A 112,905-nucleotide genomic window follows, 5' to 3' on the forward strand; every position below is an offset into this window, starting at 1 on the left:
GTCGAAGATCGGGCGATCACCGCTGTACAGCTCCAGTTTCTCGGCCAGCACTGGCATGTACTTGGCCACGAACGCCTGCAACTGGTTGAAGGTCTCCTTGGAATCCACCTTGACCTTGTCCACGTCCTTGCGGATCAGATCGCGCACCGAGCGCAGCGGCAGGCTCAGGTCTTCATAGATCACGCTGAGCGGGGCGGCATCGCGGCCACGGCGCTCCACCACGTTCCAGACCCGCGACAGGTAGGCCACGTCTTCGGCGATCGCCTCGGCCGGCTGGCCTTCGGCATTGGTGCGCACGATGTAGCCGTAGCCGCCGTGCTGGGCCGACAGTTCGGTCACCAGGGTTTTCAGGCGGGCGCGCTCGGCCTCGTCCTCGATCCGGGCCGACACGCCCACCACCTTGGACTGCGGCAGCAGCACCATGTAGCGCGAGGGAATGCTGATCTGGGTGGTCAGCCGCGCGCCCTTGGTCCCGATCGGGTCCTTGACCACCTGCACCACGATGTCCTGGCCGTCGCGCAGCAGCTCGACGATCGGCACCGAGGACGGTGGCGGCAACGTGGTGCCTTCGGTATCCGGACTGGCCACCGGGGCCGGGCGGATCACATCGTTGGCGTGCAGGAACGCCGCGCGCTCCAGCCCGACCTCGACAAAGGCCGCCTGCATGCCCGGCATGACCCGCTGCACCTTGCCCTTGTAGATGTTGCCGACCACGCCACGGCGCCAGCCACGTTCGATATGCAGTTCCTGCAGCATGCCGTTCTCGATGACGGCGACGCGGGTTTCCCGCGGGGTGACATTGACCAGGATTTCTTCAGACATGGGCGACTCCCTTCAGTTCAAACGTCTGCAGCAACTGCTCGGTCTGTTGCAGGGGCAAACCCATCACACCCGAATAGCTTCCCGCCAGATGGCGGATATATCGTTCAGCGCCCCCCTGGATCGCATAGGCACCGGCTTTGTCCATCGGCTCGCGACTGGCCACGTAGGCGGCGATCCGATCCTCATCGATCGCCGCGAACGTCACCTCCGAGACCACCAGCACGCCCTGTTCCCGGCCAGCAGCGACCAGCGCCACGGCGGTCATCACCTGGTGGGTGCGCCCGGCCAACGCACGCAGCATCGCGCAGGCGTCGGCCGCATCGGCCGGTTTACCGAACACGCGCCCGTCGAGCACGACTTCGGTGTCCGAGCCCAGCACCACCGCCTCGGGGTCATGGGCGACAAGCGCCCACCCGGCGCGTGCCTTGTCGGCGGCGACCCGCTGCACGTAATCGGCGGCGGACTCGTCGGGCGCACGGACTTCGGGCACGTCAAGCTCAAGCGCCTGGAACGGTCGTTCCAGGCGCGCAAGCAGTTCGTTTCGTCGGGGGGATCGAGAGGCAAGATAAAGCATCGAGGAAGCATAACCTGAGCCTACTGTCTGAATCGCGAGCAACACGCTTGAATCGTGCTCAACCCCATCAAACCTCACGACGCGTTCATCGCCCCGACACCAACCTCAACGTCTTCACAAGGAGATGTACATGCGCCGCCCGTCCCTGTCCCCGTTGCTGCTCGCCCTGTCCCTTGCCCTGGGAGCTTCGATGACCGCCCACGCCCAGTCCCAGCCCACCATCGCCGTGCCGGCTGACGGCACCCTGCTCAACATCTCGGCCAATGCCGAGGCCAAGCGCGTGCCGGACGTGGCCACGCTCTCGGCCGGTGTGGTGACCCAGGCCGTGGACGGCAACAGCGCCATGCGCCAGAACGCCGAGCAGATGACCAAGGTGCTCGCCGCGATCAAGGCCGCCGGCATCGCCGAGCGGGATGTGCAGACCAGCGGGGTCAACCTGAGCCCGCAGTATCGCTACGCCGACAACGAAGCGCCGAAGATCACCGGCTACCAGGCCAGCAATACGGTCAGCCTGAAGGTGCGCGACATCGCCAAGCTCGGCAAAGTGCTTGATGCACTGGCCGCCCAGGGCGCCAACCAGATCAACGGCCCGCAGTTCGAGATCGACCAGCCCGAGCCGGTTTACGACGAAGCCCGCCTGGCCGCGCTGAAGAAGGCCCAGGCCCGCGCCGAAACGTATGCCAAGTCGCTGGGCCTGCGCGTGCGCCGGATCGTGAGCATCTCCGAAAGCGGTGGCGGCAACTTCCGCCCGGTGATGATGCGTGCGGCGGCCGCGCCGATGGCTGCTGATGTATCCACGCCGGTGTCGCCGGGCGAATCGACCGTGTCGGTCAACCTGGACGTGGTGTTCGATCTGGGCCGCTAACACTTCGCAGCAGAGCGGACCAGCCGTCCGCTCCTGCCAAGACATGACGGCGCCTGCGGGCGCCGTCATGCTGTTCGCCGCCGGATCCTGACTGCCAGCCAACTCCCCACCCTGCCCCTGACTTCCGGCCCGTGCCGGGCTCGGGTATTGCTGTCATTGCGCGGCCCCGCCTGACCCCACGCGCCGCGCAGGCACGTTGATGTTCCCGCACATCTGGCAAGGAGAGTGGAGCATGGTCCGTACCCCGTCCCCGGTTGTCCCGCTGCCTATCGAAGCGTCCCGCGTGCTCGGGTGGAGCACTGCCATCGCGGTCCACGCGCTGGCCCTGATGCTGTTGTTGATCCCGGCTACCCAGCCCCTGATCAAGGCACCGCGCGAACGCATGCAGGTGACCTGGGTACTGCCTCCGCCGCCGCCGGAGATCATCCGTCATCCGCCGGCAGACCCACCGCGGCTCCCCCCGGTGGTGCCCGTGACCACGCAACGCGCGCCGGCACCGCTGCCGAGCCCCACCGCCACCCTCGACGAGGCGCCCGCAGTGGCATCGATGCCCGCCAGCGAGACCGCCGCACCGGCGCTGGAACCGGCCCCGGCCACGCCGTCGCCCGCCGCCGGGGCCCAACTGCAGTACCGCAGCGCGCCGCCGCCACCGTATCCGGTCGCGGCGATCCGCTTGGGCCAGCAGGGGACGGTCCTGCTGCGTATCCGGGTCGACAGCCAGGGCAACCCGGTTGCGGCCAGTATCGAGAAGAGCAGTGGCTCGCGCGTGCTCGACCAGGCCGCACGCCAGCAGGTGCTGCGTCACTGGCGTTTCGTGCCAGCCCTCGTCGATGGGCAGGCCGTCGCCGCCGATGGCCTGGTTCCGGTCGATTTTTCGTTACCGCGCTGAGTGAATGGGAGCCCCGTCAGGGGGCTCCCCATTCACAAACTGAGACGCACAGCATCTTTTCCCAATTAAGCAATTTTTCACTCTTGCGTCACACGACGGAAACCTAGATTGGCGCCGTTGCCACCGTTCTGGTGTCGACTTATTGACATCTAGGTTTTCCCAGTCAGGAGAGAAGCTGTGAAACACCCGACCCAACGCCGCGACGACAGCCGCCGCAATACCCTGGCCCATTCCATTTCCACGATCCTGACCAGCGGCGCGCTGCTGCTGGTAGGGGCCATGGCGTCGTCCTCCGCGTTCGCGCAGGAGCAGGCGACCAACCTTGACCGGATCACCGTCACCGGGTCGAACATCCCCCGCACGAACACCGAAACCCCCTCCCCCGTCCAGGTGGTCACCCGCCAGGAAATCGACCGTACCGGCAAGACCACGGTCGCCGAGTATCTGCAGACCCTGACCGCGGACGGGTCGGGCTCCATTCCCAAGACCTTCGGCAACGGCTTTGCCGGCGGTGGCGCAGGCATCTCGCTGCGCGGCCTGGGCGCCGGCTCCACGCTGGTCCTGTTGAACGGCCGCCGCATGGCGACCTACGGCCTGGCCGATGACGGCCAGAAGGTCTTCACCGATCTGAGCACCATTCCGCTGGATGCGGTCGAGCGCATTGAAGTCCTCAAGGACGGCGCTTCTGCGATCTACGGCTCGGACGCCATCGCCGGCGTGGTCAACATCATCCTGCGCAGCGACTTCAATGGCGCGATCCTGCGCGCCTCCTACGGCCTGTCCGGTGATAGCGATGGCGACGCCAAGAAGGCCACGCTGACCGCCGGTACCGGCGACTTGGCCACCGATGGCTGGAACGCGTTCTTCAGTTTGGACGTGGGCAAGACCGACGCGATCAAGATCAGCGACCGCAAGAACCGCAAGTGGATCGGCACCGGTGATATCCGCCCGTGGGGCTATGGCAACAACGCCCAGTTCCTGGGTGGCGCCGCGCTCTCTGGCGGTACCCGTGGCGGTGTGGGTCCGAACGGTTCGGTGTTCGACGACCGTGCGGTGACGGATGACGATCCGGCCTTCCTCGTCGCGCTGCCAGGCTGCGCCGGCTTGACCACCATCCCCGGCCAGAACGATGTCACTGCCCAGCAGCAGGGCTGCCTGTGGGATCCGGCCCAGCTGTACCGTGACCTGACCCCGGAAGAGAAGTACGTCAACGTGTTTGGTCGCGCCAGCTTCGCCTTCGGCGAGGGCGGTGAGATCTACACCGAAATCGGCTACTCCAAGAAGGAAACCACCTTCAGCAACACGCCCTCCGGCGTATCCGGTGGCTGGGGCTATCCCGGCGGCCCGGTCAACGCCAACAGCGGCGACGGTGCCACGGTGCTCAGCCCGACCCACCCGGACAACCCGATCCCGGGCCAGGCCTCGCGCCTGCGTTACTCGGCCTGGGATGTCGGCCCGCGTGTGACCGAGAACACCAACGAGTTCAACCGCTTCCTGGTGGGCGTCAAGGGCAACTGGGGCGAGTGGAGCTACGACACGGCCTACCTGCATTCGGGCACCGACCTGGTCAACAAGCGTACCGGCTTCCTGAACTACGACGCCGTGCGTTGCGTGCTCGGCAATCCGGCCTGCCCGGCAGGCGTGTGGCGCATCGGCGACAACGCGGGGCTGAACTCACAGGCCCTGTATGACTACATCTCGCCGGACATCAGCGCACGCGCCAAATCCAGCCTGGACATGTTCGACTTCACCGTGTCGCGCAGCCTGATGGACCTGAAGGGTGGCCCGCTCGGCCTGGCGCTGGGTACCGAATGGCGCAAGACCAGCAACAGCCTGACCCCGCAGACGTTCACCGACCAGGGCCAGATCATCGGGCTGGGCTACTCGGCCTACGACGGTACGCAGAACGTCTACGCCGGCTATGTCGAACTGTCCGCCCCGGTGCTGGAGCAGTTGGAACTGTCCGGCGCGGTCCGCTACGACAAGTATGAGAGCGGCGAAGGCAAGGCGACGCCGAAGGTCGGCATCAAGTGGACCCCGGCCGACTGGATCGCAGTCCGCGGCAGCTATGCCGAAGGCTTCCGTGCCCCCAACCCGGCCGAGAACGGCGACGGCGGCCTGGCAGCGTTCTCCAATGCTGCCGATCCCGTGCGCTGCCCCGGCGGCAACCCGGCGCCGGGCGCGAACGATGACGATTGCGGCGCACTGCCGGTCGCCATCATCACCCGTCCCAATGCCGACCTGAAGCCAGAAGAGTCCAAGAGCTACTCGGTGGGTCTGGTGCTGCAGCCGACCTCCAGCACCTCGATGACGGTGGATGCCTGGCAGATCAAGCGCACCAACGAAATCGCCCAGGGCAGTACTGCCGAAGCGATTGCCGCGGGCAACGTGTTGCGTGACAACAACCTGCTCAACGGTGTTCCCGGTACCGGCAGCATCCTGGCGGTCAATACGCAGTACATCAATGCTGCATCGACCCGCGTCCGCGGTATCGATACCGACATCCGCCAGACCTTCGACATCGGTCCGGGCCAGCTGGAGATGGACCTGCAGTGGAGCCATGTGCTCAAGTTCGAGCGCACCGATGCCGATGTGACCGTCGACTATGCCGGCACGCACGGCAACTGCGACGTCACCAACTGCATCGGCACCCCGAAGGACCGCGTCAACTTCGGCACCACCTGGAAGCAGGGTCCGTGGAGCGTCAGCGGCGTGGCCAACTACATCTCCAAGATGGAGAACACCGACTTCCGCGGTCCCGATGGCTCGTATCAGTTCGCCTACGCCGACGGTACCGACGTCGAGAAGATCTCCTCGTTCACCACCTTCGACCTGTCCGGTCGCTGGAACATCACCGAGGCCTTCGAGTTGAACGCATCGGTGCAGAACCTGTTCGACCGCATCGCTCCGCTGGATCCGACCACCTACGGTGGCGTGAACTACAACCCGCTGCACTTCAGTGGCGCGATCGGCCGTTACTTCACCGTCGGTGCCAAGTACACCTTCGAATGAGGTAGCCGCACTTGGGGAACAAGGAGCCCGGGCAGTGCCCGGGCTTTTTGTTGATCGGCCACGCCAGTGGTGCACATCGCAGACAAAAAAAAGCCCCGCATCGCTGCGAGGCTTTTTTTCAAATCTTGGCGCCCGAAGTTGGACTCGAACCAACGACCCCCTGATTAACAGTCAAGTGCTCTAACCGGCTGAGCTATTCGGGCGGGGTGCGCATTGTAGCCCGTTTTTCGCGAGATGTAACCCGTCTGGCGACAACTATTTCACGCGCGGTGATACGGATGGTTGGCCAGCATCGCTGCAGCGCGGTACAGCTGCTCGGCCACCACCAGGCGCACCAGCATGTGCGGCAGCGTCAGCGGGCCGATCGACCATTTCTCATCAGCCATCGCGGACACTTCCGCCGAATGGCCTTCCGGCCCGCCGATCAGGAAGGCCATGTCCCTGCCCTGCCCCCGCCAGTGCTCCAGCCGCTGCGCCAGCTGCTCGGAACTGAGCTGGCGTCCGGGCACATCCAGCGCGACCACATACGCATTTTTCGGCAATGCGGCGATCACGCGCTTGCCTTCGTCATCGGTCGCACGGCGCGCATCGCGGCCTTTGCCGCGCAGGCCGGGCTCGATCTCGACCAGCTCGAACGGCAACCAGTGCGAGAGCCGCTTCTGGTACTCGGCAAAGCCCTGCGCAACCCAGGAGGGCGCGCGCTCGCCGGTGGCGATCAGCCTGGCTTTCATGTCTGTCCTCCGCAGCCACCACAGGCGGCGCCGCAAAAGACAACGGCGCCATCGGCGCCGTTGTCGTGACCGGGCACGCTGCGATCAGCGCGCGTCGTAGTCGTCGTCCGCATCGTCGAGCAGTTCGATCGGCGGCTGGTCGCCCACGGTCCACAGGCGCTCGAGCGCGTAGAACTCACGGACGCGCGGCAGCATCACGTGAACGATCACGTCGCCCAGGTCGACCAGCACCCACTCGGCTTCGCGCTCGCCTTCCACACCCAGCGGCATCACGCCCAGCTTCTTGGCGAACTTCACCACTTCGTCGGCGATCGACTTGACGTGACGGCTGGAGGTGCCCGACGCGATCACCATGTAATCGGCGACGCTGGAGCGGCCGATGACGTCGATCTCAACGAGATCCTTGGCCTTCAGTTCTTCGGTGGCCCCGCGCACGCACTCGAGCAGCTGCAGAACGGAGGGCGCCGGATTGGGCAGTTGGACCTTGATGGTCTGGGGCTGGGCTTGGTTGCTCAAAGCGGGTCAACTCGATAAATGTGGGGCCGATTATACGGGGCGGCGCGCCCGCGCGTATTCACGACGGTGTCGCGCCGTACAGGCGGTGGTCGATGATGTAGCCCGCGACAGCCTCAGGCAGCAGTGGCTGCCAAGGCCCGGCGGCGGCGATCTGCGCGCGCACCGCGGTGGCCGATTCCTCGCGCAATGGGGCCTGCAGGCGCATCAGGCGCCCGGCCGGCGCGCTGAACAGCTCACGCTCGTGACTGGCCCAGCGCCCTTCCAGGGCCTGCGCCAGCACCGGGTCGCAAGCGGCGGCCAGGGGACTGCCGGGGCGATCGGCGACGATGAAATGCGCCAGCTCGAACAGCGCCTCCCATTCGTGCCAGCTGGGCAGGGCCAACAGGCTGTCGGCACCGACCAGCCAGGCGATCGGCTGGCGCGGGCCCAGCTCGGCGCGCAGCTCGCGCAGGGTATCGACGGTATAGGACGGCACACCGGGCTGGCGCTCGGCCCGGTCAAGCTCGCGCCGGTCCAGCAGCAGGCCGGGCTCATCGCCAATGGCCAGGGCCAGCATGGCCAGGCGCTGCGCGGCATCGGCGCCGGGGGCGGCCCGGTGCGGTGGATCGGCGGCGGGCAGCAGGCGGACGGCGACCTGCAACTGGTCGCGTGCGGCGCGGGCAATGGCCAGATGGCCCAGATGGACGGGATCGAAGGTCCCGCCGTAATAGATGCGCAGCCCCATGGGCTCAGGCCCGGGCGAGCAGGCGCACGGCGCGGGCTTCGGAGACGGCGATCAACAGCCGCTCCAGCGCCAGCCAGGCGTCGCCATCGGCGCGCCCCTTGGCGATGCGGTCCACCAGCCCCGCCTCGGCCACGAAACGCTCCCAGCGCTTGACCTCGGGGTGACGCTGCAGCGCGCGCTTGAACGGCGCCTGCCGCGATTCCCAGATGCCGCGGCTCTTCATTTCCGCGGCCAGGTTGCCGCCGCGCGCCTGCACCCGCGCCAGACCGGCGGTGGAGAGCAGCTCGCGGATCACGATCGGCGTCAGCGCCGCCACCGCTTCACCTTCGGCACGCAGGCCGGCGATCATGCGCAGCACGGCCGTAGGCTGGCCCGAGAAGGTCGCCTCGACCAGACGGAACACGTCATAACGGGCGGCATCGGCCACCAGCGACTCCATCGTGTCCACGTCCAGGGTCTGGCCGTCGGCCAGCAACGCCAGCTTGTCGATCTCCTGGGCGGCGGCCAGCAGATTGCCTTCCACCCGTTCGGCCAGGCGCTGCACAGCCTGCGGGTCGGCGCGCAGGCCCTTGCCACGTAGCCGGCGTTCGATCCATTCGGTCAGCTCGTGCGGCTTGATCGCCCAGGCCACCGAGATCACCCCGGCGCGGCCAACGGCATCGGCCCACTTGGTCTGGTGCGCCTTGCTCCATTCATTGCAGGTGATCAGCAGGATCACGTCCGGCGCCGGGTTGGCACAGAACTGACTGATCACTTCGGCGCCTTCCTTGCCCGGCTTGCCACTGGGCAGGCGCAGTTCCATCAGGCGACGTGCACTGAACAGGCTGGGCGCGTTGAAGCTGGCATCGAGCTGGTGCCAGTCGAAGTCACGGCCATCGGCATCGAAGACTTCACGCTCGTTGACGCCATCGGCGCGTGCCCGCGCCCGCACCGCATCGGCCGCTTCCAGCACGCGCAGCGTTTCCGGACCGGCGATCAGGTAGACCGGGGCCAACGGCTGGCTGGCCGGTTGGCTGGCAAGCTGTTCGGGGCGCAGTTCCATCCGGGCAGGCCGATCCGCAGGCGGACCGGGCTCAGCGCCCCTGCGGGACGACGGCGGGGACCGCCGGCGTCGGGGTCGTCGAGGTCGGGCTTGCCGGGGTCGCCGCCGGGATCTCAACCGGCGTTTCCACCGGGGTCGTACCGGGCTTGGCCGGGGCGCGGCCATGCTCCAGTTCGGCGCGGACCACGCTGTCGATACGGCGCATGATCGACGCAGACATCTCACGGCGCAGTTCGTCGGCCAGGATTTCGCGTTCGGTCGTGGTACCGGTGGCGTCGGTCGGCGGCGACACGTAGTCGCGCGAGAGTTCGATCACCTGCTGCGGCACCAGCTCGCTGCCGTCTTCGCGGCGGAAGATGAAGATCACCGCATAGCGCAGGCTGTACTCCTGGGCACGGCCCTGGGCATCGATCGCGATCGGCAGATCGCCCCAACGCTCGGACAACACCTGCAGCTGCGACGCCGGGCCCGTGCTGTCCGGATCGGCCAGCTGCGCCCCGGAGGCCTGCAGGCCACGGCGCAGCAACTTGACCAGTTCGCTGTAGGGCGCGGTGGAGACCACCTGCACCGCAGCCGTATCGGCCGGCAGCATCAACTTGTTGCGCAGATGGAAGCCGCACCCGGCAAGGGTTGCGGTCAGGACAAGGGCAAGCAGGAATCGGGTCATGGATACAGTCTGTAGGAGCCGGGCGGTCGCGGCAACAAGCAGTGATCGTGCCGGATGCCGCGTGAACAGGACTTGATACCGGACGGCCCACGGGGCGTGCCCGCCATCGGCCCATGGAGATCGGTGCCACCGGGCGCGCAAGGCCCCCGGTGGCACGACGGGATCAGCCCTGCGGGGCCGCCACGATGTTCACGATCTTGCCCGGCACGATGATGATCTTGCGCACGGTCAGCCCTTCCAGGAACTTGGCCGCGTTCGGCTCGGCCAGGCCCAGGGCTTCGATCTGATCACGCGGCGCATCGGCAGCGACGTCGATGGTGCCGCGCAGTTTGCCGTTGACCTGCACCGCCAGCGTCACCGCATCGCGCACCAGCGCCGCCGGATCGGCCTCCGGGAACGCCTGGTCTTCCAGCAGTTCCTCGGCGTGGCCCAGCACCTGCCACAGCGCATGACTGGCATGCGGCGTGATCGGGTTGAGCAGCAGCACGGTGGCGCGCAGCGCTTCCTGGCGCACCGCACGGCCCTGCTCGCTGACGTCATCGAACTTGGCCAGCGCGTTCATCAACTCCATCACCGCGGCGATCGCGGTGTTGAAGCTGTGGCGGCGACCGTAGTCGTCGCCGACCTTGCCGATGGTTTCATGGGTCTTGCGGCGCAGCGCCTTCTGCTCGGCGTTCAGCGCGGCCACGTCCAGCGCCGGGGCGGCGCCATCAGCGGCATGCTTCTGCACCTGGGCCCACAAGCGGCGCAGGAAACGGGCCATGCCATCCACGCCGGCTTCGTTCCACTCCAGCGATTGTTCCGGCGGCGCGGCGAACATCGAGAACAGGCGCACGGTGTCGGCGCCGTACTTGCCCACCATCACCTGCGGGTCCACGCCGTTGTTCTTGGACTTGGACATCTTCTCGGTGCCGCCGATCACCACCGGCTGGCCGTCGGCGATCAGGGTCGCCCCGACGATGCGGCCGCGCTCGTCACGCTGCACATCCACATCGGCCGGGTTGATCCAGTCCTTGGAGCCGTCCGGGTTCGGGCGATAGTAGGTTTCGGCGATCACCATGCCCTGGCACAGCAGGTTCTGCGCCGGCTCGTTGCTGTCCACCATGCGCGCATCACGCAGCAGCTTGTGGAAGAAACGGAAGTACATCAGGTGCAGGATCGCGTGCTCGATACCGCCGATGTACTGATCCACCGGCAGCCAGTAGTTGCCGCGCTTGTCGACCGCGTCACGGGCACCCGGCGAGGTGTAACGCGCGTAGTACCAGCTCGATTCCATGAAGGTATCGAAGGTGTCGGTCTCGCGCTCGGCCGCGCCGCCGCAGTCCGGGCAGGTGGTCTTGCGCCATTCCGGATCGGCCTTGATCGGCGAACCGGTGCCGACGAAGTTGACGTTCTCCGGCAGGACGACCGGCAGCTGCTCTTCCGGCACCGGCAAGGCGCCGCACTTGGGGCAGTAGATCACCGGGATCGGGCAGCCCCAGTAGCGCTGGCGGCTCACGCCCCAGTCGCGCAGACGGTAGTTCACACGGCGCTGGCCCTGGGCCTTGCGCTCGAAACGCTCGGCCAGTGCCTCGAAGGCGCCCTGGAAATCCAGCCCGTCGAACTCTTCGGAGTTGACCAGCTCGGTCTCGCGCGTCTTGTCGCCGTACCAGTCCTGCCAGCGCGTGGCGTCGTACGCGCTTTCTTCCTTGCGCAGCGACTTCAACGCGATGACCTGGCGGATCGGCAGGCCGTACTTGTTGGCGAATTCATTATCGCGCTGATCATGGCCGGGGACGGCCATCACCGCGCCGGTGCCGTAGCCCATCAGCACGAAGTTGGCGACCCACACCGGCACCTGGGCGCCGGTGACCGGATGGATGGCGCGCAGGCCGGTATCCATGCCGCGCTTTTCCTGGGTCTCCAGTTCGGCTTCAGAGACGCCGCCCTGTTTCATCTCGGCCAGCAGCGCGGCCAGTGCCGGGTTGGACTTGGCCGCGTGCTGGGCCAGCGGGTGTTCGCCGGCGATCGACACGAAGGTCACGCCCATCACGGTGTCCGGACGGGTGGTGAACACGCGCAGCGGGTCCAGCGTGCTGCCGTCGGCGTCACGCACGTCGAACTGGATCTCCAGCCCTTCCGAGCGGCCGATCCAGTTGCGCTGCATGGTCTTGACCGAATCGGGCCAGCCCGGCAGTTCATCCAGGCCGTCCAGCAGTTCCTGGGCGTAATCGGTGATGCGCAGGAACCACTGCGGGATCTCACGCTTTTCCACCAGCGCGCCGGACCGCCAGCCGCGGCCGTCGATGACCTGCTCGTTGGCCAGCACGGTCTGATCGATCGGGTCCCAGTTCACCACCGCGTTGCGGCGGTAGGCCAGGCCCTTGCGCATCAGGCGGGTGAACATGCGCTGCTCGTGCACGTAGTACTCGGGCGTGCAGGTGGCGAACTCGCGCGACCAGTCGATCGCATAGCCCATGGCCTTGAACTGGCCCCGCATGTGCTCGATGTTGGCGTAGGTCCACTTGGCCGGCGCGGTCTTGTTCTTGATCGCCGCGTTCTCGGCCGGCAGGCCGAAGGCATCCCACCCCATCGGCTGCAGCACGTTGTGGCCGGTCATCCGCTTGTAGCGGCTGATCACGTCACCGATGGTGTAGTTGCGCACGTGGCCCATGTGCAGCGCACCGGACGGATACGGCAGCATCGAGAGGCAGTAGAACTTCGGCTTCTCCGAAGTCTCGGTGACCTCGAAGGCACGGGTGGCATCCCAGTACTGCTGGGCGGCGGATTCAACCTGCTGCGGATCGTAAACGTTGGGTTCGACGCTGGTCATAAAAACGCTAGTGCGGCGGCAAAGCGGCACAGGGTACCGCAGTGCGGCAAAGGGCTCCAATCGACGCGGCCCACCGTCGCGACCAAACCTGTCATCTCATTGAATTGACTGGGGATTGGTGAAATACGTCAGCCCGCGCCGCGCGCCACGGCGCGGGCCGGGGCGCAGCAACGGCGGCGGCTGTGCTCAGGCGCGACGCGTGGAGGGGGCCAACGGCAGCACCGCCACCAGCCAGACCAGCCATACCCCGAAGGCCACGCGCTGGGCCATCGGGGCCGGCAGCAGGGCCTGCAGCGCGAACGCGGCAAGCAGCACGCCCACCCCGCAGGCCAGGTGCAGGCCGCCCACGGCACGCCATGCCGGCAGCCGCAGCGCGCCGATCCCGGACATCACCGCGCCCGGCACGAAGGCCAGCACCCACACCATCCAGGCACTGGCGTGGTACTGGCTGGCCGGGTTCTCCAGATCGCGGGTATCCAACGGCAGCACGCCCATCGCGGTGAAGCCGACCCCGGCCAGCATCAGCAACTGCGCACCGACCCGCATCGACCACGGCGCGGTGCGCGGCACCCGCAGCAGCAGGCGCAGCGCGACGAGGCTGGCGAGCAGGCCGGGCAGCGCGAAACCGAGAATGTTGAACGCCCGCGCATGCGGCACGTCCATCGCCCCGAGCAGCGCGACCGGATGGCCGACCGGATCGAACAGCGGCAGGGCCGCGCCGAAGCCCAGCACCGCGCCCACGAACAACACGGCGGCGGCAATGCCGAGCCCACCTTCCCAACGTTGGATTCCCTGCATGCTGCTCACCCGGCTGCGTCTGAAGGCCCGCATTGTCGCTGTTCCAACGCGAATCCGCCCGGTGGGGTTGCGTCCGGCCGCGGGCGGCACCATACACTTCCTCTCCAGTTTCCCGTTGATTTGAAACCATGAGCGATCTGCCCCACGTCTTTGACGCCACCACCGAGACCTTCGAGACCGAGGTGCTGCAGAAATCCCTGCAGACCCCCGTGCTGGTCGATTTCTGGGCCACCTGGTGCGGCCCCTGCAAGACCCTGGGCCCGATGCTGGAAAAGCTGGCCGGCGAATACCACGGCGCCTTCGAGCTGGCCAAGGTCGATGTCGACAAGGAGCAGCAGATCGCCGCGGCGTTCCAGATCCGCTCGGTGCCGACCGTGTTCCTGGTCAAGGGCGGACAGATCGTGGACGGTTTCCCCGGCGCCGTGCCGGAAGGCCAGCTGCGCGAGTTCCTGACCCAGCACGGCGTGGTCCCGCTTGAAGCGGCCCCGGACGAAGCGGAAACCGTCGAAGCGCCGCCGCTCGATCCGCAGGCCCAGGTGGATGTGCTGCGTGCGGCGATTGCCGCCGAACCGGACAAGGAAGAGCTCAAGCTCGACCTGGCCCTGGCCCTGCTGCAGACCGGGGCCACCGCCGAGGCCACTGCCCTGATCGACGCGCTGCCGGCCAACCTCTCCACCGATGACCGCGCCGTGCGCGCCCGCGCCCGCCTGGACTTCGCCAGCGCCCTGCAGGACGCCCCGGCTCCCGAGGTGCTGGAGGCGCGCATCGCGGCCAATGGCGACGATCTGCAGGCACGCCACCTGCGCGGCGTGCAGTTGCTGCTGTCCGGGCAGGATGCTGCCGCGCTGGAGCAGTTCCTGGACATGCTGCGCCGCGACCGCAGCTACGACGACGGCCGCCCGCGCAAGCTGCTGATCGATGCCTTCAAGGTGATCGAGGATGAAGACCTGGTCGGCCAGTACCGCCGCCGGATGGCCTCGCTGCTGTTCTGATCGGCCCCGGCCAGCGCCTTTCGGGGCGCTGGCCCAACGAAGCCGTCCATACAGATCGGCAACTTCGATGTGTGACGTGAGTCACGTTCAGAAACCCTGCACGACTCCCGGGCAATAATGCCGCCGCGGCCACTGGAGGCTGCGATCCATCGGGGAGGATGAGGTCTGGGCCATGGCGGCCTACTTGGCTGCGCCCCGCCTTGCAGGGCCGTGAATGACCGTGAGATTGACCCGATTCCTCCGCTTCCCGATGGCCGCCCGCCTGTTGGTGCTGGCCGCCATGATGCTGTCTGCCGCGCCGGTCCTGGCGCAGGACTGGACCTACCGGGTCCGCCCCGGCGACACGATCTGGGACCTCAGTGCCCGCTACCTGAAGCCGTCCATCGCCTGGGAGCAGTTGCAGTCGCACAACGGCATCGCCGATCCCTACCGTCTGCCGCCCGGCAGCCAGCTGCGTTTCCCCGTCGCCTGGCTGCAGGTGCAGCCCGCCCCGGCGCGGGTACTGGCCGTACGTGGCCCGGTGCAGAGCCAGGCCGACGGCCAGCCCCTTCGCGAGGTCATCGAAGGCGACCTGCTGCGGATCGGGCAGGAACTGGTCACCGGCGAGGATGCCAGCGTCACCGTGGTCTTTGCCGATGATTCGCGGCTGCAGCTGCGCGAGCGTTCGCGCCTGCGCTTCGACCAGCTCTCCCGCTACGGCCGCACCGGCATGGTCGATACCCGCCTGCGCCTGGAACAGGGGCGCGCCAGCAACCGGGTGACCCCGGCCAACGGCCCGGCCTCGCGTTACATCATCGATGCGCCGACGGCGACCAGCAGCGTGCGCGGCACCGTGTTCCGGGTCAGCGCCGGCCAGGATGGCCGGGGCGCGGCCACCGAAGTACTGGAGGGCCGCGTGCAGGTCGGCAACCGCCGCGGCCAGCGCCTGGTCAGCCGCGGCCAGGCCACTCGCAGTCCCTCGCTCGATGCACGCCCCGCCGGCCTGGAGGCGCTGCTGCCCGCGCCCGTGTTGTCCAGCGAGCCGCAGCGGCTGGCCACCCTGCCCGCGGCGCTGGCCTGGCAGCCGGTGCCAGAGGCTGCCGGGTACCGGGTCGAGGTCGTGCGCGCCGACCAGCCGGAGGTCCTGCTGTTCGCGCGCGATACCGATACCACCGCACTCACCCTGCCCGATCTGCCGCCGGGCGAGCTGCGCCTGCTGGTCCGCGCGGTCAGCGCCGAACAGGTCGAAGGGCTGGATGCCGAGCAGGCGTTCCAGGTGCGTGACCAGCCGGTCGCGCCGCTGACCGTGCGGCCGCTGCATGGCCAGACCCTCAACAGCGCGCGGCCGCGCTTCGAATGGACCCGGGTGGCCGGGGCCGAGCGCACGGTGCTGCAGATCGCCCGCGATCCGCAGTTCCTCCCTCTCCTGCTCGAACAGGACACCCGCGCCACCCACCTGCGTCCCGTCCTGGACCTCCCCCCGGGCGAGTATGTGTGGCGCGTGGCATCGGTGGATCGCAACGGCGACCGCGGGCGTTTCGGGCAGCCGCTGCCGCTGACCATCACCGACGAACCGGTCGACCCGGCGCTGCAGCCGCCCGAGGCCGCCAACGGCCAGCTGACGCTGCGCTGGCAGGCCGGCGAACCCGGCCAGCGCTATCGCGTGCAGCTGGACCGTCGTGGCGACTTCCGTGCCCCGCTGCTCGATCAGGAACTGGCCCAGCCGGCGGTCTCGATCAAGCGCCCCTGGCGCGGCACGCTGCACGTGCGCGTGCAGTACATCGATGAGGACGGTTACGCCGGTCCCTTCTCGCCGGCCCAGCAGATCGACCTGCCGTGCCGGACCTGTTACGCCACCGGGGGCGGTGCGCTGTTGTTGTGGCTGCTGCTGTGACGCCCCTGCACCTGCCCTGGCCGCAACGCATCGCGCTGGCCGCACTGGTCGGCGCGCTGGCGGTCGTGGCCAGTCACTGGCAGTGGTTCTGGAAACAGGATGAGGTGGTCTACGACGCCTACGTCGGCGGCTGGGAATACACGCCCGATGCGCGCCTGCTGATCGTGGCCATCGACGACAACAGCCTGCAGCAGCTGGGCCAGTGGCCGTGGCCGCGCGGTACCCACGCGCGCCTGCTGGACCGGCTGACCGACGCCCGCGCCGCGCGCGTCGTGCTGGACCTGATGGTGTCCGAACCGGACCGCCAGGACAGTACCCAGGATGCCGAACTGGCCGCGGCGATCCGGCGCAACGGGCAAGTGGTGCTGCCGGTGCTGGCCGCGCCCGCCAGTGGCCCGCGCATGGCCGAAGAGCTGCTGCCGATTCCGCTGATCGCCGCCAACGCGGCGAGCCTGGGTCACAGCGACATCGAAGTGGACGGCGATGGCGTCGCCCGCGGCCTGTACCTCACTGCCGGCATCGGCTCACCGCACTGGCCGGCGCTTGGCTTGGCGCTGGCGGGCACGCACGGCCCGCTGCCCGGGCTGCACGATGATCAGCCGGACCTGGTGTCGCCGTACCAGTGGCGCCGCGACCACTACGTGCGCCTACGCTACGCCGGTCCGCCCGAACGCTTCCCGCAGGTCTCCTACGCCGATGTGCTCAACGGCGAGGTCGATCCGGCGCTGCTGCGCGGCCGCCTGGTGCTGGTCGGCATGACCGCCAGCGGCATCGCGACGCGCCTGCTGACCCCGACCACCCGCGAGCGCTGGATGAGTGGCAGCGAGTACCAGGCCAACGTCGCCTCGATGCTGCTCGCCGACAAGGTGATCCATCCCTTGCCGTCGGCATGGCAGAGCGCCCTCTCCGGGCTGCTGGTGGCCGTGTGCTGCCTGTTGTTGACCCTGCCGCGGGCGTGGCTGAGCGGCGTGCTCGCCCTGCCGTTGACGCTGCTGTCGAGCTTCGTGCTGCTGCGCGCCGGCAACCTGTGGTTCGCGCCGGCCGCCGCCTTGATCGGCATGCTGGCGGTGATCCTGTCCTGGACGCTGTGGCGGGTCAGCGCCTGGCGCCGCCAGGCCAACAGCGATGCACTCACCGGGCTGGGCAACCGGCTGCGCTTCGAGCAGACCCTGCAGGCCGAGCACGATGCCGGCCGCCGCAGCGGACGGCCGCTGAGCCTGGTGTTGATCGACGTGGATCACTTCAAGCGCCACAACGACGATTTTGGTCACCAGGCCGGTGACACCGTGCTGCGCCGGATCGCGCAGGAGATCCGGGCGCACGCGCGCCGGCCGCGCGACATGGCCGCGCGCTTTGGCGGCGACGAGTTCGCGCTGATCCTGCCCGACACCACGCCGGAAGGCGCAGTGCAGGTGGTGCAGGACCTGGTCGCACGGGCGCAGGCGCTGGAAATTCCCGCCGGCCGCGGCACGACCACGCACATCACGGTCACCGTCGGCGTGTTCACCCGGGTGCCGACGCCCGGCACCGAGCCGCGGCACTTCTTCGAAGGCGCCGATGCCGCGCTGTACCAGGCCAAGGCCGCCGGACGGAATGGGTATGCGGTCGATGATGGCGGGCTGGGCTGATACGCCCACGGCACCCATACGCAGGCGAATGGTAGACTCCCGTCACCCTCAGCACTGAGATGCACTCCGAATGAAGGCCTCCGTCTTCCGCCTTGGCCTCAACCTGTGGCCGCCGTTCCTGTTCACTGGCATCCACGTGACAACGGTCAGTCCGGATTATCGCCATGTGCGCGTCGAACTGCGCATGCGCCCGTGGAACCGCAACTACGTGGGTACCCACTTCGGTGGCAGCCTGTTCGCGATGACCGATCCGTTCTGGATGCTCACCGTGATGCAGAACCTGGGGCGCGATTACTACGTCTGGGACCGTGCGGGGGAGATCGAATTCCTCAAGCCGGGCCGCGGGACGGTGGTTGCCGAGTTCCGGCTGGACGAGGCGCTGCTGGATCAACTGCGTGCCGCCACGGCCAGCGGGGAAAAGTACCTGCACTGGTTCAGCAATGACATTGTCGATGCGAACGGCGAGGTCATCGCCCGCGTGCGCAAGCAGGTGTACCTGCGTCTCAAGCCCGAGGCGCGCCAGCGCGCAGGGTGAGACTTGGCGCGCTGCTATGCTCGCGCGCCGGATTCACGCCACGGAAGACCATGCGCCTGCGCCTGCTGCTGACCCCATTGCTGTTCGTCGTCCTGCCCGCCGCCGCACAGGAGCTGCGGATCCCGCCGGTCGACTATCCGGTCCTGCCGGCTCACGCGGCCAAAGCCGAGGGCTTCGTGCCGTCCGGCTGGCGCATCGATCAGCAGCTGCGTGGCGATCTCAACGGCGACAGGCGCGATGATCTCGTTCTGGTGCTGCGCCAGCAGGACGCGCGCAACATCGTCGAACACGATGGCTTCGGCATCAGCCCGCTGGACAGCAATCCACGCATGCTCGCCATCGCCTGGGCCACGCCGGCCGGCTACACGCTCGCTGCGCAGAACCACACGCTGATCACCCGTCACGAGGCGCCGAACCTGTCGGATGTGTTTGAAGACGGCGACGGCGTCTCGATCGTGGGCGGCACACTGCGCACCACGCTGTTCTTCTTCTCCAACGCTGGCAGCTGGTCCACCGGTTCTGCCAGCTACACCTTCCGCTGGCAGAACGGTGCCTTCGCATTGATCGGCTATGACCGCGACTCGATGATGCGCAACTCCGGGCAGACCGAAAGCCTGAGCATCAATTACTCGACCCGCCGCGTGCGCCATGCCGAAGGCAGCATCGAATCGGACCAGGACACCGTGCGCTGGGAGACCCTCACCTCGCCACGCCGCTGGACGCTGGAGACGGTGGGCGATGGCAGCGACTTCGACCCCTTCGCCCCGGCGCAGGATCGGTAAGCACCGCGTCGCCGCACGCCCCTTATCGTGCGGGCGCGCGCATCGGCACCTGCAGCGTCGGCCCGGCCTCGTCCATCACCACGCGCCGCTCCACCTGCAGCCACTGGCCATCGTCGCTGAGCACCGGCGTGCGGGTGGGCGAACGCAGCGCCTCGGGCAAGCGCTTCAGCGTCTCCGACGACGTCGTGGGCTGCTGCCGCAGCCAGCGCTGCGCGGCGACCAGGCGCAGCATCGCCGCGGCGTCCTGCGGCCGGCCGGCATACTGCCGCATGTCCGGCCCGCCGATGTTGGCCACGGCACAGCCCAGTGGATTGGCGATGCAGGCAAAGCGATCCTGCGCGGGCGCGGGAATGGGCGTGGGCGCGTCGCGCGCTGCCACCAGTTCTGCACTGGCGGCGCACGCCCACGCATAGCGGGGCGCCATGCGCGCCAGAGTGCGCGGCACATCCAGCAACAGGCGATGGCCGTCCGGGTTCCCAGTGGACGGCCGCACGCCCGCCCCAGCCAACGCGAACTCACCGCGCATCGCCGTGCACAGGCTCTGCTGGCCGGCCGTCATCGGCGCCAGTGCCGCCGCGCAGACTGCAGGCAGTGCAGCGTCGGCGGGCAGTTCAACCAGCATGTCCGCCAGCAGCCGCGCGTTGCTCTCCACCATCGCCGCGCCGATCATGCTGGTGATCAGCGTATCGCCCTGCCCCGTCATCGCCCGACCACTGAGGATGTCCGCGCAGGCACCGGCAAGTGCGGTGCCACTGTGGCCCCGCACATGCGCAAGTGCGTGGGCTGAGAGCGGATCGAGCACCGGCTGAAAGACGGGCAGCGGCACTATCGGGTCGGTCCCGAACGGCTCGAACGGGGAGACGAAATGACCGTAGCCGGCCAGCGCGGCCACGCGCTGGTGAAGCGCATCGTGGCCGGCATGCGTGGCGGCGAACCCCTCAGGGTCCGCACGCACCGCTGCAAGACAACCGACACCCCGGCCGCCACAACGCGCCAGCGCCGGCAGCGGGACCGCAGGGAACCGCCCTTCCGCGCTGGAGGCTACCGGCCGCTGGCCAGGCGTGCCGTTTCGCCAGCGCTCGACATCCTGTGCCATCAGGGCCTCGCGCCCGCGGGCATCCAGGCCGTCGTAGCGCAGGGTCCACAACGCACTGAAGCCGTTCTCACCGGGCCGGGGCAGCGGCGCCTGCAGCAGCCGCATCGCCTCACGCTGCTCGGCCGGCAGCGGCCAGAAGCGCGAGGCCGCCCAGAGCCCCGCCACGGCCAGCACCAGGCTCAGGATCGAGATGCCCACCCATTTCAGTCCATTCCTCACCACTGCATTCTCCCCAGACCCCGCGTCCTGCGGGGATGGGCAGCGTAAACCGGGCATCGCCACCGCTACAATGCGCAGATGTCGCCCGAAGCCCCCCAACTCGTTCCGCGTCCCTCCCTGCAGCGCCTGTTCCTCACCGGCCTGCTGACCCTGCTGCCGATCTGGCTGACCTGGGTGGTGGTCAAATTCGTGTTCGTGCTGCTCTCGGGCATTTCCAGCCCGCTGGTGGTGCCGCTTTCCGAGCAGATCGCCGCCTCGTTCCCGCATTACCTGGGCTGGATCAAGGTCGAGTGGATGCAGGACATCATCGCCCTGGCCGCCACGCTGCTGGTGATTCTCTCGGTGGGCGTACTCAGCCGCCGCGTGATCGGCCAGCGCCTGCTGCGCTGGTTCGGTGCGGTGATCAAACGCATTCCATTGGCCAGCATCATCTACGACAGCGCCAAGAAACTGCTGGACATGCTGCAGACCGAACCGGGCAGCACGCAGCGTGTGGTGCTGATCGACTTCCCGCATCGCGACATGAAGTCGGTTGGCCTGGTGACGCGGGTGATGAAGGAAGAAGGCAGCGGCCGCGAGCTGGCCGCGGTATACGTACCCACCACCCCCAATCCGACCTCGGGCTATCTGGAAATCGTGCCGGTGGAGCTGCTCACGCCCACCGACTGGACCGTGGACCAGGCGATGAGCTTCATCATCTCCGGCGGCGCGGTCGCCCCGGAAACCATGCCGTTCACCCGCGCCGGCGATCGTTGAGCATCGCGGCAGCAGCATGCTGCCGCAGCTGACTGGGCGCCGTACATGACAAACCTGACCGGGGGCCGATGCTGGCCGTACGCAGGCGAATCGGGCAAGCTCCCGTGTCTGTGCGTTTACGGAAACAGCCGATGCCCCACCCCGCCCGCGCCCTGGCGCTTGCCATCGCCGTACTGATGGCCTTCAGCGCTGCCGCTCCGGCCGAAGCTGCCAAGAAAAAGGCCACCCGGCCCGCCGCGACGCAGTCCCGGCCCGCCGCCAAGCCCAAGGCCAAGCCGCGTGCGCGCCCGGCCGCCGCCCCGGCCCGCCAGCCGCTGGTGCGCCAGCAGACCAAGGCCGCGCAGCTGGACCGGATCTACGATGAGTACTGGGATGCCTCGATGCGGCTCAATCCGCTGCAGGCCACCTTCCAGGGCGACAGCCGGCACAACGATCAGCTGCCCAACATCCTCTCTGCCGCCTACCGCCAGCAGTCGCATGACTTCACCGTGGAGTGGCTGGGCAAGGTCGAGAAGATCGGGCCGGACGGCCTGACCGGCCAGGATCTGCTCAGCTACGAAATCTTCGTTCGCGACGCGCGCATGTCGCTGGCCGCCGAGCAGTTCCCTGGCTGGATGCTGCCGGTAAGCCAGTACTACAACCTCGGCAGCATCATGGCCATTCTCGGCTCCGGCTCCGGTGCGCAGCCGTTCAACACGGTGCAGGACTACGATGGCTGGTCGCGCCGCTCGCTGGGCATTCCGGCCCTGTTCGAGCAGGCCATCGCCAACATGCGCCAAGGCATGGCCGCCGGTGTGGTGCAACCGCGTGACCTGATGGAAAAAGTACTCCCGCAGCTGGATGCGGTGATCAAGCCGACCGCGGAAGAGAGCATCTTCTGGGCGCCGGTGCGCAACCTGCCCGAAGATTTCCCGGCGGCCGACAAGGCGCGCATCACGGCCGAATACAAGCGCATGATCGAGTTCCGCATCATGCCGTCCTATCGCGCCCTGCGCGGCTTCATCGCGACCGAGTACCTGCCGGCCGCGCGCAGCACCGATGGTCTGGCCGGCCTGCCCGGCGGCAAGGCCTGGTATGCACAGACCATCGTGCAGAGCACCGCATCCACGCTGACGCCCGAACAGATCCATGCCCTGGCCGAACAACGCGTGGCCACGCTGCAGGCGCAGATCGCCACGATCATGAAAGACAACAAGATCCGTGGCTCGCAACAGAAACTGCTGCGCACCATGCGCACCGACCGTGATTTCCAGTACGCCAACGCCGATGCGCTGCTCAACCGCTACAAGCAGCTGCAGCGCCAGGTCAACGCCCGCCTGCCGACGCTGCTCGGCACGCTGCCCAAGGCCCCGATGGAGATCCGCGCGGTCGAGCCCGAACGCGCGGCCACCGCCGGCGCGGTGAGCTACCAGCAACCATTGCCGGACGGGATGCGCCCGGGCGTGCTGTACATCAACACCGGCGATCTGCCGAGCCGCCGGCGCTGGTCCGCACCGATGCAGTTCCTGCACGAGGGCATCCCCGGCCATCACGTGCAGCTGGGCCTGCAGCAGGAGCTGGACAAGCTGCCACGCTTCCGCCGTCTGGGCGGCGATATCGCCTTCGTGGAGGGTTGGGGCCTGTATGCCGAGTCGCTGGGCGAGCAACTGGGCGTCTACCAGGATCCCTACGAGCGGATCGGCTATCTGCAGGCCGCGCTGACCCGTGCCGCGCGCATGTCCGCCGACACCGGCGTGCACGCGCAGGGCTGGAGCAAGCGCCAGGCCGTGGACTATCTGGTCAAGACCGCGGACATGAGCGCCAGCGATGCCACCGCCGAAGTGGAGCGCTTCATGGCCCTGCCCGGGCAGACCCTGGCCAATGGCCTGGGCGAACTGAAGATGATGGAGCTGCGCGACAAGGCCAAGGCGGCACTGGGGCCGCGTTTCGACGCACGTCGCTTCCATGAGGAAGTGCTGCGCGATGGTTCGATGCCGCTGGACATCCTCGATGCCAAGATCGCCCGCTGGATCGCCAACCAGAGTGGCGCGGCCACGCCCGCGCCCTGAGCCCTGAAGGAAACCGAGCATGCACATCGTCCGGCATCTGCGTGTGTGGATCAGCGCGATGTGCATCGCCGGGAGCGGTAGCGGCGCCGTCATCGCAGCGCCGGTGCTGACGCCCCCGGATCCGGGCATCGATGCGCTGATGCAGCGCTACGATGGTCAGGTCCCCGGCGCCGCGGTGCTGGTCCTGCACGACGGCCAGCCGGTGTTCCGGCGCGGCTACGGCCTGGCGGTGCTGGAAGACCGGACCGCGGTGACCGCGCAGACCAATTTCCGCCTGGCCTCGGTCAGCAAGCAGTTCACCGCCGCGGCGATCCTGCTGCTGGCCGAAGACGGCGCGCTGAGCCTGGATGATCCACTCAAGCGCTGGCTGCCCTCGTTGCCCGCAGCCGCCGATGCCATCACCCTGCGCCAGCTGCTCAGCCACACCAGCGGCCTGCTCGACTACGAAGACCTGATGGCCGCCGACGCGACCGCGCAGGTGCATGACCCCGATGTGCTGCATCTGCTGGAGGGTCAGGACCGGACGTACTTCACGCCCGGCACGGCCTACCGCTACAGCAACAGCGGCTACGCGCTGCTGGCGCTGGTGGTCGGCAAGGCCTCCGGCAGCGATTTCGCGACCTTCCTGCACCAGCGGATTTTCCTGCCGCTGGGCATGCGCGACAGCGTGGCCCATCAGGACGGCGTGGACGATATCGCGCGCCGCGCCTATGGGTACAGCGAGCGCGACGGGCGCTGGCAGCGTACCGACCAAAGCCCGACCAGCGCGGTGCTCGGCGATGGTGGGGTGTATTCCTCACTGGATGACCTGGCGCGCTGGGATGCGGCGCTGTATGACCAGCGCCTGCTGAAGTCGACATCGTTGAAGCAGATGTTCTCCCCTGCCACTCCCACCGCCGAACCGGACGTGCCGTTCTACGGTTTCGGCTGGCGGCTCAACGGTGGCGCGCAGTGGCACAGCGGCGAGAGCATCGGCTTCCGCAACGTGATCCTGCGCTATCCGGCGCAGCGCCTCACCGTGATCGTACTCAGCAACCGCAACGCCCCCGAACCCTATCCGCTGGCGCTGCAGATCGCCCGGCGCTGGCTGGACACCGTGCAATGAACGCTTCTGACGCCTCCCCACTGATCGGCATCCACCACGTGGCCCTGATCTGCGCCGATTACGTCCGCTCCAGAGATTTCTACACCCGCGTGCTCGGCCTGCAGGTGATCGCCGAGAACCATCGCGCGGCGCGCGACTCCTGGAAGCTCGATCTGGCCCTGCCCGATGGCAGCCAGCTGGAGCTGTTCTCGTTCCCGGGCGCGCCCACACGGCCCAGCCGCCCCGAGGCGCAGGGCCTGCGCCACCTGGCCTTCCGCGTGCACACGCTGGAGCCCATGATCGCCCGCCTGACCGCGGCCGGGGTGGCCTGCGAACCGATCCGGGTGGACGAATACACCGGCCGCCGCTTCACCTTCTTCGCCGACCCGGACGACCTGCCGCTGGAGCTGTACGAGATCCCGGCCGACGCCGGCTGAACCGTGCGCCGGGCACGTTCCGTACCGGAGCGAATGGGTATACAGTCGGCCTTGTACCGGCCGCCTGCGCCGGCGTTCACGGACATCCCTGGGAGGGGAACATGCGCAAGACCTTCAAGACCCTGTTGCTGGCGCTGCCGCTGATGATGGCCGCGATGTCGGCCAGCGCCGCCGACGGCGCCGTCGGCCGCTGGAAGACCATCGACGACAAGACCGGCAAGGTGAAGTCGATCGTGGAGATCACCCAGGCCACCAACGGCACGCTGACCGGCAAGGTCGTGGACATCCTGCACTCGGACAAGGGCCCGAATCCGGTCTGCGACGGCTGCGAGGGCGCCAACAAGAACAAGCCGGTCAAGGGCATGACCATCCTGTGGAACCTCAAGGCCGACGGCACCAACGCCTGGTCCGGCGGCACCATCCTGGATCCGGGCAACGGCAAGACCTACAAGTCCAAGATGAAGCTGCAGACCGGCGGCGCCAAGCTCGACGTGTCCGGCTGCGTGGCCTTCATCTGCCGCGCCCAGACCTGGGTGCGCGAGTAAGCCCGGCGCTGCTTTTGACCCCCCGTAACCCGGCTTCGGCCGGGTTACTGCGTTTTGGCGTGCGATAATCCCCGGTTCCCCTGGCAACAGCGCTCATCATGACCCGCACCGCTCTCGTCACCACCGCCCTGCCCTACGCCAACGGCCCGCTGCACCTGGGCCACCTGGTCGGCTACATCCAGGCTGACATCTGGGTGCGCGCGCGTCGAATGAGCGGCGGCAAGACCTGGTTCGTCTGCGCCGATGACACCCATGGCACCCCGATCATGCTTGCGGCCGAGAAGGCCGGCGTGACCCCGGAGGCCTTCATCGCCAACATCCAGGCCAGCCACGAGCGTGATTTCGCCGCGTTCGGCGTGGCGTTCGATCATTACGACTCGACCAACTCGGCGGCCAACAAGGCGCTGACCGAAGCCTTCTACCTCAAGCTCGAGGCCGAAGGGCACATCGCGCGCCGCTCCGTGGCCCAGTTCTACGACCCGGCCAAGGGCATGTTCCTGCCGGACCGCTACATCAAGGGCATCTGCCCGAACTGTGGCACGCCGGATCAGTACGGTGACAACTGCGAGGTCTGCGGCGCCACCTACAGCCCGACCGACCTGAAGGATCCCAAATCGGTGATCTCCGGCGCCACGCCGGAAATCCGCGATTCGGAGCATTTCTTCTTCGAGGTCGGCCGCTTCGAAGGCTTCCTGCGCGAGTGGCTGGCCGGCGACGTCGCCCTGCCGGGCGTGAAGGCCAAGCTGGGTGAGTGGCTCAACGCCGAGGGTGGCCTGCGCGCGTGGGACATCTCGCGCGATGCGCCGTACTTCGGCTTCCAGATTCCGGGTCACCCGGGCAAGTACTTCTACGTGTGGCTGGATGCGCCGATCGGCTACCTCTCCAGCTTCCAGGCGCTGTGCGCGAAGACCGGCGAAGATTTCGACGCGCACCTGCGCGCCGGCACCAGCACCGAGCTGCACCACTTCATCGGCAAGGACATCGTGAACTTCCACGGCCTGTTCTGGCCGGCGGTGCTGCACGGCACCGGCCACCGCGCCCCGACCCGCCTGCACGTCAACGGCTACCTGACCGTGGATGGCGCCAAGATGTCCAAGTCGCGCGGCACCTTCGTGATGGCCCGCACCTTCCTGGATGCCGGGCTGGAACCGGAAGCGCTGCGCTATTACTTCGCGGCCAAGTCCTCCGGCGGCGTGGACGACCTCGACCTGAACCTGGGCGATTTCATCGCGCGCGTCAACGCGGATCTGGTCGGCAAGTTCGTCAACCTGGCCAGCCGCTGCGCCGGCTTCATCAGCAAGCGCTTCGAGGGCCGCCTGGCCGCCACGCTGCCCGATGCCGCCCAGTACGACCGTTTCGTCGCCGCGCTGGCGCCGATCCGCGAGGCGTACGAGCGCAACGATCCGGCCAGTGCACTGCGCCAGACCATGGCGCTGGCCGACGAAGCCAACCGCTATATCGACGATGAAAAGCCGTGGGTGATCGCCAAGCAGGACGGCGCCGACGCGCAGCTGCAATCGGTCTGCACCCAGGGGCTGAACCTGTTCCGCGTGCTGGTCACCGCACTCAAGCCGGTGCTGCCGGCCACCGCCGCGCAGGCCGAGGCCTTCCTGGCCGCGCCCGTGCACGCCTGGACCGACATCGCCGCCCCGCTGACCGCGCACACCATCGCGGTGTACGCGCCCCTGTTCACCCGTATCGACCCGAAAAAAATCGACGCCATGACCGACGCATCCAAGGACACCCTGCAGGCCGCCACCCCGGCCCCCGCCGCCCCGGCCAAACCGGCCAAGCCCGCTGCCGCACCGGCGCCGGTCGCGGCGGCCGATGGCGAGGCCGCACCGGCCTACATCGGCATCGACGACTTCGCCAAGCTGGATCTGCGCATCGGCAAGGTGCTGGTCTGCGAGTTCGTGGAAGGGTCGGACAAGCTGCTGCGTTTCGAACTCGACGCCGGTGACCTGGGCAAGCGCCAGATCTTCTCCGGCATCCGCGCCAGCTACGGCGAGCCGGCGCAGCTGGTCGGCCGCAGCGTGGTCTTCATCGCCAACCTGGCCCCGCGCAAGATGCGCTTCGGCCTGAGCGAAGGCATGATCCTGTCGGCCGGCTTCGACGGCGGCGCGCTGGCCCTGCTGGACGCCGACAGCGCCGCGTTGCCGGGCATGCCGGTCCGCTGATCGCTGCGACAGGGCGGCCACCGGGTCGCCCTGCCACGCTCGTCTGCCTGGAGGTGTGGGTTGGAACTGGCGCTGTTCGATTTCGACCACACGGTCACCACCTGCGATACCTACGGGCGTTTCCTGCGCCGCGTGGCCACACCGGAGCAGCTCGCGCAGGCGTGGTGGAAGGTCGGTCCGTGGCTGCTGGCCTATCGCCTCAAGCTGATCTCCGCGCAACGCATCCGCGCCCGCGTCACCCGCCTGACCTTCACCGACCGCCATCTGGAGGACATCACCGCACAGGCCGCCGGCTACGCGCGCGATGTGCTGCCCGGGGTGATGCGGACGGAGATGCTCGAGCAGATCCACTGGCATCTCAAACAACAGCACACCGTGGTGATCGTGTCCGGCTCGCTGGACCTGTACCTGCGCCCGTGGTGCGAGGCGATGGGGCTGGACCTGATCTGCAACCGGTTGGAGAGCCGCGACGGACGCCTCACCGGGCGCTACGCCGAGGGCGACTGCGCGCCGCACAAGGTGGAGCACATCCGCCGGCGTTACGACCTCGCGCGCTACCTGCGCATCCACGCCTACGGCGACAGCGGCGAAGACCGCCCGATGCTCGCGCTCGCCCACGAGCGCTGGTATCGCGGCAAGCCCATGACGCCGCGTCGGAATCCACCGGCGCCCCTCCCACCGGCGCGGGACAGCCGGGCCTGATGCCCCACCGCGCAGCCACCGCCACGCCATGAGCCTCCCCATCGATACCCTCACCGAACGCCTCGACCGCCTCCTGCCACAGACCCAATGTGGGCAGTGCGGCTACGACGGCTGCCGCCCGTATGCCGAGGCGATGGCACGCGGCGAGGCGGGCATCGATCACTGCCCGCCGGGCGGTGATACCGGCGCGCGCGCCCTGGCCAACGTCCTGGGTGTGCCGGCGCTGCCATTCGACCGCACGCGCGGTGCACACAAGGCGCCGCAGGTTGCGGTGGTGATCGAAGCCGACTGCATCGGCTGCACCAAGTGCATCCAGGCCTGCCCGGTCGATGCGATCGTCGGCGGCGCCAAGTTCATGCACACCGTCATCGCCGATCTGTGCACGGGCTGCGAGCTGTGCATCCCGCCGTGCCCGGTGGACTGCATCGAGCTGGTCCGCGCGCCCTGACTCTCGCGCCGGGCGCCATGCGCCATGCGCCATGCGCCATGCGCCTCGCGGTAGCGGCAGGGTCTGGGCGCACGGCGATGCGTCGATCACCATGGCGCCCAGCGGTTCCGCGGTGCGCTTACGGCAATGCCGCCGTCACGACGATCTCCACTTTCCAGCTCGCATCCGCCAGCTTGGCTTCCACCGTGGCGCGGGCGGGGGTCATGCCGGCCACCACCCACTCATCCCACGCGGCATTCATGCCGGCGAAATCGTTGATGTCGGCGAGGAAGATTTCCGCGCGCAGGATGTGCTGCTTGTCACTGGCCACCAGCGCCAGCAGCTTGTCGATTTCTTCCAGCACCTGACGGGTCTGGCCGGTGATGTCCTGGCTGGTGTCTTCGGGGATCTGCCCGGACAGATAGGCGACCTTGTTGTGCACGGTCATTTCGGACATGCGCGGACCAACGTCGAAACGTTCCAACATGGCGATTACTCCTCTGGATGAAACCGCATTGTCACCGATGCGGCGTGCGCCTGCCCGGCCCGGTGCGCAAAGCAGCCACAGCACGCACAGCGCACCCGCTTGGCAAGCGCCGGCATCAGGCGCACGATTTGCCGGTCAGGCGGCCCCGCCTGTGTTGACTCTTTCATCGCCCACCCCGGAGCACGCTGTACCGATGACCGACACCGCCCCTGCTCCCACGCCGGCCCGCGCCCCCTGGCGTCGCGCCGCGACCGTCGTCATCCCGCTGGTGATCCTGGCCTTGGCCCTGCGTGGGCTGGCCAACGAATTCGATGAGCATGGCTACCGCGCGATCCGCGAGGCGTTCCGGCATCTGGGCGCCGGCCAGATCGCGTTGACCGTGCTGCTTGGCCTGGCCAGCTATGCCTGCCTGATCGGCTTCGATGCGATCGGTCTGCGCCGCAGCGGCAAGCGCCTGCATCCGGCGCGGGTCGGCATCACCGCGTTCCTGGCGCATACGCTGGGGCAGACCCTGGGCTTTGCCGCCCTCACCGGCGGTGCCGTGCGCCTGCGTGGCTATGGCCGTGCCGGGCTGAGCCTGGGCGAGATCGGCCAGGTCGTGTTGATGAGCACACTGGGCTTCGTGTTCGGGGCGTGGCTGCTGCTGGCGTTGGCCTTCCTGCTTGAACCCGGCGCTGCCGCGCTGGCGCTGCCGATCCCGGTGCAGGCGGTGCGGGTCATCGGCGTTCTCGGCCTGCTGGCCTATGTCGGCACGGTGCTGCTGGTGGGGCGTGAAGGCCGCAGCTTCCAGATCCGCGGGCACGCCTTGTGGCTGCCCGACCGCCGCACCATGCTCGGTGTCACTGCGCTGAGCGTGGTCGAACTGGTGCTGGCCAGTGCGGCGTTCTATGTGCTGCTGCCGATGGATACGCCAACCGGCCTGCCCGGTTTCGTCGGGCTGTATCTGGTCGCGGTGCTGGCCGGCCTGATCTCCAGCGTGCCGGCCGGCCTGGGCGTGTTCGAGTGGAGCCTGCTCAAGCTGTTGCCGCAGGTCGCACCCGCTGCGGTGCTGGCGGCGGCGCTGATCTACCGCGTGACCTATTACGTGCTGCCGCTGCTGCTGGCGACGGTGCTGGCGGTCGCGCCGGCGCTGCGCCGCCCGCTGCGTGCCGGTGCCGGTGCCACCCGGGTCGGCTGGACCGCGCTGCGCCCGTGGCTGCCGCAGATCATCGCGCTGGCGGTGTTCAGCGTCGGCGCGGCACTGGTGATCGATGGCACCCTGCCGACGCCGCGCCGGCACCTGATCACCGCCTCGCTGCCGATCCTGGAAACCTCGCACCTGCTTGGCAGTCTGGCCGGTGTCGCGCTGCTGCTGATCGGCCAGGGCCTGCAGCGGCGCAGCCACGCCGCGTGGATGCTCGCGCTTGGCATCTGTGTGCTCTCGCCCTTGCCGATCTGGCTGCGCGGTGGGCAGGTGCTGATCGCGCTGTCAGCGCTGCTGGTGGCCGCCGCGCTGTGGGCCTCGCGCCGTGAGTTCTATCGCCAGGGCGCGTTGCTGGACGAGGCCTGGTCATGGCCGTGGATCCGCAACCTCGGGCTGGTGCTGGTCGCGGTGATCTGGCTGCTGTTCTTCGTCTACAGCCACGTGGAATACCAGAACGAGCTGTGGTGGCAGTTCGCGCTGCAGGGCAACGCGCCGCGTGCATTGCGTGCGTTGTTGCTGGTGGCGATCGCGCTGACCATCTTCGGCCTGGCGCGGTTGCTGCACAGCACGCGCAGCCCGTTGCCGGCCGCTGATGCGTCCACGCTGGACGCGCTCGCGCCGATCCTGGCAGCAGCCGAAGACACCCAGGCCTGCCTCGTGCTCACCGCGGACAAGGCGGTGCTGCGTGATGAGGCGCAGCAAGGCTTCGTGATGATGCAGCGCTACGGCGGCTCGTTGATCGCGATGGGCGATCCGGTCGGCCCGCCCGACGTGGTACGTGCGCTGATCTGGCGCTTCCGTGAGGAAGCCGATCGGCTCGGCCTGCGCCCGGTGTTCTACCAGGTTGGTGAGGCGCACTGGCAGACCTATCTCGACCTGGGCCTGACCCTGGTCAAGCTTGGCGAAGAGGCGATGGTGCCGCTGCAGGCGTTCACGTTGGAAGGCCGCGATCGCGCGGACCTGCGCCAGGCCTGGAACCGCGGCAAGCGCGGTGGCTTGAGCTTCCGGGTTGCGCCGCCCGAGGAAGTCCCCGCGCTGCTGCCGGCACTATCGGTGGTCTCCCAGCAGTGGCTGGATGACAAGGCCGGCGATGAGAAGGGCTTTTCGCTGGGCAGTTTCGATCCGGCCTACCTGTCACGTTTTCCGGTCGCCCTGGTGGAAGCCGAAGGCCGCATCGTGGCCTTTGCCAATCTGTGGCAGGCGCCGGCGGGCAATGAGCTGTCGGTCGACCTGATGCGGCACGTCGATGATGCGCCCAAAGGCACGATGGATTTCCTGTTCATCGAGCTGTTCCTGTGGGGCCGCGAGCAGGGTTTCCACCGGTTCTCGCTGGGCATGGCACCGCTGTCCGGGCTGGCCCAACATCGCCTCGCCGGGCGCTGGAACCGCTTCGCCAACGTGGTCGCGCGGCATGGCGAACGCTTCTACGGCTTCAGCGGCCTGCGTCGTTTCAAGTCGAAGTTCGCCCCGGTCTGGCGCGCACGTTATCTGGCCGCGCCGGGCGGTGTGCACCTGCCCGCCGCCCTGCTCGATGCGACCCGGCTGATCTCACTGGACCCGCGCCGGCACGATTGAGCCTGTGCCGGCCGGGGCCGGCTACGCTCAGCGCGCCGGCAGATGCTGGACGATGGTGTCGGCGAGGCGGTCGTAATCGCCCTTGAAGTGATGGTCGCCGGGGAGCTTGATGACCTGCGCATTGCCGCCGACGGGAAGCGACGGGCACAGCGCGTCGCCATCGTCTTCGCCGTAGACGCACAACGTCTTGCCGGCGGGCAGCTTGGCCACCTCCGGCGCGATCGGCAGGCCATCGCCACCACCGCCGAGCCAGTTGCTGACATGGAACTCGTAGTCGGCGGTCTTGCCGACCGAGAGCAGCGCGATCATCGAGACCGATTCACGGGTAGCCGGTGACAGCTGGTTGATGGCCGCCGGCAGCACATCGGCGCCCTGCGAGAAACCGACCAGCACCACGTTGCGGCGCTGCCACTGGCGGCTGTAGTGCGTGGCGATGCGCTCCAGATCGCGGGCGAAGCCGTCGGGCGTGCGTGCGGTCCAGAAGTAGCGCAACGAATCCACCCCGACCACCGGCACCCCGGCCTCGCTCAGCGACGCGGCCACTTCCTTGTCCAACCCGGCCCAGCCGCCATCACCGGAGACGAAGATGGCGAAGGTGTCGCCCGGCTTGCTCGACGGCACATCGACCACCGGCAGGCCCTTGAGGTCATCCGGCGGCGGCGCCAGGCTGACGCCCTTCTGCGCGCCGATCACCTTGGCCGCGGCCAGCAGGCCGGGCAACGCGTCGCCCCGCGCGGTACGCTCGAACTGGCGGCCCATGCCGATCTGGCGCACGAACGCAGCCGACTCGCCGGCCGGGCAATGCACATCGCCGGCGGCGTTCAACCAGGGGAAGTTCAGGTCGGCCGGCTGCAGGCGGCCGTGGCTGCTGCCGGCGCCGCAGACCTTGCGCTCGCGCACGCCCGACGGGCAGAAGCCGGTGGTGAGCAGCCCGGCGAACACCTGGGTATCGGCCTGGGCGCCCACCGCGTAGGCCAGCGCCGCGCCCTCGCCATCCCCGCCGATCAGCGGCAGGTGATAGCCCGGCACGTGCAGATAGGCCTGGAACCAGCGGGAGAAATTCTCCACATCGCCGGCACCGAAGGCGCAATCACCGCTCTTCTCGCGGGCCAGCACCTGGCGCAGGTGCGCGACATCGACCTGGGCGACCAGGGCGCCCTCGGCACGCAAGGCATCGATGCGCTGCTGGCTGTCGGCATGGCTGGCGCTACCGTCAAACCACACCACCACCCGTTGCGGGCGACCGTCGGGCAGGTACACCGGCACGTTCTCGAAACGCCCGTGACTGAGCTGCTGCGGCGGCGCGGCCAGCGCCTGTCCGGACATCCCCGCCAGCACCACCCCCAGCATCATCCCCCAACCGGCTCGCCGCATCGTCGCGCATCCCATGACTAGTGCGCCAACGATACGCCCCTGCCCTGCCAAGGGCATGTACACAGCGTGGCCGGACGCTCAGCGCGCGTCGCGACGCGCCTGCCGCCACAGCTGCCAGGCCACCGAGACCAGCCACACCAGCACCACGGCAATCACCAGCTTCTGCCCAGCGCCGCGCGGCGGGCCGCGCCACAGCACGTGCAGCCACAGCAGCACGAAGCACAGCCAGGCCCACCACCAGGCCGGCCCGGCCCACGTGCGCCAGCGCGGATCGGCGCGCAGGTACCAGCTCTGCAGCAGCATCGCCACGCTCACGCACAGGAACGCGGTATTGGCCGACAGCCCGTGCACCAGCGGTGCCAGCAGCGGCGCGCGCTCGGGCAGCCAACTGTCGCCGATCGCCACCCCCATCAATCCCAGCGCGGCCACCCAGAACAGCAGCGGCGCGGCCGCACTGCGCCGGGGTGATCGGCTGTTGGCATGCAGCGCGACGGCCAGCAGCATGATCGCCAGCGCCAGCACACAGTAAGCCGTGCGCAGCGCCAGCCCCCAGGGGCCATGCAGGTACAGGCTCAGCGTGGCCTGCACCCAGTCCAGGTCATCGCGGGCCCATTGCGTCCACAACGCGGTGGCCACGAACAGCGCCAGCGCCACCAGCGTGAGCAGGGCAACGCGTGCGTGCTGCTGCGCGGGCCAGCGGAAAGGGCGTGGCAGGGAAAGCGACATCGCAGTTCCTGGGGTCAGTCGGCGGCCTCGGGGTGGCGCTGCTTCCACGCGGCCAAGGCGGCGCGGTAGCGCTGCAGCTCATCGCTGTACAGATCCAGCACGCACAGCGGGCAGCCGCTGCCGCAGCACTCGTTGGGGCCGGGTTCTTCCGGCGGCTGCGGACGCGGATCAGGATCTGGAACGGATACGGACATGGCGACACACGTAGGGAAAACAGCGCGCACAGTGTAGCGGGCGTGGTTCAGCGCTCAACCCGCCGGCGCAGGTTGTCGCGCGCGGCCGCATCCAGCCGCTGGTGGAAGAAGTCGCTCAGGAAGATCCGCGGTTGCCCCAGCACCTGCTTGAGGAAGCGCCGACGGTTGAGCCGGAACAGGACGCCCGGCACGTGCCCGGCATACTCCTCGGCGATCCCGCGGTCGTACGCATCGAACACCGCCGCCGGCGCCCCCAGAATGGCCATGTCGCAATCCAGGAACAGTGCCGCTTCCGGATCGACATCGCCGGGCGCGAGTTTGCTGTGGCGCGCGGTCAGTTCGATCAGCTCGACCACCCGCGTCGCATCGATCCCGGCCTCCGGCAGCCAGCGTGCGATGGCCTGGCGTGCCATCTCGGCCGAGCGCGCTTCGTTGTCGCCGCGGCCCGCATCGTAGATGGCGTCGTGATAGAGCGCGGCCAACTGCACCTCACGCGGCCGGAGCCAGCCCGGGCCAGCCTCGGCGACCGTGCGGCAGTGCTGCAGGACGGCCTGCACGTGCGACCAGTTGTGATACGCCCGCGGCGGCACGGCGTAGGCGGTTTCCAGCTCGGCAAGCTGCCCGGCGGGCAGCGGAATCGGTTCGACGTGCATGCACCCATGATTGGCCGTCGCAGCGACGCTGGCAAGCCGGGCGGTGGTTTTTTGACCACCCTCACAGAACCGTTGCCGCGCAGTGGGTGCGCCCGGTTATCCACATGTTTGTCGACCGCTGATCCACATCCCCTGTGGATGGCGCTATCCGCCGATGAACGGCATGCCAGCGCCCGACGACCCGCCTAGACTGGACCGGACGGACCCCAACGCCTCGCGAGGTGACGGCGATGACCGCATGCAGACTTTTCCTGATCGCGTGGATGGCCGTGGCCGCCGCGCCGGCCTGGGCGGCCGACACGGCGCCGCCGGCCGCAGCTGCGCCAAGCGCCACCGCACTGCCCACGCCGGCGCAGATCCTGGAGGTGCCCGCCCCGCTGCTCGCCCTGCTGCACGAACGGGTCATCGACCCGGGCTACTCGCGCGAGCGCCGCCTGCAGCGGCTGGTCGAGATGATCTTCGACGAACACGGGCTGCACCTGGCCTACGACCCCGACGCGACCCACACCATCACGGAAACGTGGCAGACGCGGCGCGCCAACTGCCTGTCCTTCACCCTGCTGTTCGTCACGCTGGCCAACCTCGCCGGCATCGATGCGCATGTCCAGGAAGTGGCGCAGGTGGTGAGCTGGTACCAGGCCTCCGGGGTGATCTACAGCGTGGGCCACGTCAATGCGGGCATCGTGCTGGACGGGCGCAGCGGCACGGTCGATCTGGACCACAGCGTGCTGTACGACCCCCTCGGCCCGCAGCGCATCACCCGGCAACGCACGCTGGCGCACTTCTACAACAACCGCGGGGCCGACCACATGGCCACCGGCGATACCGGGGGCGCCCGCGCCTACTTCCGGGCCGCGCTGGGCATGGCGCCGGACTTCGTGGCCGCCTGGAACAACCTGGGCGTTCTGGACGCGCGCATCGGCGCGCTGGACCAGGCCCGCAAGGACTATGAAACCGCCCTGCGCCTGCAACCCCGGCATGGCGCCAGCCTGAGCAATGCCAGCGCGCTGTACCGGCGCATGGGCGACACCCACCAGGCCGGCCTGCTGGCCAGCCGGCTGGCGCGCGTACAACGCAACGATCCCTTCGCCCAGTACATGTTCGGCGCCCAGGCCGAGCAGCGCCGGGACTACGCCGCGGCGGTGCGTTTCTACCGCCGGGCCGTGCGTCTCTACGAGACCGCCCATCCCTTCCACTTCGCGCTGGCCCGGAGCTACTTCCTGGCCGGCGATGCGCGCCGGGCCTCGATCGAAATGCAGCGCGCGCGGGATCTGGCCGGCGAAAACGGCGACGCCCTCAGATCCCGCTACCAGGCCAAGCTGGACAGCCTGCAGCGCTGGCGCCAGCGCGGCACCAACGCCAACTGAGCCGGCTCAGGCCTTCTTGAGGAAGCAGGTCTTCAGGACCAGGCCCTTGATCTTTTCCGAGTTGCCTTCGATGTGCTCGGCATCGTCCTCGACCAGGCGGATATTGCGGATCACGCTGCCCTGCTTGAGGGGAATCGAGGAGCCCTTCACTTTCAGGTCCTTGATCACCGTCACGGTGTCGCCGGCGGCCAGCACGTTGCCGTTGCTGTCGCGTACCACCAGGGCCTCGCCGCCACCGTCACCGGCCGCCCACTCGTGGCCGCAATCCGCGCAGATGAACAGCGCGCCATCGGCATAGGTGTTTTCCAGGGTGCACTGCGGGCAGGCGGGAATGGCGGACATCGACAGCTCTTCGGTTACGAAACGGCCGCTAGTGTAACCGCCCGTTACCGGCTGCCCTTGCGTCGGCGGTCCCGTTGCCGCAAAGTGCGCGCCCCCTGACCACCGGCCCGGCCCCCCGCATGAAACTCGGCATCGACTTTGGCACCAGCAACTCCGCCGCCGCCGTGGTGATCGACGGCAAGGTCGTGCCGATCCAGTTCGGCCAGGCCGAACAGTTCCGCACCACGGTGTATTTCCCCGAGGTGATGCGCGACCCGAACGACTTCGAACTGACCCCGGCGCTGGAGCACGACCTGGCCCGGCTGGTCGACGCGGCCGCGCGCGATGCCCGCGCCGCCGGCCAGGAACGCACCCCGGATGCGCTGCGCCGCGAGGCCCTGCGCGTGGTGCGCCGGCAGTGGATGGAAGAGCAGATGCGCGCCCCGCTCAGCTCCACCACCCTGCTGCAGAACGCGGTCTATGGCGATGACGCGCTGGAGGCCTACTTCGAAGAGAACGAAGGCAACCTGGTGCAGAGCCCCAAGTCGATGCTCGGCTACAACCTGCACCCGCGTGCGCGCCAGACGATTGCCGGCATCGCCACGCACATCCTCGAGCACATCCGCCTGACCGCCTCGCGCCAGCTGGACACGCCGATCCGCACCGCCACGCTGGGCCGCCCGGTCCAGTTCCGCAGCTCGATCGGCGAGGCCGGCAACGCGCAGGCGCTGGAGATCCTGCACGGCGCGGCGATCGCAGCCGGCTTCGACAGCATCGATTTCCTCGAAGAGCCGGCGGCCGCCGCGATGCATTACCACGCCGAGAGCCCGCAGGAGCACGACGCGGTGGTGGTGGATATCGGCGGTGGTACCACCGACGTTGCCCATGCGCGCGTAGGCGGCGGCCAGGCCCCGACCATCCACCGTGCCTGGGGTATCGCCCGGGGCGGTACCGATATCGATCTGGCCTTGAGCCTGGGCGGCTACATGCCGCTGTTCGGCCGCGGCATCACCCGCGTGCCGGCGCACCACTACGTGGAAGCGGCGATGGTGCAGGACATGACCCGCCAGCGTGATTTCCGCCAGCACACCTACCGCGATGTGGACGCGCCGTTCGGGCCGCGCCTGACCGCGCTGCAGGACACCGGCAACACCGCGCGCCTGTACCGTGAAGTCGAGCGCTGCAAGATCGCCCTGAGCAGCGTGGCCAGCCACGACAGCGCGTTGGACTTCATCGAACGCGGCCTGCAGATGCAGATCGATGCCTCGCGGCTGGAGACCGCCGCCGGCGGGTATCTGGGCGAGCTGACCGCCCTGCTGGAGCAGGTGCGCAGCGACATCGGCCACGACCCGGCAGCGGTGTTCCTGACCGGTGGCATGTCGCGCGCCGGCTACCTGCAGAAGGCCGTGGCCAACGCCTTCCCCGGCTCGACCCTGGTCCGCGGAAATCCGTCGTTCGGTGTGGTCCACGGGCTGGCACTGGCCGCCGCCAACTGATCCACCGGCAACGCCAGGCCTTGTCCCACAAGGCCTGAAGAGGTGTGAACGCCCTTATTAACAAAACGTTACGCCGAAAGCGCTATCATCTTTTGGCTTCAAAGCGCAATGCGCTTGACGCAACCAGCACGATCTTCCTGGCCTCCCAGGCCACCGTCCTCTTCGATGCTGCCACCGTCCGGACCTGTCCGCGGTGCCGGTATCGCTCATCGCTGTGATCCGGCTCGTTCACAGCCTGCTGCACCCCGAGCCGCCAAGAGACACTCAGATTGGGCGAACGCCTGGCTGCACTTCTTACATCGTCCGAGCCCGACCCCATCGATTGCCGTCGTTGCGACGCGGTGTGCTGTCGGCTCACCGTCACCGTCATGCCTGACGACAACGTGCCCGGCTACCTGCTGGATACCGATGCGCGTGGCGGCACGGTGATGGCACGCAACGAAGAAGGCTGGTGCGCTGCGATCGACCCGTATCACCTGCGCTGCACGATCTACTCGCAGCGACCCGCGATCTGCCGCCAGTTCGACATGGGCGGCGATGATTGCCGCCTCGTGCGGCAGGACTACCGTCGACAACAGCAGGATCTGTCGACGTTTTCTTCCACGCTTCATCCATAGCAGGAGCATCCATGGCTCGTACGCCAAAGACCTCCCCCAAGGCAAGCAACACCGTTCGCGTCGACCGCAAGCAAGGGTCCAACTCCGCCGTCAGCAGCCAGAGCATCGCTGCGGATCTGGCTGCTTTCCGTAAAGGTGGCGGCAAGATCGAAGTGCTGGGCAATACCCTGGCGCTGAAGAAAGCCGGCTGACGTTGCTGCCGACCGCACCGGCATTGGCCGGTGCGGTGGCCGCACTCAGCGGCCCAGGCTGACCCGCACGCTCCCGGAATGGGCGTTGATCGAAATATCCCCATCGCCCGACCCCAGACGCGCATCCAGGCTGCGGCCGGGGCCGTAGCGCGGCTTCTCAACCTGCCCGGCGTCGGACTGGATCCCACCACTGAACGTCTTGACGTTCAACTGCGCCGAGACATTGGCCGGCAGCTTCAGCGCGACCGAACCGCTGACCGTCTGCATCGTCACCTTGCCGCCCGGCGCCATGCCGGTCGCGCTCACATCCAGGCTGCCCGAGACGGTTTCCACCGCCAGCCGCTGGATCCGCCCGGCATTGACGTTGACCCGGCCGGAGACCGATTCGGCCGCTACTTCCCCTGACGCTCCCCCGCCGGCCAGCAACTGGCCACTGACCGTGCGCGCATCCAGGCGTGCGGTCTGCAGCTGCGAGCGGATGCCACCACTGACCGTGTTCAACGTGGTCTCGCCACTGCGCCCGGCCGCGGTGATGCTGCCGCTGACACTGTTGGCCTGCAGGCGGCGCACGTCGATATCGGCCACGTCGATGTCGGCGCTGACGGTGCCCAGCTGCACTTCCACCGAACGCGGCACGCGCAGTTCCAGGGTCGCCCCGCCATTGCTGCGGCCGCGCGGGTACTCCACTTCCCAGCGCACACGGTTGCTGCTCTTGTCCTGCTTGAGGGTGAGCCCATCGGCCATCGAACCGGTCAATGCCACGTCGTTGCGGTCCCAGCCGCGCACGGTGACCTTGCCGGCGATGTTGCTGATTTCCACGCGGCCGCCGGCACCCAGTGGGTGGCGCTCATTGACGTTGGTGGCGGCCTGGGCGACAAGCGGCAGGCACAGGGCCAGGGCGGCGATCAGGGACAGAGGAATGCGCATGGGGTTCTCCTTCAAGTGGGCAGGCCGGCGGACAGCACCGCCTGCTGGGTGAGTTCCAGCCGCAGCGCATAGGTACGCTGCAGTTGCCCGAGCAGATAGCGCGAGCGGGGATTTTCAGCGATGGCCGCGCGGATGTTGTCCGCGCTGGCATCGAGTTCATGCAGGGCCGGGCGCCACGCATCGGTGACATCGGCACTGGGCAAGGCCGCAATCGCCTGCTGGTATTCGCCGGCCATCGCATCGGCCTGGCGCTGCAGCAGCGACGGTGCCGGCGTATGCGGAACCGGCGTGGGCACCACCATCAGCAGCGCCAGTGCGGCGGCCAGGCCGAGCCCGATGCGCAGCGGCCAGCGCTCCCGCCGGCGGCGTGTCGGCAGCGTTGCCACGGCAACCGCCGCGGCGTGGACCTGGGCCTGGGCCTGGGCCGGCAACTGTGCGGCGATGCCCTGCCAGACCCGTGCCGGCGGAACGCGCTCGGCAGGCAAGGCACGCAGGCGTGCAGTCAGTTCGTCGTGTTCGGAATCATGCGGGTTCATGCGGTTTCTCCTAAGCGTGCACGCAGCAGGCCGCGCGCTCGGTGCAGCTGTGCTTTGGAACTGCCAACGGCCATCTGCAGCTGGTCGGCGATTTCCTGGTGTTTCCACCCTTCGATGTCATGCAGGACCAGGACCGCGCGGGCCCGTGGCGGCAGTGTTTCCAGCGCGCGCTCCAGGTCCATCGAGGTGCCCGCGCAGCGGTCCTGGGCGGGCAGCATCGCCAGCGACTCCCAGCCTTCCTCACCGGCATCGCGTGCATCGCCGGTGGCGTTGGCGCGCAGTTCCATCAGCGCTGCATTCACGCCCAGGCGGTGCAGCCAGGTGCCCAGGCTGCTTTCGAAACGGAAGCCCGGCAGGGCGCGCCATGCCTGCAGGAAGGCCTCCTGCAGGGCATCCTCGGCGCGGGCCGCGTGGCCGCCGCACAGCCGCCACAGCACGGCGTACACACGCGGCGCATGCCGTCGGTAGATGCGTTCGTACGCGGTCACGTCACCGGCGGCTGCGGCACGCACCAGGGCGTGGTCGTCGGCGGCATCGGCCTGGTTCGTGGCGCTGGAGGCGGGCATGGTCGTGTCGAGCATATCCGTTGGATGCGGGGGGCATGGAAAAGGTTTAAGCCCGTTCTGACTTTCTTTTCAGGTGCCTCCGCTTGGGGCTGCCGCGAGCGTGAGGGCCCCGTAGCAACCGGCGGGCCCTCGGCAAATGTCCCCCGGCCGCCGCCTGAAGGCGACGACCTCCTCCTTGATTTTGCCCAGGGGCCTACCGGCCGCTACGGGACTCGCGTGTGGCACGCGTGCGCCAAGGCGGATTATTTCTGCGGTCTTTAAACCTTCCTGGCCGACGCGGCATCCAATCCTCTGTCACTACCGGCGCCCGCCAAGGAGTATCCCCATGTCATCCAGTTGCCTGGCCGTGCTGCTCTCACTGGCCACCGGCTGCACGCTGCCGTGGAGTCCGCTGCAGATCCGGCTCACGCTGGCGCCCGAAGCGCCGGATGTCTGCCTGCAGTACGCGCAGAACGCGCCGCTGTGTGCCTCGGCGATGATCGCTGCGTTCGATGTGTACGGCAGCCCGCGGCCGTAAGCGCACACCACGATGCGGCGAGGCGCATCGGCATTACCATGGCGGGATCGGCACTATCGCTGCAAAGGAATTCCGCCCCCATGAAAGACCATCTGCCCGCCTGGACCCACGAATGGCTGCACTATGGGGTCCCTGCCCTGCAGATTCTGGTGACCCTGCTGGTGGCCTGGCTGCTGCGGCTGGTTGCCCGGCGGCTGATCCGCCGCGTCGGTGAGCACTACACACTCCCGCCGGAAATGATCATGGGCGCACGTCGGGTGTTCACCTTCCTGGTGTATTTCACCGTGCTGCTGATCGTGCTCAACATCGTGGGCGTCTCGGCAACGGTGCTGTGGACCGCCTTCACCGGGTTCGCCGCGGTCGGCGCGGTGGCGTTCTTCGCCGCGTGGAGCGTGCTGTCCAACATCTTCTGCACGCTGCTGATCTTCACGACGCGGCCGTTCCGCCTGCACGATTACATCGAGCTGCTGGAAAACGGTGAGAAGCCTGGACTCAAGGGCCGCGTGATCGACATCAATCTGATCTACACCACGTTGCAGGAAACCGGCAGTGGGCATGAAGGCACGGTCCTGCAGATGCCCAACAACATGTTTTTCCAACGCACCGTGCGCCGTTGGCGCGATCCTTCGCAGGCGCCGGGCGGGATTCAAGGGGACGGCTGAGTCCCGCCGCCGTCGGCCAGGCAATGCCCGCTGCGGGATCGATACCTAGCGCAGCTGGCTGTCCTTGCTGCCGCGGCGGTTGTAGCCGCTGCCCTCCTGCTGGGCGGCGTCCTCTTCTTCCTGGCAGCGCACGCATAGTCGTACGCCGGGCACGGCCTTCCGCCGCGCCTCGGGAATGGGCGCGTCGCAGTGCTCGCAGTGGGTCAATCCGGGGCCGTCGCGCAACTGTGCGCGGGCCCGCTGGATGGCCTCATCGACGGTGGCGTCGATCTGATCCTGGACGGCGCCGTCGCCTGCCCAACCTGTCGCCATGATGTGTCTCCCATGCCGGTGTCAGGCCACCAGCATAGACCCGGCCCACGACGCCGAGCCGACGTGGGGCTGAACGCCCGCGGCGCCGGGTGAACGCTTCAGACGGGGCTTACCAGACCAGGTCGTCCGGCACCTGGAACTGGGCGTAGTACGCATCGTCCTCGGCGTTGCCGGTGCTGGGCTCGCTGCCGGGCTGGCTGTTGTCGAGCACGATCACGCTGGCATCGCGCTCGCGGACCTTCTCGGCCGCCGCCCGCGGCAGCAGTTCGAAGCCGTCGCCATGGCGCACGATCACCAGGCTGCCCGAGGCCAGCTGGCGGCGCAGCACGTTGTTGACCAGCAGGGTGCGGATCAGCGTGCCATCGTTGAAGCGGTACTCGCTCTCGCCTTCACGCTTGACCTTGTGGGCCTCGACGATCTGGCGGACCTGGGCCTGCAGTTCCTGGGCGTGGGCCTTGGCTTTGCGCTCGGCTTCCAGCGCGCGATCGCGCTCGGCCTTTTCCGCGCGCAGGCGCTCGGCCTCGCGCTGGCTTTCGCTGGGCGCGGCCGGGGCCTTGCCGTGACGGGCTTTCACCTGTTCACGGGCGGCCTGGGAGACCTGGGATTTCTTGACCAGCCCAGCCTTGAGCAGCTGCTCCTGCAGGGGATTTGCCTTCGCCATACGCCTAGCATCTGTTGTTGCGGGATTCCGGAGGCCATCATACTGGTCTGCCCGTCCCGCCCCAACCGCCCGATGACCGCCCTGAAGTACCTCGCCGGCTATCCCGACGCCCTGCAGCAGCAGGTGCGCGAGCTGATCGCGGGCGACCGGCTGGGGCCGTGGCTGGAGCAGCGCTATGCCGAACTGCATACGGTCCGCAACGACCGCCAGCTCTACGATTACACCCAGGGCCTGAAAGAGCGCTACCTGCGCCAGTCCGCGCCGCTGTCCAAGGTGATCTACGACAGCAGGCTGCAGGTGCTCAAGCACGCGCTGGGCACCCACACCACGGTCTCGCGGGTGCAGGGCAGCCGGCTCAAGGCCAGCCGCGAGATCCGCATCGCCACGGTGTTCCGCGAGGCACCGGCGCCGTTCCTGAAGATGATCGTGGTGCACGAACTGGCCCATCTGAAGGAATCGGACCACAACAAGGCCTTCTACCAGCTGTGTACCCACATGGAAGCGGACTATCACCAGCTGGAGTTCGATCTGCGCCTGTACCTGACCCACCTGGAACGCACGCCGGCCTGAGCCGCAGCGGCCCTCATCGCGCAGCGCCGGGCCCCAGCCAGTACACTCCCCGCCCGTTTCCCGTTTTATGTTGCCTGCCCCATGACCGACCCGATCCGACTCGACAAACGCCTGACCAGCCTGATCGGCTGCTCCCGTGGCGACGCCCAGCGCTACATCGAGGGCGGCTGGGTGACCGTCAACGGCCAGGTGGTCGAACAGCCGCAGACGATGGTCACCGACGAGGACATCGTGCTGCGCGAGAACGCCGAGGCGACCCGCACCGAGACCGTGAGCATGCTGCTGCACAAGCCGGCCGGCATGCGCTCGGACGAACTGTGCGCCCTGGTGACCCCGGAAAGCCGCAGTGAACTCGACGCCACCGGGGTGACCCTGCTGCAGCGGCATTTCCACGCCCTGCAGCTGGTGATGCCGCTGTCCGACGACGAAAGCGGCCTGGTGGTGGTCAGCCAGGACGGGCGCGTGATCTCGCACCTGAAGGATCGCGGCGCAACGCTGGAGCAGGAATACCTGGTGGAAGTCAGTGGCGAGCTGGCGCCCTACGGCATGAAGCGCCTCGCGCACGGCCTGAGCTTCCGCAGCTGGCCGTTGCCACCGTGCAAGGTGAGCTGGCAGAACGAAACCCGCCTGCGCTTTGCGATCAAGCCGGTGCATCCGGGCCAGCTGCGCGACATGTGCGCCCAGGTCGGGCTGGAGGTCATCAGCATCCGCCGCCTGCGCATCGGCCGCGTGGCGATGGGCAAGCTGGTCCCGGGCCAGTGGCGTTACCTGGCACCGGACGAGCGTTTCTAAACCGCGCCAGCACTCGCCCTGCACGCCCCGGCCGCTTACGATCGGGGCATGACCGAGAAAAAACCGTTCTGGCGCCGGCTGCTGCGCTGGCTGGGGATCGTTGTCGCCCTGCTGATCCTGCTGGTCCTCAGCGGCCTGCTGCTGGCCGACCACCTCACCCCGCAGGCCGTGGGCGAGCGTTCGACGGTGCTGCCCACCCAGGCCGACCAGACCCCGATCGATCGCGAGCTGGTCCGCCTGCAGGCCGAGCACCCCGGCCAGACCGGTGTGGCCTTCCTGTCCGACGGGCTGGACGCGTACGCCGCACGCGCGGTGATCACCCAGCACGCCGGGCGCAGCCTGGACCTGCAGTACTACATCTGGCACGACGACCTCATCGGCCATCTCATGGCCAACGAGCTGTACCGCGCGGCCGAGCGCGGCGTGCGGGTACGCATCCTGCTCGATGACATGAACGCGCAGGACAAGGACGCGCTGATGATGGCGCTCGATGCGCACCCCAACATCGAGATCCGCCTGTACAACCCGTTCCGCAACCGCAACGGACTCTGGCGGCTGGTCGAGATGGTGCAGCGCGTTTTCAGCGTCAACCACCGGATGCACAACAAGTCATGGATCGCCGACGGGCGCGTGGCGATCGTCGGTGGCCGCAACATCGGCGAGGAGTATTTCAGCGCACGCCCGGATGTGAACTTCCGCGACCTGGACCTGCTGGTCGCCGGCGAAGCGGTGCAGCAGGCCAACACGATCTTCGACGATTACTGGAACAGCGATACCGCTGTGCCGATCCGTGCGCTGGCGTTCTACACCGAACCGCAGCTGCGCCTGCTGATCGGCGAAAGCGAGCACGAAGCGCGCCTGGACAGTGCCAAGCCCTATCTCGAACGCGTGGCGCGCTCGCAGGCGGCGAAATCGTATTACCGCGATGCGCTGGATCTGCACTGGTCACACCACGTGGAGATCGCCTCGGACCCGCCGATGAAGCACCGCCGCGACGATCAGGCCGACTGGCTGGTGACGCGCCTGGTGCAGGAGCTGGAAAGCGCACAGCACAAAGCCTTGCTGATCTCGCCCTACTTCGTTCCTGGCGAGGACGGCACCGAGGGCTTGGGCGCGATGGTCGCGCGCGGGGCCCAGGTCGCGGTCATCACCAACTCCCTGGCCGCCAATGATGTGGCCGCCGTGCACAGCGGTTACATGCACTACCGGGCACCGTTGCTGCGCAGTGGCGTGCAGCTGTACGAGCTCAAATCGCGCGGCAACGTCGATGGCGGCGGTCTGTTCGGCAGCAGTGGCGCCAGCCTGCACACCAAGGCGTTCATGATCGACGACCAGCGCGGCTTCGTCGGCTCATTCAATCTGGACCCGCGCTCGGCGTATCTGAACACCGAGATGGGCGTGCTGTTCAACGATCCGGTGCTCGCCGCGCAGCTGCGCGAGGAGTACCTGCGCCTGGCCAGCCCACGCCAGAGCTACTGGGTGGCCCTGGGACCGGACGGCGACGTGCGGTGGCTGGAGCGCGATGCGCAGCCGCCGCACTGGCTGTATACCGAACCGGACACCGGGTTCTGGCTGCGGGCCAGCGCGCGCGCGATCAGCTGGCTGCCGCTGGAGTCGCAGCTCTAGCTCAGCCGGCCTGGGCCACGTCGCGCTCGGCCTCGTCGCCCTCCAGCGTTTCCACGGCGCGCCCGTGCACGCGCCGCCAGATCCACTGCAGTGCGTGCGGCGGTGTGTCGTCCAGTTGCTCCAGCAACGCCAGGGCCTGGACCTGACCGATCTGGCCATGGCGGCACAGCAGGCTGGCCGCCGCCGCCGCACGGGCAAAGCGCAGGCTGGCCGCCAGCCCACTGCCACTCTGGCGGATCAAGGCATCGTGCACGGCCTTGGGCAGCTCCCATGCCGCGGCGATGCGGCTGGCCACCGGCAGGGTCCAACTGTCGAGAAGATCCGCCGCCAGCGTGCGCGGCGGGGCGGCGAGCGCCTGTTGCGCGCAGGCATCGAGCAGATGGCGCATCACCAGCGCCGCGCCCAGGCCCTGGGTCAGGCCCAGCCACTGCGCGGCGAAGCCATCTTCATGGGTCACCGTGCGTGCGTGGTCGGCGGCAGCACGCGAGGCCAGCAGCGCATGCTCCCAGATCACCGCACTGAACTGGGGAAAGGCATCGCACTGCAGCTGCATCACCGGCTGCACCAGCACCGCGCTGATGATCTGGCGGATGCCATCGGTACCAACCAGGGTGACCGCACGCTGCAGGGTCTCCACCGGGCGCGCCTGCACCCGGTAGACCGGGCTGTTGGCGATGCGCAGCAGATTGCCGGTCAACACCGGGTCCTGGCCGATGATCCCGGCCATGGCGCGCGCCGAGGCGTCGCTGTCGTTGACGGTCTGGATCAGCTGCGGCAGCAGCTGCGGGCGGCGGGGCAGGTGTTTGGCCGACCAGTCCCGCGCCAGCAGCGAGGCGGTGACGGCATCACGCAGTTCAACGGTGCGCGGGGCCGCGGCGTCGGCGGCATCGCCACTGCGCGGCACCAGTGCCAGCGTATGCAGCCCGGCCTGCAGCACCCCCACCGGATCGGTACCCGGCGCTACCGGGGCAACCGGCAACGCCGCGGCTCGCCCGTGCGTGGCAGTGCCACGGGCCATCGACGGCGCCACCACGGCACGCCGGTGACGGAGCACAGCGGCCATGCCAAGCAGCGCCAGCACGGCGGCGCCGACAACCACAGCGCCGATCATGCCCATGGCCCTGGACGCGCCGGGTCCCGCACTTGCCTTGTTGCGACTGCGCCCACGTGATCCTTCCTGCGATGACCGGCCATCCACACCGTTGCCACGGCATCGGCCTGCGCTTCAGCAACTTTAATGGCCGTGGGGCGCAAGACCCCTGACAACACCGTCCGTCGGAATGCACTAGAATGGCGCCGCGCGACCCGTCCGAGACCCGACGACGTCGCTTTTTTTGTTTTACAACCCACCTTTTGCTGGCGCGTTCGCCGCTGTTCGCCACCGTTCGCACCATCGGAGCCACCATGTTATTTGAAACCCTCGAAACCACCGGTCACGAACAAGTGGTGTTCTGCCACAGCCGCGACGCCGGTCTGAGGGCGATCATCGCCATCCACAACACCACCCTCGGCCCGGCCTTGGGCGGTGTGCGCATGCGTCCCTACGCCAGTACCGACGAGGCCCTGGCCGATGCGCTGCGCCTGAGCCGCACCATGACCTACAAGAACGCCCTGGCCGGCCTCAACGTGGGTGGCGGCAAGGCGGTGATCATCGGCGACCCAAAGCGCGACAAGACCGAAGTGCTGTTCCGCGCCTTCGGCCGCTATGTCGATTCGCTGGGTGGCCGCTACATCACCGCCGAGGACGTCGGCACCGATGTCAACGATATGGAGAACATCTACCTGGAGAGCGAGTACGTCACCGGCGTCCACCAGGTGCATGGCGGCTCCGGTGACCCGGCACCGTTCACCGCATACGGCGCGCTGCAGGCGCTGATGGCGTCGATGCAGCACAAGCTGGGCCATGAGGAAGTGGGCAAGGCCAGCATCGCGGTGCAGGGCCTGGGCCATATCGGCATGGAGCTGGTGAAGCTGCTGCGCGATCGTGGCGCCAAGCTGTACGTCAGCGACCTGGACAGCACGCGCGTGGATCGCGCTGTCACCGAATACGGTGCAGAGGCGGTCAAGCCGGAAGACATCTACGACGTCAACGCCGACATCTTCGCGCCCTGCGCGCTGGAAGGCGCGATCAATCCAGACACGCTGCCGCGCCTGAAGTGCAAGATCGTCTGTGGTACCGCCAACAACCAGCTCTCCAGCCTGGAGGTCGGCGATGAACTGCACGCGCGCGGCATCCTCTACGCACCGGATTACGCGGTCAACGCCGGTGGCGTCATGAACGTCTCGCTGGAGATCGACGGCTACAACCGTGAGCGCGCGATGCGCCTGATCCGCAGCATCTACCACAACCTCGGCCGCATCTTCGCGCTGTCGCAGAGCGAGGGCATCGCCCCGCAGCGCGCCGCCGACCAGATCGCCGAATCGCGCATCCTGTCGATCGGCAAACTGAAGATGCCGCTGGGCCGCAGCACGCCGCGCCGGGGCAGCCTGCGCGGCAACTGAGCCGTTGCGCTGACAAACGAAGAGGGCGCGATCATCGATCGCGCCCTCTTTTTTCGTGCGTCGCGGCCAGGCCCGCGTCTAGAACCCAGCCGAATACCGCAGCTGCGCCTGGCGCAGATCGCCGCGTGGCCCAAAGCGCTGGTCGTACCCGAATGCCAGGCGGCTGTTGCGGCTCAACCATGACTCCAGCGAAAGCCCGAACAACCCGCCCGAGCGGGCCGGCTGCACCCCGGCCACCGGCGCCCAGGCCTCGACACCGACGAAGCTGGCATCCAGCGAAAGGCCGTCGCTGGACAGATGCTGCTGCCATTCGGCATAGCCGCGCAGCGACCAGCCGCCCCAGCGCCGCTCGGCGCGCAGGCCGGCCAACGCCTGGCTGCGCGTACTCACGGCATCGCGCGCGCGCAGACCGAAACCCATGCCGCCTGTTTCACTGAAACCATCGCTGTCCACCCGGGCGTACTCGGCGCCCAGGTAAGGCGTCAGCGAGGCGGTGGCACTGCCGAAACGGTAGCCCGACTCCACGCTGGCCGCGCTGAAGCTGCCGCCATAGCGCGCATTGACGCCGTACTGCCCCGCACCGAGCAGCAACTGGCGATCGATCTCACGGGTGAACTGGCCCGCGCCGATCTGGCCCATCGCATAGGCGCGGCCGGTGCCCCAGCCGGCATACACCTGCGCCTGCGACTGACGGTCGCGGCCGCGGTCACTGCCCCACTCGCGGCTGCCGTAGCTGCGCGTTTCACCGAACGCGACACCGAGCATGCCGTGGCTGCCCAACGCCATGTCCTGGCCCATCATCCAGCCGCGGGTCGCCACGCCGTTGCCGGCGAAACTGCCTTGGCCCGCCTCGCCCAGCGTGCTCTGCCAGGCACCGCGCAGGCGTGGCACGGCCTGCACCTCACCGAGCCGTGCCGACAGCGCACGTCGGTTCATGTCGATGCTGTCGAAGGTCGCTGCCGTGGCCAGGGCATGCGCCTTGCCGGAGAGGCTGTCCAGGCTGGCCTGCAAGGCGCTGGCGCCATCCACCTGCTGCAGCTTCCCGGCCCCGTCGGCAAACCCGTCCAGTGCCGCACCGTTGCGATCCAGCACTTCAAACGCGGATTCGACCCGCGCTGCCGAGGCCAGCGCCGTGCCGCCCAGGCCGGCCTGGAGGCTGGCGCTGGTGACGCTGATGCGGTCGATGACCATGGTGACGTCGTTGTTGGCGTGCAGCAGGCTGGCCTGGAGCAGGCTGCCGGGTGCCAGTCCGTTGGTGACGCTGGCGAACGTGCCGGCCACCCCACCATCGGCGTGCAGCAGTGGCTGCGTGCGTCCGTCACGGGGCACGTAACCGGCGATGATGCTGTCCACACGGACCGTGCCGGCCAGCGTGGCGGTGCCGTTCACCATGAGCGGGTTGGCCCCCAGTGCGACGACCAGTTGCGCGCCGGCACGCTGGATGTAGTTGCCTTCGATGACCGCATCGATGTTGTCGCTGCGCAGCATCACGCTGGCGCCGTTGTCCACGTTGCCACTCACCCGCGTGGTGCCGTTCATGAACTGCAGCGCCGCGCCGTTGGGGTCACCGGCCTGCGGCACGATGAGCACGTTGGAACGCAGCGACGCACCGCCGCGCAGCGCGAGGGTGCCGCGCTCGATGAACGTGTCACCGGTGTAGGTATTGGCGCCGGCCAGGGTCAACGCACCCGTACCCTGCTTGGTCAGTCCGCCGCTGCCGCTGATGTCGTTGCTCCATACCGAATTCAGCCCCGGCGTGCTGACATTGACCGTCGTATCGCCCCAGTCCAGCCTGGCCGGACCGTTGATCGCCTTGGCGATGTTGAGCAGGCCATAGCCGAACGTTCTGTCCACGCCGGCCGCACCGAGATCGGTGGCCGTGCCGAGCAGCGTCTGGCGCACCAGATCATTGGTGAAATACGGGTACTTCTGCCACACCAGGGCGGCCGCGCCGGAGACCAGCGGCGCCGCGTAGGACGTGCCCGAACCGTAAAAGTACGTTGGCGTGCCCCCTTTGCTGGCGGGATCGACGTAGGCCACCGTGCCCGGGGCGGCCAGGCAATAGCGTGCCGCCACGCCACAGGCGTTGGCATACGAAGCCAGCTTGCTCGGGTCGGCGGTGTCCACTGCGGTCACGCTCAGCCAGCCGCGTTCCAGATCCGCAGCGGGCAGGCTGCCGCCCGGGCCGACCTGGCTGGGCAGCGCCGCCATGCTGGACGGATTGGGCTTGCTCTCGTTGCCGGTGGCGAACACCACCAGGCCGCCATTGCTGAGGATGAAGGGGCGGTATTCCTGGGCGATCGGCGCGGTGGCGGAGGGGTTGGTCCAGTACAGGCCGCCCCACGAGTTGTTCATGATCTTGACGCCGGCGGCGATCAGATCCTGATGCACACCGTCCAGACCGACCGCACCGGTGATCTCGTTGCCACTGCCCGAACCGTCGTCGACGGGGCGCTTGTCAGCAATGATGCGCGCCGAGACGATCTGCGCTTCGCTGGCCACACCACCCGGCCAGCTGCCGACCCTGGCGCCGGCCGCCAGCTGGGCCACCACGGTGCCGTGACCGACCACGTCATCCACATTGACATTGTTCACGCGGGGATCGACATAGGTGTAATTGGCCAGCACCCGCCCGTTCAATGCCGGGTGCTCGCGGTTCACGCCCGAATCGACCACGCCGATGCGCACGCCGGACCCGGTCCAGCCGGCAGACTGCGCCGGGCCCGCCTGGACGATGCTCAGGTGCGCATCGATGGACGGCTGCGGCGGCGGGGCCGTGGTCGGCGGCGGCGAAGGCGGTGTGGTGGGCGGCGGCGACGGGGGCGTGGTCGGGGGAGGCGACGGCTCCAGGTCCCCGCGGACATTGCTGCCCCCGCCTCCGCACGCACTCAGTGCCAGCGCCAATGCCGCGGCCAAGGCCGACCTGCCGATCACAACCTGCTTCATCCCTGCTCCCCTTGTGAATGGACCTTCCCCACCTGCCTGCCCCCGGGCAGACACCGGCAGTCAATGCCGACCCTCTATACTGGACCGACCCCCACGCAGTCTGCCGGGAAATGCGTCGGCTTCCAACGCCCGCGTTCCCATTCCGCTCTTCGCTCACGCACCAAAGAGATTGCACATGTCCAACATCGTCATCGCCGCCGCCAAGCGCACCGCCATCGGCTCCTTCCTGGGCCAGTTCAACGGCGTGCCGTCCCCGACCCTGGGGTCCACCGTCATCGCCGCGGCCCTGGAGCAGTCCGGAGTACCGGCTGCGGACGTTTCCGAAGTGATCATGGGCTGCGTGCTGCCGGCCAACCTCGGCCAGGCGCCGGCCCGCCAGGCCGCGATCGCCGCCGGGATTCCGGTCTCCACCGGCGCCACCACCCTCAACAAGGTGTGCGGCTCGGGCATGAAGGCCATCATGCTGGGGCATGACCTGATCAAGGCCGGCTCGGCCAGCATCGTGGTCGCCGGCGGCATGGAGTCGATGTCCAACGCCCCGCACATGATCCCCAACTCGCGCACCGGCAACCGCTTCGGCAACTTCCAGATGATCGACCACATGGCCCACGACGGCCTGGTCAATGCGTATGACGGCAAAGCCATGGGCGAGTTCGCCGAGTGCACCGTGGAGAAGTACCAGGTCAGCCGCGAGGACCAGGATGCCTTCGCCATCGAATCGGTGCGCCGTGCGCAGGCCGCCCAGGCCAATGGCGCTTTCGATGGTGAAATCGTTCCGGTGAAGGTCAGCACGCGCAAGGGTGAGGTCGAATACGCACAGGACGAGCAGCCGAGCCGCTCGGACATCGCCAAGATCCCGACCCTGCGCCCGGCGTTCAAGAAGGACGGCACGGTCACCGCCGCCAGCTCGTCGAGCATCTCCGACGGCGCTGCCGCCGTGGTGCTGCTGTCCGAAGAAGATGCCGCCGCCCGCGGGCTGCAGCCGCTGGCCCGCATCGTCGGCCATGCGACGCACTCGCAGGCGCCGGAATGGTTCACCACCGCCCCCATCGGTGCGATCCAGAAGCTGCTGGAGAAGACCGGCTGGACGCTGGACCAGGTGGATCTGTTCGAGATCAACGAAGCCTTCGCCGTGGTCGCGATGGCGCCGATCCGCGAGCTGGGCATTCCGCACGACAAGGTCAATGTCAATGGCGGCGCCTGCGCATTGGGTCATCCCATCGGTGCCTCCGGTGCACGGCTGGTGGTCACGCTGGTGAACGCATTGCGCAAGCGTGACGCCAAGCGCGGAATTGCTACCCTGTGCATCGGCGGCGGCGAAGCAACCGCCATCGCTATCGAATTGATTTGATTTGATTTAACGCGCATTTCTCAAAACTGAATGCGCGATCGCTTGACAGCCAATCGTGGCTTGTCATCATGTTGCCGGGCGCGCAATAGCGCGTTGCCTAATCTAACGACGAGGATTCACAACAATGAGCATCAACAAGCTGCTGATCGCAATGGCCCTGGGCCTGGCTCTGACCGCCTGCTCGAAGCAGGAGCAGGCTGCTGACGCCGCCGCTTCGGCCAACGAAGCTGCCGCTGACGCCCAGGCCGCTGCTGACCAGGCCGCTGCTGCTGGCGCCCCGGCTGCTGACGCTGCCCAGGCTGCTGCCGACACCGCCACCACCGCTGCTGACGCTTCGGCCGATGCCGCTGCCCAGGCTGCTGGCGCTGCCACCGACGCTGCTGCCGACCAGGCTGCTGACGCTGCCAAGGCTGCCGAAGGCACCGCCGAGAAGGCCAAGGACGCTGCTGAAGAAGCCAAGAAGTAATAGCTTCTTTCTTCAAGCAAGTCTGAAGAAGCCGCTGGTTCGCCAGCGGCTTTTTCTTTGGGCGCGTGTTGTGCATGTCCTGCCGCGCACCGGTTCTTCACAGGCGCATGAATAGGCTGGCCTCCCATCCATCGCCGTTCTGGAGCGCCACATGAAGATCCGTCCGCTGACCACCTCCCTGCTGGCTGCTTCCCTGTTGCTCGGCCTGGCCGCGTGCAAGGGCCCGGAGGCCGAACAGGCCCGCCGTGATGCCGCCCAGGCCGCCGACAGCACCAATGCCGCCGCGCGCGAAGCGGTCGACAAGGCCGCGGCCGCCACCCGCACTGCCGCCGACGATGCCGCTGCCGCCTCCGAGCGCGCCGCCGCCGACACCCAGCAGGCGCTCGACCGCGCTGCCGCAGCGACCTCCGAGGCCGCTGGCGAGGCCAAGGTCGCCGCCAAGGATGCGGCTGCCCACGCCAGCGATTCCACTGCCGATGCCGCGCAGAAGGTCGCCGACAAGGCGCGCGACGTTGCCGACGATGCCAAGAAGAACGCCAACGAAGCCAAGCGCTGAGTCCGGCGTCCCTCACGCCGCCTTCGGGTGTGACCAACGCCCCCTCTCCTGAGGGGGCGTTTTCATTGGGGCGCGTTCACGGCAGCGCGCGGCTCAGCACGGCCGCGAAGTCCACGTCGGCCGGCAACGTCCCGAACGCCATCCCATGCTCGGCACCCAGCCGCGAGCGGATGAAGGCCGATGCGTTCGGGCTCCGCGCGCGCAGCAGTACCGCGGCCTGCAACACCAGCGCCAGGCGTTCGGTGATACGGCGGGCCTGTGCTTGTTCCGGTGTTGCCGCGAGCTGCATGCGCAACGCCCGCAGGGCGGCGTCATAGATCGCATCCACACCGGCCACCGCATCCAGCTCGGCGTCCAGCGCCTGCAGCACCTGTGGTTCGCGCGACAGCGCACGCAGCACATCCAGACACTGGATGTTGCCGCTGCCTTCCCAGATGGAATTCAACGGCGCTTGACGATACAGCCGTGGCAGCATCGACTCTTCCACATAGCCGGCACCGCCGAGGCACTCCTGCGCTTCATTGACGAACACGGCCGCGCGCTTGCACACCCAGTACTTGCCCACTGCCGTCGTGATGCGCGCGAATGCCGCCTGCTGCGGATCCGCCCCGGCCTGATCCACCGCCCGTGCCACGCGCATGGCGAACACCGTGGCCGCTTCGGATTCGATCGCCAGGTCCGCCAGTACGTTGGCCATCAGCGGATGCTCGCTCAGCCGCGTGCCGAAACTGCTGCGATGCCGGGTGTGATGCAGCGCCTGCGCCAGCGCCATGCGCATCTCGGCGGCGGCACCGAGCATGCAATCCAGCCGCGTCATCATGACCATGCCGATGATGGTCGCCACCCCGCGCCCCTCCTCGCCCACCCGCTGCGCCCAGGCCCCGCACAACTCCACCTCGCTGGAAGCGTTGGACCAGTCGCCAAGCTTGTCTTTCAAGCGCATCAGACGGAACGCGTTGCGGTGGCCATCGGCCAGGCGCCGCGGCATGAGGAAACAGCTCAGGCCGCCCGGCGCCTGCGCCAGCACCAGGAAGCCATCGGACATCGGCGCGGAGAAGAACCACTTATGGCCCACCAACGCATAGCTGCCATCGGCCTGGGGCTCGGCCCGCGTGGTGTTGCTGCGTACGTCCGAACCGCCCTGCTTCTCGGTCATGCCCATGCCCAGGGTGATCCCGGCCTTGTCGGCAATCGGTACGTCACGCGGGTCGTAGTGAGGCGCTGCCGCCTTGTCCGCCCAGGCGGCGAGCGACGGATCCTGGCGCAACACGGCGACCGCAGCGTGGGTCATCGTCAACGGGCAACTGGTGCCCGCCTCGGCCTGGTGATGCAGGTAGCTCAACGCCGCACGTGCCACGTGCGCGCCGGGGCGACCATCGTGCCAGGACAGCCCGGCCACGCCATGCGTTTTCGCCGCCGTCATCAGCTGCTGGTATGCCGGATGGAACTCGACGGTATCGATGCGATGGCCCTGTGCATCGTGGGTGCGCAGACGCGGGCGATCGCGATTGGCATCGAAGCCGATCCGATAGAGCTCATCGCCGGCGAGACCGCCATAGCGCGCCAACTGGCCCGCGAACGCGGCGCCGCCTTCGCGCTGTACTGCCTCGGCCAGCGCGACGTCGTCGGCCCACAGATTGCGCCCCCCGAAAGGTGGCGGCTGGTTGCTCACCTGGTGCGTTTCGAACGCGGGCAATGCAGACGTCATCACGGCGACCTCCTTGCAGACAGATGCTCCGATTCTGCCGCATCCCCCTGCAGGCCGCCGTTCATGCGGATTCTCACCTCCTGCACGAGCGCGGCGGCACAGTGCAGGCATGAACACCGATGCAGACAACGACGATCTGGTGGTGCTCCGGCCCGAGGGGCTGTACTGCCCGGCCGGTGATTTCCACATCGACCCGTGGCGGCCGGTGCCGCGTGCGGTGATCACACACGGCCATGGCGATCACGCGCGCAACGGCATGGGCCATTACCACTGCACCACGCAGACCCTGCCGATCCTGCGCTGGCGCCTGGGCGATGTGGACTGCACCGCGCACGCGTACGGCGAGCGCTTCGCCCTGGGCGACACCGAGGTCTCGCTGCATTCGGCCGGGCATGTGCTCGGCTCGGCCCAGGTGCGTATCGCCCATGCAGGCCGGGTATGGGTGGCCTCGGGCGACTACAAGCGCCAGCCCGATCCGAGCTGCGACCCGTTCGAGGTGGTGCCCTGCGACACCTTCATCACCGAAGCGACCTTCGGCCTGCCGGTCTACCGCTGGCCGGACACCTCGCAGGTCGCCGCCGACATCGTGGCCTGGCGGCGCGAGTGCGAAGCGCGCGGCGAGGCGGCCGTGCTGCTGTGCTACGCGCTCGGCAAGGCGCAGCGGATCCTCGCCGAGCTGCTGCCACTGGATGACCAGCCTGCACTGCTGCATGGCGCCATCGCCACCGGCGTGGCGGTGTACCGCGAAGCCGGGATTCCGATGCTGGCGACCGAGCCGGTCAGCGAACAGGCGCGCGGTGCCGAGTTCGCCGGCAAGTTGATTCTTGCCCCGCCCTCGGCCGCGGGCAGCGCGTGGATGCGCCGCTTCAAGCGTGCGCAGCTGGGCTTTGCCTCCGGCTGGATGCGGGTGCGCGGCAACCGCCGCCGCCGTAACTACGACCGTGGCTTCGTCGTCTCCGATCATGCTGACTGGCCCGACCTGCTGCGCACCATCGCCGAGACCGGTGCCCGCCGCGTCATCGCCACCCACGGCAATACCGATGCGCTGATCCGGTTCCTGCGCGAGCGCGGTGTCGCCGCCGAGGCGTTCGCCACCGGCTACGGGGACGTAGAATGAAACGCTTCGCCGCGCTCTACAGCGAACTCGACCGCAGCACCGCTACCGGCGACAAGCGCGCTGCGCTGGTGCGCTACTTCCAGCAGGCGCCACCGCACGACGCGGCATGGGCACTGTTCCTGCTGGCCGGCGGCAAGGTCACCAGTGCGCGGCAGAAGATCGCCGGCAACGCCGAACTGCGCACGTGGGTGGCCGAGATGTCCGACACACCGGCGTGGCTGGTGGACGACAGCTATGACCAGGTCGGCGATCTGGCCGAGACCCTCACCCTGCTGATGGACGACCCGGTGCAGGCCGGAGCGGATATCGCGCTCGCCGACTGGATCGAGCAGAAGCTGCTGCCGGTCGCCAATCAACCCGAACCGGTGCGCCACGCCGCGATCACGCAGGCGTGGCAACAGCTTGCCTTCGACGAGCGGCTGGTGTTCAACAAGCTGCTGACCGGCGCGCTGCGCGTGGGCGTATCGCAGCGGCTGGTGCAACAGGCACTGGCCGAATGGTCGGGCCTGGATATCGCGCGCATCGCCCAGCGCATGCTCGGCAGCTGGGTACCCACGCCCGGGCTGCTGGCGGCGCTGCTGTCCCCGGAAGAGCGGCCGGAAGATCGCCAGCAGCCCTATCCGTTCTTCCTGGCCTCACCACTGGAGGCGGAGGTCGACACGCTCGGGCCGATCGACGACTGGCTGCTGGAATGGAAATGGGATGGCATCCGCCTGCAGGTACTGCGCCGCCAGGGCGAGGTCGCGCTGTGGTCGCGCGGCGAAGAACGGCTGGATGGGCGCTTCCCGGAGATCGAAGCGGCGGCGATGGCGCTGCCCGATGGCTGCGTGATCGATGGCGAACTGCTGGCCTGGGCCGACGGCGATGATCTGCCGCTGCCCTTCACCGCGCTGCAGACGCGCATCCAGCGCCTCAAGCCTGGCCCCAAGACGCTGCGCGATACGCCGGTGCGCGTGCTCGCCTACGATCTGCTCGAACTGGACGGTGACGACCTGCGCGCCTTGCCGCTGTCGCAACGGCGTGCGCGCCTGGCCGAGGTGCTCGCCACGCTGGCCGACCCGCGCCTGATGCTGTCGCCGGCCGTCCGCGTGGCCGATTGGAGCGCGGCGGCCGCGCAGCGCGATCTGGCCCGCGAGCGTGGTGTGGAAGGGCTGATGCTCAAACGCGGCGACTCCGTCTACCAGGCCGGGCGCCGACGCGGCGACTGGTGGAAGTGGAAGATCGCCCCGCTGACCATCGATGCGGTGATGATCTACGCGCAGTCCGGCCACGGCCGGCGCAGCACGCTCTACACCGATTACACCTTCGGGGTGTGGGACGGCGAGACGCTGGTGCCGGTGGCCAAGGCCTACTCGGGTCTGGACGACAAGGAAATCCTCGCGCTGGACCGCTGGATCCGCGCGAACACGATCGAGCGCTTCGGGCCGGTGCGCAGCGTGCGTGGCGAGCAGGTGTTCGAGCTCGGCTTCGAAGCGGTGAACCGCAGCAAGCGGCACAAGTCCGGCATCGCCGTACGCTTCCCGCGCATCCTGCGCTGGCGGCATGACAAGCCGGCCAGCGAGGCCGACACGCTGGCCCAGCTGCAGGCGCTGGCGCGGTGACGCGACGCGAGGCCATGGCCCGCCTGACGGCGTGGTTCGCCAGCCGGGGCTGGGCACCGTTGCCCTTCCAGAAAGCGATGTGGCGGCATTACCTGGCCGGCGGGTCCGGCCTGCTGCACACACCGACCGGCAGCGGCAAGACGCTGGCGATGTTCGGTGGGCCGCTGCTGCAGGCACTCAACGATCCACCGCCCCGAACCACCCGCGGCCGCGCGAAGACGCCCGTACCGGTCCTGCAGGTGTTGTGGATCACCCCGCTGCGCGCACTGGCCGCCGACACGGCGCGCGCACTGCGTGAGCCGCTGGATGCCCTCGGGTTGGACTGGCAGGTGGGCCTGCGTACCGGCGATGCCAGCGCGCGCGACAAGCGCCTGGCGCGTGAAGGGCGGCTGGATGTGCTGGTGACCACGCCCGAATCACTGGCGCTGCTGCTGAGCTATCCCGATACGATGGCGCGCCTGCAGCACCTGCGCTGCGTGGTGGTGGATGAGTGGCACGAACTGCTCGGCAACAAGCGCGGTGTGCTGCTGCAGTTGAATCTGCGCCGCCTGCGCGATGCCCTGACCGCGCTGCAGGTGTGGGGGCTGTCAGCGACGCTGGGCAATCTGGACGAAGCGCGCGAAGTGCTGTTGCCCGATGTGCCCGATGCCCCGCTGGTGGCTGGTGCGCGGCCGCGCCCGGTCAGTGTGGAAACGCTGCTGCCCGCGCAGGGCGAGCGCTTCCCGTGGGCGGGCCATCTGGGTCTGTCGCAGTTGCAGCGCGTGCTGGAAAAACTGCTGACAGTGCGTACCAGCCTGCTGTTCACCAACACCCGTGCCCACGCCGAGCTCTGGCACCAGGCGCTGTCCGCGGTGTGGCCGGAAGACCCGGCCACGCTCGCGCTGCATCACGGCTCGCTCGACCCGGCGTTGCGCCGCGCGGCCGAGGAAGGCCTGCGCGAGGGCCGGCTGCGCTGCGTGGTCGCCACCTCCAGCCTGGATCTCGGCGTCGATTTCCCCAATGTCGACCAGGTCCTGCAGATCGGCAGCCCCAAGGGCATCGCACGGTTGCTGCAGCGTGCTGGGCGCGCCAGGCACCGCCCCGGCGAATCGGGCCACATCGTCTGCGTGCCCTCCCATGCGCTGGAGCTCATTGAGTACGCAGCGGCAAGGCGCGCGCTCGCCCACGGCCACATCGAAGCACGCCGGCCGCTGCGGCTGTCCCTGGACGTGCTGGCGCAACATGCCGTGAGCTGCGCCCTCGGTGGCGGCTTCGATCCCGATGCGCTGTTCGAGCAGGTACGGCGCACGCATGCCTTTGCCGGGCTGGACCGCGCGCACTGGGAGGGCGTGCTGGAGTTCATCGTGCAGGGCGGGCGCGCGCTGTCGCAGTACCCGGACTTCCACAAGGTCGTGCGCGATGACGATGGCCTCTATCGCGTGCATGACCGCCGCGTCGCGCTGCGGCATCGATTGTCGATCGGCACCATCACCAGCGATGGCAGCGTCATGGTGCAGTTCCTGCGCGGCGGCCGGCTCGGCGCGGTGGAGGAACAGTTCCTCAGCCGGCTGCGCCCGGGCGATCGCTTCCAGTTCGCCGGCCGCCTGCTGGAACTGGTGCGGCTGGAGAACCTGACCGCCTACGTGCGCGTAGCGCGCGGCGGCGATGGGGTGGTGCCGCGTTGGCAGGGCGGTCGGTTGCCGCTGTCGGACGCGCTCGGGCATGAAATGGAAACCGTGCTGGCCCACCCGCCCGAGAGCCCGGAGATGCGGTGGTTGGCGCCGCTGTTGGCGCTGCAGATGCGCCTGTCGGCCCTGCCCGGGCCCGAGCTGCTGCTGGTGGAGCATGTCCGCCGGCGCGAAGGCCAGTTCGTGTTCGTGTATCCCTTCGCCGGCCGTCAGGTCAATGAAGGGCTGGCCGCGTTGATGGCGATGCGCTGGACGCGCCTGCAGAGCAATACGTTCGGTTACGCGGCCAATGATTACGGTTTCGTGCTCGCCCCGGCGCGTGCGATTGAGATCGATGCGGCGCGCGTGCGCGCGTTGCTGGAACCGCAGGGACTGCTTGCGGATCTGCGCGAGAGCCTCAATCTGGGCGAGCTTGCCCGACGCCAGTTCCGCGACATCGCGCGCGTGTCCGGCATGCTGGTACCCGCGCTGCCGGGGCGGACACCGCGCAGCCTGCGGCAGCTGCAGGCCTCCAGCGGATTGCTGTACGACGTCCTGCGCCAACATGATCCGGATCACATCCTGCTGACGCTGGCCGAACACGAAGTGCTGCACGATCAACTCGATCTCGACAGCCTGGCCCGCGCCCTCACCACCTGCCAGGCGCGCACGCTGAGCCTGCAGCATCCCGCCAGCTTGGGCCCACTGTCCTTCCCACTCTGGGCCGAGCGGCTGCGCGGCCAGCTCAGCAACGAAGACTGGAAGACCCGCGTCCTGCGCGCCGCACAGCAACTGGAGAAGCGCCATGGCGCCTGAACTGCCGATCACCCTCGCCGGCGAGACCGTCCATCTGCTTGGCGCGCGTGCGCTGCATTGGCCAGCACGGCACGCACTGTTGATTGCCGATCTGCATCTGGGCAAAGCCGACCTGTTCCGGCGATCGGGCATCGGCCTGCCCAGTGGCGGCACCTCCGATGATCTGCAACGGCTGGGCGCGATGGTGCAGCACCACGACGTGCGCCATCTGTGGATTCTCGGGGATGTCCTGCATGGCGCGGCGCATCGCGCGGCGTGGTACCGGCAATGGCAGGGATGGCGCGAGCAGCATTCCCACCTGTGGATCGGCGCGCTCGAAGGCAATCACGACCGGGTGTTGCCCAAGGCCGACCTGGGCATCGAACTGCTCGGCGAGCGTGTGCAGGAGGGGCCCTTCCTGCTGCGCCATGCACCGCAGCGTCAGCCGGGCCTGCATGTGCTGTGCGGCCATCTGCACCCGCTGGCGCGCCTGCCCGGCATGCAGCGGCGGTGGCCGTCGTTCTGGATGCGCGAGGGAATGACGATCCTGCCGGCGTTTTCCGGATTCACCGCCGGCATCGCACCGGTGCTCGGTGCCGGCGAGCAGCTGGTGGCCTGTGTCGAAGACCAGGCCATCGCGTTGCCGGCGCGCTGATTCGGACAGCGCGCGACGTACGTGACCCCAGCTACGTTGCCTGGATCAGGCAGCCGAGGCCAACAGGTCGGGCATCAACCGGATATTCGGTGCATTCGGATTGGGCCGCACGGGTTGCCGCTGGATCGCGGTCAGCATGTCATGGGCGGCGGCACGGATGCGCGGATGGTGCTCCGGCGCGGCGTGCGTGATGAGGCTGGTCACATGGAACTCGAACACGTCTTCCATCACGTCCGGCTGATCCTCATGCAGCATCTGCAGTAGTCCGCGCAGTTTGCGGATTTCACTTTCCAGAGTTTCGGCCGAGAACAGCATTTCAATCTCCTTGGGTTGCGATCGGTCCACCGGACCGTAGGTCGCAAACGCAGCATCACCGTACCACCCCGCCGTCGCGGGCCTCCACGCGATCAGGAATTGGACGCGCATCAGCGGTGTCAGCAGGGCGCGCATGGATAAGCGCGCGAGCGCTGCGTTTGCCAGAGTGTTGTCCCATGCCAGTGGTGAGTCCACCGTCAATGAATGTTATTCACGCCTTCACATCGGCGCGTGCACCGATACACAGGGTTATCAGCTGATGCCATCCGTCGCTCGCGCGGCATGCATCGCCTGCACGAACGCGGGCGACAACGGCAGTCTGCCCAGCCAGCCACGTTGGGTTCCGCTGAGCACGCGGAGCATATGCCCGCGCCCACCCGGCACGCGGCCCATGGGTTGGAACAGCACATCGCGTGCGCGCGCCAGTCCATCGCGTTCGGACTGGAACAAGGGCGTCAGCCATCGACTCCAGTACTGGTAGATCGCCACGTGGGCGCGCCGCTGCACCTGGTAGGCCCGCAGCGCGACATCGGCATCGGCGTGCGCACGCAGTGCGTCGCGCAACGCCAGCGCATCCATCAGCGCCATGTTCACGCCCTGCCCCAGCTGTGGACTCATCGCGTGCGCCGCATCGCCGACCAGCACCAGCCGCCCGCGATGCCAGCGCGAGAGCACGGCGTCGCGGTACCCGGCGCGGGCCAGTTGACCCGGTTCCGTCACGCCGGCGAGGCGTTCATGCGCCTGCGGCCACAGCGTGGCGATCTCATCGAGCCAGCGGGCCATGCCGTCACGCTCCCACTGTGCGAAGCGGTCACGTGGCAGGCTCCAGAAGAAACTCAGCTGTGGCGCATCGTTGCCCGGCCGGGTCCCTACCGGCAGCAGCCCGATCATCTTGCGCGCGGCCACATAGCGTTGCCGCAGTTCATCCACGTGCGGCCAGTCGCCGCGCGGCAGCAGGCACCACAGCGCGCCCCACGGGTATTCGCGGTCCAGCGAGGTGCCCTGCACCTGCGCGCGCAGCGAGGAGGCGGCACCATCGGCCGCAATCACCAGATCGTACGGCCCGTGCCAGCGCCCGTCTGTGTCACGCACGCGTCCCTGCGCGGTGTCGACCTCGACGATGGCAGTACCGGCCTGCAGGTTGCCCGGCTGTTCCCACGCAGCTGCCAGCAGCGAGAACAACGCGCCGCGCTGCATGCCCACGCCGTACAGTGCGGCATCCAGATGGACATACCGCATGTCCATCACCGCGCGTCCGCACGGCGTCTCGCCGTACAGGCGACGCACGGCAGCGCCGTGGCGGAGCACCGCGGGCAGCAGATCCATCTGCCAGAGCACGTCCAGACCGCTGGGCTGGAGCAGGAACCCCGCACCGACGGGACCCGGGGTGGCGGCACGCTCGAATACGTGCACCTCGTGATGGTCACGTGAAAGCAGGATCGACGCTGCTTGGCCAGCGGTGCCGTAACCGACGATGGCGATGGTGCGACGAGGGGACATGCGCGGACTCACTGATGAAAAAAAACCCCGCCGAAGCGGGGTTTTCAATGCGCAGCTGAAAAAATCACTCAGCCGGCACGATGTTCGAGGCTTGGGCGCCCTTCGGGCCCTGGGTCACGTCATAGGTGACCTTCTGGCCTTCCTGCAGACTGCGGAAGCCCTTGGAGTTGATCGCGGAGAAGTGCGCGAAGACGTCGGCGCTGCCGTCCTCCGGCGAGATAAAGCCAAATCCCTTGGCGTCGTTGAACCACTTGACGGTACCGTTCGGCATGGTGATGCGAGACCTTCTTCTATGAATGGGTGGTGTACGCTCAACCAGCGCACTGGCGGAGTATGCAAACCTTGTACCGGAATGACAATCACCCCCGTGCCAATTCACCGATCAATTCGGGCAGGCCGGAGGAGGCAGCGTCCACATTGGCCAGTACTTCGGCCATCGTGATTTCATCGCCATCGCCACAGCCGGCGGCCCAGTTGGCCACAATCGCCAGGCACGCATAGTCCAGGCCAAGCTCACGGGCCAGGCTCGCTTCGGGCATCCCGGTCATGCCGACCAGATCGCAGCCATCGCGGCGCATGCGCGCGATTTCCGCATTGGTTTCCAGGCGCGGGCCCTGGGTGGCACCGTAGCAACCACCGTCCTGCAGGCGCACGCCGGTCACTTTCGCCGCGGCCAGCACCTTGCTGCGCAGCATCGGTGTATACGGGTGCCCGAAGTCCACGTGCAGCACCTCGGTACCCGGCTCTTCGCACAGGGTGGAGATGCGGCCCCAGGTGTAATCGATCAGCTGGTCCGGGCAGGCCAGCACGCGCGGGCCGAACGGTTCGGTGATCCCGCCAACTGTATTGAGCGCAAGCACGCGCTGCGCGCCGATCTGCTGGAGCGCGGCGAGGTTGGCGCGGTAGTTGATCTTGTGCGGCGGCAGCGAGTGGCCTTCACCGTGGCGCGCCAGGAAGGCCACGCGCTGGCCCAGCAGCGTGCCGACGCGGATCGGACCGGACGGCGTGCCGTACCGTGTCTCGACCTGGTGGCTGCTCACGTCATCGAGCTGGGCCAGCTTGTAGACGCCGGTGCCGCCGATGACGGCGAGAGAAATGTGCTCCATCATTCCTTCATCGCGTAGATGGCCGGCACGCAGCGCAGCGTTTCGTTGACGTCCATGCCGAACCCGAACACGTAGCGGTCCGGCAGGTCGATGCCAGCGTAGTCGGCCTTGACGTCCGGCAGCGCGCGGTCGTGCAGCTTGACCGTCAGCGCGGCGATGCGCACGTCGGTGGCACCCTGCTCCAGGCACCAGGTGCGCACGCCCTGCAGCGTGTAACCCTCATCCAGGATGTCATCGACCAGCAGCACGCGGCGGCCGAACAGCGCGGTGGCCGGCTTGTGCTTCCAGACCAGATCGCCGCCGGTGGTTTCACCGCGGTAGCGGGTGGCGTGCAGGTAATCGAACTGCACGTCCTGGCCGCGTGCGCCCAGCTCCAGCGCAAGCTGGCCGGCGAACGGCAGCGCGCCGTGCATGATCGACAGGAACAGCGGGACCTCGCCCTTGTAATCGCGCGCGATGGCGTCGGCGATGCCAGCGATGGCCTTGTCGATGGTGGGACGGTCGACCAGCAGGTCGGCCTGGGCCAGGGCCTGGGAAATGGTGAGGTTGGGCATCAGACGGTTCTTCCAAGGGTGTCAAGCAAACGGGATTGGGTGGTGCCGTGGCGGGAATCGGCCAGCAGGCCGTCCCAGCCCAGCGCGCCGCGACCGATCAGGCCGAGCAGCGCAGCGGTGTTGAGGGTGCGGCCTTCGACCGCGCGCAGTGATTCTTCCACCAGTTCGGGGTGGCAGACCAGCACCACGTCGCAGCCGGCCTCCAGGTGCGCATCCACGCGCGCCTTGACGCCACCGGCCGAGAACGAGGCGGCCATGCCGATGTCATCGGAGAAGACCACACCACGGAAGCCCATCTCCTCGCGCAGGATCTGCTGGATCCAGCGTGGCGAGTAGCCGGCCGGCTCCGGCGCGACCTGTGGGTAGACCACGTGGGCCATCATCACCGCATCGGCGCCGGCAGTGATGCCGGCCGCGAACGGGATCAGGTCCAGCGCGCGTAGTTCATCGAGCGAACGCGGGTCGCTGGCATCGTGGAAATGGGTGTCTTCCAGCACGGTGCCGTGCCCGGGGAAATGCTTGAGCGTGGCAGCCATGCCGACGCTGTGCATGCCGCGCACATAGGCAGCGGTGAACGCAGCCACCACCTGCGGGTCCGCGCTGAACGCGCGATCGCCGATGGCCAGGTTGCCACGGCCCAGATCGACCACCGGGGCGAAGCTGAGGTCCACACCGCTGGCGCGCACTTCACTGGCCATCAGCCAGGCATGCTGTTCGGCCAATGCCAGCGCAGCCTCGGGATCGGTGGCGTACAGGGCATCGAAGCCCTGCAGCGGCGGCAGCGCGCTGTAACCGTCACGGAAGCGCTGCACGCGCCCGCCTTCCTGGTCCACGCAGATCAGCTGCGGGCGCGGCGCGGCGGCGCGGATGGCCGCCGACAGCTCGGCCACCTGCTCGCGCGAGGCGAAATTGCGCTTGAACAGGATCACGCCGGCCACGGCGTCATGCTGCAGCCACTCGCGTTCCTGGGCGGTGAGTTCGGTCCCGGCAACGCCGATCACGAGCATGGGGTGTCTCCAATACGGGGCGCCACCATGGCGCACTGCCGCATTGTCGCAGAACCCGCGCGCAGCGTCAGACCTCGCAGCCGTCCGGGGCGCAGCCAGCGCCCTGCCCGGCAGCCCCTGCCGGCGGGGTTTCCGCCGCGATCTGGCGCAGCGCCTGGGCGAAGGCCTCCGGCGGCTGGGCCCCCTGGATGGCGTACGTATCGTCGATCACGAAGGTGGGCACCGACTGAATGCCAAACCGCTGCGCCTGCGCCAGTTGTGCCTGGATCTCCGCCAGCCCTTCCTCACCGGCCAGCAGTGTGGTGATCCGATCGGCGCTGAGGCCACCGGCGGCGCCGGCATCGATCAGGGTCTGCGGCTCGGCCAGGTTGCGGCCCTCTGCAAAATGCGCGCGGAACAGGGCCTCGCCGACCGCGGCCTGGACGCCTTCACGCCCGGCCAGCCACATCAGGCGGTGCGCTGGCAGCGTGGTGACCCGGACCTGGCCCTGGTCGAAATCCATCGGCAGGCCTTCAGCGCGCGCAGCGGTCTGGGTCTGGGTCAGTATCTGCTCGGTGCGCTCGGCACTGCCGAACTTGGCCGCATAGGCCTTGCGCAGCGGTACCGGGGTGGTGCCCGCGTCGGGATCCAGCAGGAAGGGGTGCCAGTGCACCTCCACCTCGGGGGCGTCATCCCCCAACAGCGCCAGGCCCTGCTGGAACCGGTGCTTGCCGATCCAACACCAGGGACACACCACATCCGACCAGATATCGATTTTCATCCCGCCAGATTGTGGGTGCCGCGCGGCGTTTACAAGGTCTGGCGGTCAGCCGCGTTCAGCGCTGGACCAGCGTGAAAACGGATGGGCAGCCAGCGCCAGATTGTAATAACGGACCTCGTCGGTGACCTCAGCGCCGGCCCAGTCGGGCAGCGTGATGGCCTGATCGGCGTGCTCGAGCTCGACTTCGGCCACCACCAGCCCGGCGTTTTCGCCCAGGAACTCGTCCACTTCCCACAGCAGCCCCTCGTGCTCGACCAGATGCCGACGCTTGTCGATCAACCCGCCGACACACAGCGCCAGCAGCGCGCGCGCATCGTCCACCGGGATCGGGTAATCGAACTCCTGCCGGGTATGCCCGATCTCGCGCGATTTCATGTTGAGGAAGGCCTGCTCGCCCTGGATGCGCACGCGCACCGAGGCTTTCTGTGCGCCGCTGTCCAATGAGGCGGTGTCGTTGAGATAGCCCTGCGCCATCGGGATCACCGCGTGCGCGGCAGTGCGCCAGCCCTCACTGGTGACGAGGTATTTGCGTTCGATTTCAATGCCCATGCGCACAGTATGCGGCGATCACGATCATGCGGCCACGGCCTGCTCCTATACTGGCCGGCTGCCCTGCAAGGACGCCCGATGAAGCCGCTCTTCCCCACGCTGTTGTTGACCCTGCTGCCACTGCCCGGGTTCGCCGCGACGCCGCCCACGCCTGCGCAGATCGAGGCGGCGATCATGGCCATGATCGAGGCGGAGAAGACGCCGGCGGCCTCCGCGCAGGATCTGCTGCTGCAATCGATGTTCACCCCGCGCGGGTTCGAGCATGGCCCGTGCTTTGCCAGCACGACGGTCACCGGTGCCTACGAGTGCCTGGTCGGCATGGAGATCGGGCTCAAGAACCGCTACCGGATGCTGCGCTTCGTTCCGCAGGGCATGGGCTGGGCGATGCAGCGGGCCGATGTCGATGCGCCGGTTCCCCCGCGCGAGCGTGTCCGCGAACTGCTCATCGAACAGCTCGGTCATCGTGCCGCATCCATCACCGATACCGCCGCCCGCGACGAACTGCGCGCCTACCAGCAGCGCGTGCAGATTCTTGCGGTCGACGACTGCGAACTGCACAGCACGCAGTCGCCGGACATCCGCTGCGATATCACCGCGGGCGATGACACCGAGCGCGGGACCTACCCGCAGACCTATGTGTTCGACGCACAGGGCCAGTGGCAGAACGCCGCACCGGGGAACGGCCGGTAAGCGCGAACGCCGTCAGCGCTTTTCGAACACCGCGATGCTTTCCACGTGCGCGGTGTGCGGGAACATGTCCATCGCGCCGGCCGAGACCAGGGTGAAGCCCTGCTCGTTGACCAGGTAGCCGGCGTCGCGCGCCAGCGAGCCGGGATGGCAGCTCACGTAGACGATCCGCTTGAACTGCTTCAGCGGCAGCTGCTGCAGCACTTCGATGGCGCCCGAGCGCGGCGGATCCAGCAGCAGCTTGTCGAAGCCCTGGCGCATCCACGGCGTCTGGCGCTGGTCCTGGGTCAGGTCCGCTGGGTAGAACTCGGCATTCCCCAGCCCGTTGCGCACGGCGTTCTCTTTCGCACGCGCCACCAGGCCGGCGTCACCTTCCACACCGACCACGTTGCGCACGGTGCGCGCCAGCGGCAGGGTAAAATTGCCCAGCCCGCAGAACAGATCCAGCACGCGCTCGTCCGGGCCCGCATCGAGCAGCGCCAGCGCGTGGGCGATCATCTGCACGTTGAGCTTGGCGTTGACCTGGATGAAGTCCAGCGGGCGGAACGCCAGCTCGACATCCCACGGTGCCAGCTTGAACGACAGCGGCACCTCGGCCGGCCACAGCGGGTGCACCGACTCCACGCCGCCGGGCTGCAGCGAGATCGCAAAACCATGTTCCTGCCCGAAGGCGGTCCATGCGGCGCGGTCAGCGTCGCTGAGCGGTTGCATGTGGCGGATGGTCAGGACGATCGCGTCATCGCCGGCGATGAATTCGATCTGGGGGATATCGCGCTTGCCATCGAGCGTCTCGATGAACTCGGACAGCACGCCGACCTTCATGCCGATTTCCGGGATGACGGTCAGGCACTGGCTCAGGTCCGCGACGAAGCGCGGATCCAGCTCGCGGAAGCCGACCAGGGTCTTGTCCTTCTTCTCCACGCGGCGCACCGAGAAGCGGCCCTTGCGGCGGTAGCCCCAGCTGTCGCCGACCAGCGGCGGCAGCACGGTGCCCGGCGTGACGTGGCCGATCCGGGTCAGGTTGTCGATCAGCACGCGCTGCTTGGCCACGATCTGCTGCGACTCCTCCAGATGCTGCAGCACGCAGCCGGCGCAGACGCCGAAATGCGGGCAGCGCGGGGTCACCCGCTGCGGCGAGGCCTGTACGACCTCGAGGGTCCGGGCTTCATCGAAATGACGATTGCGCGCGGTCGGCTCGGCGGTCACCACCTCACCCGGCAGCGCGCCGGTGATGAAGGTGACCTTGCCACCCTCGCCGTCGCGGCGGGCAACGCCACGGCCGTCATGGCTGAGGTCGAGGATGTCGGTCTGGAAGGGGGTTCGGTCGAGGCGGGAGCGGGTTCGGGCCACGTGGCAACAGGCTGCGGGCAAAAAGGGTGCGTATTGTCGCAGATACCCACTGCAAGCTGAGCCGCTATGCCGCCGGAAGGCTTGCGGCGGGCCACTTCACGTTTAAGATGGGCGCAGCTGACATGGAGGCAGCCCAAATGCAGATGACCCCGAGGGATCCCATGCCCCGATTCCTGCTCGTCGAGGACGACACCATCAGCCGCGGCTTCTTCAAGGCCGCGCTGGAAACCCTGCCGGCCCAGGTCGATACCGCCGATTCACTGGCCACGGCCATGGACCGCGCCCGCGGCAGCCAACACGATCTGTGGCTGATCGATGTGAACCTGCCCGACGGCAATGGCACCCAACTGCTGCAGGAACTGCGCCGCTCGCGTCCGGATACCCCGGCGCTGGCGCATACCGCCGACGGCGACACCTCGATCCACTCGCGCCTGCGCGATGCCGGTTTCAGCGAGACCCTGGTCAAGCCGCTGAGCCGCGAGCACCTGCTCAAAGCCGTCCGCCGCGCCCTGGTGCATACCGCGGGCAGCCTGTCGGCGCCGCTCGGCCCGGAGGCGGACGACGCTGACGGCCTGCGTCAGGATTGGGACGAGACCACCGCCCTGGCCGCGCTGAATGGGCAGCGCCACCACCTCATCGCGCTGCGCGAACTGTTCCTGGCCGAGTTGCCCGGCGTGCGCGATGCAGTTGCCCAAGCCCTGCGCGAGGACGATGTACGGGCCCTGCGTGGGCAGCTGCACCGGTTGCAGGCCAGCTGCGGGTTCGTCGGCGCCGCCCGCCTGGCGCGGGCAGTCCGGCAGCTGCACCAGGCGCCGGAGTCGACCGGTGCGCAGAACCGCTTCCGCGTGGCAGTGGACGCCCTGCTGCAGTGAGCGCGGGGCGGCAGCCGGGGCACCGGCGCCGCATGAGTTACGCCGCAAGGATCCCGCGGCCCAGCAGCGCTTACGTGCGCCGCCGGGCCAGGTCCTCCAGCATTTCCCAGGATTTGAGCCCCCGCCCGCCCAGATGGTGCATCAGCACCGCGCGCATCGGCCGGCGCAGGCTGCCCAGATCTTCGGGCCCCGGCATGTCATCGGCGGCCAGCGCCAGCAGCGCGCTGCCGGTGGCCGTACCCCGGCGTTGATCCACGCCACGGTCGCTGAGCAGGCGGCGCGGCCCCTCCTGCGGATCCAGCTCATAGCGCGCCGCCGGGTCGACCGGCTCCTCATCGCTGCCATGCAGCAGATCGAAACCGAAGCCCAGGGCCTCCAGCAGGTCGCGCTCGAAACGACGCAGCGTCCAGGCCAGGGGCTCCCCGTCACGTAGCCGCGCACGCACCTGCGCGTAATGATCGTACAGCTCGGGCAGCGGATCCTGGCGGGGCGCCAGCCGCATCATCAGTTCGTTGATATAGAAGCCGGCCAGCATCGCCTCACCGGTGAGCCGGGGCGCGGCGTCCAAGGCCTCGGCACCGCGCAGCTGGGCCAGTTCGCCCCGCTGCACGGCCGTCAGGCGGATCCACTGCAGCGGCTGCAGGGCCGCGCGCAATGCCTGGCTGCGCGGGCTGGACACGCCCCGCGCCAGCACCCCGATGCGGCCGTACTGCTCGGTCAGCACCTCGACCAGCAGACTGGTTTCCCGCCAGGCCCGGGCGTGCAGTACGAAGGCCGGTTCATCGTCGATGCGCATGACTCAACCGCCCGGGGCCGGAGTGGCCGGCTTATTCGTAGCCGAACGCCTTGAGCGCGGCTTCGTCGTCGGACCAGCCCTCGCGCACGCGCACCCAGGTCTCCAGGAAGACCTTGGCGCCGAACAGGCGCTCCATCTGCAGGCGCGACTTGGCGCCGATTTCCTTCAGGCGGGTGCCGGCCTTGCCGATCACGATCGCCTTCTGGCCTTCGCGTTCGACCCAGATCACCGCGCCGATGCGCAGCAGGTTGCCGTCTTCGACAAAGCGCTCGATCTCGACCGTGGTCGCGTACGGCAGTTCCTCGCCCAGCTGGCGCATCAGCTGCTCGCGGACCAGTTCACCGGCGAGGAAGCGCTGGCTGCGGTCGGTGATCTCGTCTTCGCCGAACATCGGCGGGGCTTCCGGCAACAGCTTCATCAGGTCGCGGACCAGCGACTCCAGGCCGTTGCGCTTCTGCGCCGAGATCGGGTGCACCGCCGCAAAGGTGCGGCCTTCGGTGACCTGCTGCAGGAACGGCAGCAGCGCGCCCTTGTCCTTCAGGCGATCGATCTTGTTGACCACCAGCACCACCGGGATGCCCGAGTCGCTCAGCACATTGAAGGCCAGGGTGTCTTCGTCATCCCAGCGGCCGGCCTCGATCACCAGCATGCCCGCGTCCACGCCCTCGAGCGAGCCGCGCGCGGCGCGGTTCATCACCCGGTTCATGGCGCGCTTCTGCGCACGGTGCAGGCCGGGGGTATCGACCAGCACGATCTGGCCTTCCGGGTAGCTGGCAATGCCGAGCAACCGGTGCCGCGTGGTCTGCGGGCGGTTGGAGACGATGCTGACCTTGGCGCCCACCAGGGCGTTGGTCAGGGTGGATTTGCCGACGTTGGGGCGACCGATGACGGCCACGCTGCCGGAACGATGGGGGGTTGCTTCGTTCACTTGGAATCCAATTGCTCAAGGGCGGCGGCAGCCGCTTGTTGTTCGGCCAGCCGTCGCGAGGCACCTTCGCCTTCGGTGCTGACAGCGGGGTCGGTTACGCCGCAGCGTACCCGGAAGGTCTTGGCGTGATCGTCACCCGATTCTGACACCAGCTCGTACAGCGGCAGCGCCTTCTGTCGGGCCTGCAGCCATTCCTGCAGCCGTGTCTTGGGGTCTTTCTCGGGCTTGCCGGTGGCCGGCAGGGCCTGCATCGAGGCGCTGAACCAGGGCAGCACCACCGCCTGGCAGGCGGCGAAGCCGGCATCGAGGTAGATCGCCGCGACCACCGCTTCCAGCGCATCGGCCAGGATGGAGTCACGGCGGTGGCCGCCGGTCTTCATCTCGCCGGGCCCCAGGATCAGGCGCTCACCGAGCTGCAGCTCGCGCGCGATCACCGCCAGTGCGCCTTCGCGCACCAGCTCGGCGCGGGCACGGGTCAGCGCGCCCTCGTCGGCCTTGGGCCAGCGTTCGTAGAGCGCCTGGGCCACCATCATGTTGACGATGCTGTCGCCGAGGAATTCCAGCCGCTCATTGTTGGGCGTGCCGGCGCTGCGATGCGTCAGCGCCTGCTGGAGCAGGCCCGGATCGTTGAAGGCGTGACCGATCAGGTCACCGCGTTGGAAGGTCTTAGTCGGCACCGCTACGGGTCAATTCCTGGTTTGAATCAAATTTGCCCACCACGTCCAGATTACCGATCATTTCACGGCGCACTTCGTAGTAGACCTTCATGTTCCAGCCGCCATCGATGCGATCGAACTTCACGTCGGCGGGTTTCACGTTTTCGGAGTAATTGATGTACAGGCGCTTGAAGAACATCTCCTGGATGCGGCGCGGCTCCATGTTGCCCACGCCCGGCTCCTTGGCCAGGCTCTTCATCGCCGACCGCACGGCGTAGTACTCCTGGTACATCGGGAACAGCTTCATCCCGATGTACAGGAAGAAGGCGACCACGATCAGCACCACCAGGAACGAGGTCAAGGTGATGCCGCGCTGCGATGTCATGTTCTTCATTGCGTTCTCCCCAGATACGCGTGTGCCATGAATCAATGGATGGCCGTGCCGATCCGCGACGGTTCGAAGCCGTCCTTGCAGAACCAGCCCGAGCAGTTCAGCCAGATCAGGAACGCCTTGCCCCGGAGATTCTCCTCCGGCAGCAGGCCCCAGAAACGGCCGTCGTCACTGTTGTCGCGATTGTCGCCCATGACCAGGTACTTGCCGGCCGGGACGGTCCACTGCCCTTCGCCTCGCGCGTAATCGGTCTCCAGCACGGTATGCGTGCGGCCCGGCAGGTGCTCGACCAGCAACGAGCTGCCCTCGCCCTGACCGTTGTGGCCTGCGTACAGACCCTTGTTGTCGTATTTGACCGGCTCGCCGTTGAGGATCAGGCCGTTGCCCTGGAACTCGATCTGGTCGCCCGGCACGCCGATCACGCGCTTGATGAAGTTCTCACCCTTGGCCGGATCGTTGTCCGAGTGGCCCGGGAAATGGAACACCACCACGTCGCCACGCTTGGGCTCGCCGAACGGGATCACCTTGGCGTTGTTCAGCGGCAGGCGCAGGCCGTAGGAGAACTTGTTGACCAGGATGAAATCGCCGATCAGCAGGTTGGGCATCATCGAACTGGACGGGATCTTGTACGGCTCGGCGATGAAGCTGCGCACCACCAGCACGATCGCCAGCACCGGGAAGAACGCCCGCGCGTAGTCGACCATCACCGGCTCGGTGTCCAGCAGGCCGGCGCGCTGGGCGCGGCGCTTGGCGAAGTACAGCTTTTCGGCCAGCAGGATCAGGCCCGAGGCCAACGTCAGTACGACCAGGAGGAGCTCAAACAATTTCATGCAGTGTCCTTGGGAACGATTGCAGCGGTGTGGTGTGCCCCTGCGCGTCCGGCGACACCGATCCGGTGCCGCCTGCCGCTGCCGGGAAAGCCATCCGGCCTTACTTGTCCATCTGCAGCACGGCCAGGAAGGCTTCCTGCGGGATTTCCACGCGGCCGACCTGCTTCATGCGCTTCTTGCCTTCCTTCTGTTTCTCGAGCAGCTTCTTCTTGCGCGAAACGTCGCCACCATAGCACTTGGCCAGCACGTTCTTGCGCATCGCCTTGACCGTGGTGCGCGAGATGATCTGCGAGCCGACGGCGGCCTGGATGGCCACGTCGAACTGCTGGCGCGGGATCAGTTCCTTCATCTTCTCGCACAGCTCGCGGCCCCGGCGGTCGGCATGGCTGCGGTGCACGATCAGCGACAGCGCATCGACCTTGTCGCCATTGATGAGCACGTCCACGCGGACGAACGGGCCGGCATCGAAGCGCACGAAGTGATAGTCCAGCGAGGCATAGCCGCGGCTGACCGACTTGAGCTTGTCGAAGAAATCCAGCACCACCTCGGCCATCGGCAGCTCGTAGCTGATCTGCACCTGGCTGCCCAGGTAGTTGATGCCGATCTGGCTGCCGCGCTTTTCTTCGCACAGCTTGATGATGTTGCCGATGTACTCCTCGGGGGTGAGCACGTTGGCGCGGATGATCGGCTCGCGGATCTCATCGACCATGTTCACCGGCGGCAGCTTGGCCGGGTTGTCCATGTTGATGATGCTGCCGTCGGTCTTGAGCACTTCATAGACCACGGTCGGCGCGGTGCTGATCAGGTCCAGGTTGTACTCGCGCTCCAGGCGCTCCTGCACGATTTCCATGTGCAGCATGCCCAGGAAGCCGCAGCGGAAGCCGAAGCCCATGGCTTCGGAGCTTTCCGGCTCGAAGCGCAGCGCGGCATCGTTCAGGCGCAGCTTGTCCAGCGCTTCGCGCAGGTCCGGGTAATCCTCGGCATCGACCGGGAACAGGCCGGCGAACACGCGCGGCTGCATTTCCTGGAAGCCCGGCAGCGGCGTGGCGGCCGGGTCGGCGGCCAGGGTCAGGGTGTCGCCGACCGGCGCGCCGTGCACGTCCTTGATGCTGGCCGTCACCCAGCCCACCTCACCGGCGTTCAGTGCCGGCAGCACCTTGCGCTTGGGGGTGAACACGCCGACGTTGTCGACCTGGTGGTTGCGGCCGGTGGACATCACCTGCAGCTTGTCGCCGGCCTTTATCTGGCCCTGCATCACGCGCACCAGCGAGACCACGCCGAGGTAATTATCGAACCACGAGTCGATGATCAGCGCCTGCAGCTTGTCGGTATCGCGCGGCACCGGCGGCGGGATGCGATGCACGATCGCTTCCAGCACGTCGCCCACGTTCAGGCCGGTCTTAGCACTGACGGCCACCGCGTCGGTGGCGTCGATGCCGATCACGGCCTCGATCTCGGCCTTGGCACGGTCGATGTCGGCGGTGGGCAGGTCGATCTTGTTGATCACCGGCACCACTTCCAGGCCCTGCTCGACCGCCGTGTAGCAGTTGGCAACGGACTGTGCTTCCACGCCCTGGGCCGCATCGACCACCAGCAGCGCGCCTTCGCAGGCGGCCAGCGAGCGGCTGACTTCATAGGAGAAGTCGACATGCCCGGGGGTGTCGATGAAGTTCAGGTGGTAGGTGTGGCCGTCTTTGGCGACATACGGCAGCGAGACCGACTGGGCCTTGATGGTGATGCCACGCTCGCGCTCGATCGGGTTCGAGTCGAGCACCTGCGCCTCCATCTCACGGGCCTGGAGGCCGCCGCAAAGCTGGATGATGCGATCGGCCAGCGTGGACTTGCCGTGGTCGACGTGGGCGATGATGGAGAAGTTGCGGATGAACCGCATCGAATCAGAAGACATAGGTGGCGGCGGCGCGTCGCGTCGTCAGGATGACTGCGGATTATCGCATGGCCGGCCCGGTCCCGCGTGCGGCCGCCCGCGATTGGCGTGATCGGCCCGCCAGAAACGACCGGGCCCGCCGAAGCGGGCCCGGAAACGTAGGCGGGGCGGGGCTTACTGCCCTGCCTTGACCGCCACGAAGGCGCTGTTGCCGTTGGCGCGGATCAGCAGCATGACCACATCGCCCTTGGCGTAGCCGCCCAACGCCTTGTTCAGCGCGGCCACGCTGCCGACCGGGGTCCGGCCGACCTGCAGCACCACCAGGCCCGGCGACAGGCCGGCGTCACGCGCGGACTGGCCGTTGACCCGGGTGATGCGCACGCCCTCGCCCGCCGACAGGCCCAGCTGCTGGCGCTGCGGGGCGGTCAAGTCGGCCACCTCCAGCCCCAGCAGGGCATTGGCGCCGGCCTCGGGCTTGGCCGCGTCCGCGGCAGGACGGGCGGCGCCACGCTCGGCGTCTTCGGCCAGCTCGGTCAGGGTGGCGGTGATCTCCCGCTCCTTGCCATCGCGCAGCACGCTCAGGCGCACCTTGCTGCCCGGCGGCAGCGCGCCGATGGCCGGCGGCAGATCGCTGAAGGTGTTGATCGGGCTGCCATTGACCGAGCGGATCACGTCCCCCGGCTCGATACCGGCCTTGAGCGCTGCGCTGCCCGCGACCACCTCGTTGACCAGCGCGCCGCGGCTGTCCGGCAGGCCCAGCCCCTGGGCCTTGAGGCCATCGATCGGGCCGACCGCCGCGCCGAGCTGGCCGCGGCTGACCCGGCCGGTCTTCTTGATCTGCTCCACCGCACCCATCGCCAGATCGATCGGGATCGCGAAGCTGATCCCCATGTACCCGCCAGAAGCAGAGAAGATCTGCGAGTTGATGCCGACCACTTCGCCACGGGTATTGAGCAGCGGGCCACCGGAGTTGCCCTGGTTGATCGCCACGTCGGTCTGGATGAAGGGCACATAGCGCTGGTCCGGGCCGCCGGTGCTGCGGCCGACCGCGCTGACTACGCCAGCGGTGACGGAGTGGTCCAGCCCGAACGGCGAACCGATCGCGACCACCCATTGCCCAGGCTTGAGGGTGTTGGAGTCGCCCACGCGCACGGTCGGCAGATTCTTTCCGTCGATCTTGAGCAGTGCCACGTCGTACTGCTGGTCACTGCCGACCACCTTGGCGGTGAACTCACGGCGATCGCCAAGCTTGACCTTCACTTCGCTGGCATCAGCGACCACATGGTGATTGGTCAGCACGTAGCCGTCGGCGGAGATGATGAAGCCCGACCCCATGCCGCGGCCGCGGATGCTCGGGGTGCCGTCATCGGGACCGTCCGCGCCCTGCCCTGGCATCTGGAAATCCGGGCCGAAGAAGCGGCGAAAGAACTCCGGCATGTCCTGATCGGACGGCCCGGCCATGCGTGCCTGGCGGTTACTGCGCACGATGGTGGTCTCGACATTGACCACGCCCGGCCCGACCTGTTCGACCAGATTGGTGAAGTCCGGCAGGCCACTGACCAGCTGCGGCGCCGGCGCGCGGGGTGCAGCAGCGGCCGCCGGCGCGGCAGCGGTGGCCGGCGACGGCGACTGCGCGCAGGCCACCAGTGGGAGCGTCATGGCGATCAGCGCCAGGGCATGGGTACGGATACGGGCGGTCATCAGACACGAACCTCCGGGTCAGGGAACAAAGGGGGGGAACGCTCCGGCGCACAGGCCGGAGCGGAGCGTCAGCGCGACGATGCTCAGTCGCGGTGCCGGCGCGCGGGTTCGGCCGATTCGGCCGACTCCTGCAGGCGCGGCTCGAACGGATAGAACGCGGCCTGCGGCGCCTGTGTGGAGAAACTCGCATTGAGCGCGCCACCTGCGGCCGGGGCCAGACTGGAGCGCGGCCAAGGCTTGGCCTGCAGAGTGCCGACCTCGCCGAACGGGAACTGCCGCGCGGCGGCCGCCGGCATGGCCGGGGCCAACGGCGCCTGGCTGGCGATCGCCCGCTGCGGCTCGGCACTGCGCTCGGCGGCGCTGCGCGCAGCCTGCTGGGTACGCGTGGCGCTGGCGCTGGCGCGGCGTGCCGTCGCCACCTCCTGGCGGCGGCTGGCGGCAGCCACCGCGGCAGCGGGCACCGCCGCCACGGCGAGCGCCTGTTCGGCGGCAGAGGCTTCGGTCACCGGCGCGGCAGGAAGCTCGGCCTGGCTGGCGATGATGGTGGTCGGCGCGTCCAGCGGGGCCGGGGCCGGCAGCTGCTCGCGGGTCATGAACATCGCCACGGCCGCGACGGAGGCGGCCAACGCCGCCCCCCCGCCCCAGCGTCGCCAACCGACACGCCGTTCCTGACGGTCCTGGCTGCGCTCGACACGCGCCTGCATCGCCGGTGCCGGCTCGGCCGCCACGGAAACGCGCACACGCTCGGCGAAATCGACCGGCGCCGGCGCGCAGGCCTGCCCGCGCAGCACATCGCCCAGCATCTGCCAGCGTTCGTTGCAGCTCGACAACGCCTCATCGTGTTCCAGCCGGCGCAGCATGAAACGGGCTTCATCGGCGGACAGCTCGCCATCGATCAACGACGACAGCTGCTGCCGGTAATGGGCGTCGAATTTATCGGGGGACGCGCCCCGGGAAGCATCATTGGACATATCGTGGCTCATGCGCGGCTCTTCTCGCGGGTGGCGCTGCCCACATCGAGCAGCGGCCGAAGTTCAGTGTCGATCGCCTCACGGGCACGGAAGATCCGCGACCGCACGGTGCCGATCGGGCACCCCATCTTCTGCGCGATTTCGTCGTAGCTCAGGCCGTCCACCTCGCGCATGGTGATGGCCGATCGCAGTTCTTCAGGCAGCGCGGAAACCGCCTTCATCACCGTCTGTTCCAGTTCCTGGCGCATCAACTCGCGTTCGGGCGTGTCGGTGTCGCGCAGGCGGGTGCCGCTGTCGTACTGCTCGGCGTCCCCGATCTCGATGTCATCGGTGGGCGGGCGGCGGTTGTGGGCGGCGAGATGGTTCTTGGCAGTGTTCACGGCGATCCTGTGCAACCAGGTATAGAACTGGGCGTCGCCGCGGAAACTGCCGATCGCGCGATACGCGCGGACGAAAGTGTCCTGGGCCACGTCCTGACATTCACTCCAGTCCGCGATGTAGCGCCCGATCAGCGCGATGACCCGATGCTGATACTTGCGTACCAGGACATCGAACGCCGCGCTCTCGCCACGCTGCACACGTCGGACCAGCTCCAGGTCCAGCTCCTGTGGTGTTTCAACCTCGGCCATGGGGGGCCGCACTCCTGTCAGCCCAACCGACGTCGGGCAATGAGACTGCCAATCCCGGGAAAAGTTCAGCGCTCGATCACACAGCGCCGCACCAGCTTTTAACCACCGTTCCGTTAAGGTTTCCGATCCAGGCAATGAATCGACGGTATCTCTCCCCCAGCTATAGGGATTTGACGGGGAGGAAACAACCTCTGGATCATAGCCCCCTTCTCCATACACAACCGGATGGAACGTTCCCATGCTCTCAGGCTTCGATGGGCTCCGCTTCTCGCATTGGCACCCGCAGATCCGTGACGATGGCGTCGTCGTGCTCAGCCTCGACCGCCACGACAGCAGCGTCAATGCCATGTCGCAGGACGTGCTGCTCGAACTGGGCGACCTGATCGAGCGGATCGCGATGGACCCGCCCAAGGCGGTGGTGATCCAGTCGATCAAGGCGGCCGGCTTCATCGCCGGAGCGGACCTGAAGGAATTCCAGGAATTCGACCGCCGCGGCACCGTCAATGACGCAATCCGCCGTGGCCAGAGCACCTACCAGAAGCTGGCCGAACTGCCCTGCCCGACCGTCGCGGCGATCCATGGTCATTGCCTGGGCGGCGGCACCGAGCTGGCCCTGGCCTGCCGTTACCGCGTCGCCTCCAACGATGCCTCCACCCGCATCGGCCTGCCGGAAACCCAGTTGGGCATCTTCCCGGGCTGGGGCGGCAGCTCGCGCCTGCCGCAGCTGGTGGGCGCCCCGGCGGCGATGGACATGATGCTGACCGGCCGCAACCTGTCGGCCTCGGCCGCGCGCAACATCGGCCTGGTCGACAAGGTGGTCGCACCGGCCGTGCTGCTCGATACCGCGGTGTCGCTCGCGCTGAAGGGCACTACCCGCCCATTCAAGCAGCGCGCGACCGCGTGGATCACCAACACCTGGCTGGCACGCAAGCTGCTCGCCCCGCAGATGGCCAAGCAGGTCGCCCGCAAGGCGCGCAAGGAGCACTACCCGGCCCCCTACGCGCTGATCAACACCTGGGCACGCACCGGCGGCAGCCCGATCCAGACCCGTCTGGATGCCGAACGCCGCGCGGTGGTGAAGCTGGCCGGCACCCCGACCGCACGCAACCTGATCCGCATCTTCTTCCTGACCGAACGCCTGAAGGCGCTGGGCGGCAAGGACCACGGCATCCAGCACGTCCACGTGGTCGGCGCCGGCGTGATGGGCGGCGACATCGCGGCATGGTCGGCTTACAAAGGCTTCAACGTGACCCTGCAGGATCGCGAGCAGCGCTTCATCGACCCGGCCATGGAACGCGCGCAGGCGCTGTTTGCCAAGCGGGTGAAAGACGACAGCAAGCGCCCGGCCGTGGCCGCGCGCCTGAAAGCCGATCTCGCGGGCGAGGGCGTGGCCCAGGCCGATCTGGTGATCGAAGCCATCATCGAAAACCCGGACGCCAAGCGCGCGCTGTACCAGTCGCTGGAGCCGAAGATGAAGGCCGATGCGCTGCTGACCACCAACACTTCCTCGATCCCGCTGGACGAACTGCGCGACCACATCCAGCGTCCGGCGCAGTTTGCCGGCCTGCATTACTTCAATCCGGTCGCGCAGATGCCGCTGGTGGAAATCATCCATCACGACGGCATGGCGCCGGAGACCGAGCGTCGCCTGGCCTCGTTCTGCAAGGCGCTGGGCAAGTTCCCGGTGCCGGTCGCCGGCACGCCCGGCTTCCTGGTCAACCGCGTGCTGTTCCCGTACATGCTTGAAGCTGCCACCGCGTATGCCGAAGGCGTGCCGGGCCCGGTGCTGGACAAGGCCGCGGTGAAGTTCGGCATGCCGATGGGCCCGATCGAACTGCTCGACACCGTTGGCCTGGATGTGGCCGCCGGCGTAGGCAAGGAACTGGCGCCCTTCCTCGGCCTGCAGGTGCCGGCGGCCCTGGCGACCGTGGAACAGGGCAAGCGTGGCAAGAAGGACGGCCAGGGCCTGTACAAGTGGGAGAACGGACGCGCGCAGAAGCCGGACGTCCCCGCCAATTACGAGGTCCCGGCCGATCTGGAAGACCGCCTGATCCTGCCACTGCTCAACGAAGCGGTGGCCTGCCTGCATGACGGCGTCGTCGCCGACGCCGACCTGCTCGACGCCGGCGTGATCTTCGGCACCGGCTTCGCCCCGTTCCGCGGCGGCCCGATCCAGTACATCCGCGCCACCGGCGCCGATGCCCTGGTCGAACGTCTCAAGGTCCTGCAGCAGCGCTACGGCGACCGTTTCGCCCCGCGCCCGGGCTGGGATTCGCCGGCGCTGCGCGAACCGGTCATCTGAGCATCGCAACAACGCCAGCGCACGCTGGCGTTGTTGTTTCCGCCGCCGGCGTACAACCAGAACAACCTGTTACCGATACAGGCCTCCCACCCCCACACCCCGCATGCGATGCTCCCGCTCTGTCCCCGCCAGCGAGACCGCCGCATGACGACCATCATCGCCCCCCGCATCCATGATATCGGTGGCCTGCAGGTCCGCCGCGCCGTGCCGACCCTGCAGGCGCGCAGCGTCGGGCCGTTCGTGTTCGTCGACCAGATGGGTCCGGCCGTGCTCTCCCCCGGCACCGGGATCGACGTGCGCCCGCATCCGCATATCGGCCTGGCCACCGTCACCTTCCTGTGGTCCGGCGCCATCGGCCACCGCGATACCCTTGGCTCGGACCAGGTCATCCGCCCCGGCGACGTCAACTGGATGACCGCCGGCCGCGGCATCGCCCACTCCGAACGCACGCCTGCCGTCGAACGCGAGCACGACCACCCGCTGCACGGCATGCAGACCTGGCTGGCGCTGCCGAAGAGTGCCGAAGAGACCGATCCCGCGTTCTATCACCATGCTGCCGCGACCCTGCCCCAGCAGCGCCGCAACGGCGCCTGGCTGCGCGTCATCGCCGGCCGCGCGTACGGCGAAGAATCCCCGGTCAAGGTCTTCGCCGATACCCTCAACGTCGCCATCGATCTGGACGCCGATGCGGAAATCGACCTGGATACCGGCCACGCCGAGCGCTCGCTCTACATCCTGGAAGGCCAGGCCCAGCTTGACGGTGTGGACGTCCCTGCCCAGCACCTGATCATTCCCGAACCCGGTGCCCGCGGCCGCCTGCGCGCCAAGACCCCGATCAAGGCGATGCTGATGGGCGGCGAACCGCTCGACGGGCCGCGTCACCTCTGGTGGAACTTCGTCTCCAGCTCCACCGAACGGATCGAGCAGGCCAAGCACGACTGGGAATCCGGCCGCTTCGGCACGATTCCGGGCGACGATAAAGAGTTCATTCCGCTGCCTTCGTACTGAGCCGACACGCCGGCGGCCAACCGTTCGTCGGCTGTTGACGCCGCCGTCACCCCGATGAACCCCGATTCAGCTACGTTGCGCCTGCCCACCCCGGGCATAACGTTGGAGCACGTCGATGAGCATGGGCAAACGTCTGGCCGCCGAGTTCCTGGGCACGTTCTGGCTGGTGTTGGGCGGGTGTGGGAGCGCGGTACTGGCCGCCAACTTCGGTGGCGATGGCAATCCGCTGGGGATCGGCTTTCTGGGCGTGGCGCTGGCCTTCGGCCTGACCGTGCTGACCGGCGCCTATGCATTCGGACACGTCTCCGGCGCGCACTTCAATCCAGCGGTCAGTGTTGGCCTGTGGGCTGGCGGCCGCTTCCCCGCGCGCGACCTGCTTCCCTACATCCTGGCGCAGGTGCTGGGCGGTGCACTGGCCGGCTTCATCCTGCTGCAGATCGCCTCCGGCGCGCCCGGTTTCCAGATTGATGGCAGCCAGGCCGGTGCATTCGCCAGCAACGGCTATGGCGCGCTGTCGCAGGGCGGCTACAGCGTCGCCGCCGCCTTCCTCTGCGAGGTGGTCCTCACCGCGTTCTTCCTGATCGTGATCATGGGCGCGACCCACGGCAACGCGCCGGCCGGCTTCGCCCCGATCGCGATCGGCCTGGCGCTGGCATTGATCCACCTGATCAGCATTCCGGTCACCAATACCTCGGTCAATCCGGCGCGCTCCACCGCCGTGGCGCTGTTCGCCGGCAGCGGCGCGCTCAGCCAGCTGTGGCTGTTCTGGCTGGCACCGCTGCTGGGCGGCCTGATCGGCGGCATCGTCTACAAGTGGATGGGCGCCGCGCCCCGTTGACCGGCGTGGCCGGGCGGTCCCGGACCGCCCGGCGTCGGTGCAGAAAGGTTCACCTGAAACCGTTATTTGTACACTGAGTCACATTCCGTTAAGGTCCCGATCACTCGTCCGACACTGACGGCAGCGAGTGATCCGGTACGCGCGCGGGGAATGCGCCACCACGGCCTGGGTTGTCGACGGCCACCGGACTGCCTGTCAGCGACGGACGCGATCATCGACCTTGGGGGAACCATGAACGTCCTGCGCGCTGTCGTATGTGTGTGTCTGCTGGTCACTGCCGGCGCCGTTGCGGCGCAAACGACCAGCGAATGTCCGTCCCTGCCCGCCAGCAGCGGCCTGCAATGGCAGTCGCTCGTCCAGCGCGACTTCATCCTGTGCAAGGCCACCGCCGCCGATGGCCGCGAAGTGCTCAGCCTGACCTTGAGCGCGCGCAATCCCGAGCTGCCGTTGAACCGCGCGCTGCGCCAGGAAAAAGGCAGCTTCGCGGGTGAAACCCTGTACTGGTACCAGCCCGACCTGGGGGGACAGAAACCGCCGGGCTATGACACCCGCCGGATCACTGTGGTGAAATTCGACAAGAACCGTTTTGCGCAGATTGCGCTGTACGCCGGCGACAAGAGCGAACTGGGTTCGCTGCAAACGCTGGCGCAGGGGATGAACCTGACGCCCTCGGCTGTCGCCGCCGGGCGCTGAGGACGAGGTCGGGACAGTGCACCGCACTCATCCCGTCATCCACGGTAGCGCCGGCCGGCCAGCGACCGGTGCCCACGTGCCTCAGAAGCGGCCTTCCTGGAAATCCACGAAGGCCTGCATCAGCTCCTGCTTGGTGTTCATCACGAACGGCCCATGCCGCATGACCGGCTCGCGCAGCGGGCGGCCGGCTACCAGGATCAGGCGCGCACCGGTTTCACCGGCACGCAGGCTCAGCTGCTCACCGCCGCCCAACACCGCCATTTCCTGCTTGGCCACCGGGCGCGCGTCGTCACCCTCGCCGACCTCCAGGCCCCCTTCGAACACGTACGCGAAGGCGTTGTGGCCATCCGGCAGCGTGTAGCTCCAGCCCGCGCGCGCATCCAGGGTGATGTCCAGGTACACCGGATCGGTGGCCGGCTGCACGATCGGCCCCACGGTGTCACCTACCTGGCCGGCAATGACCTTGATCTGCACGCCGTCGGCCGGCGCGGTCACCGGGATGTGGTCCGGCGCGAACTCCTGGTACTTCGGATCGGTCATCTTGTCGCGCGCCGGCAGGTTCACCCACAGCTGGAACCCACGCATCTGTCCGGATTCCTGTTCGGGCATTTCCGAGTGGATCAAGCCGCGGCCTGCCGTCATCCACTGCACGCTGCCCGGCGTGAGCAGGCCCTCGTTGCCGTGGTTGTCCTTGTGCCGCATGCGGCCATCGAGCATGTAGGTGACGGTTTCGAACCCGCGGTGCGGATGGCTGGGGAAGCCGGCGATGTAGTCCTCGGCGCGGTCCGTGCCGAATTCATCCAGCAGCAGGAACGGGTCCAGGTCGGGCAGCGAGGGGCCACCAATCACCCGTGTCAGGCGCACGCCGGCGCCATCGGAGGTGGCCATGCCACGGATGGTGCGCAGCACGCGCACCGGGGTTGGGCTGCTCATGGTGACTCCAGGGTCGGTGATCGATCAACAAGATGGCCTCGCCGGCCCCGCCGGCCAACCGTCATGCCCGCAACCGATTGTTCCAAGCGTGATGTTCCGGCGACGTGCACAGACACGCGCCACACCCACCCTACGACCAAAGTACTAGCAGCAAGCCCCCGCCATTGCATTGACCCCGTCAGTGCCAAGGCGGACTCTTACGACGATCTCCAGGGAGACGCAATCTCATGAAAGGTTTTTCAAAACTGGGTTGGGCAGTCATCGCACTGCTTGGCGCATTCTGTCTAGGCACCGTCGCGCTGCGCCGCGGTGAGCCCATCAATGCGCTGTGGATCGTCGTCGCTGCGGTCTCCATCTATCTCATCGCGTATCGCTTCTACAGCCTGTTCATCGCCGACAAGGTGATGCAGCTCGATCCGACCCGGGCCACGCCCGCGGTGATCAACAACGATGGCCTGGATTACGTCCCGACCAACAAACACGTGCTGTTCGGCCATCATTTCGCCGCCATCGCCGGTGCAGGGCCGCTGGTCGGCCCGGTGCTGGCCGCGCAGATGGGCTACCTGCCCGGCCTGCTCTGGCTGGTGGTGGGTGTGGTCGTGGCCGGCGCGGTGCAGGATTTCATGATCCTGTTCCTCTCCAGCCGCCGCAACGGCCGCTCGCTGGGTGACCTGGTGCGTGAGGAAATGGGGCCGGTACCCGGCACCATCGCCTTGTTCGGCGCCTTCCTGATCATGATCATCATCCTGGCGGTGCTGGCGATGGTGGTGGTCAAGGCGCTGGCCGAAAGCCCCTGGGGCATGTTCACGGTCATCGCGACCATGCCGATCGCCATCCTGATGGGCGTGTACATGCGCTACATCCGCCCGGGCAAGATCGGCGAGATCTCCGTGGTCGGCCTGATCCTGCTGCTGGCCGCGATCTGGTTCGGTGGCAAGGTCGCCGCCGATCCGGTCTGGGGACCGGCCTTCACCTTCACCGGGATCCAGATCACCTGGATGCTGATCGGCTACGGCTTCGTCGCCTCGGTGCTGCCGGTGTGGCTGCTGCTGGCGCCGCGCGATTACCTGTCCACCTTCCTCAAGATCGGCACCATCGTGGCGCTGGCGATCGGCATCCTGATCGTCATGCCGGAACTGAAGATGCCGGCCCTGACCCAGTTCGCCGCCAGTGGCGACGGCCCGGTCTGGAAAGGCGGGATGTTCCCGTTCCTGTTCATCACCATCGCCTGCGGCGCGGTCTCCGGCTTCCATGCCCTGATCGCCTCGGGCACCACGCCCAAGCTGCTCGCCAATGAGCGTCACATGCGCTACATCGGCTACGGCGGCATGCTGATGGAATCGTTCGTCGCGGTGATGGCGCTGGTGGCCGCCTCGATCATCGACCCGGGCATCTACTTCGCCATGAACGCACCGGCGGCCGTGATCGGCCCGGATGCGGTCTCCGCTGCGGCCTACATCAGCAATACGTGGGGCTTCATCATCACCCCCGAGCAGCTGGAGGCCACGGCCGCGGCGATCGGCGAGCCGACCATCCTGCACCGCGCCGGTGGTGCACCAACGCTGGCGGTGGGTATCGCGCAGATCCTGCACGAAGCGATCCCGAGCGGCAGCAACGCGATGATGGCGTTCTGGTACCACTTCGCGATCCTGTTCGAAGCGTTGTTCATCCTCACCGCGGTCGATGCCGGTACCCGTGCCGGTCGCTTCATGCTGCAGGACCTGCTGGGCAACTTCATCCCGGCCCTGAAGAAGACCGAATCGTGGACCGCCAACATCATCGCCACCGCCGGTTGCGTGGCGCTGTGGGGCTATCTGCTCTACACCGGCGTGGTGGATCCCTTCGGCGGCATCCAGACCCTGTGGCCGCTGTTCGGCATCTCCAACCAGATGCTGGCCGGTATCGCGCTGATGCTCGGCACCGTGGTGCTGTTCAAGATGAAGCGTGACCGCTTCGCCTGGGTGACCGGCGTGCCGGCCGTGTGGCTGCTGATCTGCACCACCTATGCCGGCCTGATCAAGATCTTCGACAGCAACCCGGCGCAGGGCTTCCTGGCCCAGGCGCACAAGTACCAGGATGCGATCGCCAGCGGCACGCTGACCGCCCCGGCCAAGACCGTCGGCCAGATGCATCAGATCGTGGTCAACGCCTACGTCAACACCGGCCTGACCGTCCTGTTCCTGTTCGTGGTGTTCTCGATCCTGTTCTACGCGATCAAGACCATCTTCCTGGCCCGCCGCACGCCGCAGCGCACCGACAAGGAAACCCCGTACGTGGCGCTTGAGCCGCACCAGATGGCGGACCTGTGATGAGTACTGAACTCGTCCCCGCTGGTCAGTACCAGGCCCACCGCCGCATCTGGCGGCGCCTGGTGCAGACCGCACGGCTGTGCTGCGGCATTCCTGATTACGACAACTACGTCCGGCATGTGCTGGAGAAGCATCCGGACCGCGTGCCGATGGACTACAAGACATTCTTCCGCGAGCGCCAGGAGGCGCGTTACAGCGGCAAGAACGGGGGGCGCTGCTGCTGACCTCCGGCAGCGGCACTCGAAAACGGCGGCGCGAAAGCGCCGCCGTTTTTTGTCGGGTCGCGTTTGCCACTGCCTGCGACAGGCCTCAGGGGCAGCCGGCCAGCGCGGCCGGCTTTACTGGAGCGTGAGGGGGCTCAACGTTACCTGTGCATTGTTCGCCGCGCCCATCCGCCCGGTATAGGTCTTACCGCGCTGGAGCAGATAGAAGCTGTCCAGGTAGTCGGTATCGTTGGTAAACCAGCCGCTCGGCATGGCCTTGAGGATCGCGCCGCCGATCTCGGCAATCACCGCATACTCCGGGGCGAAGGCACCCAGCCCCAGCTTCACGCCTTCGGTGAGGGCGATCAGCAGGTCCTTGTAATTGGTGTCGCCATCGTCTTCGAACAGTTGCACGTTGGCGGTATCGAACCGGTAGTTGCCCCAGATCACCAACGGTTGGCCCGGGGTGTAATCGGTCTTGTCATGGTCCAGGTACGGCAGTGACACCGTGGCCATCTCAGGCTCTGCCTCGCCTGTCTGCAGGCCGGAGACCACGGCGAACACTTCCGCGCCGCCCAGCGCCCACGGCTCGCCGTCATTGGCCAGGCGGATACGGTCAAGCCGGGTGACATCCAGGGAGGTCGCTCCATCGGCGGCCACCGTGAGGCGATCGGCCGACTGCAGTCCCCTCGCCTGCAACCCGGCATTGATCAGGGCCATGCCTTCCTGGACCGCCTGCCCGGTATCGATGTCCACAATCAGCACCGGGAAGGTCGGGGCCACCTGCGCATCCAGCAGATGCTGACGCCCGTGCCGGTCGTAGGCCACCAGGGAGGTCCATGTGCGGTCGTTTCCCTTGGGCAGCACCGATACCCAGAGATCGGCAGGCGCCACCGACGCCAGTGTCTGCCCTGCCGGGACGAAGCTGCGGACCTGCAGCAACCCACGATCTGCGGCCGGCAGGCCCTTGTACTGGCGGACCAGATCATCGCGTTCGGACAGCATCCGCGACGCCAGGCTGTTCCCACCCGGATCGCTCTCGGCCAGGACCGCGGTCAACGGCAGCCCGCGTTCGGGGTGCTCCGCCAGCGCATCGACGAGGGCGTCGGCCCGTGCCGGCTGCCCGAGCCACGCCGCCACATCGCGTGCACTTGCATCGGCCACGGCATGCACACTTCCTCGCTCGCCCGGGGCAGCTTGTACGGACACAGAAGCGAACATCAGTACGCCGGCGGTGATCACCGACATCAACACGTCTTTGGTCTTCATCGTGCTTCCTGACAGGTGTCGACTGCCGTCGACAAAGAACCCATGCCATGCGCGTTCGGCGCACGGCACAGTGCATGGCGCCGGACCTTACGCGGCGGTGCCAGGGCGATCCCGTACGCCTTTCACACTTCATGGCAAATGCAGCCACTTCTGACACCGGCGCGTGACCTGGGTCCCAGACCCATGGCGTTCAGCGGGTCATAGCCGCCAAAAAAAGAGGCGGCCATCAAGGCCGCCTCGGGAGTCGACAACGCGGCGCGCGCTTACGCGCCGGCCATCCATTTCAGGATCAGGCCGGTCACATACGCCAGGCCGGTCCCGGTGGCATAGCCCACGGTGCCCAGCAGCACGCCGACCGGCGCCAGCGACGGATGGAACGCGGCGGCGACCACGGGTGCCGATGCCGCTGCACCGATGTTGCCCTGCGAGCCGATCGCGAAGAAGAACAGCGGCGCGCGCAGCAGCTTGGCGGCGATCAACAGCACCAGGATGTGGGTCAGCATCCAGATCGCGCCGAGCGCGAACAGCCATGGCCGCTCGAGCAGCGAGAGCAGGTCCATCTGCATGCCGATGCAGGCGATCAGGAAATACAGGAACAGCGTGCCCAGGCGCGAGGCACCGGCCGACTCCAGGCGCCGCACACGGGTGAAGCTCAGACCCAGGCCGAGCGCCGTGGACAGCAGCACCACCCAGACGAACGCGCTGTCCAGGCTGAACTGGCTGGCCCAGCTCACATTGGCCTTGAACCAGCCGCTCAGCGGCGCGGCGATGGCATGCGCCAGGCCGACGCCGCCCAGCCCCACACCGACGATCACCATCAGGTCGGTCAGGCTCGGAATGCGGGCATTCTGTGCTTCGTATGCCGAGATGCGCTCCTTCATCTCATCAATGGCGCGGGTATCGGCCCCGCTGCGGGCATCGATCTGCTTGGCGCGGTTGGCCAGGAACAGCAGGACCGCCATCCACAGGCTCGCGCAGGCCACATCGACCACGGCGAACTGGCCAAACGTCGTCGCATCGGTGCCGAACACTTCACGCATCGCCACCATGTTGGCGCCGCCGCCGATCCAGCTGCCGGCCAGGGCCGCCATGCCCTTCCAGGTATCACCGGCCACGGTGGCCGGGTGGATCCAGGACATCGCCTGGAACGACACGATGGCGCCGAGGATGATGCCCAGCGTGCCGGCGCAGAACATCACCAGCAGCTTCGGCCCCAGCTTCATGATGCCCTTGAGGTCGATCGACAGGGTCAGCAGCACCAGCGCGGCGGGCAGCAGCACGTCACGCGCGATCGGGTTGTAGAGCGGGGTGTTGTGGCCGTCGATGAGGCCGGCGGTGTTGTAGATGGCCGGGATGAAGTAGCACAGCAGCAGGGCCGGTACCCACGCGAAAATCTTCTTGAGGATCGGGGTCGGGCCGCTGGCGGCCCAGAAGATCACTGCCAGGGTGGCGGCGATCAGGCCGAGGCCGACGATGTCATTGGTGATCAGGGCAGTACTGGGTTCGGTCGGCATCAAGCCATCCTCTGTCGATCGAAGGGAAAAAAAAAGCGCCGCATAGAGCGGCGCCTCCGGAGCTTAACATTGTCTTCACGACACCACACTTTGCGGCGCAGCGAGCAGGACGATCACGACGCCGGCAGCGATGGACGTTCACTGCGCCCGGGCAGCGAGGCCCCCAGATCGAGGATCACGCAGGTGCCCCGGGGGACACAGGGCTCGATCTGCAGCGCCCAGCCCAGGTGTTCACAGAGCCGGGCGATCAGCTCCAGGCCGATCCCGCTCTGTTCGTTGCGGTCGCCCCGGGCCATGCGCGCATGCACCGCCGCGATCTCTTCCGGACTCATGCCGAGCCCCGGATCCTGCAGGGTCACCACCGCCTGGTCGGAGACCTGGATGTGGATGGTGCCGCGGCCGCTGTTCTCGATCGCGTTGCGCAGCAGGTTGCCGATCGCCGCCTGGACCACGCCCAGTGGCGCGACGATATCCACCCGCGCCAGGCCGTCGATCTCGATGCGCAGGTCCTTGTCGCCCATCAGGTGACGATGGTCTTCAATGATGTCCGGCACCAGCAGATCGAGCGGAATTCGCTCGCCCAGTGCAGCCAGCCGCGCCGGGTCGCGCGCCAGCACCAGCAGCAACTGGATCAACTGCTCCACGCCCTGCGCGGTGCGGTGCACCCGCTGCATCTGCTGGCGGGCGCGGTCGGGAATGTCCGGCTGGCCAAGTGCCAGTTCCGCGGCGCCGGTAATCACCGCAATCGGCGTGCGCAGCTCATGGCTGGCCGTGCTGATGAAGATCCGCTCGCGTTCAACGAACTGTTCGTTGCGCGCCAGGTAGTCGTTGAGCGCGTTGGCGATCACGTACAGCTCGGAGCTGGCCCGTGGGTCCACCTCCACCCGTTGCCCCGGAACACCCGGCCGCAGGTCGTCGATGCGCCGGGCCAGCGAGCTCAGCGGCCGTACCAGGCGACCGACGCCGAAAGACGCCATCACCACGGTGACGATGATCATCAGCACACCGGCCAGCAGCACCCAGCGCGTGGCGAACTGTTCCAGCTCATGGAAGTCATTGATGTCCAGCACCAGTGCCAGCCGCCCCAGCTGCGTGGTTTCGCGGACCATCACCGCGCTGGCGCGTCCGTTGACCTCCACACCGTCGTGCAGCCCCGGATGCAGCGTGCGCAGGCTCTCCGGCACCGTCGGGCTGCCGTTGATGTAGAACAGCCGCAGGGTGTCCGAATCCTGCCAGCGGTAATGCGGCTCGTGTTCGATGTGGTTGACGATGCTGTCCAGCTCGGAGTTGAGCAGCGCGCGCCATGCCGAGTGCTCGGCGTGTTCGTGCACGTAGTTGCCCACGCTGAATACCGCCAGCGAGATCAGCGCGAGGTAGCCCAGCAGCCACCACACCATGCGCCGGTGCATGGGCGCTGGCTTGGGCGCGCGCTTATGCCACTTCATCGGAACTGTCCGCAGCCGACACGCCGAGGCGGTAGCCGACCCGCGGCAAGGTGTGGATCAACTTCTGCTGGAACGGGCCGTCCACGCTGCGGCGCAGTTCGTACACATGCGAGCGCAGCAGATCGCCATCGGGCAACTCGTCGCCCCACAGCGCGAACTCCAGCTGCTGGCGGGTCACCGCGCCCGGGCTGGCCCGCATCAGTACTTCCAACAGCTTGCGGCAGGCCGGGTACAGGTGCAGCGCCTTGCCGTCGCGCTGCGCCTCCAGCGTGGCCAGATCCAGCTTGAGGTCGGCCACTTCCAGCACCTTGCGCGGATTGCGGCCCTTGGCACGCACCATCAGTGCCTCCAGGCGCACTTCCAGCTCGGGCAGCGCGAACGGCTTGGTCAGGTAATCATCGGCACCCGCACGAAACCCCGCGATTTTGTCCGGCAGCTCATCGCGTGCGGTGAGCATGATCACCGGCACTTCCGAGCCGTGGTCAGCACGCAACCGGCGCAGGACCTCCGGGCCCTCCATGCGCGGCAGCATCCAATCCAGGATCAGCGCGTCATAGGGCTGCGACACGGCCAGGTGCAGGCCGGTCACGCCGTCGGGGGCGACATCGAGCACATGGCCCCGCGACTCGAAATAATCGAATAGATTGGCAACCAGCTGACGGTTGTCTTCAATGACCAGCAGCCGCATGGGAGACTCTCGTGACCGGTTGAACGCATGGTAGCGGGAACCGTGTCGGAATCCGGTCGCAATGGGGTGGTTTACGACGCTTTTCCTACGCTGTCGGGGAGACAGTGGCTGTTTTGCCGACGAGCCTGGGCGTGATCGAATCCTTCTTCCTGCGGCGCTGGTCGCGTGTGCTGGTCTGCCTTGCCCTGCTGCTGGCGCTGGCGGCCGGCATCGGCCTGCGCCAGCCCTCACCGCCGGATGAGCCGCGCTTCGTGCTGGCCGCGCGTGCCATGGTCGAGTCCGGCCAGTGGCTGCTGCCGCACCGCGGCAGCGAACTGTATGCGGAAAAACCGCCGGTCTTCATGTGGATGCAGGCGGCCAGCCACCAGCTGTTCGGCGGCTGGGCCCTCGCCTTTCTGGTGCCCTCGCTGCTGGCCGCGCTGCTTACGCTGTGGCTGACCTGGGATCTGGGCCGGCGGCTGTGGACCCGGCGCGTCGGCTGGTGGGCCATGCTCGCGTTGTTCAGCTGCCTGCAGTTCGGCCTGATGGGCAAACGGGCCCAGATCGACATGGTGCTGGTGGCGATGACCACCCTGTCGCTGTGGGGGCTGCTGCGCCACCTGCTGGAGGGCCGCAACCGCCCGGCGTTGTGGTTGGCCGGCTTCGCTGCCGGGGTGGGCACTGTGACCAAGGGCGTCGGCTTCCTGCCGCTGCTGGTGCTGGTGCCGTTTGCCCTGTGGCGCTGGCGCGCCCGTGGCACGGCATTGCCGCCGGGCACCGCACGCGATCTGTGGTGGTTGCTGCCGGCCTTCCTGCTCGGCACGGCGGTCTGGCTGGCGCCGTTGGGCATCGCCCTGCTCAACGCGACCGATCCGGCACTGCATGCGTATGCACGCGAACTGCTGTTCAAGCAGACCGGCACCCGCTACGCGAACGCCTGGCACCACGTGAAGCCTGCGTGGTATTACCTGCAGGTGATGGCGACGTTGTGGCTGCCCGGCAGCCTGCTGTTGCCGGCGCTGATCCCCGCGTGGTGGCGCCGCCTCAACCGCCTGGACGGACGCTGGTGGCTGCTGCTGGGTTGGGCGCTGCTGGTACTCGTCTTCTTCAGCGCCAGCCCGGGCAAGCGCGAGGTGTACATCTTCCCGATGCTGCCCGCGCTGTGCCTGGCCGCCGCACCGCTGCTGCCCGGGCTGCTGCGCCGGGCCGGGCTGCGCTGGCTGCTGTGGGCGTACGTCGCCGTGCTGGGCGCGGCGGCGCTGTACATCGGCACACAGCTCTGGAGCGGCAGCGCGTGGGCGCACCTCCAGCTGGCCCGACGTGCCATGCCCGATGCGCTGCTGCCCGTGCTGGGCGGCTGGCTGATCGCCTTCGGCGTGGCGCTGCTGGCCTTGGCCCTGTGGTGGCGCCAACGGCGCGCGGGCGCGCTGGTGGTGGCGACCGCCTTCCTGCTCTGGAATCTGTACGGCTGGGTGTTGATGCCCACGCTGGATCCGTACAGCTCCGCCTCCGCCGTGATGCAGCGGGTGGGCGCGCGGATCGGGCCGCAGGCGGAGCTGGGCGTAGTGGCCTGGCGCGAGCAGAACCTGCTGCAGGCCGACCGCCCGGTGACCGATTTCGGCTTCAAGACGCCATGGGAGCAGCAATGGCAGGCCGCCGGTCCGTGGGTGGCGCAGGCCCCGCAGCGCCGCTGGCTGCTGGTGCTTGATGAGGCGATCAGCCCGTGCGTGGACCCGTCGGCGGTGATCGAGATCGGCAGCACCAACCGCAACCGCTGGCTGCTGTTTCCGGGCACCGCCTGGCAGGCGGACTGCCATGCCGCCGTGACGGCTACCGACACCGCGCAGGACGAGGAAGACTGAACGGAAGGTCGCGCTTAACCGGCGGCCAACATCGCTCCGACCGCTCTCCGACAACCCGCTGACGACCATGGCGCCGGAATCTCCCGCCGGCCCCTTTGTCCATGTTCCCAGCGTCCACCGTTGCGCTCTCCTCCACGCCGGCTGCGTCGGCCACGCCGCGTTTCCTCCGCGAGCACCTCTGGGCTCCGCTGGCGTTGACCCTGCTCGTCAGCGCTGCGCTGATGGGCGCCGGGGGCGACCAATGGCTGGCCGACCAGTGGTATCGCCTGGAAGGGCAGCAGTGGGCGCTGCAGAACGCCTGGTTCACCACTCACCTGATCCATCAGGCCGGCAAATGGGCCAGCAGTGCGGCGGCGCTCGTGGCGATCGTGCTGTGCTCCCACGCCTGGCGCAGTGAGCGCGCCGTCGCGTGGCGCTGGCCGCTGCTGTACCTGGTGCTGGCGGTCGCGCTGGGCACCGGTCTGGTCTCGCTGCTCAAGTCATTGACCCACATGGACTGCCCGTGGGATCTCACCCGATACGGCGGCACCCGCGAGTTCATCGGCCTGTTCGCCACACGCCCACCGGGCATGCCGCGCGGGGTGTGCTTCCCCGGGGGGCACTCCAGCGCGGGTTTTGCGTGGGTCAGCCTGTACTTCTTCGCCTTGATGGTGCGCCCCGCCTGGCGCTGGCGCGGCCTGGCGGTCGGCCTGCTGGCCGGCGGCGTGTTCGGGTTCTCGCAACAACTGCGTGGTGCGCATTTCCTGTCGCATGACCTGTGGACGTTGGCCATCTGCTGGACGGTATCGCTGGGCCTGTACCTGCTGGTTGAACGCATCCGGCTGCGCGGACCCAGCACGGTAACCGTCAGTGCGCAGGGAGACGCGGCATGAGCGCCACCCTCCCACGCGCTGCGCGCTTTCCCGTACTGGCCACCCTGCGTACGTGGCGCCCGAAGTGCACCACCGAGACCCTGATCCTGCTCACCAGCGTCTTCTTCGCGCTGGCCTGCAACGGGCTGTTCTGGCACAGCGCGATGGCGACCCACCCGGGCAGCATCGGCTTCGCGCTCTCGCTGTTCCTGTTTCTGGTCGGCGCGCACAGTCTGTTGATGGGCCTGCTGGTCTGGCGCTGGAATGCCAAGGTCGTGATCAGTGTGCTGCTGATCGGCACCGCACTGGCTGCGCATTACATGAGCAGTTACCACATCTATCTGGATGCGGACATGCTGCGCAACGTGCTGGCAACCGATCACAAGGAAAGCGGCGAGCTGATCACCCCGACGCTGATCCTGCCGCTGCTGCTGTTGGCCCTCGCCCCCATGCTGCTGCTGTGGCGCGTGCAGCTGCGCCGGCGCACGCTGGGCGCGGCGCTGCTGTGGCGCATCGGTTTTCTGCTGCTGTCGGCGCTGATCGCCTTCGGCGGGGCGATGCTGTCCTTCCAGGAAATGTCCTCGCTGATGCGCAACCAGCGCGAAGTGCGCTACCTGGCGACCCCCGGCAACGTCCTGCTCGGCCTGCCCAAGGCGCTGCGCGGCGACAACCCGATCCAGCGCGCCCCGAAACTGCCAATCGGGTCCGATGCCAAGGCCACCCCGCGCGCGGTCGGCAGCCGCCCGCGCCTGTTGGTGATCGTGATGGGCGAAACCGCACGCGCACAGAACTGGGGCCTCAACGGCTATGCCAGACAGACCACGCCGGAACTGGCCCAGGCCGGGGTGATCAACTTCCCGGACATGCATTCGTGCGGCACCAGCACCGAAGTCTCCCTGCCCTGCCTGTTCTCGCCCTACGGGCGCCACGACTACGACGAAAAGAAGATCCGTGCGCACCAGTCGCTGCTGCACGTGCTGGATCACGCCGGCATCGCCACGCTGTGGCGCGACAACCAGTCCGGTTGCAAGGGCGTGTGCGAGGGCCTGCAAATGCAGCCGCTGGATGATGCCAAGCACCCGACCCTGTGCGCCAACGGGCGCTGCATGGACGAGATCCTGATCGACGACCTGGCCGCCCAGGTCCGCGCCAGGCCCGGCGACCGCGTGGTGGTGCTGCATCAACTGGGCAACCATGGCCCGAGCTACTTCGAGCGCTACCCGGCGCGCTTCCGCCGCTTCACCCCCACCTGCGACACCCCGGACCTGGGCAAGTGCAGCCGCGCGCAGATCACCAACAGTTACGACAACGCGCTGCTCTACACCGATCACCTGCTCTCGCGCACGATCGGCACGCTGAAGGGCATGGACGACTACGACACGGCGATGATCTACCTCTCCGATCACGGCGAATCGCTGGGCGAGAAGGGCCTGTATCTGCACGGCGTGCCGTATGCGATCGCCCCGCAGGAGCAGACCCACGTGCCGATGACGATGTGGTTCTCGCCGTCCTTCGCGGCCAACCGTGGGCTCAACCTGGCCTGCGTGCGGGAGCGCGCGGGCAACTACACCGATCACGACAATCTGTTCCCATCGGTACTCGGACTGATGCAGGTCAAGACGTCGGTGTATGAACGTGACCGGGATCTGTTTGCGTCGTGCGAGGTTTGAAGCGGAACGACCACTGCTGTCAGCTATTCGCTCTTCCGTTTTGGTCGAGGCAGGCAAAGGCAGAGCATTCGCTGAGACAGCCAACGTTCGCTCTGAACGCCGTTGTTGTTCCCATGAGCACCGACCCGCTGTCGACGGGGCGGTGTGGGTGGCTTGGCGGGACCGTTATGCGCCATGGATGGCGCATATCGAGCCCCCATGGACGGGTTCACGGCGGGTCCCGACAACCCGCCCGCACCGACCCAAACCACGATGCCATGACGCCACGCCGTTGACGTTGGGGCTACGATCCCACCCGAACCCTGCTGCCCTGCCCCTTGCGGTGCGCCCGGCGCTTCACTAGCCTTCGCCGGTCTGTCACCACCCAAGGATGTGCCCGTGAACCACCGCCCGCTCCTGCTGGCCCTGGCAGTCAGTGCTGCCGCACTGACGCTGGCGGCCTGCCAGAAGGAACCGTCCCCCGCCGATGCACCGGCCACGGGCACCACCCAGTCCAAGGAAACCGCGGACCAGTTCATCGCCCGCGTCAACGCCGAGTACAAAGCCATGTACCCGGAAATGACCTCGGCCCAGTGGCTGTCTTCGACCTACATCAATGACGATTCCGAGCGCGTCGCGGCCAAGGCCAACGAGCGCTGGCTCACCGTCCTCAATGGCTGGATCACCCAGGCCGGCCAGTACGACGGCCAGCCGATGAGCGAAGACACCAAGCGCCAGATCCACCTGCTCAAGTTGATGACCTCCATGCCCGCCCCGCGCGACCCGGCCAAGCTCTCCGAGCTGACCCGCATCGCCAGCCGCATGGAAGGCGCCTACGGCTCCGGCAAATACTGCACCGATGAAGCCAACCCCCAGAGCTGCCGCCAGCTCGGCGATCTGGAACAGGTGCTCGCCCGCAGCCGCGACTATGACAAGCAGCTCGACGCCTGGCAGGGCTGGCACGGCACCACCAAGCCGATGCGCGCCGATTACGAACGCTTCGTCAGCCTGGTCAATGAAGGCGCCAAGGAAATGGGCTTCGCCGATGCCGGCCAGATGTGGCGCAGCGGCTATGACATGCCCGCCGACCAGATCGGCCCGGAAACCGACCGCCTGTGGGACCAGGTCAAGCCGATGTACGAGCAGCTTCACTGCTATGCCCGCACCAAGCTGGACGGCACGTACGGCAAGGACAAGGCCGAGGTCAACGGCGGCCTGATCGCCGCGCACCTGACCGGCAACATGTGGCAGCAGGACTGGTCCAACCTGTGGGACCAGCTGGAACCGTATCCCGGCGCCGGCAACCTGGACATCACCGCCGCACTGGAAAAGCAGTACCAGACCAACCTCAGTGGCGCACTGGCCAAGGCCGGCAGCGGCGCGAACGTGGAAGCGCTGTACAAGGCCCAGCGTGAAGCCGAACTGCGCACTGCCAAGCAGATGACCGAGCGCGCGCAGGACTTCTATGTCTCGCTCGGCATGCCCGCACTGCCGAAGTCGTACTGGGACAAGACCCAGTTCATCAAGCCGCTGGACCGTGACGTGGTCTGCCACGCCAGCGCGTGGGACATGAACATGGAAGGCGACGTGCGCACCAAGATGTGCATCAAGCCGAACGAAGAAAACTTCACCACGATCTACCACGAGCTGGGTCACATCTATTACGACCTGGCCTACAACCCGCTGCCGCCGTTGTTCCAGGGCGGTGCCAACGATGGCTTCCATGAAGCGATCGGCGACACCATCGTGCTGGCGATGACGCCGCAGTACCTCAACTCGATCGGCCTGGTGGACACCCCGCAGGAAAGCCGCGAGGCGACCATCAACGCGCAGATGCGCATGGCCCTGAGCGGCGTGTCGTTCCTGCCGTTCGGCCTGATGATCGACCGCTGGCGCTGGGGTGTGTTCGATGGCTCGATCACCCCGGACCATTACAACCAGGCGTGGTGGGACCTGAAGGCCAAGTACCAGGGCGTGGCGCCGGCCAGCGCACGCGGTGAGGAGTTCTTCGACGCCGGTGCCAAGTACCACGTGCCGGGCAACACCCCGTATACCCGTTACTTCCTGGCGCGCATCCTGCAGTTCCAGTTCTACAAGGGCCTGTGCGATGCCTCCGGCTACAAGGGCCCGCTGCACCAGTGCAGCTTCTACGGCAACAAGGAAGCCGGCCAGAAGTTCTGGGCGATGCTGAGCAAGGGCGCCAGCCAGCCGTGGCAGGCTACGCTGAAGGAAATCACCGGCGGCGACAAGCTCGATGCCGGCCCGATGATCGAGTACTTCACCCCGGTCAACGAGTGGCTCAAGCAGCAGAACCAGGGCCAGATGTGTGGGTGGCAGGTGCCGGCGGCCACCGCTGCGGCCCCGGCGGCACCGTAACCCATGGGTTGGGCCGGGCCCTGCCCGGCCGCAGCCCGCAACGAAAAAACCGGCCGAAAGGCCGGTTTTTTTTTGTCCCTGACGCTGTGGCCTGCGTCCGGCCTCGATGGGCCGGGACCACCTGCAACCACACGTGGCGTGGCGCTAGGACTTGGGTTTCAGGGCGGCCGCCAGCTCGGTCTTGAACTGCTCGAAGTCCATGCCATCGGCCTTGGCCTCGGCGTGCGCGGCATCCTTCAACGCGTCCGAGTACACCAGCCGGACCGGCGTGCCCTGCCGCTCGTGCAGTTCGGCGGCCTGCATGATCAAGGCCAGCACGCGTGCCGCGCTGGTGGTCTGGCCGGCGATACGCCCATCCATGCCCAGCACCCACTCGCCATCACGGCGTACCACGCCGGCCAGCAGCGTACGTTGCTGGTCGCGCAGTTCGGCATGCGGCTCGACCGGCGGGGTGGCGGCCTGCTCGCGGTTGGCGGCCAGGGTTTCACGGCGCCGGCGGATGTCGCGGCGCAGTTTGGAGGTGGTCGACATCAGGGACTTCCGGACTGCATGAAAGGGCAAAGGATACCGCACGGGCCCTGGGGGACCCGCCAGCTGCGTGGCCTACTCGATGGGCGTCAGTACTTCGCGGCGGCGCTCGCAATACCGTTCCCAGTACCAGAACGAGCCACCCAGCGCGAAGAAGCCCATGTAGCCCAACGCCAGATGCACCGGACTGCTGCTGAGCATCGGCGAGACCACACCGGCCACCACGGTGTTGATCATCAGCTGGATGAACATCTGCATCGAAGACGCCAGGCCGCGCTGGTGCGGGTACATGTCCAGGACCGCCAGCGCCAGCACCGGGAAGATCAGCGCCATGCCCACGCCGCCGAGGAAGATCGGCATCACCGCCCACGGCAGCGCGATCTGCTGCACGGACAGCACGTAGGTGATGTTGAGCACGGCCGACACTGCGCACAGGCCGAATCCGATCGCGATCTGCCGCTGCGGCAGGATCCGCCCGGCCATCCGCCCGGACAGGAACGAGCCCATCGTCATGCCGCCGATGGTCGGAATGAACAACCAGGCAAAACCGCCCTCGCCCAGCTTGAGGTGCTGCATCACCAGCACCGGCGCCGAGGCGATATACAGGAAAATGCCGGAGAAATTCAGCGCACCGGCGGCCGAAAGCCTCAGCAGGCGCGCGTTGGACCCCATCCGCGCATAGCTGCGCAGCAGTTCCCGCATCGACAGCGGCGTGCGCGCCTCGACCGGATGGGTTTCCGGCAGCCACTTGCCGGTGGCCAGCAGCAACACCACGCCGAACAGCACCAGGAACCAGAAAATCAGCGGCCAGTCGCCGCCGCCGAGCAGGATCCAGCCACCGATGATCGGCGCGATCGCCGGGGCGACGCCGAAGATCATCGAGACCTGGCTCATCAACCGCTGCGCGTCGGCACCGTGGTACAGATCGCGGATCACCGCGCGGCCGACGATCACACCCACACCGGCGGTCACGCCCTGCAGCGCGCGGAACACCAGCAAGGTGGTCATGTCCCGCGACAGCGCACAGCCGATCGAGGCGCCGATGAACAGCACCAGCCCACCGATGATCACCCGCTTGCGGCCGAACGCATCCGACAGCGGGCCGTGCGCCAGGCTCATCAGGCCGTAGAACAGCAGGTACACGCTGATGGTCTGCTGCACCGCGACCTGGTCCACCTGCATGCGCTCGCCCAGCAACAGGAACGCCGGGAAAATGGTGTCGATCGAGAACGGACCGAACATCGCCAGGCCTGCGAGCAGCAGGGCCAGGCGGCGGGTCGAGGGTGAGGCGGGCGTCATGCGGGCTTCCGTCAGCGGCCATGCGCATTGCACGGCGGGCGCCTGGCCCGGAACGGGCGGCGCCAGATGAATACGAGGATCCAGTGATCATAGGCCTTTGCAGCCCTTGGCACCATGCCCGGGCGCGGTTTCCGGCGCACGTGCGCGCCCGTATTCAGGTGCCGGAAAGGCCCAGTGGGCCGAAGCGCTGGGCTATAATCGCCCCGCTACATGGTGGGAGAAGCGGACACCCGCTGCCGAAGGCGCAACGCCCGTAATCGCTCAGGCCCGATACCACCCGTACCAAAACTCTGGAGAGACCGGCGAGTGCCGGCGCCGAAGGGGCACGAAGCACGCCGATGCGCGCTTCCAAACTCTCAGGCAAAAGGACAGAGGGGCACCCAGGAAGACCGCAAGGTCCGGTGGATCGCTGTCGCCCGCGACGCGCCCTGGCCCAGCCGCCTTCCGAACGTGCGTGCCCACTCTCCGAGATGCCAGCCATGTCCCAGAACACCCCCTCCCTGCGCGAGCTTGAACACAGCCACGCGTTCGTCGAACGCCATATCGGCCCCAACGACGCCGAAATCGCGCAGATGCTCGACGTGGTCGGCCACGCCTCGCTGGACGCGCTGACCGATGCGATCGTCCCGGCCGGGATCAAATCGCCGGCACCGCTGGACCTGCCCGAGTCGCTGACCGAAGTGCAGGCACTGGCCAAGATCCGCGCCATCGCCGACAAGAACCAGGTGTTCCGCACCTTCATCGGCCAGGGCTACTACGGCACGCTCACCCCGAACGTGATCCTGCGCAACGTGCTGGAAAACCCGGCGTGGTACACCGCCTACACCCCGTACCAGGCCGAGATCTCGCAGGGCCGCATGGAAGCGCTGATCAACTTCCAGACGCTGTGCGCCGACCTGACCGGCATGGAAATCGCCAACGCCTCGTTGCTGGATGAAGCCACCGCTGCGGCTGAAGCGATGACGCTGGCCAAGCGCTCGGCCAAGTCGAAGTCCGATACGTTCTTCGTGCACGACGCCGTGCACCCGCAGACGCTGGAACTGCTGCGCACCCGCGCCGAGCCGATGGGCATCGTGCTGCGCGTGGGCACCCCGGCCGAGGCGATGGAAGCCGAAGCCTACGGCGTGCTGCTGCAGTACCCGGATACCTTCGGCCATATCGGCGATTACAAGGCGCTGGCCGATGCCGTGCACGCGCGCGGCGGCCTGGTCGCCGTGGCCACCGATCTGCTGGCGCTGACCCTGATCGCCGCCCCCGGCGAATGGGGTGCGGACATCGTGGTCGGCAACTCGCAGCGGTTCGGCGTGCCGTTCGGCTTCGGCGGCCCGCATGCCGCCTTCATGGCCTGCCGCGATGCCTATAAGCGCTCGATGCCGGGCCGCCTGATCGGCGTCTCGGTCGATGCGCAGGGCAACGCTGCCTACCGCTTGACGCTGCAGACCCGCGAGCAGCACATCCGCCGCGAGAAGGCGACCTCCAACATCTGCACCGCACAGGTGCTGCTGGCGGTGATGGCCTCGATGTATGCGGTGTACCACGGCCCGGACGGCCTGACCCGTATCGCCCGCCGCACCCACCGCCTGGCCGCGATCCTGGCCGCGGCACTGCGCGGCGCCGGCGTCAACGTCGGCGAGCACTTCTTCGACACCCTGCACGTCAAGGATGTGGACGCCAAGGCGATCCACGCCAAGGCCGCTGCGGCACGCATCAGCCTGCGTGCGATCGACAGCGACGCGGTCGGCATCAGCCTGGATGAAACCGCCACCCGCGCCGACATCGTCGCGCTTGGCCAGCTGTTCGGTGCCACGGTCGATGTCGATGCGCTCGATGCGGCCACCGCCGATGCGTTGCCAGCCGATCTGGTGCGCACCAGCGCCTTCCTGACCCACCCGGTGTTCAACACCCACCACAGCGAACACGAACTGCTGCGTTACCTGCGTTCGCTGGCGGACAAGGATCTGGCGATGGATCGCACCATGATCCCGCTGGGCAGCTGCACCATGAAGCTCAACGCCACCGCCGAGATGATCCCGGTGACCTGGCCGGAGTTCGCCAACATCCACCCGCTGGCCCCGGCCGACCAGGCCACCGGCTACAAGGAACTGATCGACGGTCTGGAAGCGATGCTGGTGGAGTGCACCGGCTATGACGCGGTCAGCCTGCAGCCGAACTCCGGCGCGCAGGGCGAATACGCCGGCCTGCTGGCGATCCGCGCCTACCACCGCTCGCGCGGCGAGGGCCATCGCGACGTCTGCCTGATCCCGGATTCGGCGCACGGCACCAACCCGGCCTCGGCACAGATGTGCGGCATGAAGGTCGTGGTGACCAAGACCGATGCCAACGGCAACGTCGACCTGGACGACATCCGCATCAACGCGGAGAAGTACAGCGATCGTCTGGCCGCGCTGATGATCACCTACCCGTCCACGCATGGCGTGTTCGAGGAAGAGGTGGTGGAGATCTGCGAGATCGTGCACAAGCACGGCGGCCAGGTGTACACCGACGGTGCCAACATGAACGCCCTGGTGGGCGTGGCCAAGCCCGGCAAGTGGGGCTCGGACGTCTCGCACCTGAACCTGCACAAGACCTTCTGCATCCCGCACGGCGGCGGCGGCCCGGGCGTCGGCCCGTGTGCGGTCAAGTCGCACCTCGCCCCGTTCCTGCCGAAGGTGCTCGGTGGCGAAGGCGATGTCGGCATGGTCAGCGCGGCCAGCTTCGGCAGCGCCTCGATCCTGCCGATCAGCTGGATGTACATCACCCTGATGGGCACCGCCGGCCTGCGCAAGGCGACCCAGGTGGCCCTGCTCAACGCCAACTACATCGCCACCCGCCTGGCCCCGCACTTCAAGACCCTGTACACCGGCCGCAACGGGCTGGTGGCGCACGAGTGCATCCTGGACGTGCGTCCGCTGGAGAAGACCTCCGGCATCGGCGCCGAGGACGTGGCCAAGCGCCTGATCGACTTCGGCTTCCACGCCCCGACCCTGAGCTTCCCGGTCGCCGGCACGCTGATGGTGGAGCCGACCGAGAGCGAATCGCTGCACGAACTGGACCGTTTCATCAACGCGATGATCCAGATCCGCGAGGAAATCGCCGCGATCGAAGACGGCCGCCTGGACCGCGAGGACAATCCGCTCAAGCACGCTCCGCACACCGCCACCGCGGTCTCGGCCAGCGAGTGGGCGCACGCCTACCCGCGTGAGCTGGCGGCCTTCCCGCTGGCCAGCCTGCGCCAGCAGAAGTACTGGCCGCCGGTGGCGCGTGTGGACAACGTCTACGGCGACAAGAACGTGATGTGCGCCTGCATCCCGGTCGATGCGTACAAGGAAGACGAGGGCGTGGAGGTATAGGTGTCGACCGTTGGTCGGCACGATGCCTGACAGGCGTACCGGCCAACGGTCGGTACCTGCCTTGATCGGCATGCATCTGGAATGAAAACGGCCCGCATCGCGCGGGCCGTTTTTTGTTGCGTGCCCTTGCAGGGTGTGCCGACCAACGGTCGGCACCTACCACCCGCCCGGGGTCAATCGGGCTGGCGGCTGGCGCGCACGCGGCGGGTGACTTCGCTGCTGATGGCGATCACCGCGGTCAGCGCCGCCATCGACAGGAACTGCAACCGCGTATGCGCCTCGGACAACAACAGACCGAAAATCAGCGCCAGCACCCCCAACCCGATCACCGTCAGATACGGATACCCCGCCATCCGGAACGGCAACCGCGTCCCATCCCGGTTCGCACGATGGCGCAGAATCAACTGCGACAACAACGAAATCGTCCAGACCAGCAGACACGTCGAGCCCACGATGTTGAGCAGCACCGGCAGCACCTTGTCCGGGAACAGCAGCTCCATCACCGTCGCCGCAAAACCGAACAGCACACTGGCCAGCACCGCGATGATCGGCACCTGGCGCGGATCGGTCCACCCCAGCACCGCCGGGGCCTCGCGGCGCTGCGCCAGCGAGTACATCATCCGCGAGGCGCCATACAGATTCGCATTGAGCGCCGACAGCAGCGCGATCACCGCGATCAGCGTGATCGCCGTCGCCGCGCCCGGAATCTTGGCAGCTTCCAGCACGGCAGCAAACGGCGACTTCAGTGCCTCGCTGGTCCACGGCACCACCGCGATGATCACGCTCAACGAGCCGATGTAGAACACCAGGATGCGCCAGGCCACGGTGCGGATCGCGCGGGCGATGCTGCGCTCGGGATCTTCGGTTTCGGCCGCGGCCACGGCCACGATCTCGGTGCCGCCGAAGGCGAACACCACCACCAGCAACGCCGCGCCGATTCCGGCCAGGCCCTTGGGCATGAAGCCGCCGTGCTCGGTGAAGTTGCGCAGGCCCGGCGAAGCCACGTCCGGCAGCCAGCCCATCAGCAGGGCCACGCCGATCAGGATGAAGCCGACGATCGCGGCGACTTTGAGGATGGCGAACCAGAATTCGAACTCGCCGAAGTTCTTCACCCCGAGCAGATTGATCGCCGTAAAGAACAGCATGAAGGCCAGCGCGGCCATCGGCACCGGGATCGCCGGCCAGACCGTGGCGAGCAGCCCGGCCGCCCCTACCGCCTCGGCGGCGATGACGATCACCAGCTGCACCCACCACAGCCACCCCACCGTCGCGCCGGCGGTGGCGCCCATGGCGTCGGCGGCGTAGACCGAGAACGCGCCGCTGGTCGGCTTGGCCGCGGCCATTTCGCCCAGCGCGTTCATCACGATGATCACCAGCGCGCCGGCGACCAGATACGACAGCAGGACTGCCGGACCAGCGGCCTGGACGCCCACCCCGGAGCCGAGGAATAGGCCGGCGCCGATCGCGCTGCCCAGGCCCATCATGATCAGCTGGCGGGGCTTGAGCGCGTGCCCCAGGCGGGTATCGGCGGGCGGAGTGGCAGGAGCCGGAGTCTGGGATGCGGGCATCGGAATCGATTGGCAGGCAACAAGTGCGACACCATACCCTGTCGGCCGCGCGACGGCATAGGCCGGAAGCCCCACCCCGCCTCAGGCAGCGGCGCGCTCGCCGATCTGGGCACGGTAGGCCCGTGGCGACAGCCCGACCTCGGCCTTGAACTTGCGGGTGAACGCGCTCTGGTCGGTGAAACCGCAGGCCTGGCCGATGCTGGCGATGCTGTCCGGGCCATGCAGCAGGTGTACCGCCATCTGGATGCGCAGACGGGTCAGCACCTGCTGCGGGGTCATCTGGAACACCTTGCGGAAGGTGCGCTCCAGTTTGGATAGCGAGAACCCGGTGATGTCCAGCAGGGTCTGCATGCGCACGTTCTCGGCGTAATGCGCATTCAGATGTGCCAGCGCGAGGCGCAGCTGTTCGTACTGGGTGCCCAGGCTGTCCTTCTGGCCGAGGTCGCGCGAGATCCCGATCAGCCCGCGGATCTGCCCATCCACCAGCAGCGGCCGCTTGCAGGTCAGGCACCAGCCCGGCTCGCGGTTGGCGAACAGATGCAGTTCCATCAGGTTCTCGATGACCTTGCCCGCCAGCACCTGCTCATCCTGGGTGGCGTAATCGGCCCCCAGACCGGTTGGGTAAATCTCCGCTGCGGTGCGCCCGATCACGTCCTTGCGGGATTTCAGCCCCAGCCGACGCAGCATGGTCTGGTTGATGTGCGTATAGCGCCCGTCGCAGTCCTTCATGAAGAACAGGACGTCGGGGATCGCATCAAACAGGGCTTCGATGTCGGCGGGTTCAACGCGCATGCGGTCGGGAAGAACAGGGGAAGACGCGCCCAAGGATACCTGCCCGCACGCGCGTCACCCAGCGCCCGGGCGCCGCATGTGAAGCGCGGGTGCAAGCAGTGCCCGGTTTTCGCACCCTCGATTAACGCCCCGGCCGCCAGTGTGAGGCGATCCCCTTCCCGCCAGCTCCCGGAGTCGCCTCATGGCCGCCAGCAAGAAAAGCACGAAGAACGCCCCCGCACCCGCCACAGACGCCCGCGGCGAAGGGGATGAACTGCACCAGCGCGCGGGCAATGGCCATCCCGTCCTGACGACCAACCAGGGCATCCCGGTCGGTGACAACCAGAATTCGCTGCGGGCCACCCCGCGCGGGCCGACCCTGCTGGAAGACTTCATCCTGCGCGAGAAGATCACCCACTTCGACCATGAGCGCATCCCCGAGCGCATCGTGCATGCGCGCGGCAGCGCCGCACACGGCTACTTCGAACTTACCCGCTCGCTGGGTGAGTACACCCGCGCCCGGATCCTCAGCGAAGTCGGCGTGCGCACCCCCCTGTTCACCCGCTTCTCCACCGTGGCTGGCGGCGCCGGCTCGGTGGATACGCCGCGCGATGTGCGTGGCTTCGCGGTCAAGTTCTACACCAAGGAAGGCAACTGGGATCTGGTCGGCAACAACATCCCGGTGTTCTTCATCCAGGACGCGATCAAGTTCCCCGACCTGATCCATGCAGTGAAGATGGAGCCGGACCGTGCCTTCCCGCAGGCGGCCAGCGCGCACGACACCTTCTGGGATTTCGTCTCGCTGATGCCCGAATCGATGCACATGATCATGTGGGCGATGAGCGACCGCACGATCCCGCGCTCGCTGCGCACCATCGAAGGCTTCGGCATCCACAGCTTCCGGCTGATCAACGATGCCGGCGAGTCGACCTTCGTCAAATTCCACTGGCGGCCGAAGCTGGGCATCCAGTCCACGGTGTGGGACGAGGCGGTCAAGCTGCAGAGCGCGGACAACGATTTCCACCGGCGCGACCTGTTCGAGGCGATCACCGCCGGCGATTTCCCCGAGTGGGAGCTGGCGGTGCAGCTGTTCACCGAGGAACAGGCCGAGGCCTTCCCGTTCGACCACCTGGATTCGACCAAGATCATTCCCGAGTCGCTGGTGCCGCTGACCGTGATCGGACGGATGGTGCTGGACCGCTGGCCGGACAACTTCTTCGCCGAGACCGAGCAGGTCGCCTATTGCCCGGCCAACGTGCCGCCGGGCATCGACTTCAGCAACGATCCGCTGCTGCAGGGCCGCCTGTTCTCCTATCTGGATACCCAGCTCAGCCGCCTGGGCGGCCCGAATTTCCACCAGATCCCGGTCAACGCGCCCAAGTGCCCGTTCGCCAACCACCAGCGCGACGGCCACATGCAGATGAACATCCCGAAGGGCCGGGTCGCCTACGATCCGAGTTCGCTGCAGGGCGACAGCCCGCGTGAGAGCGTCGACGGCTTCCCCAGTCACGCCACCGCGCCGGATGACGGCCGCAAGGGCCGCGTGCGCGCGGAGAGCTTCGCCGATCACTACAGCCAGGCCCGCATGTTCTTCCGTAGCCTGGAGGCGCCGGAGCAGGCGCATCTGGCCTCGGCGCTGGTGTTCGAGCTGTCCAAGGTGGAGACGGTCAAGGTGCGCGAGCGCACCGTGAGCCACCTGCGCAACATCGACGATGCACTGGCCAAGCGCGTGGCCGACGGTCTGGCGATGCCGGCGCTGCCCGAGCCGGCCGCCACGCAGACCCCGGCACAGGATTTCCCGAAGGCGCCGGAAGTGCGCATCATCGGCCGCACCAAGGACCTGCTCAAAGGCCGCTGCATCGGCATCCTGTTCGACGAAGGCTCCGACGCGGCCTTGATCGCCAACCTGCGCAAGGCGGCCGACAAGGCCGGGGCGAGCGTGAAGCTGGTCGCGCCGAAGATCGGTGGCGCCAAACTCAGCGACGGCAAGACGCTGGCCGCCGATGGTCAGCTGGCGGGCACGCCCTCGGTGGTGTTCGATGCGGTCGCCGTGGTGCTGAGCAACGACGCCGCCAAGAAGCTGAGCAGGGAATCGGCCGCGATCGATTTCGTCAGCGACGCCTGGGCCCATCTGAAGGCGATCGCCGCCGATGACGGCGCACAGGCGCTGCTGAAGGTTGCCCGGGTCGGCAACGATGCCGGGGTGGTCGAGGCCGAGGATGCCAAGGCCTTCCTCGCCGCCGCCGCTACCCGCCAGTGGGCCCGCGAACCGAAGGTGCGCACGCTCGCCTGAGCGGCGCTTTCGTCATCACCACACAGGAGCACGTCCATGCCACGGGGTGATAAATCCAGCTATACCGACACGCAGAAGCGCAAAGCCGGGCACATCGAGGAAAGCGAGAAAGACCAGGGGCGCAGCGGTGCCGCCGCCGAGCGCATCGCCTGGGCCACGGTCAACAAGCAGGATGGTGGCGGCAGGAAGGGCGGCAGCGCGAAGAAAACTGCAACCCGGACAACGAAAGCGTCGGCGACGAAGAAGGCAGCGGTAAAAAAGACCGCTGCACAAAAGGCTGCGACGAAAGCAGTGCCCAAGAAGGCCACCAGCAAGACCGTAAAGAAGGTGGCGAAGAAGGTGGCGAAGAAAGCGACGAAGAAGGCCGCGAAAAAGGCGACGCCAACACCCGCCGTCAAGAAGGCCGTGAAAAAAGCGGCAAAGAAGACCGCTGCAAAGCAGGCCCCCCGAAAAGCAGCGTCGAAAACCGCCGCCGGGACGTCTGCGAAAAAGGTACCAACGGGCGCCCGTAAAGGAGCCGCCAGCAACGCCTGATCTACACGCCGGGCCCTGCCGCGTGCTGCCTGAGGCAGCATGCGGCAGGGCGCAGGCAGTGCTGCTTACCGTTTCGCGGCGGCAGTGGGCTGCGCCGACGGCGTGACCGGCTTGGGCGCTACCGGCTTCGCCGGCAAGGGCATCGACTGCAGCCGGCGGATCGAGCCGATCGGCACGGCTTCTGCCCGCCGCTGCGCCGGCCACCACAGGAACACGAACGCGCTGCTGGATCCCAGCAGCTTCGCGGTGCCGGGAAGCGCGGCCGCGTCACCCTCGAGCACGACCTGCACGGGCGTACCGCCCTTCCCATCGAGGATCTTCTCGGCCGTGCTCAGGGCATACAGCGCCGCGCCGAATGCCATGAAGCAGACCACCGCAATGCACATGCCGGTCAGTGGGCGCAGCCCGGAGAATTCCCAGTTCATCCACGGCGATTCCGAGAACAGCATCCGCCATCCCCAGTGCCGCGCGCGCAGGCGTGCCACCTTGGCAGGGTTGCGCCGCCGCAGCGTCTCCGGCCAGCCCAGCACCACGGCAAGCAGGGCCCCCAGCAACAGGATCAACAGGTAGGCGGGATCGCGCAGCCCGGCGACCAGGAAATCACTGACCTGCAGGTAGTCCAGGATCGACAGCCGGAATTTGAAATAGAAAAAGAAGCTCGACCACAGCCCCAGCACGGAGAGGAACACATATCCCGCGCTCACCATCAAGGCCGGCTCCTGCCGCAGCAGGCGCCAGATCACGGCCACCATCGAATCTTCGTTGCCATGCGTGATCGGCAGCAACGACCAATCGGTCGGCGTCTGCTCGGCCGGGACATCCCCGTCAATGCTGCCCTCGTCCCTGCTGCCCATGCGCCCCTCCCCCGTTCGGCAGAGCATCGCGCACTTTGGCGATGGACGGAAGCGGGCCCGCCCCGGGTGTGCCCCGGTCGCCGCGGCCGCCATGCCGCCTCGCCTCACTGAACGCTGAAACTGGCCACCGTGGCGTGCTCGGTCCCTTCGATACGCAGGTCGATGGCGAAGCGGTCGCACAGCCGCTGCACGATCGCCAGGCCGAGCCCGAACCCGGCACTGCCCTCGCCCTTGGTGAACGGCCGCATGATCGCCTCGGGATCGCCCGCCAGGGCGGTGTTGCGGATCCGAAGCCGCCCGCTCGCCACCTCGATGCGCACCTCGCCCGAACGGGTATGCGCGAACGCGTTGCCGACCAGATTGGCCAGCAGCATGTGCAGCACCGGGCCCGGCACCGGCAGGCGCACGTCGGCCGGCACGTCGACCCGCACCTCCACCGGCTTGCCATCCAGCAGCGCGGCCTGCTCGACCACCACCTGTTCCAGCACCGGCAGCACCGCCAGTGGCATCGCATCCCGTTCCACGTACTCTTCGCGGGCCAGTGTCAGCAGGGTGATCACGGTCTGTTCGAGTTGACGCGCCGAATGCTGCACATGCGCGAGCTGCCGCCGCCCAGCCTCCGACAGGCCGGGTTCGCTGGCCAGCTGTTCGGTGGCACTGCGGATCACCGCCAGGGGCGTGCGCAGCTCATGGCTGGCATCACGGGTGAAGGCATGCTCGCGCGCAATGAAGGCACGCACGCGCCCGCTCAGATTGTCCAGGCCGCGGGCGAGCACGCCGACCTCGTCATCGGGGAAGTCCCCGGCGAACCCCACCGGCAACCTGTCCGGCGCCATGCCATCGACCAGCGACGCCAGCTTCGACAAGGGACGCGTGGTACGTCGAGCCAGCCATGCGCCAGCCAGGAGGGCGATCATCACCACGGCCAGGCCGGACCAGGCCAGCAGCGTCAGAATCTGGCTGCGCATCGGCCGCACCACCAGCTGCTGGCTGACCTCGGCGACCAGCCACCCCGGCGTACCTGCCCCGTCCGGCGTCACCGCCCGCAGGTGATAGTGCCGCCCCTGCGCACCGGCCATCTCGCGACGCCACGGCTCGGCATCGAAGGCGGCCTTGAGATCGGACGGAAACGTGGCAGGGCTGTCGTGGATCGTCATGAAGGCGTTGCGCGGCGGCGACCACGTCCCACGGGTGGCCCGCTGATCCAACTGCTGCTGCGCTTCCTGCTCAAGCATCGCATCGAAGAAGCGATCCTCCACGCTGTACACGAATACCGCCACGTACAGGCCGAACAGGCCGGCCACCGCCAGCGCGAACACCGCGAAGGCCAGCATCAACCGGTTGCGCAGGCGATGCCCCCGTGCCGTCATGCGTCGGCCTCCAGCTTGAAGCCGACATCGTGCACGGTCCTGAGCATCGGCCGCTCGAACGGTTTGTCCAACGCCTGGCGCAGCAGGTAAAGATGCGAGCGCAGCGGATCCGACGGCGGCGCCTCATCGCCCCAGAGACGCCGGATCAACTCGCTGCGGGTCACCGTGCGCGGCCAGGCTTCGGCGAGCAGCACCAGCAGCCGATAGGCGGTCTGCGGCAACTCGATCGCCTGCTCACCGCGGCACACGGCGCCGCTACGGCGGTCGATGCCGAGGGATCCGATACGCAGCACATGCCCGTCGCGTCGGCCGTGTCGATGGGCCAATGCCAGGCATCGCGCCAGCAGTTCCTCGCCTGCGAACGGTTTGACCAGGTAATCATCGGCACCGGCCTGGAAGCCGATCAGCTTGTCGGCCAGCGTGTCGCGCGCGGTCAGCATCAGGATCGGGATGTGACGGTCGGCCTGCTCACGCAGATGGCTGCACACGCGCAGGCCATCCATGCCCGGGAGGGTGAGGTCCAGCACCAGCACATCCGGCGGCGCTTCCAGCGCCATCTGCAGGCCGCTGCGGCCATCGGCGGCGAAGGCCACGCGATGGCCGCGGGCCTCCAGCAGCGTGGCCATGCCGGCGCGCAGCGCCGGGTTGTCCTCGATCACCAGGATGTGCAGGCCATCGTCCATGGGTCAGCCTTCGATCGTGTCCTTGAGCTGCTTAGCTTCGGCCATGTCCGGGTGGGTTTCCAGCAGTTTGCCGAGTACCGTGCGCGCCTGGGCCACCTCGCCCAGCCGCCAATGCGCCTGTGCGATGCCGAGCGGCAGCTGCGGTTCGCTCATGTACGGGGCCGCCAGCTGCATGATCGACAGCGCGTCACGTACCGCCGCATCGTCCTGCGCGGCCTGCAGCTGGTAGTAGCCGAGCACGCCGATCAGCTGATCGTGATAGCCCGTACGATTGCTGGCCAGCTCGCGCTTGACCGCCTCCCCTTCACCGGCCAGCAGGCGCTGCACCAACGCCATGCTGGCCTCATCGCGCCACGGCGTGCGCGCGATCGGCGTGCGGCCGGTGGCCCGCACGATCGCCTCGGCGACCGCCGGTGTCGAATACGGGTTCTGCCCGGTGATCAGGCGTCCGTCCAACACCAGTCTGGGCATCATCAGCGGCGCCTGTTCCCAGCGCGCGCCGCGCTCGCGCAGGGCCGTCTCCAGCAGGAACGGGAACTCCTTCGCCCAGCGCTTGCCGAACACGCCCTCCTCTGCGTTGGTGAAGCCGGTCATGCGCCGCCCGGCGACCAGCAGCGTTCCGTCTGCCAGCCGCACGTCCACCAGCGCAGCCGGGCCGTGACAGACCGCCGCGACCACTGCGCCGCGATCGTACATCGTGCCCAGCAGACCACGCAGTGCGGCATCGGCGGGCAGATCGAACATCGCCCCCTTGCCCCCGACCACGTAGACGGCCGCATAGTCGGCCGCCCGGAGGGTGG

At 67.8% G+C, this 112,905-nt stretch carries 104 protein-coding genes, 1 tRNA gene and 1 riboswitch (2 of these 106 running past the window's edge); of the genes, 49 read left to right on the top strand and 56 right to left on the bottom strand.

Annotated elements, in window-relative coordinates:
- Together rng and ABE422_RS09330 are read right to left on the bottom strand one after the other, a co-directional pair.
- On the bottom strand, positions 1–822 hold the 5' portion of the coding sequence (gene rng, locus ABE422_RS09325) for a ribonuclease G (RefSeq protein WP_123730583.1). The gene continues 666 nt to the left of window position 1, outside the view; only the first 822 of its 1,488 coding nucleotides appear in the window; it begins with the start codon at positions 820–822; its stop codon lies off the left edge, out of view.
- Positions 815–1,396, bottom strand: a complete 582-nt coding sequence (locus ABE422_RS09330; protein WP_346482904.1) for a Maf-like protein — start codon at positions 1,394–1,396, stop codon at positions 815–817. Before ABE422_RS09330 ends, rng begins: the two co-directional genes overlap by 8 nt.
- Before the next feature lie 130 nt (positions 1,397–1,526).
- Here ABE422_RS09330 and ABE422_RS09335 point away from each other — a divergent pair, with 130 nt between their 5' ends.
- The 3 genes from ABE422_RS09335 to ABE422_RS09345 all read left to right on the top strand — a co-directional run bounded on the left by ABE422_RS09335 (position 1,527) and on the right by ABE422_RS09345 (position 6,162).
- Positions 1,527–2,261, top strand: coding sequence for an SIMPL domain-containing protein (locus ABE422_RS09335; protein WP_313212546.1), 735 nt, complete (start codon positions 1,527–1,529; stop codon positions 2,259–2,261).
- A 232-nt stretch (positions 2,262–2,493) separates the two neighbouring features.
- Positions 2,494–3,150, top strand: coding sequence for an energy transducer TonB (locus ABE422_RS09340; RefSeq protein ID WP_313212545.1), 657 nt, complete (start codon positions 2,494–2,496; stop codon positions 3,148–3,150).
- 177 nt (positions 3,151–3,327) lie between these two features.
- On the top strand, positions 3,328–6,162 hold the full coding sequence (locus ABE422_RS09345; RefSeq protein WP_313212544.1) for a TonB-dependent receptor: 2,835 nt from the start codon (positions 3,328–3,330) through the stop codon (positions 6,160–6,162).
- Between the two features lie 126 nt (positions 6,163–6,288).
- Here the strand turns inward: ABE422_RS09345 and ABE422_RS09350 are convergent.
- The 8 genes from ABE422_RS09350 to ABE422_RS09385 form a co-directional block, all read right to left on the bottom strand.
- Positions 6,289–6,365, bottom strand: a tRNA-Asn gene (locus ABE422_RS09350).
- Between the two features lie 57 nt (positions 6,366–6,422).
- Complete coding sequence (gene rlmH, locus ABE422_RS09355; RefSeq protein ID WP_313212543.1) at positions 6,423–6,893, bottom strand: 23S rRNA (pseudouridine(1915)-N(3))-methyltransferase RlmH; 471 nt, start codon at positions 6,891–6,893, stop codon at positions 6,423–6,425.
- An 84-nt stretch (positions 6,894–6,977) separates the two neighbouring features.
- Positions 6,978–7,409 carry a ribosome silencing factor gene (gene rsfS, locus ABE422_RS09360; protein WP_121038588.1) on the bottom strand — a complete coding sequence of 144 codons (432 nt, stop codon included), beginning with the start codon at positions 7,407–7,409 and terminating at the stop codon, positions 6,978–6,980.
- Positions 7,410–7,467: 58 nt separating this feature from the next.
- Positions 7,468–8,133 carry a nicotinate-nucleotide adenylyltransferase gene (gene nadD / locus ABE422_RS09365; protein ID WP_346463011.1) on the bottom strand — a complete coding sequence of 222 codons (666 nt, stop codon included), beginning with the start codon at positions 8,131–8,133 and terminating at the stop codon, positions 7,468–7,470.
- A 4-nt stretch (positions 8,134–8,137) separates the two neighbouring features.
- Positions 8,138–9,175 (bottom strand): DNA polymerase III subunit delta, encoded by a 1,038-nt coding sequence (gene holA / locus ABE422_RS09370; RefSeq protein ID WP_346482860.1) that lies wholly within the window; start codon positions 9,173–9,175, stop codon positions 8,138–8,140.
- A 31-nt stretch (positions 9,176–9,206) separates the two neighbouring features.
- Positions 9,207–9,842 carry an LPS assembly lipoprotein LptE gene (gene lptE, locus ABE422_RS09375; RefSeq protein WP_346463012.1) on the bottom strand — a complete coding sequence of 212 codons (636 nt, stop codon included), beginning with the start codon at positions 9,840–9,842 and terminating at the stop codon, positions 9,207–9,209.
- 163 nt (positions 9,843–10,005) lie between these two features.
- A complete protein-coding gene (gene leuS, locus ABE422_RS09380) occupies positions 10,006–12,654 on the bottom strand; it encodes a leucine--tRNA ligase (protein WP_319623588.1) in 2,649 nt (882 codons plus the stop codon).
- 186 nt (positions 12,655–12,840) lie between these two features.
- A complete protein-coding gene (locus ABE422_RS09385; RefSeq protein ID WP_313212539.1) occupies positions 12,841–13,452 on the bottom strand; it encodes a DUF998 domain-containing protein in 612 nt (203 codons plus the stop codon).
- A 128-nt stretch (positions 13,453–13,580) separates the two neighbouring features.
- Here ABE422_RS09385 and trxA point away from each other — a divergent pair, with 128 nt between their 5' ends.
- The 5 genes from trxA to ABE422_RS09410 all read left to right on the top strand — a co-directional run bounded on the left by trxA (position 13,581) and on the right by ABE422_RS09410 (position 19,262).
- A complete protein-coding gene (gene trxA / locus ABE422_RS09390; RefSeq protein ID WP_313219037.1) occupies positions 13,581–14,444 on the top strand; it encodes a thioredoxin in 864 nt (287 codons plus the stop codon).
- Between the two features lie 250 nt (positions 14,445–14,694).
- Complete coding sequence (locus tag ABE422_RS09395) at positions 14,695–16,317, top strand: FecR domain-containing protein (protein WP_313219230.1); 1,623 nt, start codon at positions 14,695–14,697, stop codon at positions 16,315–16,317.
- Positions 16,314–17,945, top strand: coding sequence for a CHASE2 domain-containing protein (locus ABE422_RS09400; protein ID WP_346466026.1), 1,632 nt, complete (start codon positions 16,314–16,316; stop codon positions 17,943–17,945). The genes ABE422_RS09395 and ABE422_RS09400 overlap by 4 nt, the downstream gene beginning before the upstream one ends.
- Positions 17,946–18,015: 70 nt before the next feature.
- On the top strand, positions 18,016–18,480 hold the full coding sequence (locus ABE422_RS09405) for a DUF4442 domain-containing protein (protein WP_313212536.1): 465 nt from the start codon (positions 18,016–18,018) through the stop codon (positions 18,478–18,480).
- 50 nt (positions 18,481–18,530) lie between these two features.
- Positions 18,531–19,262, top strand: a complete 732-nt coding sequence (locus tag ABE422_RS09410; RefSeq protein WP_313212535.1) for a hypothetical protein — start codon at positions 18,531–18,533, stop codon at positions 19,260–19,262.
- 22 nt (positions 19,263–19,284) lie between these two features.
- Here ABE422_RS09410 and ABE422_RS09415 read toward each other — a convergent pair whose 3' ends face one another.
- A complete protein-coding gene (locus tag ABE422_RS09415) occupies positions 19,285–20,556 on the bottom strand; it encodes a hypothetical protein (RefSeq protein ID WP_346482861.1) in 1,272 nt (423 codons plus the stop codon).
- 99 nt (positions 20,557–20,655) lie between these two features.
- Between ABE422_RS09415 and ABE422_RS09420 the strand changes: the two genes are divergently transcribed.
- The 8 genes from ABE422_RS09420 to rnfB all read left to right on the top strand — a co-directional run bounded on the left by ABE422_RS09420 (position 20,656) and on the right by rnfB (position 28,774).
- Entirely contained in the window at positions 20,656–21,333 is a 678-nt protein-coding gene (locus tag ABE422_RS09420; RefSeq protein ID WP_070425632.1) for a DUF502 domain-containing protein, read from the top strand.
- A gap of 131 nt (positions 21,334–21,464) precedes the next feature.
- The gene (locus tag ABE422_RS09425) at positions 21,465–23,381 is read left to right on the top strand and encodes a DUF885 family protein (protein ID WP_313212533.1); all 1,917 of its coding nucleotides are present in this window, start codon (positions 21,465–21,467) and stop codon (positions 23,379–23,381) included.
- 58 nt (positions 23,382–23,439) lie between these two features.
- Positions 23,440–24,486: a serine hydrolase domain-containing protein gene (locus ABE422_RS09430; RefSeq protein WP_346481493.1), complete on the top strand. Its 1,047-nt coding sequence runs from the start codon at positions 23,440–23,442 to the stop codon at positions 24,484–24,486.
- The gene (locus ABE422_RS09435; protein ID WP_313212532.1) at positions 24,483–24,902 is read left to right on the top strand and encodes a VOC family protein; all 420 of its coding nucleotides are present in this window, start codon (positions 24,483–24,485) and stop codon (positions 24,900–24,902) included. The genes ABE422_RS09430 and ABE422_RS09435 overlap by 4 nt, the downstream gene beginning before the upstream one ends.
- Before the next feature lie 101 nt (positions 24,903–25,003).
- Entirely contained in the window at positions 25,004–25,447 is a 444-nt protein-coding gene (locus ABE422_RS09440; RefSeq protein ID WP_121038630.1) for a DUF2147 domain-containing protein, read from the top strand.
- A 98-nt stretch (positions 25,448–25,545) separates the two neighbouring features.
- Complete coding sequence (gene metG, locus ABE422_RS09445) at positions 25,546–27,624, top strand: methionine--tRNA ligase (RefSeq protein ID WP_313219045.1); 2,079 nt, start codon at positions 25,546–25,548, stop codon at positions 27,622–27,624.
- A 60-nt stretch (positions 27,625–27,684) separates the two neighbouring features.
- Positions 27,685–28,326, top strand: coding sequence for an HAD family hydrolase (locus ABE422_RS09450; RefSeq protein WP_313211390.1), 642 nt, complete (start codon positions 27,685–27,687; stop codon positions 28,324–28,326).
- Between the two features lie 28 nt (positions 28,327–28,354).
- Positions 28,355–28,774, top strand: a complete 420-nt coding sequence (gene rnfB, locus ABE422_RS09455; RefSeq protein WP_346482862.1) for an Rnf electron transport complex subunit RnfB — start codon at positions 28,355–28,357, stop codon at positions 28,772–28,774.
- 118 nt (positions 28,775–28,892) lie between these two features.
- Here rnfB and ABE422_RS09460 read toward each other — a convergent pair whose 3' ends face one another.
- Complete coding sequence (locus tag ABE422_RS09460; protein ID WP_121038644.1) at positions 28,893–29,240, bottom strand: RidA family protein; 348 nt, start codon at positions 29,238–29,240, stop codon at positions 28,893–28,895.
- A 193-nt stretch (positions 29,241–29,433) separates the two neighbouring features.
- Between ABE422_RS09460 and mprF the strand changes: the two genes are divergently transcribed.
- Positions 29,434–31,998: a bifunctional lysylphosphatidylglycerol flippase/synthetase MprF gene (gene mprF, locus ABE422_RS09465; RefSeq protein WP_313219049.1), complete on the top strand. Its 2,565-nt coding sequence runs from the start codon at positions 29,434–29,436 to the stop codon at positions 31,996–31,998.
- A gap of 27 nt (positions 31,999–32,025) precedes the next feature.
- Here mprF and ABE422_RS09470 read toward each other — a convergent pair whose 3' ends face one another.
- From ABE422_RS09470 to ABE422_RS09485, 4 genes are all read right to left on the bottom strand, one after another.
- Positions 32,026–33,372, bottom strand: coding sequence for an AcvB/VirJ family lysyl-phosphatidylglycerol hydrolase (locus ABE422_RS09470; RefSeq protein WP_346482863.1), 1,347 nt, complete (start codon positions 33,370–33,372; stop codon positions 32,026–32,028).
- A 78-nt stretch (positions 33,373–33,450) separates the two neighbouring features.
- Positions 33,451–34,098 carry a DUF998 domain-containing protein gene (locus ABE422_RS09475; RefSeq protein ID WP_346482864.1) on the bottom strand — a complete coding sequence of 216 codons (648 nt, stop codon included), beginning with the start codon at positions 34,096–34,098 and terminating at the stop codon, positions 33,451–33,453.
- Positions 34,099–34,112: 14 nt separating this feature from the next.
- Positions 34,113–34,292 carry an oxidoreductase-like domain-containing protein gene (locus ABE422_RS09480; RefSeq protein ID WP_313219053.1) on the bottom strand — a complete coding sequence of 60 codons (180 nt, stop codon included), beginning with the start codon at positions 34,290–34,292 and terminating at the stop codon, positions 34,113–34,115.
- A gap of 47 nt (positions 34,293–34,339) precedes the next feature.
- Positions 34,340–34,945 (bottom strand): hypothetical protein, encoded by a 606-nt coding sequence (locus tag ABE422_RS09485; RefSeq protein WP_346482865.1) that lies wholly within the window; start codon positions 34,943–34,945, stop codon positions 34,340–34,342.
- A 230-nt stretch (positions 34,946–35,175) separates the two neighbouring features.
- Between ABE422_RS09485 and ABE422_RS09490 the strand changes: the two genes are divergently transcribed.
- Complete coding sequence (locus tag ABE422_RS09490) at positions 35,176–36,312, top strand: tetratricopeptide repeat protein (RefSeq protein ID WP_313211383.1); 1,137 nt, start codon at positions 35,176–35,178, stop codon at positions 36,310–36,312.
- 6 nt (positions 36,313–36,318) lie between these two features.
- On the opposite strand, the gene ABE422_RS09495 is transcribed toward ABE422_RS09490, so the two are convergent.
- Positions 36,319–36,654: a zinc ribbon domain-containing protein YjdM gene (locus tag ABE422_RS09495; protein ID WP_313211382.1), complete on the bottom strand. Its 336-nt coding sequence runs from the start codon at positions 36,652–36,654 to the stop codon at positions 36,319–36,321.
- A gap of 119 nt (positions 36,655–36,773) precedes the next feature.
- On the opposite strand from ABE422_RS09495, the gene ABE422_RS09500 reads away from it, so the two are divergent.
- From ABE422_RS09500 to ABE422_RS09510, 3 genes are all read left to right on the top strand, one after another.
- Positions 36,774–38,129 (top strand): Hsp70 family protein, encoded by a 1,356-nt coding sequence (locus ABE422_RS09500; RefSeq protein ID WP_346482866.1) that lies wholly within the window; start codon positions 36,774–36,776, stop codon positions 38,127–38,129.
- A gap of 317 nt (positions 38,130–38,446) precedes the next feature.
- Entirely contained in the window at positions 38,447–38,746 is a 300-nt protein-coding gene (locus ABE422_RS09505; RefSeq protein WP_080114834.1) for a YkgJ family cysteine cluster protein, read from the top strand.
- An 11-nt stretch (positions 38,747–38,757) separates the two neighbouring features.
- Positions 38,758–38,937 carry a hypothetical protein gene (locus ABE422_RS09510; protein ID WP_019183415.1) on the top strand — a complete coding sequence of 60 codons (180 nt, stop codon included), beginning with the start codon at positions 38,758–38,760 and terminating at the stop codon, positions 38,935–38,937.
- A 45-nt stretch (positions 38,938–38,982) separates the two neighbouring features.
- Here the strand turns inward: ABE422_RS09510 and ABE422_RS09515 are convergent, their stop codons facing one another.
- From ABE422_RS09515 to ABE422_RS09525, 3 genes are read right to left on the bottom strand one after another with little or no spacing between them, the layout of a single operon-like run.
- Positions 38,983–39,864: a DUF4097 family beta strand repeat-containing protein gene (locus ABE422_RS09515; RefSeq protein WP_346482867.1), complete on the bottom strand. Its 882-nt coding sequence runs from the start codon at positions 39,862–39,864 to the stop codon at positions 38,983–38,985.
- Positions 39,865–39,875: 11 nt separating this feature from the next.
- Positions 39,876–40,400, bottom strand: coding sequence for a hypothetical protein (locus ABE422_RS09520; protein WP_346482868.1), 525 nt, complete (start codon positions 40,398–40,400; stop codon positions 39,876–39,878).
- Positions 40,397–40,981 carry a sigma-70 family RNA polymerase sigma factor gene (locus ABE422_RS09525; RefSeq protein ID WP_313211378.1) on the bottom strand — a complete coding sequence of 195 codons (585 nt, stop codon included), beginning with the start codon at positions 40,979–40,981 and terminating at the stop codon, positions 40,397–40,399. The genes ABE422_RS09520 and ABE422_RS09525 overlap by 4 nt, the downstream gene beginning before the upstream one ends.
- 310 nt (positions 40,982–41,291) lie before the next feature.
- Between ABE422_RS09525 and ABE422_RS09530 the strand changes: the two genes are divergently transcribed.
- Together ABE422_RS09530 and ABE422_RS09535 are read left to right on the top strand one after the other, a co-directional pair.
- A complete protein-coding gene (locus ABE422_RS09530; protein WP_313211377.1) occupies positions 41,292–41,483 on the top strand; it encodes a hypothetical protein in 192 nt (63 codons plus the stop codon).
- 80 nt (positions 41,484–41,563) lie between these two features.
- Positions 41,564–42,145, top strand: a complete 582-nt coding sequence (locus ABE422_RS09535; protein ID WP_313211376.1) for a mechanosensitive ion channel family protein — start codon at positions 41,564–41,566, stop codon at positions 42,143–42,145.
- A 45-nt stretch (positions 42,146–42,190) separates the two neighbouring features.
- Here ABE422_RS09535 and ABE422_RS09540 read toward each other — a convergent pair whose 3' ends face one another.
- On the bottom strand, positions 42,191–42,457 hold the full coding sequence (locus ABE422_RS09540; RefSeq protein WP_121038682.1) for a DksA/TraR family C4-type zinc finger protein: 267 nt from the start codon (positions 42,455–42,457) through the stop codon (positions 42,191–42,193).
- A gap of 109 nt (positions 42,458–42,566) precedes the next feature.
- Entirely contained in the window at positions 42,567–43,118 is a 552-nt protein-coding gene (locus ABE422_RS09545) for a DUF2058 domain-containing protein (protein ID WP_313211375.1), read from the bottom strand.
- A 72-nt stretch (positions 43,119–43,190) separates the two neighbouring features.
- Between ABE422_RS09545 and ABE422_RS09550 the strand changes: the two genes are divergently transcribed.
- The 3 genes from ABE422_RS09550 to ABE422_RS09560 all read left to right on the top strand — a co-directional run bounded on the left by ABE422_RS09550 (position 43,191) and on the right by ABE422_RS09560 (position 46,106).
- Entirely contained in the window at positions 43,191–43,688 is a 498-nt protein-coding gene (locus ABE422_RS09550) for a M48 family metallopeptidase (protein WP_313211374.1), read from the top strand.
- 81 nt (positions 43,689–43,769) lie between these two features.
- Positions 43,770–44,480, top strand: coding sequence for an rRNA pseudouridine synthase (locus ABE422_RS09555; RefSeq protein ID WP_121038691.1), 711 nt, complete (start codon positions 43,770–43,772; stop codon positions 44,478–44,480).
- Between the two features lie 48 nt (positions 44,481–44,528).
- Positions 44,529–46,106, top strand: coding sequence for a phospholipase D family protein (locus ABE422_RS09560; protein WP_313211373.1), 1,578 nt, complete (start codon positions 44,529–44,531; stop codon positions 46,104–46,106).
- 1 nt (position 46,107) lies between these two features.
- Here ABE422_RS09560 and ABE422_RS09565 read toward each other — a convergent pair whose 3' ends face one another.
- Positions 46,108–47,223, bottom strand: a complete 1,116-nt coding sequence (locus ABE422_RS09565; RefSeq protein WP_313211372.1) for an HDOD domain-containing protein — start codon at positions 47,221–47,223, stop codon at positions 46,108–46,110.
- Between the two features lie 287 nt (positions 47,224–47,510).
- Here ABE422_RS09565 and ABE422_RS09570 point away from each other — a divergent pair, with 287 nt between their 5' ends.
- Positions 47,511–48,608, top strand: coding sequence for a Glu/Leu/Phe/Val dehydrogenase dimerization domain-containing protein (locus ABE422_RS09570; RefSeq protein WP_121041184.1), 1,098 nt, complete (start codon positions 47,511–47,513; stop codon positions 48,606–48,608).
- Between the two features lie 78 nt (positions 48,609–48,686).
- On the opposite strand, the gene ABE422_RS09575 is transcribed toward ABE422_RS09570, so the two are convergent.
- Positions 48,687–51,554 carry a S8 family serine peptidase gene (locus ABE422_RS09575; protein ID WP_346466016.1) on the bottom strand — a complete coding sequence of 956 codons (2,868 nt, stop codon included), beginning with the start codon at positions 51,552–51,554 and terminating at the stop codon, positions 48,687–48,689.
- Between the two features lie 175 nt (positions 51,555–51,729).
- Here ABE422_RS09575 and ABE422_RS09580 point away from each other — a divergent pair, with 175 nt between their 5' ends.
- From ABE422_RS09580 to ABE422_RS09590, 3 genes are all read left to right on the top strand, one after another.
- The gene (locus ABE422_RS09580; RefSeq protein ID WP_346482869.1) at positions 51,730–52,905 is read left to right on the top strand and encodes a thiolase family protein; all 1,176 of its coding nucleotides are present in this window, start codon (positions 51,730–51,732) and stop codon (positions 52,903–52,905) included.
- A 124-nt stretch (positions 52,906–53,029) separates the two neighbouring features.
- Positions 53,030–53,371 (top strand): hypothetical protein, encoded by a 342-nt coding sequence (locus tag ABE422_RS09585; protein ID WP_088434503.1) that lies wholly within the window; start codon positions 53,030–53,032, stop codon positions 53,369–53,371.
- Positions 53,372–53,522: 151 nt separating this feature from the next.
- Positions 53,523–53,927 carry a hypothetical protein gene (locus ABE422_RS09590; protein ID WP_152154110.1) on the top strand — a complete coding sequence of 135 codons (405 nt, stop codon included), beginning with the start codon at positions 53,523–53,525 and terminating at the stop codon, positions 53,925–53,927.
- A gap of 76 nt (positions 53,928–54,003) precedes the next feature.
- On the opposite strand, the gene ABE422_RS09595 is transcribed toward ABE422_RS09590, so the two are convergent.
- Positions 54,004–55,635, bottom strand: a complete 1,632-nt coding sequence (locus ABE422_RS09595) for an acyl-CoA dehydrogenase family protein (RefSeq protein WP_346482870.1) — start codon at positions 55,633–55,635, stop codon at positions 54,004–54,006.
- A 109-nt stretch (positions 55,636–55,744) separates the two neighbouring features.
- Between ABE422_RS09595 and ABE422_RS09600 the strand changes: the two genes are divergently transcribed.
- The 4 genes from ABE422_RS09600 to pdeM are packed head-to-tail and all read left to right on the top strand — an operon-like array spanning position 55,745 to position 61,449.
- A complete protein-coding gene (locus ABE422_RS09600) occupies positions 55,745–56,752 on the top strand; it encodes a ligase-associated DNA damage response exonuclease (protein ID WP_346482871.1) in 1,008 nt (335 codons plus the stop codon).
- Entirely contained in the window at positions 56,749–58,353 is a 1,605-nt protein-coding gene (locus ABE422_RS09605; protein ID WP_313211368.1) for an ATP-dependent DNA ligase, read from the top strand. The genes ABE422_RS09600 and ABE422_RS09605 overlap by 4 nt, the downstream gene beginning before the upstream one ends.
- Before the next feature lie 14 nt (positions 58,354–58,367).
- On the top strand, positions 58,368–60,815 hold the full coding sequence (locus ABE422_RS09610) for a ligase-associated DNA damage response DEXH box helicase (RefSeq protein ID WP_346482872.1): 2,448 nt from the start codon (positions 58,368–58,370) through the stop codon (positions 60,813–60,815).
- The gene (gene pdeM / locus ABE422_RS09615; RefSeq protein WP_313211367.1) at positions 60,805–61,449 is read left to right on the top strand and encodes a ligase-associated DNA damage response endonuclease PdeM; all 645 of its coding nucleotides are present in this window, start codon (positions 60,805–60,807) and stop codon (positions 61,447–61,449) included. The genes ABE422_RS09610 and pdeM overlap by 11 nt, the downstream gene beginning before the upstream one ends.
- Before the next feature lie 45 nt (positions 61,450–61,494).
- Here the strand turns inward: pdeM and ABE422_RS09620 are convergent, their stop codons facing one another.
- The 8 genes from ABE422_RS09620 to ABE422_RS09655 all read right to left on the bottom strand — a co-directional run bounded on the left by ABE422_RS09620 (position 61,495) and on the right by ABE422_RS09655 (position 67,240).
- Positions 61,495–61,764, bottom strand: a complete 270-nt coding sequence (locus tag ABE422_RS09620) for a hypothetical protein (protein WP_346482905.1) — start codon at positions 61,762–61,764, stop codon at positions 61,495–61,497.
- A gap of 252 nt (positions 61,765–62,016) precedes the next feature.
- Positions 62,017–63,264: an NAD(P)/FAD-dependent oxidoreductase gene (locus tag ABE422_RS09625; protein WP_346482873.1), complete on the bottom strand. Its 1,248-nt coding sequence runs from the start codon at positions 63,262–63,264 to the stop codon at positions 62,017–62,019.
- 64 nt (positions 63,265–63,328) lie between these two features.
- Positions 63,329–63,535: a cold-shock protein gene (locus ABE422_RS09630; RefSeq protein ID WP_019183439.1), complete on the bottom strand. Its 207-nt coding sequence runs from the start codon at positions 63,533–63,535 to the stop codon at positions 63,329–63,331.
- An 88-nt stretch (positions 63,536–63,623) separates the two neighbouring features.
- Complete coding sequence (locus ABE422_RS09635) at positions 63,624–64,370, bottom strand: S-methyl-5'-thioinosine phosphorylase (protein ID WP_313211365.1); 747 nt, start codon at positions 64,368–64,370, stop codon at positions 63,624–63,626.
- Positions 64,370–64,924 (bottom strand): hypoxanthine-guanine phosphoribosyltransferase, encoded by a 555-nt coding sequence (locus tag ABE422_RS09640; RefSeq protein WP_019183441.1) that lies wholly within the window; start codon positions 64,922–64,924, stop codon positions 64,370–64,372. The genes ABE422_RS09635 and ABE422_RS09640 overlap by 1 nt, the downstream gene beginning before the upstream one ends.
- Positions 64,924–65,931: a beta-N-acetylhexosaminidase gene (gene nagZ / locus ABE422_RS09645; protein ID WP_346482874.1), complete on the bottom strand. Its 1,008-nt coding sequence runs from the start codon at positions 65,929–65,931 to the stop codon at positions 64,924–64,926. The genes ABE422_RS09640 and nagZ overlap by 1 nt, the downstream gene beginning before the upstream one ends.
- Positions 65,932–65,998: 67 nt before the next feature.
- Positions 65,999–66,691, bottom strand: a complete 693-nt coding sequence (locus ABE422_RS09650) for a DsbA family oxidoreductase (protein ID WP_346482875.1) — start codon at positions 66,689–66,691, stop codon at positions 65,999–66,001.
- A gap of 45 nt (positions 66,692–66,736) precedes the next feature.
- A complete protein-coding gene (locus tag ABE422_RS09655) occupies positions 66,737–67,240 on the bottom strand; it encodes a CYTH domain-containing protein (RefSeq protein ID WP_313211362.1) in 504 nt (167 codons plus the stop codon).
- 78 nt (positions 67,241–67,318) lie between these two features.
- Between ABE422_RS09655 and ABE422_RS09660 the strand changes: the two genes are divergently transcribed.
- Positions 67,319–67,930: a hypothetical protein gene (locus ABE422_RS09660; RefSeq protein WP_346463031.1), complete on the top strand. Its 612-nt coding sequence runs from the start codon at positions 67,319–67,321 to the stop codon at positions 67,928–67,930.
- Positions 67,931–67,942: 12 nt separating this feature from the next.
- On the opposite strand, the gene rlmD is transcribed toward ABE422_RS09660, so the two are convergent.
- Positions 67,943–69,277 carry a 23S rRNA (uracil(1939)-C(5))-methyltransferase RlmD gene (gene rlmD / locus ABE422_RS09665; protein ID WP_346482876.1) on the bottom strand — a complete coding sequence of 445 codons (1,335 nt, stop codon included), beginning with the start codon at positions 69,275–69,277 and terminating at the stop codon, positions 67,943–67,945.
- 137 nt (positions 69,278–69,414) lie between these two features.
- Here rlmD and ABE422_RS09670 point away from each other — a divergent pair, with 137 nt between their 5' ends.
- Positions 69,415–70,149, top strand: a complete 735-nt coding sequence (locus tag ABE422_RS09670; protein WP_313219076.1) for a response regulator — start codon at positions 69,415–69,417, stop codon at positions 70,147–70,149.
- 70 nt (positions 70,150–70,219) lie between these two features.
- Here the strand turns inward: ABE422_RS09670 and recO are convergent, their stop codons facing one another.
- The 9 genes from recO to rpoE all read right to left on the bottom strand — a co-directional run bounded on the left by recO (position 70,220) and on the right by rpoE (position 78,936).
- Positions 70,220–70,945 carry a DNA repair protein RecO gene (gene recO / locus ABE422_RS09675; RefSeq protein ID WP_313211358.1) on the bottom strand — a complete coding sequence of 242 codons (726 nt, stop codon included), beginning with the start codon at positions 70,943–70,945 and terminating at the stop codon, positions 70,220–70,222.
- 31 nt (positions 70,946–70,976) lie between these two features.
- Positions 70,977–71,873 (bottom strand): GTPase Era, encoded by an 897-nt coding sequence (gene era / locus ABE422_RS09680; protein WP_121038751.1) that lies wholly within the window; start codon positions 71,871–71,873, stop codon positions 70,977–70,979.
- Complete coding sequence (gene rnc, locus ABE422_RS09685; protein WP_313211357.1) at positions 71,870–72,550, bottom strand: ribonuclease III; 681 nt, start codon at positions 72,548–72,550, stop codon at positions 71,870–71,872. Before rnc ends, era begins: the two co-directional genes overlap by 4 nt.
- Complete coding sequence (locus ABE422_RS09690) at positions 72,540–72,923, bottom strand: DUF4845 domain-containing protein (RefSeq protein WP_088434521.1); 384 nt, start codon at positions 72,921–72,923, stop codon at positions 72,540–72,542. The genes rnc and ABE422_RS09690 overlap by 11 nt, the downstream gene beginning before the upstream one ends.
- A 32-nt stretch (positions 72,924–72,955) precedes the next feature.
- Positions 72,956–73,750, bottom strand: a complete 795-nt coding sequence (gene lepB / locus ABE422_RS09695) for a signal peptidase I (RefSeq protein ID WP_313211356.1) — start codon at positions 73,748–73,750, stop codon at positions 72,956–72,958.
- A gap of 100 nt (positions 73,751–73,850) precedes the next feature.
- On the bottom strand, positions 73,851–75,641 hold the full coding sequence (lepA, locus tag ABE422_RS09700) for a translation elongation factor 4 (protein ID WP_313211392.1): 1,791 nt from the start codon (positions 75,639–75,641) through the stop codon (positions 73,851–73,853).
- A gap of 168 nt (positions 75,642–75,809) precedes the next feature.
- Positions 75,810–77,336, bottom strand: a complete 1,527-nt coding sequence (locus tag ABE422_RS09705; RefSeq protein WP_313219078.1) for a DegQ family serine endoprotease — start codon at positions 77,334–77,336, stop codon at positions 75,810–75,812.
- A gap of 83 nt (positions 77,337–77,419) precedes the next feature.
- A complete protein-coding gene (locus ABE422_RS09710; protein WP_313211354.1) occupies positions 77,420–78,319 on the bottom strand; it encodes a sigma-E factor negative regulatory protein in 900 nt (299 codons plus the stop codon).
- Complete coding sequence (gene rpoE / locus ABE422_RS09715) at positions 78,316–78,936, bottom strand: RNA polymerase sigma factor RpoE (protein WP_313219082.1); 621 nt, start codon at positions 78,934–78,936, stop codon at positions 78,316–78,318. Before rpoE ends, ABE422_RS09710 begins: the two co-directional genes overlap by 4 nt.
- 238 nt (positions 78,937–79,174) lie before the next feature.
- Between rpoE and ABE422_RS09720 the strand changes: the two genes are divergently transcribed.
- The 4 genes from ABE422_RS09720 (at position 79,175) to ABE422_RS09735 (ending at position 83,777) form a co-directional block, all read left to right on the top strand.
- Positions 79,175–81,238 carry a 3-hydroxyacyl-CoA dehydrogenase NAD-binding domain-containing protein gene (locus tag ABE422_RS09720; protein ID WP_346463036.1) on the top strand — a complete coding sequence of 688 codons (2,064 nt, stop codon included), beginning with the start codon at positions 79,175–79,177 and terminating at the stop codon, positions 81,236–81,238.
- A gap of 144 nt (positions 81,239–81,382) precedes the next feature.
- Positions 81,383–82,246, top strand: a complete 864-nt coding sequence (locus tag ABE422_RS09725) for a pirin family protein (protein WP_313211351.1) — start codon at positions 81,383–81,385, stop codon at positions 82,244–82,246.
- 115 nt (positions 82,247–82,361) lie between these two features.
- Positions 82,362–83,084 carry an aquaporin Z gene (aqpZ, locus tag ABE422_RS09730; RefSeq protein ID WP_346482877.1) on the top strand — a complete coding sequence of 241 codons (723 nt, stop codon included), beginning with the start codon at positions 82,362–82,364 and terminating at the stop codon, positions 83,082–83,084.
- 231 nt (positions 83,085–83,315) lie between these two features.
- Positions 83,316–83,777, top strand: a complete 462-nt coding sequence (locus ABE422_RS09735) for a hypothetical protein (RefSeq protein WP_313211349.1) — start codon at positions 83,316–83,318, stop codon at positions 83,775–83,777.
- Between the two features lie 81 nt (positions 83,778–83,858).
- Here the strand turns inward: ABE422_RS09735 and ABE422_RS09740 are convergent, their stop codons facing one another.
- A complete protein-coding gene (locus tag ABE422_RS09740; RefSeq protein ID WP_346482878.1) occupies positions 83,859–84,710 on the bottom strand; it encodes a pirin family protein in 852 nt (283 codons plus the stop codon).
- 227 nt (positions 84,711–84,937) lie between these two features.
- Here ABE422_RS09740 and ABE422_RS09745 point away from each other — a divergent pair, with 227 nt between their 5' ends.
- On the top strand, positions 84,938–87,019 hold the full coding sequence (locus ABE422_RS09745; protein ID WP_313211347.1) for a carbon starvation CstA family protein: 2,082 nt from the start codon (positions 84,938–84,940) through the stop codon (positions 87,017–87,019).
- Positions 87,019–87,243 (top strand): CstA-like transporter-associated (seleno)protein, encoded by a 225-nt coding sequence (locus tag ABE422_RS09750; protein ID WP_019183464.1) that lies wholly within the window; start codon positions 87,019–87,021, stop codon positions 87,241–87,243. Before ABE422_RS09745 ends, ABE422_RS09750 begins: the two co-directional genes overlap by 1 nt.
- Before the next feature lie 114 nt (positions 87,244–87,357).
- On the opposite strand, the gene ABE422_RS09755 is transcribed toward ABE422_RS09750, so the two are convergent.
- From ABE422_RS09755 to ABE422_RS09770, 4 genes are all read right to left on the bottom strand, one after another.
- Positions 87,358–88,491 (bottom strand): DUF3103 family protein, encoded by a 1,134-nt coding sequence (locus ABE422_RS09755; protein WP_346482879.1) that lies wholly within the window; start codon positions 88,489–88,491, stop codon positions 87,358–87,360.
- A 263-nt stretch (positions 88,492–88,754) separates the two neighbouring features.
- The gene (locus tag ABE422_RS09760) at positions 88,755–90,005 is read right to left on the bottom strand and encodes a DUF819 family protein (RefSeq protein WP_313219090.1); all 1,251 of its coding nucleotides are present in this window, start codon (positions 90,003–90,005) and stop codon (positions 88,755–88,757) included.
- 113 nt (positions 90,006–90,118) lie between these two features.
- Positions 90,119–91,450, bottom strand: a complete 1,332-nt coding sequence (locus ABE422_RS09765) for a HAMP domain-containing sensor histidine kinase (RefSeq protein WP_313212764.1) — start codon at positions 91,448–91,450, stop codon at positions 90,119–90,121.
- Positions 91,437–92,138: a response regulator transcription factor gene (locus ABE422_RS09770; RefSeq protein WP_346481452.1), complete on the bottom strand. Its 702-nt coding sequence runs from the start codon at positions 92,136–92,138 to the stop codon at positions 91,437–91,439. The genes ABE422_RS09765 and ABE422_RS09770 overlap by 14 nt, the downstream gene beginning before the upstream one ends.
- 131 nt (positions 92,139–92,269) lie before the next feature.
- Here ABE422_RS09770 and ABE422_RS09775 point away from each other — a divergent pair, with 131 nt between their 5' ends.
- The 4 genes from ABE422_RS09775 (at position 92,270) to ABE422_RS09790 (ending at position 98,855) form a co-directional block, all read left to right on the top strand.
- The gene (locus ABE422_RS09775; protein WP_346482880.1) at positions 92,270–93,979 is read left to right on the top strand and encodes a glycosyltransferase family 39 protein; all 1,710 of its coding nucleotides are present in this window, start codon (positions 92,270–92,272) and stop codon (positions 93,977–93,979) included.
- A gap of 101 nt (positions 93,980–94,080) precedes the next feature.
- Positions 94,081–94,851 carry a phosphatase PAP2 family protein gene (locus tag ABE422_RS09780; protein ID WP_346482881.1) on the top strand — a complete coding sequence of 257 codons (771 nt, stop codon included), beginning with the start codon at positions 94,081–94,083 and terminating at the stop codon, positions 94,849–94,851.
- Positions 94,848–96,500: a phosphoethanolamine--lipid A transferase gene (locus ABE422_RS09785; protein WP_346482882.1), complete on the top strand. Its 1,653-nt coding sequence runs from the start codon at positions 94,848–94,850 to the stop codon at positions 96,498–96,500. Before ABE422_RS09780 ends, ABE422_RS09785 begins: the two co-directional genes overlap by 4 nt.
- 378 nt (positions 96,501–96,878) lie before the next feature.
- A complete protein-coding gene (locus ABE422_RS09790) occupies positions 96,879–98,855 on the top strand; it encodes a M2 family metallopeptidase (RefSeq protein ID WP_346482883.1) in 1,977 nt (658 codons plus the stop codon).
- A 144-nt stretch (positions 98,856–98,999) separates the two neighbouring features.
- On the opposite strand, the gene ABE422_RS09795 is transcribed toward ABE422_RS09790, so the two are convergent.
- Both ABE422_RS09795 and ABE422_RS09800 read right to left on the bottom strand, forming a co-directional pair.
- The gene (locus tag ABE422_RS09795; RefSeq protein WP_123730505.1) at positions 99,000–99,386 is read right to left on the bottom strand and encodes a hypothetical protein; all 387 of its coding nucleotides are present in this window, start codon (positions 99,384–99,386) and stop codon (positions 99,000–99,002) included.
- Between the two features lie 72 nt (positions 99,387–99,458).
- The gene (locus ABE422_RS09800) at positions 99,459–100,682 is read right to left on the bottom strand and encodes a multidrug effflux MFS transporter (protein ID WP_123730504.1); all 1,224 of its coding nucleotides are present in this window, start codon (positions 100,680–100,682) and stop codon (positions 99,459–99,461) included.
- Between the two features lie 280 nt (positions 100,683–100,962).
- A riboswitch (glycine riboswitch) is annotated at positions 100,963–101,064 on the top strand.
- Positions 101,065–101,152: 88 nt separating this feature from the next.
- Here ABE422_RS09800 and gcvP point away from each other — a divergent pair.
- The gene (gene gcvP, locus ABE422_RS09805; RefSeq protein ID WP_346482884.1) at positions 101,153–104,032 is read left to right on the top strand and encodes an aminomethyl-transferring glycine dehydrogenase; all 2,880 of its coding nucleotides are present in this window, start codon (positions 101,153–101,155) and stop codon (positions 104,030–104,032) included.
- Positions 104,033–104,205: 173 nt separating this feature from the next.
- Here gcvP and ABE422_RS09810 read toward each other — a convergent pair whose 3' ends face one another.
- Entirely contained in the window at positions 104,206–105,606 is a 1,401-nt protein-coding gene (locus tag ABE422_RS09810) for an amino acid permease (RefSeq protein WP_346481492.1), read from the bottom strand.
- Positions 105,607–105,681: 75 nt separating this feature from the next.
- Positions 105,682–106,392, bottom strand: a complete 711-nt coding sequence (locus ABE422_RS09815; protein ID WP_179460368.1) for an AraC family transcriptional regulator — start codon at positions 106,390–106,392, stop codon at positions 105,682–105,684.
- A 181-nt stretch (positions 106,393–106,573) separates the two neighbouring features.
- Here ABE422_RS09815 and ABE422_RS09820 point away from each other — a divergent pair, with 181 nt between their 5' ends.
- Positions 106,574–108,664, top strand: coding sequence for a catalase (locus tag ABE422_RS09820; RefSeq protein WP_346463050.1), 2,091 nt, complete (start codon positions 106,574–106,576; stop codon positions 108,662–108,664).
- Positions 108,665–108,700: 36 nt separating this feature from the next.
- Positions 108,701–109,198 carry a HupB gene (locus ABE422_RS09825; RefSeq protein WP_346481447.1) on the top strand — a complete coding sequence of 166 codons (498 nt, stop codon included), beginning with the start codon at positions 108,701–108,703 and terminating at the stop codon, positions 109,196–109,198.
- A 65-nt stretch (positions 109,199–109,263) separates the two neighbouring features.
- On the opposite strand, the gene ABE422_RS09830 is transcribed toward ABE422_RS09825, so the two are convergent.
- The 4 genes in view from ABE422_RS09830 to ABE422_RS09845 are tightly spaced (at most 11 nt apart) and all read right to left on the bottom strand, a layout consistent with a single transcriptional unit that may run on beyond the window.
- Entirely contained in the window at positions 109,264–110,145 is an 882-nt protein-coding gene (locus tag ABE422_RS09830) for a hypothetical protein (protein WP_346481446.1), read from the bottom strand.
- Between the two features lie 11 nt (positions 110,146–110,156).
- Entirely contained in the window at positions 110,157–111,422 is a 1,266-nt protein-coding gene (locus ABE422_RS09835) for a HAMP domain-containing sensor histidine kinase (protein ID WP_346482885.1), read from the bottom strand.
- Positions 111,419–112,105, bottom strand: coding sequence for a response regulator transcription factor (locus tag ABE422_RS09840; protein WP_346482886.1), 687 nt, complete (start codon positions 112,103–112,105; stop codon positions 111,419–111,421). Before ABE422_RS09840 ends, ABE422_RS09835 begins: the two co-directional genes overlap by 4 nt.
- 3 nt (positions 112,106–112,108) lie before the next feature.
- Positions 112,109–112,905: the 3' portion of a DJ-1/PfpI family protein gene (locus ABE422_RS09845; RefSeq protein ID WP_346482887.1), read on the bottom strand. The gene runs 331 nt beyond the window's last position; the window shows 797 of its 1,128 coding nt (coding positions 332–1,128); its start codon lies beyond the right edge, outside the window; its stop codon occupies positions 112,109–112,111.

Origin of the sequence: Stenotrophomonas sp. TWI1151 (assembly GCF_039673135.1) — a bacterium.
Lineage (GTDB): Bacteria > Pseudomonadota > Gammaproteobacteria > Xanthomonadales > Xanthomonadaceae > Stenotrophomonas.

What these genes read in the sequence shown, in the direction of transcription:
- ABE422_RS09330 (WP_346482904.1), bottom strand. Translation starts at nt 1,396, where the DNA reads ATGCTTTATCTTGCCTCTCGATCCCCCCGACGAAACGAACTGCTTGCG.
- ABE422_RS09335 (WP_313212546.1), top strand. Translation starts at nt 1,527, where the DNA reads ATGCGCCGCCCGTCCCTGTCCCCGTTGCTGCTCGCCCTGTCCCTTGCC.
- ABE422_RS09340 (WP_313212545.1), top strand. Translation starts at nt 2,494, where the DNA reads ATGGTCCGTACCCCGTCCCCGGTTGTCCCGCTGCCTATCGAAGCGTCC.
- rlmH (WP_313212543.1), bottom strand. Translation starts at nt 6,893, where the DNA reads ATGAAAGCCAGGCTGATCGCCACCGGCGAGCGCGCGCCCTCCTGGGTT.
- nadD (WP_346463011.1), bottom strand. Translation starts at nt 8,133, where the DNA reads ATGGGGCTGCGCATCTATTACGGCGGGACCTTCGATCCCGTCCATCTG.
- holA (WP_346482860.1), bottom strand. Translation starts at nt 9,175, where the DNA reads ATGGAACTGCGCCCCGAACAGCTTGCCAGCCAACCGGCCAGCCAGCCG.
- lptE (WP_346463012.1), bottom strand. Translation starts at nt 9,842, where the DNA reads ATGACCCGATTCCTGCTTGCCCTTGTCCTGACCGCAACCCTTGCCGGG.
- leuS (WP_319623588.1), bottom strand. Translation starts at nt 12,654, where the DNA reads ATGACCAGCGTCGAACCCAACGTTTACGATCCGCAGCAGGTTGAATCC.
- ABE422_RS09385 (WP_313212539.1), bottom strand. Translation starts at nt 13,452, where the DNA reads ATGCAGGGAATCCAACGTTGGGAAGGTGGGCTCGGCATTGCCGCCGCC.
- trxA (WP_313219037.1), top strand. Translation starts at nt 13,581, where the DNA reads ATGAGCGATCTGCCCCACGTCTTTGACGCCACCACCGAGACCTTCGAG.
- ABE422_RS09395 (WP_313219230.1), top strand. Translation starts at nt 14,695, where the DNA reads ATGGCCGCCCGCCTGTTGGTGCTGGCCGCCATGATGCTGTCTGCCGCG.
- ABE422_RS09405 (WP_313212536.1), top strand. Translation starts at nt 18,016, where the DNA reads ATGAAGGCCTCCGTCTTCCGCCTTGGCCTCAACCTGTGGCCGCCGTTC.
- ABE422_RS09410 (WP_313212535.1), top strand. Translation starts at nt 18,531, where the DNA reads ATGCGCCTGCGCCTGCTGCTGACCCCATTGCTGTTCGTCGTCCTGCCC.
- ABE422_RS09420 (WP_070425632.1), top strand. Translation starts at nt 20,656, where the DNA reads ATGTCGCCCGAAGCCCCCCAACTCGTTCCGCGTCCCTCCCTGCAGCGC.
- ABE422_RS09425 (WP_313212533.1), top strand. Translation starts at nt 21,465, where the DNA reads ATGCCCCACCCCGCCCGCGCCCTGGCGCTTGCCATCGCCGTACTGATG.
- ABE422_RS09430 (WP_346481493.1), top strand. Translation starts at nt 23,440, where the DNA reads ATGTGCATCGCCGGGAGCGGTAGCGGCGCCGTCATCGCAGCGCCGGTG.
- ABE422_RS09435 (WP_313212532.1), top strand. Translation starts at nt 24,483, where the DNA reads ATGAACGCTTCTGACGCCTCCCCACTGATCGGCATCCACCACGTGGCC.
- ABE422_RS09440 (WP_121038630.1), top strand. Translation starts at nt 25,004, where the DNA reads ATGCGCAAGACCTTCAAGACCCTGTTGCTGGCGCTGCCGCTGATGATG.
- metG (WP_313219045.1), top strand. Translation starts at nt 25,546, where the DNA reads ATGACCCGCACCGCTCTCGTCACCACCGCCCTGCCCTACGCCAACGGC.
- rnfB (WP_346482862.1), top strand. Translation starts at nt 28,355, where the DNA reads ATGAGCCTCCCCATCGATACCCTCACCGAACGCCTCGACCGCCTCCTG.
- ABE422_RS09460 (WP_121038644.1), bottom strand. Translation starts at nt 29,240, where the DNA reads ATGTTGGAACGTTTCGACGTTGGTCCGCGCATGTCCGAAATGACCGTG.
- mprF (WP_313219049.1), top strand. Translation starts at nt 29,434, where the DNA reads ATGACCGACACCGCCCCTGCTCCCACGCCGGCCCGCGCCCCCTGGCGT.
- ABE422_RS09470 (WP_346482863.1), bottom strand. Translation starts at nt 33,372, where the DNA reads ATGCGGCGAGCCGGTTGGGGGATGATGCTGGGGGTGGTGCTGGCGGGG.
- ABE422_RS09475 (WP_346482864.1), bottom strand. Translation starts at nt 34,098, where the DNA reads ATGTCGCTTTCCCTGCCACGCCCTTTCCGCTGGCCCGCGCAGCAGCAC.
- ABE422_RS09480 (WP_313219053.1), bottom strand. Translation starts at nt 34,292, where the DNA reads ATGTCCGTATCCGTTCCAGATCCTGATCCGCGTCCGCAGCCGCCGGAA.
- ABE422_RS09485 (WP_346482865.1), bottom strand. Translation starts at nt 34,945, where the DNA reads ATGCACGTCGAACCGATTCCGCTGCCCGCCGGGCAGCTTGCCGAGCTG.
- ABE422_RS09490 (WP_313211383.1), top strand. Translation starts at nt 35,176, where the DNA reads ATGACCGCATGCAGACTTTTCCTGATCGCGTGGATGGCCGTGGCCGCC.
- ABE422_RS09495 (WP_313211382.1), bottom strand. Translation starts at nt 36,654, where the DNA reads ATGTCCGCCATTCCCGCCTGCCCGCAGTGCACCCTGGAAAACACCTAT.
- ABE422_RS09500 (WP_346482866.1), top strand. Translation starts at nt 36,774, where the DNA reads ATGAAACTCGGCATCGACTTTGGCACCAGCAACTCCGCCGCCGCCGTG.
- ABE422_RS09510 (WP_019183415.1), top strand. Translation starts at nt 38,758, where the DNA reads ATGGCTCGTACGCCAAAGACCTCCCCCAAGGCAAGCAACACCGTTCGC.
- ABE422_RS09515 (WP_346482867.1), bottom strand. Translation starts at nt 39,864, where the DNA reads ATGCGCATTCCTCTGTCCCTGATCGCCGCCCTGGCCCTGTGCCTGCCG.
- ABE422_RS09520 (WP_346482868.1), bottom strand. Translation starts at nt 40,400, where the DNA reads ATGAACCCGCATGATTCCGAACACGACGAACTGACTGCACGCCTGCGT.
- ABE422_RS09525 (WP_313211378.1), bottom strand. Translation starts at nt 40,981, where the DNA reads ATGCTCGACACGACCATGCCCGCCTCCAGCGCCACGAACCAGGCCGAT.
- ABE422_RS09530 (WP_313211377.1), top strand. Translation starts at nt 41,292, where the DNA reads ATGTCATCCAGTTGCCTGGCCGTGCTGCTCTCACTGGCCACCGGCTGC.
- ABE422_RS09535 (WP_313211376.1), top strand. Translation starts at nt 41,564, where the DNA reads ATGAAAGACCATCTGCCCGCCTGGACCCACGAATGGCTGCACTATGGG.
- ABE422_RS09540 (WP_121038682.1), bottom strand. Translation starts at nt 42,457, where the DNA reads ATGGCGACAGGTTGGGCAGGCGACGGCGCCGTCCAGGATCAGATCGAC.
- ABE422_RS09545 (WP_313211375.1), bottom strand. Translation starts at nt 43,118, where the DNA reads ATGGCGAAGGCAAATCCCCTGCAGGAGCAGCTGCTCAAGGCTGGGCTG.
- ABE422_RS09550 (WP_313211374.1), top strand. Translation starts at nt 43,191, where the DNA reads ATGACCGCCCTGAAGTACCTCGCCGGCTATCCCGACGCCCTGCAGCAG.
- ABE422_RS09555 (WP_121038691.1), top strand. Translation starts at nt 43,770, where the DNA reads ATGACCGACCCGATCCGACTCGACAAACGCCTGACCAGCCTGATCGGC.
- ABE422_RS09560 (WP_313211373.1), top strand. Translation starts at nt 44,529, where the DNA reads ATGACCGAGAAAAAACCGTTCTGGCGCCGGCTGCTGCGCTGGCTGGGG.
- ABE422_RS09565 (WP_313211372.1), bottom strand. Translation starts at nt 47,223, where the DNA reads ATGGGCATGATCGGCGCTGTGGTTGTCGGCGCCGCCGTGCTGGCGCTG.
- ABE422_RS09570 (WP_121041184.1), top strand. Translation starts at nt 47,511, where the DNA reads ATGTTATTTGAAACCCTCGAAACCACCGGTCACGAACAAGTGGTGTTC.
- ABE422_RS09575 (WP_346466016.1), bottom strand. Translation starts at nt 51,554, where the DNA reads ATGAAGCAGGTTGTGATCGGCAGGTCGGCCTTGGCCGCGGCATTGGCG.
- ABE422_RS09580 (WP_346482869.1), top strand. Translation starts at nt 51,730, where the DNA reads ATGTCCAACATCGTCATCGCCGCCGCCAAGCGCACCGCCATCGGCTCC.
- ABE422_RS09585 (WP_088434503.1), top strand. Translation starts at nt 53,030, where the DNA reads ATGAGCATCAACAAGCTGCTGATCGCAATGGCCCTGGGCCTGGCTCTG.
- ABE422_RS09590 (WP_152154110.1), top strand. Translation starts at nt 53,523, where the DNA reads ATGAAGATCCGTCCGCTGACCACCTCCCTGCTGGCTGCTTCCCTGTTG.
- ABE422_RS09595 (WP_346482870.1), bottom strand. Translation starts at nt 55,635, where the DNA reads ATGACGTCTGCATTGCCCGCGTTCGAAACGCACCAGGTGAGCAACCAG.
- ABE422_RS09600 (WP_346482871.1), top strand. Translation starts at nt 55,745, where the DNA reads ATGAACACCGATGCAGACAACGACGATCTGGTGGTGCTCCGGCCCGAG.
- ABE422_RS09605 (WP_313211368.1), top strand. Translation starts at nt 56,749, where the DNA reads ATGAAACGCTTCGCCGCGCTCTACAGCGAACTCGACCGCAGCACCGCT.
- ABE422_RS09610 (WP_346482872.1), top strand. Translation starts at nt 58,368, where the DNA reads ATGGCCCGCCTGACGGCGTGGTTCGCCAGCCGGGGCTGGGCACCGTTG.
- pdeM (WP_313211367.1), top strand. Translation starts at nt 60,805, where the DNA reads ATGGCGCCTGAACTGCCGATCACCCTCGCCGGCGAGACCGTCCATCTG.
- ABE422_RS09620 (WP_346482905.1), bottom strand. Translation starts at nt 61,764, where the DNA reads ATGCTGTTCTCGGCCGAAACTCTGGAAAGTGAAATCCGCAAACTGCGC.
- ABE422_RS09625 (WP_346482873.1), bottom strand. Translation starts at nt 63,264, where the DNA reads ATGTCCCCTCGTCGCACCATCGCCATCGTCGGTTACGGCACCGCTGGC.
- ABE422_RS09630 (WP_019183439.1), bottom strand. Translation starts at nt 63,535, where the DNA reads ATGCCGAACGGTACCGTCAAGTGGTTCAACGACGCCAAGGGATTTGGC.
- ABE422_RS09635 (WP_313211365.1), bottom strand. Translation starts at nt 64,370, where the DNA reads ATGGAGCACATTTCTCTCGCCGTCATCGGCGGCACCGGCGTCTACAAG.
- ABE422_RS09640 (WP_019183441.1), bottom strand. Translation starts at nt 64,924, where the DNA reads ATGCCCAACCTCACCATTTCCCAGGCCCTGGCCCAGGCCGACCTGCTG.
- nagZ (WP_346482874.1), bottom strand. Translation starts at nt 65,931, where the DNA reads ATGCTCGTGATCGGCGTTGCCGGGACCGAACTCACCGCCCAGGAACGC.
- ABE422_RS09650 (WP_346482875.1), bottom strand. Translation starts at nt 66,691, where the DNA reads ATGAAAATCGATATCTGGTCGGATGTGGTGTGTCCCTGGTGTTGGATC.
- ABE422_RS09655 (WP_313211362.1), bottom strand. Translation starts at nt 67,240, where the DNA reads ATGGGCATTGAAATCGAACGCAAATACCTCGTCACCAGTGAGGGCTGG.
- ABE422_RS09660 (WP_346463031.1), top strand. Translation starts at nt 67,319, where the DNA reads ATGAAGCCGCTCTTCCCCACGCTGTTGTTGACCCTGCTGCCACTGCCC.
- ABE422_RS09670 (WP_313219076.1), top strand. Translation starts at nt 69,415, where the DNA reads ATGCAGATGACCCCGAGGGATCCCATGCCCCGATTCCTGCTCGTCGAG.
- recO (WP_313211358.1), bottom strand. Translation starts at nt 70,945, where the DNA reads ATGCGCATCGACGATGAACCGGCCTTCGTACTGCACGCCCGGGCCTGG.
- ABE422_RS09690 (WP_088434521.1), bottom strand. Translation starts at nt 72,923, where the DNA reads ATGAAGAACATGACATCGCAGCGCGGCATCACCTTGACCTCGTTCCTG.
- lepB (WP_313211356.1), bottom strand. Translation starts at nt 73,750, where the DNA reads ATGAAATTGTTTGAGCTCCTCCTGGTCGTACTGACGTTGGCCTCGGGC.
- lepA (WP_313211392.1), bottom strand. Translation starts at nt 75,641, where the DNA reads ATGCGGTTCATCCGCAACTTCTCCATCATCGCCCACGTCGACCACGGC.
- ABE422_RS09705 (WP_313219078.1), bottom strand. Translation starts at nt 77,336, where the DNA reads ATGACCGCCCGTATCCGTACCCATGCCCTGGCGCTGATCGCCATGACG.
- ABE422_RS09710 (WP_313211354.1), bottom strand. Translation starts at nt 78,319, where the DNA reads ATGAGCCACGATATGTCCAATGATGCTTCCCGGGGCGCGTCCCCCGAT.
- rpoE (WP_313219082.1), bottom strand. Translation starts at nt 78,936, where the DNA reads ATGGCCGAGGTTGAAACACCACAGGAGCTGGACCTGGAGCTGGTCCGA.
- ABE422_RS09720 (WP_346463036.1), top strand. Translation starts at nt 79,175, where the DNA reads ATGCTCTCAGGCTTCGATGGGCTCCGCTTCTCGCATTGGCACCCGCAG.
- ABE422_RS09725 (WP_313211351.1), top strand. Translation starts at nt 81,383, where the DNA reads ATGACGACCATCATCGCCCCCCGCATCCATGATATCGGTGGCCTGCAG.
- aqpZ (WP_346482877.1), top strand. Translation starts at nt 82,362, where the DNA reads ATGAGCATGGGCAAACGTCTGGCCGCCGAGTTCCTGGGCACGTTCTGG.
- ABE422_RS09735 (WP_313211349.1), top strand. Translation starts at nt 83,316, where the DNA reads ATGAACGTCCTGCGCGCTGTCGTATGTGTGTGTCTGCTGGTCACTGCC.
- ABE422_RS09740 (WP_346482878.1), bottom strand. Translation starts at nt 84,710, where the DNA reads ATGAGCAGCCCAACCCCGGTGCGCGTGCTGCGCACCATCCGTGGCATG.
- ABE422_RS09745 (WP_313211347.1), top strand. Translation starts at nt 84,938, where the DNA reads ATGAAAGGTTTTTCAAAACTGGGTTGGGCAGTCATCGCACTGCTTGGC.
- ABE422_RS09750 (WP_019183464.1), top strand. Translation starts at nt 87,019, where the DNA reads ATGAGTACTGAACTCGTCCCCGCTGGTCAGTACCAGGCCCACCGCCGC.
- ABE422_RS09755 (WP_346482879.1), bottom strand. Translation starts at nt 88,491, where the DNA reads ATGAAGACCAAAGACGTGTTGATGTCGGTGATCACCGCCGGCGTACTG.
- ABE422_RS09760 (WP_313219090.1), bottom strand. Translation starts at nt 90,005, where the DNA reads ATGCCGACCGAACCCAGTACTGCCCTGATCACCAATGACATCGTCGGC.
- ABE422_RS09765 (WP_313212764.1), bottom strand. Translation starts at nt 91,450, where the DNA reads ATGAAGTGGCATAAGCGCGCGCCCAAGCCAGCGCCCATGCACCGGCGC.
- ABE422_RS09770 (WP_346481452.1), bottom strand. Translation starts at nt 92,138, where the DNA reads ATGCGGCTGCTGGTCATTGAAGACAACCGTCAGCTGGTTGCCAATCTA.
- ABE422_RS09780 (WP_346482881.1), top strand. Translation starts at nt 94,081, where the DNA reads ATGTTCCCAGCGTCCACCGTTGCGCTCTCCTCCACGCCGGCTGCGTCG.
- ABE422_RS09785 (WP_346482882.1), top strand. Translation starts at nt 94,848, where the DNA reads ATGAGCGCCACCCTCCCACGCGCTGCGCGCTTTCCCGTACTGGCCACC.
- ABE422_RS09795 (WP_123730505.1), bottom strand. Translation starts at nt 99,386, where the DNA reads ATGTCGACCACCTCCAAACTGCGCCGCGACATCCGCCGGCGCCGTGAA.
- ABE422_RS09800 (WP_123730504.1), bottom strand. Translation starts at nt 100,682, where the DNA reads ATGACGCCCGCCTCACCCTCGACCCGCCGCCTGGCCCTGCTGCTCGCA.
- gcvP (WP_346482884.1), top strand. Translation starts at nt 101,153, where the DNA reads ATGCCAGCCATGTCCCAGAACACCCCCTCCCTGCGCGAGCTTGAACAC.
- ABE422_RS09815 (WP_179460368.1), bottom strand. Translation starts at nt 106,392, where the DNA reads ATGCGCGTTGAACCCGCCGACATCGAAGCCCTGTTTGATGCGATCCCC.
- ABE422_RS09820 (WP_346463050.1), top strand. Translation starts at nt 106,574, where the DNA reads ATGGCCGCCAGCAAGAAAAGCACGAAGAACGCCCCCGCACCCGCCACA.
- ABE422_RS09825 (WP_346481447.1), top strand. Translation starts at nt 108,701, where the DNA reads ATGCCACGGGGTGATAAATCCAGCTATACCGACACGCAGAAGCGCAAA.
- ABE422_RS09830 (WP_346481446.1), bottom strand. Translation starts at nt 110,145, where the DNA reads ATGGCGGCCGCGGCGACCGGGGCACACCCGGGGCGGGCCCGCTTCCGT.
- ABE422_RS09835 (WP_346482885.1), bottom strand. Translation starts at nt 111,422, where the DNA reads ATGACGGCACGGGGGCATCGCCTGCGCAACCGGTTGATGCTGGCCTTC.
- ABE422_RS09840 (WP_346482886.1), bottom strand. Translation starts at nt 112,105, where the DNA reads ATGGACGATGGCCTGCACATCCTGGTGATCGAGGACAACCCGGCGCTG.